This window comes from Pseudovibrio denitrificans JCM 12308, from assembly GCF_001310815.1.
Taxonomy (GTDB): domain Bacteria; phylum Pseudomonadota; class Alphaproteobacteria; order Rhizobiales; family Stappiaceae; genus Pseudovibrio; species Pseudovibrio denitrificans.
Genome location: NZ_BAZK01000008.1, coordinates 171,006 through 286,348 on the forward strand (window position 1 = coordinate 171,006; position 115,343 = coordinate 286,348).

Consider the following 115,343-nt stretch of genomic DNA (forward strand, 5'->3'; position numbering starts at 1 on the left):
GCAAAAGCGATGATGAGCTGGCTGCGAACCTGCGCCAGTCGCTGAAAGAACTCAAGCCTCTGCTGGAAACCGCCGGTGTGACCGGTCTGGTTGAGCCTCTCGGCTTCCCGCAGTGCTCCTTGCGCCGCAAGGCGGATGCTGTTGCAGCGATCCGCGATGTGGACGGTGAGGGCGTGTTCAAGCTGGTGCATGACACATTCCATCATCACCTTGCTGAAGAAACCGAATTCTTCGCTGACCAAACCGGTCTTATGCACATTTCTGGCGTGGAAGATCCAAGTCTTTCCATCGCTGAAATGCTGGATGACCACCGCCTGCTGGTGGGTGAAGCGGACCGTCTGGGCAACGCTGCTCAGATCAAAACCATGCTTGCAAACGGGTATACGGGTCACGTGTCTCTGGAGCCATTTTCTCCAGTTGTGCATGCCCTTGAAAACGTGGTGGACGCCACGCAGGCAAGCTTTGATTTCCTGAAAAAAGAATTGCAGGCAGCCAACGCTGCCTGAGTATCCAGGCGACTGATTTCGCTAAATTAATTGGCGCAGGTGGGGACTTGCGCCAGCATAATCTTGGGAGAAGTGCCACCTAAGGCACGGAGGAGGAAGTAATGAAACGTACTCTACTGGCTCTTGCTGCATCGGCAATGATGACAACCAGCGTCATGGCTGAGAACATCGGCGTTTCAATGGCTTATTTTGATGATAACTTCTTGACCATTCTGCGTAACGCAATGGGTGAAGAAGCAGCCAAGTCCAACGGCGTTGAGATTCAGTTTGAAGACGCACGCGGTGACATCGGCAAGCAGATCGACCAGGTGCAGAACTTCGTTGCACAGGGCGTTGACGCGATCATCGTAAACCCGGCTGATACTTCCGCAACACCACGCATCACCAAACTGGCCAACAGCGCCGGTATCCCACTCGTTTACGTAAACCGTAAGCCAGAAGACAAAGAACTGCCTGAAAAGGTTGTGTTCGTGGGCTCTGATGAAGTTGTTGCCGGACGTTTGCAGATGGAAGAACTGGCAAAGCAGATGGGTGGCAAGGGCAACGTTGCTATCATGCTCGGCGAACTGGCTTCCAACGGTACTCGTGGCCGTACACAGGGCGTGAAGGAAGTTCTGGGCAACTATCCAGACATCAAGGTTGTTGAAGAGCAGACCGCTGACTTCCAGCGCGCAGAAGCAATCGACCTGATGAACAACTGGATCGTTTCCGGCACTAAAATCGACGCTGTTGCAGCCAACAACGACGAAATGGCTCTGGGCGCTCTGATCGCAATGAAGCAGGCTGGCATCGCAGCAAGCGACATCGCAGTTGCAGGTGTTGACGCTACTCCAGACGCTCTGGCTTCCATGAAAGCTGGTCAGCTGTTCGCAACCGTGTTCCAGGACGCAAAAGGTCAGGGCGCAGGGTCCGTGAAAGCTGCTCTGAAGCTGGCTCGTGGCGAAAAAGTAGACACCATTGTTTGGATCCCATTCAAGCTGGTGAACAAAGCGAACCTTGGCGAGTACCTCGACAAGTAAGCAGTTGAGCGGAAGGTTTTAACGGCCTTCCGCTTTTGCCTTGCAGCGCCGTCCGCCTGAAAAACTCAGGCAAACGAGAGGGCCGCGCGCAGGCACCAAGTGATCAAGCTTCCGGGCCAGGCACCCGGGAGCCCCTCACACTGCCAGCAGAAAAATGGAGTTCACGGACTGTGAGTTTAAGCACACAAGAAGCGGTACGTGAGAATAAGGGTGCCGCAGCCCAACAAAAGTACCTGCTAGAAGTCGATAGTGTGCGCAAGGAGTTCCCCGGTGTTGTTGCACTGGATGATGTGAACCTGCGTATCCGACCCGGCACAGTTCATGCCCTCATGGGAGAAAACGGGGCGGGTAAATCCACCCTGATGAAAATCATTGCAGGCATCTACCAGCCAGACCGTGGCGAGGTCCGTCTGGGTGGCAAGAAAGTGCAAATGCACACGCCACTGGATGCTCTGGAGCAAGGCGTTGCCATGATCCATCAGGAACTCAACCTGATGCCGTTCATGACGATTGCCGAAAACATCTGGATCCGCCGGGAGCCACTCACCAAGCTTGGGTTTGTTGACCACAAAGCCCTGCGTGAGAACACCCAGAAGCTGTTCGACCGACTGAACATCAGTCTGGATCCGGAAACTGAAGTTCGTGACCTTTCCATCGCCAACCGGCAGATGGTCGAGATTGCAAAAGCAATTTCCTATGAATCCGACGTCCTGATCATGGACGAGCCAACCTCGGCCCTGACAGACCGAGAAGTTGAGCATCTCTTCCAGATCATTGCCAGCCTGAAGGCCGACGGAAAAGGCATCGTCTACATCACCCATAAGATGGACGAGGTTTTTGAGATTGCTGATGACGTCTCCGTCTTCCGCGATGGCAAGTACATCGGCACAGATCTGGCCAGCAATCTGGACAGCGACCAGCTCATCCGCATGATGGTAGGCCGCGAGATCACCCAGATGTTCCCGAAAGAGGAAGTGCCAATCGGGGACGTGGTTCTTTCAGTGAAAGACCTGTGTCTGGACGGCGTGTTCGAGAATGTGAGCTTCGATCTGCGGGCAGGCGAGATCCTTGGCGTGGCAGGTCTGGTGGGCTCAGGCCGCACCAACGTGGCAGAGACCATTTACGGTGTGACGCCAGCCACCGCTGGCACCATCGACGTGTTTGGCGAGACGGTTGAGATCAAAACACCCGCTGAAGCCATGGACCATGGCATGGCACTGCTGACCGAAGACCGCAAGGACACCGGCCTGTTCCTGATGCTCGACATTCAGGAAAACATGCAGATCGCTCTGCTTAGTCAGGATCACGTGAAAGGTGGCTTTGTCGCTGAGAGCACTGTTTCCAAGCTCTGCAAGGAGATGAGTGACGCACTTCGTGTGAAAACGCCGGGCATGAACGAGCGCATCGAGAACCTGTCTGGTGGCAACCAGCAGAAGGTTCTGATCGGTCGCTGGCTGCTGACCAAACCCCGCATCCTCATTCTGGATGAGCCAACCCGCGGCATCGACGTGGGTGCGAAGGCTGAAATCCATAAGCTCATTACCAAACTGGCAGGTGAGGGCGTTGCTGTTCTCATGATCTCCTCCGAGATGCCAGAGGTGCTGGGCATGAGTGACCGCGTGATGGTGATGCACGAAGGACATGTCACCGGAATTCTGGACCGAGCTGAAGCAGATCAGGTCAGCGTTATGCGCCTTGCTTCCAACTAAGAATTTTCATGCGCGGCAGCTTTAAGCGCCCGACGCAGAGATTGAAAGGACTTGCCAGATGGCAAATGCAACAGACGTAGCTGAGAACAACGCTCCAGCTAGAAAACTGCCGGTCGAGGCCAACATCTTCCTCGTTCTGATCGGCATTGCAGTCTTTTTTGAAGTACTGGGCTGGATTGTGAAGGGCGATACCTTCCTGTTTAACCCACAGCGCCTGCTGATCATGGTTCTGCAGGTTTCTATCATCGGCCTTCTCGCCATTGGCGTAACACAGGTGATCATCACTGGCGGTATTGACCTGTCCTCAGGCTCAGTGCTCGCGCTCTCGGCCATGGTGGCCGCCAGTTTTGCGCAAACCTCCGACTACGCCCGTGCTGTCTTCCCGATGTTCACGGATATGCCGTTCCTCGTACCAGTGTTCGCAGGTATCGCCGTCGGGGCCTTAGCCGGGTTCATAAACGGGTCGCTCATAGCCTACACGGCCATTCCCCCGTTTATCGCGACCCTCGGCATGATGGTGACTGCACGTGGTCTGGCGCGTTACTACACCAAGGGTCAGCCGATCAGTCTGCTTTCTGAAGAGTATATGTGGCTCGGTTCCGGCACCATTCCGGTGATCATCTTCCTGATGGCCGCGGTGATCTTCCACATAGCCTTGCGCTTCACCCGCTACGGCAAGTTCACCTACGCAACCGGTGCAAACGTTCAGGCTGCAAAAGTGTCTGGCATCAACGTTGGCCGTCACCTGATCAAAGTGTACACCCTTGCTGGTCTGCTGGCTGGTCTGGGCGGTGTTGTGGCTGCAGCACGTGCTGGTAGTGGACAGGCAGGTATGGGCCTTGCATATGAGCTTGACGCCATCGCTGCAGCTGTTATTGGCGGAACAAGTCTTGCAGGCGGCGTCGGTCGCATCACAGGCACCGTCATTGGCACCATTATTCTGGGTACAATGATGAGTGGTTTCACCTTCCTTGGTATTGATGCTTACATCCAAGACATCGTGAAAGGTGGTATCATTGTTGCTGCAGTGGTTGCGGACCAATACCGCCAGCGCAAACGGGCAAAAGCCTAGTTAGCCAGTTAAAGATTTTAGGCTAAAACCTCCCACGGATGATGCCTAATACCCGAGCAGGAGAGCCCTCGTCCGGCCTCCTGCTCTTTTTCTTTTTATACGCTTTGAAAGTGCCTCAGATATAGGCTTTGGAAGGTTCAGCTTCCTGCACATCTGCCGTGTGCCAGTGCGAGATGAGGTCTCCATTGCCTCTATCAAGCATGAACCATCAGAGCATCATGACCCGTAACTTTCGGGTCGCGATGTTCAATGATGGAGAGCGCAAAATCGTCGATCAGATCCCGGTGCCAGTCACACGGAAACGCCATAGGGTTTGCCCCACCGCCTGTGCCGTCCTTGGAACCATTACGCCCGCCAAACACATCGATGGAGCCGTCACGATAGGTCACCGTCAGCTTGCTGCCTTCCAGATGCGCGGACGCCTTTGAGCCATCAAACACCAGTGTCTCCTTGGCATCTGGATACGTCGCCGTGGTCGCCATGATGGAACCAACCGCACCGCTGTGAAACTCAACACCCGCAGTGGCAAAGTCTTCCGCTTCCATCTTGTGCGCACCGGTCGTGGCACAAAGAGCCTGAACGGATTTGGCAGGACCCGTGAGGCTAAGCATCAGATCTAGTACATGGATCGCCTGCGTGATGAGCACACCGCCACCGTCTCTTTCATAGGTGCCGCGGCCTGCCTGATCGTAGTAAGCCTGATCCCGCCACCAAGGAATGTTTGCGCGTACCAGATGAATGTCGCCCAGAGCGCCTTCATCTAACAAGGCCCGCAACTGCCTAGCCCCTTCACGGAACCGGTGCTGAAACACTACGCCGTACTTTACGCCGGCATAATCGCAAAGCTCCACCAGTTCAGCCGCAGCCTCATAGGTCCGTTCCAGTGGCTTTTCTGTCAGGATGTGCTTACCAGCGCTGGAGAACAGCTCCACCAGATCATGCCGTTGGTCAGGCGGTGTCAGCAGAAGGACGGCATCGATCTCCGGATCGCCTGCTATCTCTTCAGGGCTGTCAAAACACGTCCAGCCGTACTTTTCAGCAACGGCCTCAGCCTTGGCTTTGGTTCGGTTGTAAAGGCCAGCAACCTCGACGTGATTTCTCAGCAGATCAAGCGCTTCGAGATGTGGTTTTGCGGCCATTCCCAAACCAACAACGGCCAGACTGATCGACGGCATTCAGAGCACTTCCTTCTGCACTGGTTATATATCAGGCAGTGTTTATACCAGTTTAGGTTGCCCCAGAAGAACGTGAAAACCCTGAGTCCAGAAAGGCGGTTCGTTGTCGAAACAACGAACCAGTTCGGGGAACTTATACGGGAGACTCCAGCCGCATTTCTGTCCGAGCATCAAACATATGCAGCTTTTCTTTTTGATAGGTCACATGAACTTGTGTGCCTTCTGCAATATCAGGCCGTTCGAGTGTGAAGATTTTAAGGCTGTCCTGACCGATACGCACATGAACCAGCGTGGAAAGGCCCATGGCTCAATCAGATCCACCGTTGCAGGCAGGGTGGCTGGACCTTCCTCTGTGATCATCAAATGCTCTGGCCGCACACCCAGAATAAGATCCATCTGATCCTTCAAATCCGCACTTTCCGGCAGAATAATCTGATGGTTTTCATCGGTCTGCAGGTGGTAACCATCACCAGACGCACGAGCGGTGCCTTTGATGAAGTTCATGGCCGGAGAACCGATGAAGGACGCCACAAAAACATTGGCTGGCTTGTCGTAGATCTCCAGCGGTGTGCCCACTTGCTGAATATATCCATCATGCATGGCCACGATTCTATCGGCCATGGTCATGGCTTCAATCTGGTCATGGGTCACATAGATGGATGTCGCTTTCAGCTTACGGTGCAGCTTGCGGATTTCTGAACGCATCTGTTCCCGCAGGCGCGCATCTAGATTGGAGAGCGGTTCATCAAACAAAAACGCCTGCGGATCACGCACAATCGCTCGGCCCATGGCAACACGCTGCCGCTGACCGCCGGAGAGTGCTTTCGGGCGGCGTTCCAACAGGCCATTCAGGCCGAGGATGTTGGAAACCCCATTTACCGCACTTGCGATCTTCTCCTTTGGCGACTTGCGAAGGGTCATCGCATAGCTGATGTTCTCTTCCACGCTCATATGCGGGTAGAGCGCGTAGGACTGGAACACCATGGCGATATCCCGATCGCGCGGCGGCAGATCATTGATGATCCGCTCGTTGATGGAGATTGAGCCAGACGTCACTTCTTCAAGCCCTGCAATCATGCGCAGCAAAGTGGATTTTCCGCAGCCGGACGGGCCTACCAGCACAATGAACTCGCCATCCTGAATGTTCAGATCAATTCCATGCAGTACGGCGGTGTTGCCGTAGGATTTGGTTGCCTCGGTGATTTGAATAGAAGCCATAGAGTACCTCGTTATCCTTTGACCGCACCGGCGGTAAGACCCTGCACCAGATAACGCTGGATGAGGAAGAAGAAGATTGCTGCCGGAATGAGCGCCAGGAAACCCGCTGCCATCATCTGCCCGAAATCGACAGAGAACTTGGAGATGAACGTCAGCAGACCAACAGGGAAGGTGACAGCATCCGGACTGCTGACCAGCATGAGCGCAAAGAGCAACTCACTCCACGCTGCGGTGAACACGAAGCCCAAAGTGGCCGCAATGCCCGGCAGAGTGAGCGGGAAGATGATCTTCACCAGAGCACCAAAACGCGTATTGCCATCAATCATGGCTGCTTCTTCAAGGTCTTTGGGAATGCCATCAAAAAACGACTGCATCAGAAAGGTTGCAAACGGTACGTTGAAGGCTGTGTAGACCACAACAAGCCCAAGCAGACTGTCCGTCAGCCCCAGCGGTGTGAGAATGCGGAAGATCGGTGCAATCAACATCACCAGCGGGAACATCTGGGTGATCAGCATCAGCACGATGATGATGGCCTTGCCGCGATACTGGAACCGCGAGAATGAGTAGCCCGCGGCGGCTGCAATCAGCGTGGAAATGAGAGCTGTTGCGCCAGATACAATGGCCGAGTTGATGAAGAACTGCGGGAAGTCCGTATCCGTCATCACCTGAGCGAAGTTTGCCCACGTGGTCTCAGAGGGCCACATGCGGATGCCTTCAGAATACAAAAGGTTCGTGGGTGTCACAGCCACCTTGAACAGCCAGAAGAGCGGGAACAAGGCAAAGAACAGAAAGCAAGCGAGCAGGCCGTAATGGACGCTCCAATCCACCACCCGTTGGCCCTTTGATTTTGCATAGTATGCCATAACAGAGCCTCAGGTTTCGCGCAGCAGACTGCGTCTGATGAAGATGATGGAGACCGCATAGGCCAGCAGCAGAACAAGCAGCACAGCCGCGATTGCCGAGGCATAGCCAAAGTCCAGACGACGGAAGGCCTGCGTGAAGATGTAGCTGGAGACTATCTGCGTTGAATCTGCCGGGCCGCCATTGGTCATGACGATGATGAGATCAGCAAAGTTGGCAATCCAGATGGTGCGCAGCATCAGCGTAATCGCGATGGTCGGCGCAAGAAACGGCAGCGTAATGCTGACAAACTGCTGCCTGCGGCTCGCCCCATCAATGGAAGCGGCCTCATAAATCTCACCCGGAATGGATTGAAGAGCTGCGAGCAAGGTGATGGCGAAAAACGGAATGCCGAACCAGATGTTGGCAACGATCGGTCCCCACATGGCCAGATCAGGATCCGACAGGATATTTGTCGGCTCGCTCAGAATGCCAAGCGCAAACAGCCAATGGGGCAGGGGCTAATGACCGGATTAAACATCCACGCCCAATTGAGGCCTGACAAAAACGCAGGCACGGCCCATGGCAGGAACACAAGAGACTGGATGATGCGTCGCCCGGGAAAAGTGCGATTGAGCAAGAGAGCGAGCGTCAAACCCAGAAAGAATTGAAAGAACAGCGAGGTTACTGTCCACCAGAAGGTATTGAATAGCGCATTATGGAAGTTCTGGTCGTGCCAGACCGCTTCAAAATGCGCAAAGCCCACATAGCCACCGCTGAACGGGTTGAGAATGCGGATGTCTCTGACTGTATACGTCAGGCCAACCACCAGCGGCACCATCATCACCGTCACCAACAGCACAATGGCCGGGCTGGCGTAAAAGTAGGGCTCAAGTCGGGATAAGAATCTGCGGGAGGTCACACCCTGCCGATTGGCAGGGTGTGCTCCAAGGTCTGTGGCAGCTGTCATCACTGTTTGGCCAGCCACTTTTTCTGTGCTGCGGAGAGGTAATCCCCCCACTCTTTGCCCAGCTCTTCCGCAGATTTGCGGCCCAGCAGAGCTTCCTGACTGGTGCGGATGGACATGGAGTCTTTGAAGAATGCAAACTCTTCGAGGTGAGTTGGCATGGTCAGTGGGTGTACGTCCGGATCAGAGAGCTCTTCAAACCAACCAGCAAACTGCGGGGTGTTGTAGTGCGGGTCGCTCTCAGCATCCTTGTAGATTGGCAAAGTGCCAACACGCTTGGACCACTCAAGGTTCGCATCACGGCTCTGCAGCTTCGCGATCAGCTTCCAAGAGGCGTCTTTGTGCTCACTGTCAGAGAACATGGACCAGCCTGCGTATCCGATAGTTGGATAAGCTTTGCCATTTGGCCCTTTTGGCATGGTGGTTACGCCAAAGTCGTTCGGGTCCATGCGCTGCGCAATACCGATCAGAGCATCTGGATCCTGATCCAACATGGCGCAGGTGCCGGAGTAGAAGCCCGCCACGATTTCGTTAAAGCCCCAGTTCAGGCTGTCTTTTGGTGCAAGGCCATCCTGATAAAGATCGACCATGAACTGCGCACCTTTGATCCACGCCTCGGTGGACATGATGCTGTTGCCTTCTTCATCGAAGAACTGATCAGTGCCAGCGGTTGTTGCACCAAACACAGCCCAGCCATTGAGGCCACCCGAGCCGCCGCGCAGACAGAAGCCGTATTTGCCTGGCAGTGCAGAAACTTTCTCAGCAGCCTCACGGAAGTCATCCAATGTTACAGGTGGCTTCTCAACACCAGCTTCCTTGAAGAGCTTCTTGTTGTAGAACATAGCACGCAGATAGAAGCCGTAAGGCAGCATGTATGCGGTGCCTGTGCCGCTGCGGGCCATCTCAATGGTGCGGGCGTTCAGCTTGTCTGTGCCATCCCAGCTTTTGAGGTAAGGCTCGAGGCTTTCAAGAGCGCCGTTATTGGCGTAAAGCGCAGCCCATGTGTCTGGCATTTCAACCACATCCGGTGTCTGGCCAGCAGAAACCATGGTCGCAAACTTCTCGAATGCCTGCCCCCATGGCAACGAGATGATTTCAACTTTGGTGCCCGGATTTTCTGCTTCAAACTCAGAAACAATACCCTGCAAAACCTTGGTACGTTCCGGGCTTGTGATCACTTCCACCAGCTGTAGGTTGGTTTCAGCAACTGCCGGACCTGCAATAGCTGTTGCCACAAGACTTGCGGCCAATAACTTCTTCAAACTCATAATTGCCTCTCCTCTAGCAATGTTATTCTGATGCGGCTCCCAACGCTTCTTGGAGGTCCCCCCAGAGATCCTCAGGGTCTTCAAGGCCGACATTCAGGCGAACGACGTGCGGTGACACGCCAAAGAATGCGGTTGAGTTCGGTCCTCCCGACTGAATAAGAGAGGCCTGTGCAGGGCAAATCAGGCTTTCATGCCCGCCCCAACTCACACCGATTTTGAAAATTTTCAGGTGGTTACAAAGCGCTTCGACGCTGACATTTTCTGCCAGCTCTATGGAAAAGAGACCGGAGGTTCCCCGCAGCCCCGGGTGGGCCTTGTTCTGAAACGCCGGATGGAAAACCGTTTTAACCGCAGGATGTTCCGCCAGTCTCTTGGCGATCTCCATACCTGCCTGCTCATGGGCTTTCATGCGTAGTGGGAGTGTGCGCAGGCCACGCAGCAGCAACCATGCCTCAAACGGCGACAACTTACTGCCCAGATACTGGGTCACTTCCCCACGGATCTGCGCAACACGCTCTGCAGACGTGGCGATCACACCAGCACTACGTCACTATGGCCGCTGATGTACTTGGAAGCAGAATGCACTACGATATCGCAGCCCAGTTTGATCGGGTTTTGGAAGATTGGCGAGGCCCAGCTGTTGTCGATGATTGTGGTGACACCCGCCTCTTTGGCACGCTCACACAGAGCCTTCACATCGTGGGCCTCCATGATCCAGCTGGTCGGGCTTTCGAGATAAAACAGTGAGTGGCCGGGCAGGGCGGCTTCAACGGTCGCCAGATTGCTGCCGTCGATATAGTCGACACTGACACCGAACTTGCGCAGGAAAATCTCGAAGAAGCGGAAGGTATCCGGATAAACATGTTTGACGGAAAGGATCCGGTCTCCGGGTTTCACCACCGACAAGATGGCAGACGAAATAGCAGCCATTCCGCTGGATAGTGCGAGAGCATCTTCAGAGCCCTCCAGCTTGGCGATTTTCTCCTCAAACGCACGCACAGTTGTTGATGCCACGGGTGTAAACCGGACGGTTGATCTTGCCCGCAAAGGTGTCACACATCTCCTGATAGGAGGAGAACGTGAAAAGCGAGTTCTGGAAAATCGGCGGCACCACCGCATCCGCGAAGGATGCTTCGTCATGCGCGACAACTGTTGCTGTGTCCTCCCCCCACAGATCGATCATACTAAGTCCGTTTCCTGTGCCATCTGCACAATATCTTCTTCAACCACACTCAAAATTTCCAAGGTATGTTTGCGGGCCTTCTCCGTGTCTCCACTGGCGATGGCGTCAAATAATTGTCGGTGAAATGGAAAAGACCGTCCGGCAAAATCCTTGCGATCGAACGGCATCTCAAAAAAGCTCTCAAAAGACTCCCGCATCTGCTGCAACAGCTGCTCAAACAGCGGGTTTCCTGCTGCACGGTAGATGGAGAGGTGAAACTCAAGGTCCTCAGGGCCTGCAGTGCCATTAAGGTGATGGACCGCTTCCATGTGCTCCAGCTTGGTGCGCATCTCTTCGATCTCATCAGGTGTTGCCCGCTGTGCTGCCAGAATGGAGGCCTCCACCTCCAACGCCCGGCGCACTTCCAGTGTCTGCAACAGGCCATCCCGTTTAGTGGCAATGGACAGCGGCAGATAAACCGTTTTCTCTGAAAGTGGACGTTTCAGGTATGTCCCGGACCCGCGGCGGATCTCGACGATACCCAATGCCTGCAAGTGGCGGATCACCTCACGAATGGACGAGCGGCCAACCTTCAGGCCGTTCATCAGCTCTCGTTCCGTGGGCAGTCTGTCACCGGGCTGCAAGCCTTCCTCCACGATGAAGTCTGTCAGCGATTGCAAGATCGCATCGCTTCTGTCCTCGGTCTTGATTGGCCGAATTTTATTATTGGATGGGCTTGGCAAGTTGGGCTCCGCACAGATGTTCGTTTCATTTTGTCTGCCATCAGACGTCAGACCAATTTTAGAAACAGGAATTTCCGCTTGTAAATCCCAGCTGTGCACAACCCCTGATTTATCGCAGCGTACCTAGAGAGAAAACTGTGAAATATCAGAAGGGTATGTTGGATGAAGAAAATGGAAGCCCGAGGCGGACACAAGATGCAAAAAAGGACGCATCTAAAACAGAGCGTCCTCATTCAATAGCAAATCGTATTTAGACGATTCTGATCATCGTCCAGCTTTTGAAAAGCTCAGCCAGTCGAACTAATGAGCGATACCACCAGAGCCCTTTTTCACAATATCCGTCAGTACATGCGATGGCACTGGTAGCATGACCTGGCCTAGGTTCTTGAGGGTTTCGGCAAAGTCTGCGGCGGCTTGTTCAACTTCCTCACAACGCTGAGGGCAAGTGATATGTTGCAGGCAGAACTTGGCTGTGTCCGTATCGTGCTGAAGCCCCGCGATCAGGCCCATCGTCAGGCATTCTTCGACACAAAGATGATGAGAATCGTAGGGGTAGCACCGAAGCGGGCAGGCGGCACACCGTTTCAGTGTGCGGACATACTGGGATAAGCTCGCTACAGCTAACCCAGCATCTTGATGTCCAAGCGCTTCGTTGTACAAGTCCCAAGCCATTTCCCAAGGCGTGATGGAACCTGTTTCAAAGCCGGCGGACCAACGGCGATAGCCTTCCAGAACCAGTCTTTCTGGTTGGCGTTCCAGATAAACATCATTTGCCCCAACATCCATGGGTAGCGCCTCTTCCGTGCCTCTGGCGGCATCTCACTCCGCCAGCAATTTAAATATGAGTATCATAGTATAGTTTAATTACACCCACGTGTTCAAGCAGGAGTTTTGGGTAGACGGTCATTTTGCGGTTGAAGCCTCTTGATACACAGGGTGGTTGTGCTGGATAGCAAACTCATGCAAGCTCCGGTGCTTGCAACAGCACCCCAAGAGGACCGAATGAGCGAAACGAAAGACGACCGTCAGACAGCCACCATTGTGGATGTGGCCGAACGTGCCGGAGTGGCCGTTGGCACGGTGTCCCGTTTCATCAATGGGCGTGAGGTCCGCAAGACCAACGAGATGCGCATTCGCGAAGCGATCAAGGAATTGGGCTACCAGACCAACACCTTCGCGCAGGCCATGAAGACCGATGTCACCAAGACTGTTGCCGTGGTGATGGATGGGTTTGATGAGTTCCACACGCAGGTGCTCTCCAACGTCATCACCCAGTTTTTTGACCACGGCTATCAGGTCACCACCTATCACCTCAAGAACGAACCGGGTGAACTAGACAATCTCATGTCCATCATGACCGCCCGCAAGTTTGATGGGGTGGTCATGAGCGGCACGTTCAACAACACTATCTCGCTGGACCAACTGCGCTCCCTGCAAAAGCCAATCGTCCTGTTCAACGATGAAGCCACCGGCATCGATATTGACCGGGTGCTGGTGAACAACCGTGAAGCTTCCAAGCGAGCCGTGCAGCATATGATCGAGATGGGGCATGAGCGCATCGCGATCATCAAGGCCAGTGATCTGCAATCCTCTTCCCGTGGTCGCTATCAGGGGTTTTGTGATGCTATGGAAGAAGCAGGCCTCAAGGTCATGGAGGAATACGTCTGCGAAGGGTCGTGGCGCCTTTCAGATGGCTACTTCGCACTTCAGCAGTTGATGGCATTGGACAAACCGCCGACAGCGCTGTTCTCCGTCAACTATGAGATGACCATGGGAGTGCTGGAAGCGATGAAGGAGCAGGGGCTGCAAGTTGCAAAGGACCTGTCTCTGGTCAGCTACGATGACCCGTATTTCTTCCGCTTGCTCACCCCAAGCATCACCGCAATTGCACAGCCGCATGACGTAATTGCGTCGCGTTTGGTGGAGATGATGCTGACACGGCTCAACAACGGGATTTCATCGTCCTCCCGCAAGATGACCGTCTCTTGCGATGTGATCCTGCGTGATTCCGTGGTGCGTCTGCGCTGATTTTTTCACAAGCGCCGCAGAGCAAGAAAGTGTTTTTGTTTCAGAAGACATAGGATCTGTGCAGAGCAAATATGCCGCTTTGCAGCAAAGTTGAAATTATTGAAATTAGTTGACAACGGTATCAACTAAAGGAAAACTTCCAGCATGACGCAGGGTCTCGATGGGGGAGAACCTGCCAGTCTGGGGGGATATTATGAAACTCATTCGGCTCGCGGCAGCGGCTTCATTTTTTGCGTGCACATCATTTTCATTGGCCAGTGCTGAGACAGAACTCAAGCTCTGGAATCTGACCAGCTCCTCTGATGCGGTCAACAAACACTGGGAAGAGGTGATCGCCACCTTTGAGGAGGCGCATCCGGGCATCAAGATCAATTACGAGACGTTTCCTAGTGATGCTTACAAGACAGGCCTGCAAGTGGCTCTAGCGTCTGATGCTGGGCCGGATATCTTCTTCAACTGGTCCGGCGAAGATGCTGCTGTTCTGGCGCGCAACGGACTGACTGCGGACCTAACCGAGATTGGCGCAAATCCGGGTATGTGGGGTGAGAAGATTGCACCGGGTATGTTTGATGCCTTCACGGTTGGAGGCAAGATCCACGGCGTGCCAACTCACTTGATCACCAAATACATGTTCTACAACACCAGCTTCTTTGCAGATAACAATCTCAGCGTTCCTACCACGCTTGGTGAGCTGAAAGCCTCCTGTAAAGCCATCCGCGACATCAACCCGCGCATGTCGCCTATTTCACTGGGCAACGCAGAAAAGTGGAAAGGCGTGCACTACATCTCCACGCTGAACCAGAAGATCGTTGGTGAGGCACAGGTCGCAAAAGACTATGCCTTAGACGGCAATGCTAAGGAGTTGTTCTCTGATCCCGGTTATGTGGAAGCACTGCAAACACTCGTAGATCTCAGTCAGGCTGGTTGCTTCAACAAAGCACCAAACGCCACCACAGCTGATGCCTCCCGCAGCCTGTTTGCTGCTGGTCAGGCAGCCATGATTTACTGCGGAAACTGGTGTCCGGGTACGTTTGATAGCGAGGGGCTTGAAGGCGGTTATGATTTGGCCCGCTTCCCTGCAGCGGAAAACGGCAAAGGCAATCAGGACTATAACTTTGCTCTGCTGGAAGGCTATCAGATCTCAGCCAGAACTAAGAATATGGACGCCGCTTCCACCTTTGTGAACTTCCTCGTCTCCGGCGAAACACAGGCCAAACGCGCGCGTGACTTTGGTCGCCTGCCAGTCAATGCCTCTCACATGGGTGAAGAAGACGGCACACCGATCTTCCGCAAGATCGCGAAGGATGCAGGCAGTTATGCCGGTCTGGTGCTTATTCTGGATGTAGGGTTGGAGAAGTCTGTTTCTGAGCATTACCTCAGCATCATTCAGGAAGTGCTGAATGAAACCAAGACTCCGGAGCAAGCCATGGGTGAAATCCGTGCGCGCGCTCAAAAGGCAAAAGAGCAACAGGGCTAACCCCCTCAACGCTTTCAGCAGAGTCTTAGCGCATGACAGTACTATTGGAACAGGAGAGCGCGGCCCGCCGCGCCACTCCATCCTCCATCTTCGGCACGAGTTCCATTTTCGGATGGATCATGGTGTTACCGGCCCTCAGCCTGTTCGCCCTGTTCATCCTCGTGCCGTTTATCCAAACACTCGTTTACTCGCTTTACAAATTCGGGCTCACATCGCCCACCAAACAGTTTGTTGGTTTCTCTCATTACCTTGAGATCGTGCAGGACGATGTGTTCTGGATCGCGTTTGAAAACAACATCATCATCGCCATCACAGGCATCATTTTACAGATTGGCGTGGGCCTTTTGCTAGCAGCCATTCTGGATCGCGGCATCAAACGCGGGAAGAGCGTGATCAGCGCAATCATCTTCATGCCCATCGTCATCTCCACCATTGCCATTGGTCTGTTGTGGCGACTGGTGTTTGATCCCAACACGGGCATGATTGAAGAGCTGTTCTTCAACATGGGTTGGTCAACTCCTATGCGTGGTTGGCTGGGCGACCCGGATATCGCCCTTTACGCCATCATCTTCGTGGGCTTCTGGCAGTACACCGGCTTTATGATGATTATCCTGCTCGCTGCCATGCAAGGCATCCCGCGGGAGCTTTATGAGGCCGCAAAGCTGGACGGGGCGGGGCCGATCCTAAGCTTCTTCAACGTCACATTGCCAGAGCTGCGCAACGTATTGATCGTGTGTGTTCTCATCACCGTCATCAGTGCCTTCAAAGTGTTTGATCTTGTTTATGTTCTCACCTCAGGCGGCCCTGGCAACTCAACGCAAGTGATGGGCTCCTACATCGTCCAGAATGCCTTCACCATTGGACGCATGGGATATGCGAATGCTGTCTCCGTTGTCCTGCTGGTGATCGCTCTTGGGCTCGGCATTGTTCAGTTACGCACAAGCCGGAGGGACAGATGATCAAAATGCCCTTCAAAACACTCCGGCTCATGATGTACGTCTTCATCGGCGGCTACTGCGTGTTCATTCTTACACCACTCAGTTGGATGGTGTTCACTGCCTTTAAGAAACGCGGCGAGATCTTCGCCAATCCATCGGGCCTACCGAATGAGCTTTACTTCGGCAATTTTGAGCGGGTGTTCTCGTCTGGAATTGGAACCTATTTCCTCAACTCGCTGATCACCTCCGTGTTCTCGGTGACGGGTATCGTCGCAATCTCCACACTGGCGGCTTATGCTCTGGCTCGCATTCCGTTTAAGGGCCGCATGTGGGTCTATATGCTCATCGTGGCCTCCTATGCCGTGCCGCTTCATGCCGTGCTGGTGCCCATGTTCCAACTGCTGGACGGCTTCGGGTTGCTGAATACGCTGGCGGGTTTGATCCTGCCTTACATCGCGTTTGGTATCCCGTTCACCGTCATCCTGCTTTACGCGTTCTTTCTGGAGTTTCCCAAAGACCTTGAAGAGGCTGCCAAGCTGGATGGATGCTCGCAGCTGCGCACGGTGTTTTTCATCGTGTTGCCGCTCTCAAAACCAGCTCTGCTCAGCGCAGCGATCTTTCAGGTGGTATTTGTCTGGAACGAGTTCCTCATCGCCCTTTTGATCCTCACCTCCAAAGAGGTGAAGACACTGCCCCTTGGGCTGACATCCTTCCAGGGCCAGTACTCCAGCGACTGGGGCGCAATCATGGCCGCGGTGCTGCTTTCGGCCTTGCCCATCGTTGCCCTGTATCTGGCCATGCAAAAGCATTTTGTTCGTTCTCTTACAGGAATGGGAAAATAAATGACGACACTAACTATTTCTAATCTCTGTAAGAGTTTTGGCGATGTAGACGTGCTGCATGACATCAATCTGGCTGTGCAAAGCGGTGAGTTTGTCGTGCTTGTGGGACCAAGCGGCTGCGGAAAATCGACTCTCCTGAGGCTGATTGCCGGCCTTGAAGACATCATTGATGGCACCATCCAGATTGGTGAGCGTGTCATCAATGATGTCGAGGCCGACAAACGCGGCATCGCTATGGTGTTCCAATCCTACGCGCTCTACCCGCATATGAGCGTTGAGCAAAACATCGGCTTCTGTTTGCGCGTGGCCCGGCAACCTTCCGCATTGATCCGTGAGAAAGTACAGGACGTTGCGCAGACTTTGCAGATTGAGCAGCTGCTGAAACGCAAACCGGGGGAGCTTTCCGGTGGGCAGCGTCAGCGTGTTGCCATTGGCCGCGCGATTGTTCGCGATCCGGATGTGTTCCTGTTCGACGAACCACTCTCTAATCTGGACGCCGAACTGCGCGTGCAGATGCGATTGGAGCTGATGAAGCTGCATAACAGGCTCAAGGCCACAATGATCTACGTAACCCACGATCAAGTGGAAGCACTGACCATGGCCGACAAGATTGTGGTGATGCGTGACGGGGTGATTGAGCAGGAGGGCACGCCCATCGAGCTCTTCAACAACCCATGTAACAAGTTCGTCGCTGGCTTCATCGGCACGCCCAAGATGAACTTCCTGCATGGCCACATCACAACCGTTACTGAGCAAAGCTTGCATCTGGAACTGGGCGAGGGCGTGGAGCTTGAGATTCCAAACCGTTGGCGCGGCCATGACGCTGTTGGGCGTGGTCGAAAGGTCTGTGTGGGCATCCGTCCCAATGAGGTGGTGGAAGGTGAGAGTGGTGTTTCCACTCTGCGCGGCACCATCAGCGTTGTTGAGCAACTGGGCCGTGAGACGCTCTCGCACATGGTGTTGCCCAACAAGCAATACATCTCCGTTTTGGAGAACGGGCAACATTTTCATGAGCCCGGAACACCATGGACTGTCTCTTTAAAACCCGAAGCCATTTATCTGTTTGACGAGCACGAGCAAACCATCGCGCTCACCAAGGAATTTGCATAATGACGAGAAGAACGCTGAATGATCCGCTGTTGCTGCGGCAGGTGCATCTGGATTTTCATACTGGCCCGCAAGTCCCTGATATCGGGCTGCATTTTGATGAAGACGAGTTTGGCGATACCTTGGTGAAGGCGGGCGTACAATCCATCACCCTCTTCGCCAAGTGTCATCACGGCTATTCCTACCATCCGACCAAGGTCGGCAAACCACACCCGAACCTGAAAACCAACCTGCTGCGCCGACAGATAGATGCCTGCAAAGCCCGGGGCATTGCCACACCCATTTATCTGAGCTGCGCATGGGATGAGCTGGCCTGCCATGAGCATCCGGAATGGCGCGTGGTAGACGAACACGGCAAATGGATCACCACCGGCGGGATTGACCATCTTCAAGGACCGAGCTGGGGTATTCTGGACTTCGGAACCAGCTATCTGGATTACCTTTGTGCCCAGATTGAAGAGGTGGCCCGGCTGTTTCCAAAAAACGATGGCATCTTCCTCGACATCTGCCACCAGTATGTGAGCCTCAGCTCACAAAGCATGGATGCATTGAAGGCCAAAGGGCTGGATTGGCAGAACACCGAACACCTGGTGCGCCATGCAGCAGATATGCGCGATGAGTTTTTGCGCAGAACCACAGCTGCCGCACGTTGTGTTCATGCAGACTTGCCAGTCTTTCACAACCACGGCCATGTAACCCGTGGCGACAGACGTATCCTTGGTTTCGACAGTCACCTGGAGATTGAGAGCCTGCCCACGGGCGGTTGGGGCTATGAGCACTTTCCGGTCTCCGCTCGCTATGCCGAAACCATCGGTGCCAAGTATCTGGGCATGACGGGCAAGTTCCACACATTCTGGGGCGAGTTTGGCACCTACAAACCCGGCGATGCTCTGGAGCAGGAAAGCGCGATGATGCTGGCCTTCGGAGCAGGCAGCTCGGTAGGCGATCAGTTGCATCCCTCAGGCATTATTGACCAGACCACTTACGAGCGGATCGGGCAGGCTTTCAAGCTGATTGAGGACCGTGAGGCGTATCACTCTGGCAGCGAAGGCCTTGCCGAGATCGGAGTCCTGTCCGCTGAAGCCATCAATGATCCTTACACCATCCGCACTTGGCCAAAACACGTGCCGGGAGACGAAGGCGTTGTGCGTCTGTTGTTGGAATGTCAGATGCAGTTTGATGTTCTGGATCGGAACTGCGACCTCAGCCCTTACAAACTCCTGATCCTGCCTGATGAGGTGCAGGTGGATACTGATCTCAAGGCCAAGCTGGATGCCTATTTGGCAGATGGCGGTAAGTTACTTCTTTCCGGCAAAAGTGGCCTTGGCGAAGATGGGTTCCTGTTTGATATCGGCGCTGAGTATTGCGGCACCAGCCCGTTTGACGTGGACTACGCTCTTTTATCGGCACCGGAGTTTGGAGATTCACCGAAAACACCGGTGTGCCTCTATGAAGGGTCTCAGCGGATCAGGGTGACAGATGGCACGTCTCTCGGAGATGTCTATGAGCCGTACTTTGCCCGGTCCATCAAACACTTCTGCGGGCACCAGCATACGCCGAACAGACGCGAAAAGTCGGGCTATGCGGTTGGCGTCAGCAAAGGGCAGATCACCTATCTCGCGCATTCGGTCTTTTCAATCTACATGCAGAAGGGGCCTGTAGTTTTACTGGAGGCCCTGCGCAATCTCATTGGCTCTTTGCTGGAGGAGCCAATGGTCACCACCACCCATGAGCCATGCCCGGTCTCAGGGTGATCCTACGTCACCAGCCGGAGAACAAGCGCTATTTGCTGCATACCTTGTTCTCGACTCCACGGCTGCGTGGCCAAAACAAGAGCACCAACATTGAAGTCATTCAGGAGAAAGTCCGGCTGCGCGACATCTCGCTGGATCTCAAGCTTCCCCGATCAATCACAGGTGCCGAGAGTGTGGATGCGGGCGAGGTAACGCTCAGCACAGTGGGTGGTATCCAGCGCCTCCTGATTGGCGAACTCAACGGACATGCTGTCGTTCCATTGAGTTACGCCTGACGGGATGATTGCATCCTCTTTCAAACCGGGAGGCCGCAGGTCTCCCGGTCTTTTTTTGTGAAAAGCTAAAGCCCACTGAGCACCATGTGAGGTTCGCCATCAGAGGTCCTCTCGCTGGTCATGCCATCTGCATTCAATGTGCAAGTCACGCGGTGACGGAAGGAGGAGAAACTATCAAAACTCACTACATCCACCGCCTCATCAAACTGCAGTGTCAACCGCACCCTGCAAGCTGCGACTGAGCCCTGCACACCAAGAACTTCAGCATCAAACCGCTGACCAAGGTACTTGCCCTGAACTCTATCTCCGGGGCGCAGGTACAGCACGGGCGGACGATTGCCAACAGCAGCGTAAAGGGTGTTCCAGTCCCGATAACCATGCTGGTGGGCAATGAGTTCCAGTGTCTGGGAGTGCGAAATGGGTTCGCCGCGTTTTTCCAGCGCAGCACGCAATTGCTTTGCCTGCGCTTTTAACGCGGAAAGGGAAGGAAGAGATCCATTCATGTCATAGCCTCAAACTATGCGGGATCAACTTGATGGGGCTCGCATTGCCACCAACCCGCTTGTTTAGGCTGATGTCGTCTCTCTTGTTTCAGGCTTCACCATGAGCAACTGCTCTGCGAGCGGCAGGGACCTGAACCCTTGCCGCGCAACCTACAGAGGAAGCCGGAAACTGTCAAACACTGAGACGAGGGCCTAGTAGAACTTGCCGCGCGCAGTTACATGCCAGAGCGTTTCCACCACACCGCCGCGCACACCAACATACCAGTCGTGCAGGTTACAGGTCGGGTCACAATGCCCCGGTACCAGCTTGATCTTGTCGTTGATTTTCAAAGTGTTCTGCGGATCTTTGAGAACACCGTGTTCATCTGAATAATCAAGGCTCTGCAGATCTGGTCGCTCGAATACCTCAGGTGGGCCTGTGTCGATGCTGTGCGCCTTCAGACCAGCATCACACACAGCCTGACCATCAATGTCGGTGGACATGATTGAGGTCAGCAGAAAGAGCGCATGTTCAAAGGCAGGCAGATACTGACCATCTTTGTCTTTCACGCGGCGATAGTCTGCATCCATGAACAAATAGGATCCACATTGCAGCTCATTGAACACACCTGAAGCCGCTTCAAACGGATAAGAGCCAGTGCCTCCACCACCAACGATATCGCAATGGATCTCCTTGCTTTCCAGCAGATCAACCGCATCCTTGGTGATGGTAATAGCCGTATCCATTAGAGCCTTTCGATCCGCGTACTCATAGGCATGTTGAGCCGCCCCCTGATAGGACTGGATGCCTGCAAAACGCAGGTTCGGTGCTGCAATGATCGCGGTCGCCAACTCCAGCACCGCTGCGCTGTCTGCCACACCGCAACGGCTGCCGCCGCAGTCCAGCTCCACCAGAACCTCCAACTCCGTACCTTGCTTCACGGCAGCCTCAGAAAGGGCCGCGATGTTGGGTAGGTTATCCGTGCAGACAAGAATACGCACGCCCAGTTTTGGCAGTTGAGCCAGACGGTCAATTTTATAAGGATCGCAAACCTCGTTGGACACCATGATGTCCGTGATGCCTGCTCTTGCCAGCGTTTCGGCCTCGCTCACCTTCTGGCAGCACACGCCGCAAGCGTGGCCTTGCTCCATCTGCAATTTCGCGATCTCAGCAGATTTGTGCATCTTGCAGTGTGCTCGATGGCGGACGCCGTATTTGGCGATTTCATCCCGCATCTTCAAAAGGTTATGGTCGAAGGCATCCAGATCCACGATCAGCGCGGGCGTTTGCACCTCCTCTACTTTCATCCCAGGCAAAGCGGGGATGTCATAGCCAAGCGTGTACTGGGAGAAATCTGAGGTCACGGCGAAATCCTTGCAGCAGGCAGCGTTCATTAAGCGCACTGATCAAAACAGCAGAAGCAATGCACCACACATCGCTTCTGCCATGCAAGCCTAACTTGCTTTGATGTAGCGAATCTTGCCGCCTGTCGAAATCGTTTCAGCTGCACGTAAAATCGACTGGGTGTCGATTCCGTAATGCGCATAAAGGTCAGCGATGGTGCCTGTCTGCCCAAAGTGCTCCACACCAAGCGTGCGGATACTATTGCCTTTAACGGCGCCCAACCATGCAAGCGTTGCTGGGTGGCCATCCAGAACAGTGATCAGCGAGCAGTTATCCGGCACATCATCAAACAGGCGTTCAATATGACTGCGCGCATGCAATGCACCGCGATCTCTCGCACGCTGTGCAGCTGTCCAGCCTGCATTGAGGCGGTCAGCGGAGGTGATGGCAAGCAGCCCCACATCACGGCGATCCTCTGCCATCAGGCCAACGGCGTTGATCGCTTCAGGTGCAACAGCACCAGTATATGCAATCACGATCTCCGCATTCGGCCCCGGCTTGCGAAGCCAATAGGCGCCATCGACAATATCCTGCTCTTCTTCCGGCGTGAAAGTGCGCAGAGGTTGTTCCAGCGGACGAGTGGAAAGACGCAGATAGATGGAGCCTCCGGTCTGATCCCGCAGCCAGGTACGCTCATCCGGATCACCCTCACCATCTCGCTGCATATAGTCGAACCCAAAGCGCATAATAGTTGCCAACTCATCCACAAAGGCAGGTTCAAACGCAGCAAGTCCATCCTGCGCCATCCCAATCAACGGCGTGCTGATGGATTGGTGCGCACCACCTTCCGGCGCCAGCGTCACACCGGACGGCGTCGCCACCAGCATGAAGCGGGCATCCTGATAGCAGGCATAGTTCAGCTGGTCTGCAGCTCGCAAAATGAATGGATCGTAGACCGTGCCAATCGGCAGCAGGCGCTGACCGTTAATGCTGTGAGACAGCCCCAATGCGGAAAGCAGCAGGAACAGGTTGGATTCAGCGATGCCCAGCTCAATGTGCTGTCCTTGCGGAGAGAACGCCCATTTGAACGTTGAAGGGATCCGTTCCGCTTTGAACGTATCGGCCAGCTCTTCCTTGGCAAACAGTCCACGTTGGTTGACCCATGGACCAAGGTTTGTAGAGACCGTCACATCCGGTGCTGTGGTGACAATATGCTTTGCCAGCTCATCATCCTGCTTGGAGATTTCATGCAGGATCTGACCAAACCCCATCTGGTTGAGAGCATCTTCTCCGCAGCATTGGGTGCAGGCAGATGTGCGGGAACTGGCACAGTCTTAGCAGAATACCGGCGACTGCCTTTGGAGAAGAAGGGCGCTTCAGCAACAAACTTTTCCAAGTCCTGCGGATCGGTAGCACTCTCCCACTTGTCCCACTCATGTCCTTCGCGGATACCTTCCAGCTTACGGTACTCTTCTATCTGCTTGGACGTCATCAACCTGCATGATTGTCCTTGTGTCCAGCAAGAGGAAGACCAAAGCCTTTGACCGTGTAGCATAGGAAAAGAACGGGCCGATCATGCTTACCAGCCTCCTCAAAAGCTTCAATCAAGGAGGGTAGGTCATGACCACCCAGATTGCACATGAGCTTTGAAAGCTCTTCATCACTGCGGCGTTCGATCAGTTCAGTGACTTCACCTTGATCTCCCAGATCATCCAGCAGACGTTTACGCCATGCTGCTCCGCCCTGATAGGCGAGGGCGCAGTAAAGCTGGTTGGGGCACAGATCGATCCAATCACGCAGCTTGTTGCCACCCGGCTCTTTGAAAGCCTCTTCCTGCAGACTGCCATACTTGAGGGTCACCACGTCCCAACCGAAGTTGCGGAAGATGCTTTCGAACTTCTCCCAAAGCCCCTCACGGATCACCGCATCCAGAGACTGGCGATTATAATCCACGATCCACCAGCAGTTGCGCAGCCCGTGCTTCCAGCCTTCCAGCAATGCCTCGTAGATGTTGCCTTCATCCATCTCCGCATCGCCAACCAAAGAGATCATGCGACCTTCCGGTGCTTTGTTAAGACCGCCATGGGCCTTCACATAGTCTTGCACCAGTGAGGAAAACAGCGTTTGTGCGACACCAAGACCAACGGAGCCGGTTGAGAAGTCAACGTCATCAACGTCCTTGGTGCGTGATGGATAAGACTGTGCGCCATGAAATCCACGGAAGTTCTGCAGCTTCTCCAGGCTCTGGTTCCCGGCCAGATACTGGATTGCATGAAAGATTGGCCCGGCATGGGGTTTCACGGCCACCCGATCCTGTGGGCGCAGGCTATGAAAATAGAGCGCAGTCATGATGGTGCTGATGGAGGCGCAGGAAGCCTGATGGCCGCCAACTTTCACATCACCAACATCAGCCCCACGCAGATGGTTGGCATTGTGAATGGTCCAGGAGGCAAGCCATCGCACACGGCTTTCCAGTGTTCCCAAAGTTTCCAGTGAAGCTGCGCTCATTAAACTCCCCGTCGGTTTCATTGGAATAATTATTATTCCGCGAGGCTATCAGGTTGCCCTGAGAATTAATGTCTTGAGCCGATTGATATACCTTCATGAATAAGGGAAATTTTTGAGCTTTGGTCCAATTTGAGGAAAATACTTCCGCCTAACCTATTCGGAATGCATTTTTCAGCTCAACGCCTACGTAGATTCACGCCTGATCATTGAGTGGGGCAGAGGACTTAGAGCGCCTCAGCAACAGCGGCACAAGGAAGGTCAGGAGCAGAAGGCGAAAGACGTGGTGGGCGGCGACGAAGGTGGGGTCTAGTCCGCTCTGCACGGCAATAGCTGCCATGCTTCTACACCGCCGGGAGCAAAGGCCACGAACAGCAGGCTCGGGTCCAAACCAACCAGTGGCATAGCTAGTACTACGCCGAGGATAGCCATGCCGACGGTGATGAGAGTAACAGCTACACCCGCACCAATGGCCTTTGCGAAAAGGTCTGGCTGATGCCTTTGAAGCGAGTGCCGATCAAAGCTCCCATAACCAGAAATGAGCTGAGGGTGGCCCAGTCCGGCATCTTGCCCGGAGTGAACTCCGTCAGGTGTCCAAGTGAGGACACCAGCATTCCACCGAGTAAGTAAGCGGCAGGTAGTTTCATCTTCAGGAAGATGGTTCCCACCACAGCAGCACCCAGCAGAAGATAAATTGCGGAGAGTGGGGTGATGTTCTGTGCTGGGAGGAAAGAGACGCCGGTTTCTTCAAAAAGTAGGGTGATGAAGAGAGGCACGCAGATGGTGAGGAAGAGCACCCGTGTGCTCTGGGCAAGCCCGATACGCGTCACATCCGCTTTGGCATCTGCCGCCATGCTGAGAATGTAGCTCAGGTGCCCCGGTGAAGAGGCTAGTGAAGCATTGTAGGCATCAAAACCAAAGAAGCGAACCAGAACCACTCGGCTGAGCAGCATACTCAGAATAAGACTGATACCCAGAGCGAGGAAGCTGGCAGGCCATGTTACGGCGGCATCAATGACGGCTGATGTAACGCCGGAGCCGATGCCTGTGCCGAGCACGATAAAGCACAGGGTCCGCAGCCAAAGGGGAACGGTAACCGGTGCGCCGAGCATACCTCCAATGGAAACAGCCAGAGCAGAACCGGTGAGGGGGGCAGCGGGGAAACCGAGGAGAGAAAAAAGACTTGCTCCAGCGCCTGCAATTGCAAGCGTTATGGAAAGGTTGAAAAGGTCTTTTCTCTCAAATGTCAAAACTCAGTTTCCCAGCTGCTGTGTCATCAGTCGCTTTCAGCGGCCTGCAGTTCCTGTTTGCGTACGCGGCGCGCACGCAGGGTTGGCAGCACGACCAGAATAACCGCCAGAGCCAGCAGACCCATGGTCATTGGGCGTTCCAGAATAAAGCCAATGCCATCGTACAGCTGCATGGACCGAGAGAAATTATCTTCCAGCATGCTGCCCAGAATGAAGCCGATCAGCAGCGGTGCCAGCGGATAGTTGGCAAAGCGCAGAAGCGTTGCGCATATTCCGAAGCCCACGAGCATCAGAAGTTCCGTCGCGTTGTTCTGCCCAATATATGCACCCATAAGGGTGAAGAACAGAATGAACGGAATGAGATAATTGCGTGGAACAGCCAGCACCTTGGCGATGTAAGGGATCAGTGGCAGGTTCAGGATCAGCAGGATCACATTGCCCACATACATGGAGATGATCACGGACCAGAAGATCTCTGGCTGATCCACCATCAGGCGAGGGCCCGGCGAGACGTTCAGCGCGATGAGAGCACCGAGCAGGATCGCCGTGGTTCCAGACCCCGGGATGCCGAGGGTCAGCAGGGGAACGAAGGAACCGGTACACGCCGCGTTGTTGGCGGACTCAGGAGCGGCGAGGCCTTTGACGGAGCCTTTACCGAACTCAGCCTGTTCTTCTTTCGGCGCGATGTTTCGTTCAACGGCATAACCGAGGAAGGAAGCGATGGTCGCGCCAGCTCCCGGCAGAACACCGATGAGGAAGCCCTGAATGGATTGGCGCCCGATCACTGGAGTGATCTTCTTGGCTTCTTCCTTGGTGATGCGCAGGTCTTTGATGTCACCACCATTGCCACCGGAGTTGGAACGGGATGGGTCCAGCACGAGGAACAGTGCTTCTGGCAGAGCGAACATGGCCATTGCTAATGTGATGAAACCGAAGCCAGACTGAAGGTCCAAAATGCCCATGGTGAAGCGTGGCTGATTGAACAGCGCACCCTCGCCAACGGTTGCCATCATCAGGCCCACCAAAGTCATCAGCAGCGCTTTTGCCACCTGTCCGCTGCCTGCAAACGCGGCGATGGCTGAGAGGCCCACCACCATGAGTGCGAAGTACTCGGCGGAGTGGAAGAGCAGGGCGACAGAAGCCAGAGCCGGCGCGAAAATCATCAGCAGGATCGCGCCGATGCTACCACCTGCGAACGAAGCGATTGCCGCGACTGTCAGCGCTTTACCAGCTTTGCCTTGACGAGCCAGCGGATAGCCATCGAAGCTTGTGGCAACGGTGGAAGCCACACCCGGCGCATTGATGAGGATGGAGGAGGTAGACCCACCGAAGATCGCACCGTAATACACGCCTGCGAGCAGGATCAGCGCGGCAGATGGATCACCGATGGAGATCGCCACCGGGATCATGATGGCGATGATGGACATGGGGCCGAGGCCGGGCAGCATCCCAATGAAGGTGCCGATCAGGCAGCCGCCAATCACCATTAGCAGATTAGAGAACGAGAAAGCCGTCGAGAGGCCAATCCAGATACCGTCTAACATTATGGCCTCCTAGTTGAGAAATGTCGGCAGCGGGCTGAGGTAGATACCCAGCGTTTGCTGAACCAGATACCAGACGCCACCAGCGGCAACCGCGGCAACAGGCACGAGGATCGTAAAGCGTCGCTCGCCCAAGAGCTGCGCCAATCACGATGAAGAGCAGGGTGGAGAGCAGGAAGCCAGCAGGGCGCAATAACAAGGCGTAGGCCACCATCAAGGCCAGCAGAAAGACTGCCTGTCCGATATTATAGTCCCACAATCTGCTGAAATCGATCTCGTCCGCATCGCTTTCGGCAGGCTTCTTTTCAAAGCCGAGCAGAATGGCAAGGCTGGTGATTGCGGCCAATACTGCAATGACTTTTGGAAACGTGCTTGGCCAGATCGGGTTAAACCGCATGAAAGGCGGCAGGCCTGCGTCCATCATAAAGAACGCCGTGTATCCGTAGCTGAGGCTCACTGCCAGAATGACAAGAGCAATCCATCGGTCCAGTGCCATCATCCCCTCCCGTTGGCGTGGCAAGTGGATGCGCCCATTAGAGCGCATCCCATTATTTTTATTGGTTTAGAGGAAGCCCAGCTTCTTCATGAGATCGCCGATGGCCTTTTCCTGTCCTTCAAGGAAAGCCTGAAAGTCTTCGCCGGAGTTATGGATGTTGACCCAACCATTACGTGCACGCACTTCTTCCCACTCTGGAGTGGCGTACATCTTTGCAATTGCTTCCTGATAAGCGGTCAGCTGTGCTTCTGGCAGGCCAGGCGCCGCGAAGAAACCACGCCAGTTGACGAAGGTGGTGTCGATGCCCTGTTCCTTCATGGTTGGTGCATCACCATAAGCTGCAACGCGCTCATCCGCGGTCACACCAATGATCTTCACTTCACCTGCTTTTGCCAGTTCAACTGCTTCAGAGAAGCCTGTTGAAAGCGCGGCAATCTCACCAGAAAGAAGGGCTGCCATTGCTTTGCCGCCTGCGTCGTACGGGATGTACTTCACAGCAGTTGCGTCTTCGCCAGCTGCTTCCATCACCATGGCTGCAACGAGGTGGTCCATGCCGCCGGGAACGGAGCCGCCGCCGATAGCAGTGCCGCGCTTGTCAGCTTTGTAGGCTGCCAGCAGATCGCCCATGGAGTTGATGGAACTGTCTTTACCAACCACGATAGCTGCGTAGTCACCGATTGTGCCGGAAACCAGTGTCAGGTCGCGGAAGTTATGCGGGAATACACCGGTCAGGGAACGGATCACGATCGGGGTGGAATTCACCATCAGCGTGCCGTGCTGGCTTGCTGCGTTCTCGATTAGATAACCGATGGCCTTACCGCCACCGCCACCGGACATGTTCTCATAAGATGCGTTGCCGACAAGACCGGATTTGGTCAGCGCTTCGCCTGTGCCGCGTGCGGTGCCATCCCAGCCGCCGCCAGCACCACCTGGAATGAGGAAGTGGATGCTTTCAACCACTGGCTCCGCAATTGAAGCTGCAGGTAGTGAGAAAGTCGCCGCGGCCATAGCCGCTGCCGCAACCAAGCGGCGCGCCCGAATAAAACTCATTTTGTCCTCCCATTTGACAGGGGCAGCATTTGTCGCCCATGACTTACGTGAAAACACGGAAACCTGACACAAACCTGTCACCTCCTTGATTTTTTGGGGAAGCTAAAGATGAGATTTCTTCTCGTTGAAGATAACGCCAAACTGGCCACCTCCATCGCCGAACGTTTGACGCTGGACGGCCATGTAGTTGATCACGCAGCTGAAATTTCGACTGCTGAGGATTTTATCTCAACGGCAGATTACGACATGATCCTGCTCGATATTATGCTTCCTGACGGCGATGGACGAGATTTTCTAAATGAACACCGAGGGCGACAGGATGACACTCCGGTCATTGTTCTGACCGCGCGCTCGGAGGTTTCTGATCGGGTAGGGGTGCTTGATCTTGGAGCGGATGACTACATCACAAAACCCTTTGATTTCTCAGAGTTAGAAGCCCGCTGCCGGGCTGTGATGCGTCGTAAATCCGGCGGTGTGACCAACGCAAAACGATTCGGTGATCTGGTGTTCGATTCCTTAGCCGGAACACTGAAAATCGGCAGCAAAACGGTGAGCCTGCGCAACAAAGAGCTGCGTCTTTTGGAGATTTTTTTCAGTGCCCCGGACGTTATTTTCTCAAAAACCAAGCTTGTAGACAGATTATTTTCGTATGACGAGGACGTCTCTGAAAACGCAATCGAGGTCTATGTGGCCCGTCTACGCAGGCATATATCATCTTCCTCCGTGCAGATCATCACCGTGCGCGGGCTGGGTTATCGGTTGAGCCTGACATGACGTTAGAAGCCAACATCTCCGGCTCCATCCGCCGTCGTCTGACCCTACAGCTGCTCGGTATCGCTGCTGTGCTTGCGGCCCTGTTGTTTGTGATGGTGATGACCTACGCCAAGCAGGTGGCAGAAGAGTCGCAGGACAACATCCTGTCTGCATCAGCAACCTCCATTCTGGACAGTGCCGCCATCCAGAGCGGGGAGGTCACCGTCGATATTCCATACTCCGCGCTTTCCATGCTGGGGAACGTGAGTGATGACCGCGTGTTCTATCGCGTTATGGCTGATGGCAAGTACCTCACCGGTTATGAAAGCTTACCCGATGCCTATACGGCGAAAGGGCGGGAGAACCACCGCTTCATCACCTCCCATTATCTGGGCGAGAGCATCCGCATGGTGTCTGCCACCCGCCGACTTTCCAATGCATCAGGCCCTGTTGAAGTGACTGTTTCTGTTGCTCAAACCCTGAAGCGGCAGCGTGAAACTCTGGAGCGCATCTCCACCAACGCCGCTTATCTCGGCTTCGGCTTCTTCATCGCCGCGGCTGTGCTTGGCGTTTTGACAGCTCAATCCGCCGTTCGGCCTGTACAAACACTGGCAAATTCCGTTTCCAGAAGAGGCCCGCAAGACCTGCGTGCCGTGCAAGCCCCTGTGCCGGGAGAGATGGCACCACTGGTGGTCGCACTCAACCGTTTCATGGCTCGCCTGAAGAAATCACTGACCCGATCTGAAGAGTTCATCGCCGAAGCGGCCCACCGCATCCGCACGCCACTGGCAGTGCTGCGCACACAAGCGGAAATCGCCCTGCGGCGCGTGGAACGCCCTGAAAACAGGGCGGCATTGAAAGAGATGATCCGCGCCATTGATGAAAGTTCGCGCGCGGCTGGCCAGTTGCTGGATCACGCCATGGTCTCTTTCCGCACAGACCATCTGGAAGTGAAGGAAATCAATCTGCTGGAGTTGGCCGATGAAACATTGGAACGCTTACGGCCTCTGGCAGAAATGCAGGACAAAACACTCAGCTTGCACGGAGAAGAACTGCCTTCCATCAAAGGTGATGCAATCCTCATTCAAAACGCTCTGAGCAACATTCTGGACAACGCCATCAAGTACGCTCCACAAGGCGAAGATGTAAAAATAACCGTCACTCATGAAGACAAATGGGTGGTGCTCTCGGTCTATGATCAAGGCCCAGGCTTTGCACCAGAAGACATCGAGAAGCTCACAGAACGGTTCTCACGCGGCAAAAACGCTGAGGACACCGTTGGCTCTGGTCTGGGACTTACTATTGCCGAAGAGGTAACACAGGCTCACGGCGGACACCTGAAACTTTCAAACAGAACAAATGTCAGAGGCGCATGCGTATCCTTCTATTTCCCTCAGTCCTGATTGTGTTGTTGGTGTCGCTGCTTTCAGCCCGCGCCTATGAGATTGAGCAGCACAAGGTCTTCCCAGCCTCACAGGAGGCCCAGACCCTGCGCATCATCTCCAACTCCGACATCGATATCTTCGCCCCGATGGTGGAGGCCTTCCAGCGCAAGTATCCGAGCGTTTCCATTGATTACACCGTGGTCAGCAGCACCGAGCTGATGAAAGCGCTCTATGAGGAACGGCAGGTGTTTGACGTGGCCATCTCCTCAGCGATGGACCTACAGGTTAAGCTGGCTAATGATGGTTTCACAAAACCACACAGCTCCTCAGTTGCTGGCCTGATGCCGGACTGGGCCCGCTGGCGTGACCACGTGTTTGCCTTCACGCAGGAACCAGCCTCCGTGGTTTACTCCAAGTCCGCTTTTGAGGGACTGGAAGTGCCAACCTCTCGCCAGAACCTCATCTCAACTCTGCGCAACAATCCCGACCGCTTCCTCAACAAAGTCGGCACCTACGACATTCGCCAGAGCGGGCTTGGCTTTCTGTTCGCCACGCAGGATGCACGCACCTCAGACACATTTTGGCGTCTCAATGAAGTGATGGGCAGCCTCAATGCTAAGCTTTATTGCTGCTCTGCGGATATGATCTCTGACATCACAACAGGCGATCTGGCCGTGGCCTACAACGTGCTCGGCTCCTATGCCTCGGCGCGGGCAGCAAAAGACCCTGATGTTGGCATTCTGGAACTGGAAGACTTCACCACATTGATGCTTCGCTCCGCCATTATTCCAGCAGGTGCAGAACAGCCAGAAATCGCAGGTGATTTCATTGATCACCTGATCACCGCCAGCTGGAGCGAGGAGGGCGCAGACTACTACCCTTACCCAAAGCTCAATCATAGCGAGGTGGCACCAAACCTGTCCTTGCGCGCTATTCGGTTAGGCCCCGGCCTGCTGGTCTATCAGGACAACCTCAAGCGTCAGCACTTCCTTCAGGAGTGGCAGAACGCGATCATTCAGCAGTGACAAGAGATGAACCATTTTCTCTTTTCAGCTGACTGAGTTTGTGGCATGACACGCCTCCCAAATTCAGATGAGTGAAGTCCATGAGTGTTATGATCCGCCCGCTAGAAATCTCCGATGCCCCTCAATGCGCACAGATCTATTATGATGCGATCATGATCGGAGCGAAGGATTACTACACAACAGAACAGCTCAACGCATGGGCAGGTCCTCAACTCAACCCGGAAGGCTGACGAAAAATCTGGATGGAATGACAGGTTTTGTGGCTATCAAAGAAGATGCCGTCATCGGTTTCATGACCATCGATATGGAAGGCTACATCAAGTTTGCATTTGTAAGCCCGTTTGAGAGCCGCAAAGGCGTTGCAACAGCCATCTACAACGCTCTGCTGAACTGGGCAATTGAGCGCAACATCCCAACTCTGTCGTCAGATATCAGCCTTGCCGCCAGGCCCTTCTTCCTCCGTCAGGACTGGCAAGTGGTCCGCCAACAAGCTCCGGTGTGCAGAGGCATCACGCTGACAAACTTCCACATGACCAAAGCGCTGACTGCTTAGTCCGATCCATTCAATCGGCCTATCACTATTGTCATTCGGGCTTAGCCTTGACCATCCAACCAGAATGGTCACTATGGAAGCGCTTAACCTGCGGCTTACTCATTCAGCAGGCTGCATTTTGCTTATTGATTTCATATATTTTCTTTAGAGGCCACATTGTCAGACGCCACTTTAAAAGCCAGATGGGGGCAGATCAGCCTACTGTTTTCTGCAAATTTTCTGTCGCTTCTCGGCAATGGTTTGTCTGCAATTGCCATCCCGTGGTTCGTGTATGATTTGACGGGCAATGCTGTCATCACCGCAACAGTCGCCATTGCAGGGCAGTTGCCCAACATCATCGTGGGCCTCTTCAGCGGTCCGTTGATTGACCGTTACTCCGCCAGAACCGTGAGCATCTTCTGTGATGGTGTAAACGCTGTCGCAGTGCTGCTTATACCGCTGCTCTATGCCGTCGAGATGCTGGACGTGGCCTTGCTTGGCTTCTTCGTCTTTCTGTCTCAGGTGATTGACGTTCCGGGGCAAACCTCCAAAGCTGTCATGATCCCGGCTTTGATCGACAAAGAAGGCTTGCCACGTGAACGGGTGAACGGGCTCAACTCTTTGCTGGAGACTGGCGCCGATCTTTTGACGCCATCACTGGCGGGTATTCTCATCGCTGTTTTTGGTGCAACCACGGTTCTGCTTCTGGACTCCCTTAGCTTTCTGATGGCCCTGATGATCGTCTCCATGGGCATCAAAGCCAGCCATGTTAGCACTCCGCCCCAATCAGAACCGCAACCGACAAAAGAAGCGTGGAAGTGGATGTTCACCACGCCTAGCATATTGAAACTGGGCATCTATGATCTGATCATCAACACCGTCGCTGTTTCCTTGTTGTCGCTGGTGCTGCCAGTGCTGGCAAACGCGAATGATAAGCAGGCCATCTGGCTGGGTATCTGGCTCACCTGTTTCGCCTGCGGCACCACACTCACAACTATCGCCTACACGGTTCTGGGCCACCGCATCTCATCTCTCCGCCTTTTGCAGCTCACGCCAATCGGCCAGGCTATTGGCCTTGGCCTTCTGCTCTGGGTGTTTGCGGACATTACCAACATGAGCCTCACCCCAACGGCTGGCATCGTCGCAGCACTTGGAATGTTCCTCTACGGCCTTAACCTCGGCGTTGGCAGCGTGGTTGACGCAACCGTGCTCCAGAAACTTGTCCCCGAAGCCAAACGCGGCACCGTCTTCTCCACCTTCTCCTCCCTCCGCTACACCGGCGTCCCCCTAGGCCTCCTCCTCAGCGGCATCCTACTGGAGCAAAACAACCCAACAATGCTGTTCGGCACGTTCATAGGGCTGCTGCTGGTGAACGCTGTGATTTGGTTTTGGGGCAGATTGGAAGTGTGAGGAAGGTGGGTCTTAAAGCAGATATATTCAAGTTCCATAATACATCTTATGTGCAACATATATTTAGCAACCTCGAGCTCCCACCTCACACATCCGTTTACAAGTTATTCCACCAACTCAGCCTCTTTCTGAGTTCGATTAACTTCAGCCGCCGTCGGCTGTGTGCCGAGAACGGTTACGCGTTCACCAAATCTGGAGTAAGGATAATAGTCCCAGACGGCACGGTGTTGTGTACAGCGGTTATCCCAGAAAACCAATGTACCTGGTTCCCAACGGATGCGGCAGTTCAGAGCTTGCTCACGTTCGACAAATTGGAAGAGCATGTTCAAAATGGCCGTACTCTCGTCCTCAGAAAGATCAGGAATGTGAGTTGTGAAACCTGAGTTTACGAAGAGCATTGGTCTGCCGGTATCAGGATGCTTCGCTACAATTGGGTGTTCTGTTTTGGGAAGCCCTTCAGGCGGAGTGAAGCCTTTCCAGGGCACTGCGCCATCATGAATGGCGGTCAGACCGAGCAGAAACTCCCTCATTGCAGGAGATAACATTTCATAGGCGAGATGCATGTTTGCAAACAGAGTGTCTCCACCGCATCCAATCTCAGGCGTTTCGTGCATATACAGCATTGAGCCGAGTGAAGGTGCCGGGTCAGCTGTGCCATCCGTATGCCAGACTTCTCCGGCTACAAAACGAGACTTTTCGCTGGCCCGAATTAAGACAATCTCCGGATCATCACCATCAATATCGCTTAATGGGAGCGCCCGCAGCTTTCCAAACTTTCGGGCAAATGCTTTCTGCTGATCCTTTGTCAGTGTCTGATTGCGAAATACCAGAACGTGGTTTTCCAGGAACGCACGGTGGATTTCATCGTGCTGTTCTTTGGAAGCTCCTTCGGAAAGATCTACGCCGCTGACTTCAGCTCCAATTACTGGTGTGAGGCGATTAACTTCTATGTGGTGATAAGCCTCGCGAGGTTCTGCTGCGATGCGTTCAATAGCTTTCAATGCGTTCGGATGCATGACGTTCCTTCCTCGGAAAACATAAGAAATCAGATTACTGGCGTAAGAGTGAGATGCTGGAGCCCCTCGCAGTACCGCGCTTCCAACTCACCAAATGCATGAGCGGCGGCGAAAGCGTATGCGAAGGCTTTTAAAAGGCTGAGTAAAGCAACCTCGTCCAAGCTTGAGGGCTTTCAGAGGCAAACAATCGGGAGGCAATCTTTGAATGAACCTGCGCATTTGCACGCGCAAAGGCCTGTGTGTTGGCTTCGCTGTTCAAGGTCCCATAGTAATCAGCATATGCCTCTGAAGAGCCAAACTCTTTCTCAATCATCTCTTTGTTGCCGGCAGCAAACTCAAGAGCACTCCTATGAGAAACGCGATAGGTTTTCTCGGCAATGAATGCTAAGCGAAATAGAACGACAAAGGCTTTCTCTGCTGCGTTGAGCCAATGCTCAAAAGGTATGCCCTCCCCTGCCACAGCTTTGCGATGCATGTTCTGGAGACTTTCTAACTCCCGACAGTTTTCACCTCGCATTTGAGCGGCTTCTATTCCCATAGGTAAAGCAGTCTCAGCCATGTACCTATGAAGTCGATGGCCTGTCTCATCGCGAGAGAACGAGGTTATGCATGCGACCAAGGAGGTTTCCAGCTGAAGTCGCTTTAAGTCAGGCCGTGACATGATTTGTCGTCCTCTGGCTGGTGAATGCATCTAGTAGGACCTGACCAAACGCTACGTTCCCATGGATCGGGTCATTTTCCTGCGAAAAATCATCGAGTTGCAGGCCATCTCTACCAACTGTGCCTTGGCGAACATCCAGAGCCTTCAAACCCATACGATTTGCTTCTGCAATCAACACACTTTGTGCTGCGCGAAAGACATTGGGCTCTGAAGTTTCAGGTACTTTTTGAGGAGGAAGGACAGCCGTAACGTTAATGTCTTTTTCGATTAGTGATCGATAAAAATCTAAGGCACCTTGTGCCATAACGCAGATAAGGTCGTGAAATAGCTGGCTCTCAAGAAAAGATTGGGAAAGCGTGTGATCCGCTTCCCGGTATATCTCCCAGTTCTCAGAGGTCGCATAAAAGTGCAGCGCGAAGCCGAAAGTGCAGAGAAGCGGCAGTTTCACATCCAGCAAAGAGCTGGCATTCAACTCCTTTAGAAAGCTCTGGTACATTTCATCAGCGTAGCTGCTGCGAAACGTTAGCTTCTCAGCATCCCAGTCCACAAAAGGAGCAGTGAACTCCCGCCCTGCTCCCATTGGCCCGCCAACGAACGGAACACCAGTTTCTTTGGCAGCGCGTCCGATTGCACCGGCATGAGAATCTCCAAGCAGCAAGAACTGCGGATCATTTGTAGTAGTCGAGCAGTTCTTCTTCACAGATGATATCCTCAAACGGCAATGATGATCGAATGCCTTCTTCAGCAGTTTTGTGTTGCGTCTGATCTCTGAGATAAATGCTGTTAAAGAAGTGGTTCATTACAAAGCGCACGCCAGTTGGCGTGATTGTGCGCTTGTTTGGATTGTAGAATACGCCATTCATGGGAGGTGATGCAACCAACTCATAGGATGGAAAGTACTCAACGTTTTCATTACTTGCTTCCAACTGACCGGCGACAGCGCGCAGAACAGACTTTGTGTAGGTTGAGGCTGTCAGTACGTGATGCTGTGTGAAGGTCGCAGTGACCGGAACAGGCGAAACTGTAAAAACCAAACGCAAACGCGGATTGTATCGCCCCAAGAGATCAATGCACTCCTGAAAGTCAGTGTGAATCTCGTTGAACGTAAAGTTATGTGCTTTATGCAAACGTTCATCGAACCGGCCTTGCACCGTTCCGGGACACATCGGATACACCACATCCGTTGCAGTGTTTAGCCAGGCTTCAGTCAGCCCCATGGTGAACACGAATACATCAGCGGAAGAAACGGCTTGGCGGATTGCTTCTAAAGTAACCTCACGCGATGCCCACATTGCATGCGGACTATCGAAACCAACTGGTGTTATGTTGGGCCGAAACGGATCAAAATAGCGCTCTCCGTCATTCCAAACTTCCTTAGAGGGCGAGGTTTCCTCAAACGCCCACTTCAGCCATTGCAGCAGTAAACGAGCGGTGTAGATGTTCCCTGTCCGGAATGAGAAAACACCATAATTCAGCTCATGCGCTTCTTTTGCACCGAGCTCGCCTGCTGCCGTTTCAGCATTTAGCCAGTTCATTCCTCTGCGCTGTAGCTCTTTACCCATGTTCTGAGAGAAACAAGATCCAGCAGTAATGATCGCAGCATCTTTGGAGATCTGAAACTTTGGCTTCCAAACCTCTGAGATTGAAAAATAGTCTTTTTCAGCAACGGAGGGGCGCCAAAACTTATTGGGAGGTAAAGAACTGTATGGGTTCATTTTACACCTCTCCTCACATGACCCGAACTAAATATCATGCGACCTCCTCAGCAACTTTTTCTTTGATTTCGGTTGCACTTAACAACCTGAAACTCACGTAAGCCACGGGTAGGCACAGCATCGCAGAGGCCAGGAACAATGGTCCGCCGCCGAAGCGTTCAATCACGAGTGCAGCAACAAAAGGAACGGCTGCAGCTCCTGCATTGGACAGCATGTAGAGCCCCATATAACTGTTCCTAAGACGGACCGGCGCCATACGGTCAACCACAGTGGCGAACAAAGGCATGGCGATGATTTCTGCGAGTGTCGCCAGTGCTATCGCGACAAGCCACAGCTCCATCATCTCAGCCCTATTGAAGGCAACGACCAATAGTCCGAGCATCAGGAAGAAGAACGCAACCAAAACAGCTTTCTGCTCCTCAAGAGCGATAAGCCATTTCATCAAGAACAGGTGGACGATCAGAACAACGCTTGTGTTGGTCACGTTTATCGACGCAATGATCCCATTGATGTTTGCCGTCTCAAGGAACAATAGGAAAAACGTGAGGGGCTCATCCATTTGTGCATACAGGATGACGAGAAAGAAGTTGGACACAAACAGTGTCATGAAAAGACGATCCGTTAAAGCTACCTTCAGCAACCTGGGGATCGGGACTTCCTCTTCTCTGTTTGTTGCAATGATAGTCCGCGTGACGCTGGCTGAAATACAGGCCGCTAAGATGGCATAAGCTATTGCCCCGGCAAGAAAAGCCAAGTTTGAGTTATTACTAGCAAACCACACCCCGCATAAAGGCCCCAGCGCCCCTGCAATGTTGACTAGATAGTACCTCAAATGGAACAGCAGCGCGCGATCCTCATCTTTCGCCGCGCAATCTCCCAAGGCAGAGCGCAAAAGCGGCTCCAAGGCTCCATTTGCAACAGACATCGCGATGATGACTGCAAAATATACCGGTTCACTGCTCCAGAGCACGAGTACGCAATAGAGCCCCATGATCACCAGTGTGCTTAGCAGCATGATCGCCTGGCGGTTCAGTTTGTCTGCAACAACTCCGCTTATTGGCGATGTCAAAATTGCTGCAAATGCCGATATGGAAAAAATCACTCCGAGCTCAGCAATTGAAGTTCCAAATCGCCGTGCCATGAGCACTGCAAGAAGGGCCAGATCATAAAAGAAGCTAAGCGCGCACAAAAAGTACCGATCAGGATTGTTTTCGCAGACTTCGGAAGCATCCGGAATTGACGCAGAAACGTTTCCCGCCCACGAGTTTCAGACATGAACAAAACAACCTGAGATTAAATTAAAACTTGACTTTGTGATATATTAGAAAGAATGATTGGGCAATTAAAAAATCAATACCCGAGGCTTTGGTGAATTATTTTCATGTTTACTTACCTTCACTCAATCCATACCAATTATGTACTGAGCTTTAACGCCATTTACCCTCAGTAATGTAAAATTTTATTCAATTACTCAATCATCGGTAGTTGTTTTATGGGTGAGTTTAGTCTTTCTAACGTAGTTTCAACATGCGCAGCGGGACACGAAAATGTCGTGACCCGAATAGAGCAAGTTGCAAGGATCCAGGCCAATAAAACGGCTTTGGTTGGACAAGCAGCAGCGCTCAGTTATGGCGACATGATCTCTTCAGCAAACCGGCTTGCTGGCCTGTTGCAATCTAAAGGGATTGGGCCGGAAGTTGCTGTTGGAGTGTGTATCCCTCGCGGCCCTGACGCAATCATCGCATTTCTCGCTATTCTTAAAGCGGGCGGTGTTTATGTCCCACTGGACAGCAAACACCCTCACAAACGCCTTGAGTTTATGGTTCAGGACAGTGAAGCTGCCGTTTTGATTTGCACCGACGAGACAGAAGCTTTCGTTGAGGGACTCGTTGCCAATGTTTCGCGCTCAACCAAGATCGTAAACTACTCCAGATTAAATCCATCAGGACCCGGCACCTTTGAAGATCAAGTGATCAGGCAAGATCAGCTCGCTTATATCATCTACACGTCAGGCTCTACTGGCCAACCTAAAGGTGTGATGGTCGAGCATCGCGGATTGATAAATCTTGCTGAAGAACAAGCGCGCCATTTTGAGTTGGACGGAAATGCACGTGTACTGCAGTTCGCATCCCTGGGCTTCGACGCATCCATATTTGAAATTCTGATGGCCTTGTGCAGCGGTGCAGAGTTACATTTCACTCCCAATGAAACATTGCTTGCTGGAGATACGCTAAGGGAAATTGTTCGAGAAAGAACTATTTCTCACCTGACGCTGCCACCATCTCTTGTCAGTCGAATGGATCCATCGGACTACCCAAGTTTAGAGACATTAGTGGTTGCTGGCGAGGCAATGCCATGGACGATCACGGAGCGATGGTCTGAACATGTTAATCTTATAAATGCTTACGGACCAACCGAAAACACAGTTTGGGCGACTCTGCATAAATGCAGCAGTAAGACCATGTCAGCAAGTACGGTTCCAATTGGCAAGCCAATTGCCAATGTGGACGTCTACATTCTGGATACAGACCTAAAACAAGTTCGAGATGGTGAAGACGGAACTCTCTGGCTAGGAGGGGTCGCACTGGCGCGTGGATATAAAAACCGCCCTGATCTCACCAATGAAATGTTTCGACCAGTTCCTGGGGTTTCGACAGAAAGACTTTACAACACTGGCGACCGTGTACGACGTCTTGCAGATGAAACACTGGAGTTCCTTGGCCGTCGGGATGCCCAAGTCAAAGTACGAGGCCATCGGATAGAACTTCAGGAAGTAGAAAGAAACCTCTCTGCTCTTGAAGACATTGAACATGCTCATGTGGTCGTCTCATCATCGCGATCAAAAGATCATGAAATCATTGCTTACTTCACTGTTCGCGCCAGCGAAATCACCCCTGGCATTCAGCAGTTAAAGACCAAACTACGCGCAGTTCTGCCTGACTACATGATGCCAAACGCATTTGTGCGTCTTGACGAGTTTCCGTTAACAGTCAACGGGAAGGTAGATAGCAAGGCACTTCCTGCGCCGGACAGGAGTGCACGCGGCGGGTCTTCCCAAGAGCTGCCACACACAAACACAGAGCAGTCACTCGCAGGTTTTTGGAAAGAAGTGCTAGGTGTAAATCCCGTCTTTTGTGGCGACACGCTTCAAACTCTCGGAGGCTCCTCACTGGATGCCGTTCAGTTTCTCACACGATGCAGGGAAGAGTACGGCAACATTCTCTCATTAAAGGATGTATTCACGGGCAAAACGCTCCGTGAACTGGCAGAGAAGATCCAAACAGGAAAAGGTTCTGAAACGCCAGAAAAGCCCTTAAATGCCTACAGTATTGAAAGTGACACATTCCCTGTTTCGCATCAGCAAAACGGGGTGTGCTTGCTGGAGAAGCTCACACCAGACTCTCTTGCCTACAACGCTCAATGCCTAATCCGTATTGAGGGAAATGTAGATGTATTAGCCCTGCAGAGCGCTCTGGATCTGATTGTTCAGCGACATGAGATCTTTCGCAGCACTTTTCATGAGGACGCAACCGGCAAAGCCTACCAGAAAGTTCACGGTCCCGTCCCTGCCCGTCTGGATCAGGTGGTGTTGGATGCTCCAATGGATAGCCCTGATCTCTGGCAAGCTGTAGACGATGAATCTCAAGGGCTTTCGACACCAGTCAATTGCCGCTCGCTCGCTGGGTTCTGTTCAAGTTAAACGATGAGACATCGGCTCTCCTACACATAGAACATCACCTTGTTCATGATGGCTGGAGCGCGAACATATTCCTCTCAGAGTTTCTGGAGGCTTATGGTGCTTTTGCACATGGAGAGGAGGTCACTCTGCCTCCCGTTCCAGCTCAATATCGCCATTATGTGGGATGGCAACAAAGTGCCGATGCAGAACGCACTTATGAAAAGCAACTTGCCTATTGGAAGGAGCAACTTTCAGAGGCTAGCTTCACTCTTGCTCTTCCAACAGATACCCCGCGCCCTGAAACAATGTCTTTCAAAGGCAAACAGTCACGTTTGGAACTCAAAGGGACGCTCCTTCAAAAACTAAACGAGTTCTGCGACAAGAGTGGCCACACTGATTACACCGTGTTGCTCGGCGTCTTCCACCTCCTGCTCTCACGCTATACGGGACAGAAAGATCTGCTCACGGGCAGTGCGGTCGCCAACCGAAAAACAAGCGCTTCAGAGCATATGTTGGGTATGTTCGTGAACAGCGTCGCCATACGATCTGATCTTTCCGATAGCCCAAGATTTACTGAGTATCTTGAGCGTTTAAGGAGCACCCTATCCAGCGCTTATGAGAATGAAGAAGTTCCGTTCGAACGCGTCGTACGCGAGTTGCAGCCGGAGCGTGACCTCTCCAGAAATCCCATCTTTCAAGTGGGATTTAGCTATCATAACTCAAAGATTCCAGAGCTCTCACGCGATGATCTGAGTCTCTCACTCTATGAGGCCTACAGCAACAATTCTGCAAAGTTTGACATCGAAGTCGTCATTCTGCCGCGCTCATCAAATGAGAAAGATACACCAGCCCTCACTCTGTTGTGGAATTATGCAACCGACCTGTTTCAGCTCGAAACAATTGAACGCATGCAGGCCAACTTTTTTGCATTATTGGCGAACTGCCTATCTGAGCCTGAGTGTTCCGTTGAGGATTTCAGTTCTGTTTGCTTAACTGAGCGAGAGCAACTGCTTGCGATGGGAGCGCCAGCTCATCCAATTTCAGAAATCGGGCCGGTTCCTGTTGCAAACAGGATCGAGCAACTGGCCAGATCTCAACCAACATCTCCTGCAATCCTTCACGGAGAAACGACCCTCTCCTATGGCGAGCTCAATCGTCAGGCTTCACTTCTGGCAGGCCAACTTCGTGCACTCGGTGTGAGAAAGGAAAAGCTGGTTGGCGTTTGTATGGAACGCAATGCTGACCTTATTGTTGCTTTGCTGGCCATATGGAAAGCAGGTGGTGCTTATCTTCCGATTGATCCTTCACTGCCGGAAGTAAGGAAGGCGTTTATCATTGAAGATAGCGCACCTGATTTAATCTTGTGCTCTCATGCGTCACACCACTCATTCAAGAGTTTGATGGGGCACAGCACGCTTCACATTTTTGAGGTGCTTGCGCATGCTGCTGAAGAAACAGCCGCAGATGAGAGCAAACTTGAACCCGTCAGCGGGCAGGATCTCGCCTATGTCATCTACACGTCAGGCTCCACTGGGCAGCCCAAAGGTGTGCAAATCGAACATCAGCAGATTGCCCGGTTGATAGACACATGTCAGCCTAGTTTCCAGTTTTCATCATCGGATGTCTGGTCTTTCTTCCACTCCTACGCCTTCGACTTCTCTGTTTGGGAAATATGGGGCGCGCTTTCTACCGGTGGCTCCGTCGCAATTGTGCCGGAAGACATCCGGCATGATCCTGCACAATTCTATGCCATGTGCTGCGATCAAGGCGTAACCATTCTCAGCCAAACACCCTCTGCTTTCCGCAGTTTCATGTCAGCGCAAGCGAGCTCATATAGACCTCACGCCATCAGAACAGTTGTATTTGGAGGTGAGGCTCTATCCCCGTCGATGCTCTCTGACTGGTTTGCACATCCGTGCAACACAGATTGCAAGATGGTGAACATGTACGGCATCACAGAGACCACCGTTCACGTTACCTACACAGAGCTAACACCTGAGAGTATTGATAGGTATTCTGAAGGGAGCCCGATCGGTAATCAGCTTGATGACTTAAGCCTTTATCTGCTGGATGAGCACCTTGAACCCGTTCCCTTTGGCGCAGTTGGTGAACTCTATGTGGGTGGTGCGGGCGTAGCCCGCGGCTACCTAAATCGCCCAGAATTGAATGCAGAACGCTTCATCAAAAGCCCATTCTTGGCAAACGACCACCTTTATAAAACAGGCGATCTGGCGAGATATGCAGCTGATGATACCCTGCTCTATCTGGGTCGCAACGATAGTCAGGTTAAAGTTCGCGGATACAGGATCGAACTGGGTGAGGTTGAAGCTGCTCTTTCAACGCATGAGGCCCTTCAACATGTGGTCGTGACATGCCAAAACCAAGCGACCAGCAATGCCATGCTGGTGGCCTACTATGTCTCAACTTCTGAAAATGCTGACCTGGACAGCTCCACATTGCAGTCCTTTGCAGCAGGTCTTCTGCCAGCCTACATGGTACCTGCAGCATTTATTGAACTGGACGCGCTGCCGTTAACCTCCAACGGGAAACTGGACCGGAAAGCACTCGATAAACATAAGCCGACTTACACCAAGAATCGAGCCTTTGAGAGCCCTGAAGGGGAGCATGAAGAACTGCTCGCCAACGTATGGGCAGACATTCTTCAATTAGAAAAAGTGAGCCGCCTCGACAGCTTCTTTGAACTCGGAGGGCATTCACTTTTGGCCGCGCGGGTCCAAGCTGCCATGCGCGCAAAAGGTTTTCTTCTGGCTGCGGTGGATGTTTTGCGATGGCCAACATTGAAGGATCTGGCACAACGCATTCAACCTGTTGAACCGAAGAGTTTGAAATCAAATCCCCCCGGAAGTGGTCGCGCGATGTCGCTCTCCGGTCTTTCGCAAACGCAGATCAAACATCTTGCGTCATCATTGCCGGGTGGTTTTGAAAACGTAGAAGACATCTATCCCCTTACACCTCTGCAGGAAGGTATTTACTTCCATCATCAGCTCTCGGAGGACGGAGATCCTTATCTGCTCTGGAGCCTGATGGCATTTGAGACTTCCCAAGCCTTGCAGGACTATACGGTGGCCTTGCAAAAGGTGATGAATCGTCATGACATTCTGCGTACTGTATTTGTCTCTGAAGGGTTAGAAAAGCCGCAGCAGGTGGTCCTGAAAAACGTCAATCTGAAGACTGTTGAGCTGGATGCTGATACCCTGAAAGGGTCTGGAGATATTGCAGCGAGGCTTCTGGCACACTTTGACCCGCGCACCACTAAGATTGATCTGCAAGAACCATCCATTCTCCGGGTTTATTCTTGCTACGACACCAGCAGCAAATGCTGGTTGGCGCTCAAGCTCTTTCACCACATCATTGATGACAACACCTCACTCAAGCAGCTCAATGCTGAGGTCAAAGCTTTCATGGTGGGGGATGGCAATCGACTAGCGAAACCAGCGCAGTTCAAGGAATATGTCGCTTTTCAGCAAGAAGAGAGCACGAAAGGAGACGCGGGCAACTTCTTCAATGAACTGTTCAGAGGTTTTGAAGCTCCAAACAAACCTTTCGGTCTCAGTGTTGATTATGTTCATGGCGCTGATCTTGATACAGAGACAGCGCATACGGATACCGCACTGACATCGGGTCTGAGAGACGTTGCCAGTCAACTGGGCGTAAGCACCGCATCGATCTTTCACTTCGTTTGGGCATTGGTCATGGCAAAATGCTCTGGGCAGGAAGATGTTTGCTTTGCCACCGTGCTTCTTGGCCGATTACAGGGGCTTGAGAATGCTGAGCGGATTTTGGGGCCGTTCATCAACACCCTGCCCTTACGTGTCCAACTGACTGATCAGGATTGGAAAAGCGCGCTTCTCACTGTTCATCAGACCCTTCTTGACCTGATGGATCATGAGTACGCATCGCTTGCTGATGCGATTGGGGCCAGTGGAGTAGATCGCACAACTCCGCTCGTCTCTTCTCTGGTGAACTTCCGTCATGCCCAGCTCATGTCCGATGGCTCACAAGGTTCCTCGCACCGTGACTTACCAGGCGCGACTTATCTGGATGGCCATTATGGCACGAGCTACCCCTTCAACCTGACCATTGATGACTTCGGCTCATCCTTTAAAGTCCAGAGCCAGGCTCCACATGGCAGTTATGCCTCTGCGCTTTTGAATATGACGCTTGGATGCTTGCAGCGCCTCATCCAGTTGCATTCAAAGGCAGAACAGACGCCTGCACATCAACTGGTACAGTTGGATACAGACCAGACAAGCAAACTCCTTGAGTTTGCAGAAGGCGCGGAGTTTGAAGAGACTTCAACTCCGCTTCATAGCGCTTTTGAAACTGTGGCAGCAGATCATGGAACGCGAGTTGCGTTGGTCGGCGAAGGAACGCAACTCACATATGGCCAACTGAACAGGCAGGCCAATCAGCTTGCCAGATATTTAGTTGCTCAAGGTGTTTCCAGCCAAAGTCGCGTCGCGGTGTGTCTGCAAAACTCAGCAGATGCTGTCGTCGCGCTGCTTGCCATACAAAAAGCTGGAGGGGCGTACGTTCCAATCGATCCCGCTTATCCATCAGAACGGATTTCGTATCTGATTGAGGACAGTACCCCAGTTCTGGTGCTTTGCGATACTGCGAGCCCTTCTGAGCTGAGCGAAGTCGTTCCTCCAGAAAAGCTGGTCGATTTGGGTCAATCGGATCCTGCTTGGCAAAATCTCGACGATGGGAACCTCAACAAGTCGGTCTCCAGTGAAGACACTGCCTATGTGATTTATACGTCCGGCACCACAGGCAAACCAAAAGGTGTTGTGGTGCCTCATAAAGGCCCCGCTAACCTCACAGCTTGGTTCCTACAGGAAGGCACCTTCACTCGGGAAGACAAAGTTCTGCTGTCGACGTCTCTCACCTTTGACATTTCAGTGGTGGAAGTGTTTGCCAGCCTTTCGTGTGGTGCAACTGTTGTTATCGCAGATCGGTCGCGCTTGCTTGAAGGCAATTATCTGGTTGAGCTGATAGCGGAACAACAGGTCACTGTTTGTCAGTTTGTCCCTTCACTGCTGGATTTCTTCCTTTCATGTGAAAACGTCAGCACCTGCACAAGCTTGCGATCAATCCTTTGCGGTGGTGAAGCATTCCCCTCTCGGCTTGCGGAACGCTGTTTCAAGGCTCTGGGTCGATACATTTGCAAAACCTTTATGGGCCCACAGAAGCAAGTGTTTATTGCACCAGGCAAGAGCTGGATCACCGTGCTGAGTACCCGCCTGTTGTCCCTATTGGGCAGCCCATCGCAGGTATGAAGATGTACATTTTGGATCGCCATCTGGACCTCGTCCCTGCAGGTGTTGCAGGCGATCTCTATGTGGCTGGTCCCGGTGTTGCCAAGGGGTATTTGAATCGTCCTGAACTAACAGAGGAACGCTTTGTTCCGAGCCCATTCAAAGCTGGGGAACGGCTCTATCAAACCGGAGATGTGGGGCGTTATCTGGAAGACGGTACAATCGAGTATCTGGGCAGAGACGACTTCCAGATCAAAGTGCGTGGTTATCGCATTGAGCCGGGCGAAATTGAGCACGCGCTATCTAAATTTGATGGCGTCTTGAATGCGGTTGTGGTCGCTCATGAAGATCAGGCGGGGTCATCTCAGCTGGTTGCTTATGTCTGCATGCAGCAAAATGCAGCAGCACTCGACACGACTGCTATGCGCAGTGCCCTTACCAATCAGCTACCGGATTATATGGTCCCAGCGCTTTATGTGCAGTTGGATGATTTGCCCTTAACATCAAACGGCAAAATTGACCGCAGCCAGCTTCCCATACCAACCGCAGACAGTATTCAACCGGTTCGAGATTACGTGGCTCCTGAGACGCCATTGGAGGAGGAGCTTGCACGTATCTGGGCTGAGGTGCTGCAACTGGACCGCGTCGGTATCCGTGACAACTTCTTTGAGATTGGCGGGCATTCCCTGCGAGCCACCCGCATTACAGCTCGCATGCAAGACGCACTGGGGGTGGAGGTGCCTCTTCGCATCTTCTTTGAGCGTCCCACCATTGAGCAGACCCTCGACTACATTTTTGAAGAGCTGGAAGCAGCCGAAGAATTTTCCTGACGCAGAAGCAGGTCGTCAGCGTCTCTGGGAGGAACCATGCAGGACGGACAAAACAAGCGAAAGATGCGCTCTCTGACACCGGAGCAGCTGTTAAAGCTACGCCAGCGCACCGCTCTCAAAAAAGCACCGCGAGATCAAGCACCCCTGCCTTTATCTTTCGCACAAGAGAGGCTGTGGTTCCTTTCCCGCATGTCTGGAATAGGATCCGCCTATCACCTGACACTTGGCATACGCCTGCGAGGGGAGCTCGCCACGTGCTCTCTTCAAAACGCACTGGATCAATTGATCGCCCGCCACGAAGGCCTTCGTGCTTTTGTCTTCGAAGACGCTGGAGAGCCCGGGCTGCGGATTGCTCCTCCCACCTGCGGCTTACCTTTGCATCTGATCAACATTGAGGCTGAAGACGACTTAGAAGCTGCGATCCACCACGTGGCGAATGAGGAATGTACAAAACCGTTTGATCTGAAGACCGGCCCGCTTGCGCGTTGCTACCTTATCAGGGTGAGTGAGAGAGAGCATGTGTTGCTGCTTGTGCTGCATCACTTCATTTCTGATGGTTGGTCCAATGGGCTGTTGCTCAAGGAGCTGAGTGAAAACTACACGCATCTGATCGAGACCGGACAACCGATTGAGCGCAACACACCTGAGCTCTCCTACGCAGACTATGCTTATTGGCAAAAACAGCCTGAGCAACAAAAGAGCTTTGAGAAACAGAAGGCCTATTGGGAGCAGCGCCTATCCGGAGCGCCAGAACGCTTGCTGTTGCCAACAGACCGCCAACGTCCGCTCCAACAAAGTTTTGAGGGGGACTTTCTACCTCTGGAGTTAGATGCTGAACTCACAGAACAGGTAAGAGAGTTTGCCCGTGAGGCGGGGACAACTCCGTATCTGGTGCTTATGTGCGCGTTTGCAGTTGTGCTTGCGCGCATGTCTGGTCAGGATGACATTGTCATTGGGACACCATCAGCTAACCGGGTTCGTAAAGATTTGGAAGAGATGGTGGGGCTGTTCGTCAACACGCTGGCACTCCGCTTCAACTTCGATGAAGGCATAACGGTGAGCCAGCTGCTGGCTCACACGCAAGATACATTCCTCGACAGTCAGGATAACCAATCTGTTCCCTTTGAGCAGGTGGTGGACGCGCTGAACCCTCAGCGATCACTTTCCCACACGCCGTTGTTTCAGATTATGTTTGCCTGGCAAAGTCTTGATGACGCAACACTTCGCTTTGCCGATTTGAAGCATGAACCATTTTCGGTTCCCCGCAGTGCATCGCAGTTCGATCTTACACTGGAGCTGGTGGACAACGGGATTAAGATTTCTGGTGGACTGGAGTACGCAACAGCTCTCTTTGAACGGCAGTCCATCGAGCAACTCGCAGGTTATGTTCTTCAAGTGGTTCAAGGCATTTGCGAGGATCCAGAGCAATGTGTAGCTAGTCTGCCGATCATGGACGACACGGCACGTACCGAAACGCTAAAGACCTCCCTCTTGGCATCTAACAAGGCCTCCACTGCAGAGCCTATCCATCTTCCATTTGAAGACACAGCCGCCTCATATGGCGAACGGATTGCGATCATAGATGGTGAGGACGAACTCACATACGCTCAACTCAACGAGCGAGCGAACAAACTCGTCAGATATCTGCGCTCACTTGGGGTTCAGAAACAGGACCACATAGCGATCTGCATGCAGAAGTCCGCAGATGCTGTCACTGCCTTGTTGGCTGTTCTGAAAGCAGGCGCAGCCTACATTCCTATTGATGCGAGTTACCCTCCTGCGCGGATCAACACGCTTGTTCAGGATTGCTCACCTAAGTGCATACTGGTTGATGCATATGGGGCAAAACAACTGGCCCATATGCCTGACCTCGCGGCGGAAGTTGTCCATATCGAAACCCAAGGAGATGAATGGGGTTTTCTGGATGGGCAGAACCTAACTGTTCCCATTGCCCCTGATGACCTCGCCTACATCATCTATACATCTGGTTCGACAGGACGACCTAAGGGCGTGATGGTGGATCATCGCGCAATCTGGACCGTCAGAGATGCCTGGAGCGAACTGTATCGTTTCGACGAGCCGCCACGTGTTTTGCAAATGGCTAACTTGTCATTTGACGTTTTCACGGCAGATCTTGTCCGCGCGCTTACGTTTGAAGGCACGCTTGTCCTTGTCAATCAGGATGAGCTGATCGATAGCGCAGCCTTGCTTGCTAAAATCACGCAGTATCATACGACCTTCGCAGATTTTGTTCCGGCAGTGCTGGATAGTTTGACAGCACACATACGGAAGAGTGGCGCAACTTCAACTCCCCTCAAAACCATCGTATGTGGATCCGACCGGTGGTCTTCAAAAGGTGCTGCTGAAGCGCGCAGTGTTTTCGGGCCTGACGCGCACATCATCCATGCCTATGGCTTAACTGAAACAGCGATTGATTGCCTTGCTCTCACCCTGCCTCAAACTTTCTCGCAGACTGACCGCCTCAGTTTAGGCGGGCCGATCAAAAATTACAGCGTCTTAGTTTTAGATCCTTCAGGCCAGCCTGTTCCTGAAGGCGTTGTCGGTGAAATCTGCGTTGCCGGAGCTGGACTAGCACAAGGGTATTGGAACGCACCTGAGCTAACCGAGCAAAAGTTCGCCACTGTTGCGGGCCGTGATGATCCACGAGTTTTCAAAACAGGAGACCTTGGTCGATTGCTTCGCGATGGAACCATTGAGTTCCTGGGGCGCAATGACAGACAAGCTAAACTTCGCGGGTTTCGTGTAGAGCTGGGAGAGGTGGAAGCCGCGCTTGAAACCGATGAGCGCGTTCAAACTGCTATTTGCGTCGTAAACGAGAAGTCCGGAGAAGAACACCTGCTGGCCTATGTGGTTCTTTCCAGCGAAGACAATGGCGATGTGCTTGCTGAGCTCAAGGAAGGTTTGAGCCAAAAACTGCCTCACTTCATGGTGCCTGCTGGCATTGCCGCAGTTCAGCAGATCCCCCTCACGCCAAATGGTAAGCTTGATCACAAGGCACTACCAGATGTTAATCCCTCAACTCTTTCTCAGGCAGAGTTTGCCCCTCCACGGGAAGGGAAAGAAACAGAGTTAGCTCAGATCTGGTGTGATCTACTCGGCCTCAGCACTGTTGGACGCCACGACAACTTCTTCACTCTTGGTGGTCACTCCCTACTGGCAGTGCGTTTAGCCCAACGTATCCGCGAAGTTTTCTCTGTAGATGTGGCGGCTACAATCGTATTTACGGCACCAACACTTGCCACCCTTGCTGGAGCGATTGACTGGAGCTCCTCCAGTACAGGTACTCAGATTACTCCTGCTGACAGAACCAAGAAGCTTCCGCTTTCATCTTCACAGCAACGCCTGTGGTATCTGGCCGAGATGGAAGGGCAAAGCGAGGCTTATCACATGCCCCTTCTGCTCGAGCTGAAAGGCAAGTTGGAGGTCTTCGCCCTAGCTCAAGCCATCGAGACAATCGTAGCTCGTCATGAGACTTTGCGCACGCGGGTTAAGCAAAAAGACGGTACAGCCTATCTGGACATTCAACCGGCAAATAAATGGCAGATGGAAGCACCAATACAGCTGGCTGAAGACGATAATCTGAAGGAGCAGGTTGCTCGGTTGATTGCAGAGCCTTTCGATTTGGAGGCGGGACCACTCTTTCGGGCAATCTTGCTGCGTCGGGATGAGGCCCATCATGTGCTCGTGATTGTGATGCACCACAGCATCTCAGATGCCTGGTCCATGGGTGTCTTTAGCAAAGAGTTAAGCGAGCTCTATACAGCTCTGACCCAACAACAGAAGCCCAACCTCCCCGACCTGCAAATCCAGTATGCCGACTTTGCAGTTTGGCAGCGAGAAGAACTCAGCAAAGGCACATGGAACGAACAGAAGCACTACTGGGGTTCCAAGCTTGAAGACTCACCAGTACTCCTAGAGTTACCGTTGGATCATCCGAGACCCAAGCGGCAGTCCTTCAAAGGGGCAGCAGTTCCGCTGGAACTGGATGCTTCCTTATCCCAGAGAACAAAAGAGTATTCAGCTGGGAACGGTGGCACTGTGTTCTCCACGCTTCTTGGGGCCTGGGCACTCACGCTTTCCAAACTTTCAGGTCAAACGGATCTTGTTGTTGGCAGTCCGGTTGCCAACAGAGACCACGCGCAGCTCGATAAGCTGATCGGCTTTTTTGCCAACACGCTTGCCTTGCGGGTGGGTGCAAACAAAGACCTGCTCCTGACCGAGTATCTTTCGCAAGTTCAGGAAACGGTGCTGGAAGCTCAGCAAAATCAGGACCTCCCCTTTGAACAGGTCATTGAGCACCTCAATCCGCCTCGAAGCCTTGCACACGCACCGCTCTTTCAGGTGATGTTTGCCTGGGAGGGCGAGAACAATGATCAGTTTGAGCTTCCCGGTCTCTCTGTTGAGCTGCTCCACCATCACTATGGAGGAGCCAAGTTCGATTTGCTGCTGTCACTTCAGAACGTAAACGGCCAGTTGAAGGGAGCAATCGAGTTCGCAAGCGACTTGTTTGAACCAGAAACAGCTGCTCGCATTGGACGTTACTTTGAGTATGTCCTCGCGCAACTGGTCGCGAACACCAACGCAAAACTCAGTGACATAAGCCTGCTGACTGAGTTGGAGCAAACTCAGGCATTGGAGGCTTGGCAACAACGCTCTGTGCCATATCCTGAATTAGAATGCATCAGCAGGCAGATTGAAAAACACGCGGCAGAAACGCCCGCTGCGACCGCTGTTATCCTCGGGCAAGAAACACTCAGTTATGGCGAGCTAAACAGGCAGGCCAATCAGCTTTCCCACACGCTCCGGCAGCAAGGTATTGGCGCCCAAGCTAACATTGCACTGTGTGTTGACCGTTCCACGCAGATGGTCGTCACACTGCTGGGCATATTGAAGGCGGGAGCCGCAGTAGTTCCGCTGGATCCTGCTTACCCCCAAACGCGGCTTCAGGTTATCCTGCAGGATGTCCAGCCAGACCTCATCATCACAACAAAAGCATTAAGACCCAAACTCCCGCAAGAGTTTGCAGAAGCAATAGCATCCATCGAGGAGCTCAAAACAAGGTGTCAGTCGGCATCAGCGGATAATTTTGCGTATACGCCTGCCCCGCTTGATCCTGCCTACGTGCTTTATACATCTGGCTCGACAGGGAAACCCAAAGGCGTTGCGCAAACACATCGCATGCTGCGTAACCTGGTGCACTGGCAGTTAAAGCAAGGCCCGACGAATAACGGTCCGGCACGTGTTCTTCAGTTTGCGTCGCTCAACTTCGACGTGGCTTTTCAGGAAGTTTTCTGCACGCTGTGTCAAGGCTCAAGTCTCGTGCTGATGACGGATACGCAGCGCAAAGACATCGGCAATCTTGCTGGCTTCATCAAGTCCAACGGTGTTGAACGTGCCCACTTGCCCTTTGCAGTCCTTCAGCAGATGGCAGGCCTTTTTGAAGCCGGACACCTACCGGACGGGCCTGCTTGTGAGGTGATTACAGCGGGGGAAGCGCTGCTCGTCAATGATGGCCTCCGCAGGCTCCTTAAGGCACTGGGTGGGCGTCACTTTTACAATCAGTACGGCCCCACCGAAACGCACGTTGTGACCCAGCATATTCTGGACTGCGGGCACATGGAAGATTGGCCAGCTTCTCCTCCTATCGGTAAACCCATGGATAACACCAGTGTGTTCCTCCTGGACGATGGCATGCGACCTGTGCCTCCTGGAACCACCGGTGAAATCTACGTTTGCGGAGATAATCTAGCCTCTGGTTACTTCGGCAATGAGGATCTGACCGCTGACCGGTTCATCTCGCACACATTCGGATCACAGCCACCTCTTCGCCTGTATCGTACTGGCGATCTGGCTGCGTATCTCCCGGATGGCACTCTGGTATTTCATGGGCGTGCTGATGATCAAGTGAAGTTTCGCGGGTTCCGCATCGAGCCTATGGAGATCACAAACTGCGTATTGCAGATCGCAGGTATTCAGGAAGCCTTTGTTATCTTTGATAGGTCCACAGATGCAGAGCATGCGCGGCTGATCTGTTATTTCGTTGGGACCTGTTCGGTCGAAGCATTGCGAGCAGAGCTTAAATCCCGTCTGCCCGATTACATGATCCCCACAGACTGGATGCAGCTTGACGAACTGCCCATCACGCCTAACGGCAAGGTCGACCGCAAAGCATTGCCTTCTCCAGTTCGGCTCACAGCCTCAGACTTCGAGGCACCTGCGGCAGGTCTTGAAGCGGACATCGCGAAGGTCTGGGAGGTTGTACTCAAGGTTGATCGGATTGGCCGCACAGACAACTTCTTCGATCTGGGCGGACATTCGCTGCTTGCAACGCGGCTCATTCATACTCTGAACAAGGACCTGTCACTCAGCCTGTCCCTCACTGATCTCATCGAGAATCCGGTACTTGCAGATCTCGCAGCCTCAGCCAATTCCGGAAACAGCCAGCCAGAGCAAACTGTGGTTCAGATCCATGCAGATGAAGCAAATCGATATGAACCGTTCCCGTTGACGGACATCCAGCAGGCCTATTGGGTTGGCAGAGATGACGGTTTGGGGCTGGGTGGTGTCAGTGCGCATGCCTATGAAGAAATTGAAATTCCTGATCTGGATCTCGAGCGTTTCAATGCAGCTTTGAATAAACTGATCCAGCGTCACGACATGCTGAGAGCTGTTTTTGCGAAAGACGGCACACAACGCATATTGCAGGATGTTCCTGATTACATCATCCAGACGGATGACGCCCGAGGGCGAAATGCACGTGTCGTAGAGCGTATGATCGCCAGAAACCGGGGGGCCATGTCTCATCAGGTGTTGGATGCTGGCACATGGCCACTGTTTGAGTTCAGAGCCTTGCAACTTGATAATGGTGTCACGCGCTTGCACATCTCCATGGATGCCCTGATCGTCGATGCTGCCAGCAGTCAGATTTTTTCCCGTGAGCTAGCCGCGTTCTATGAAGACCTTCAGGTCGAGCTCCCAGAGATCGCGATCACCTTCCGAGATTATGTGGTGCAAGAGTTGGCAATGCGGGATGGCTCACGCTATGAAACCTCGCTGAAGTATTGGCAGGACCGGCTTGCCACGCTGGCAGCAGCACCAGATTTGCCATTGGCAAAGCAGCCGGAAAGCATCAGCAATCCCCGGTTTACCCGCAGGCACCTTGTGTTGGATGCAGCCAAGTGGTCACAGATCAAAGCAAACGCACGTCAACACGGCGTAACACCCTCGGGCTGTTTGCTGACTGCCTTTGCCCAGGTTTTGGCCAAATGGAGCCAGTCGCCTCAGTTCACGCTGAGTTTGCCAGTATTCAATCGCCAGCCACTTCACCCTCATATCAACCGCCTCATCGGTGACTTCACGTCGATCGTTCTGTTGGAGGTCGGCTTTGATGCCACAACCAATTTTGTTGCAAACGCAAAATCAGCTCAGCGGCAACTTTGGAAAGATATGGATCATAGTGAGGTCAGCGGTGTGCGGGTTCTGCGCGAGCTGACCAAACAACGGGGCGAGCAGCAAACAGGCATGCCGATTGTCTTCAACAGTACTCTGGTTGAGATGATCCCGGATCAGGAGGAAATCACACTCTCCTCAGCCCTGAATGCACAAAACGTTCATACGATCACCCAAACACCGCAAGTCTGGTTGGATCATACCATTCTGGAGATCGATGGCGAACTGTGCTTCAATTGGGACAGCATCGATGAACTGTTCCCTGAAGGCATGATGCAGGAGATGTTTGAGGCTTACTGCGCATTGCTGGAAGAGCTGGTAGCACCGGACCGATGGCAGCAAACAGCACAGCAAACCTTCCCAAGCTGGGATGCAGACAAAGCGCTTTCACAGCACTGGCCCTTGATGCATCAGCTTTTCGACACACAAGCTCTCAAGACACCTGATGCCCCAGCCCTTATATGCGATGCCCAAACACTCTCTTATCGCCAGACCCGGCAACGGGCGCACAACCTTGCAGCTCTTTTGCAGCAAAAGAGGTTGGAGAAGGGTGAGTTGGTTGCCATCAAGATGCGCCCGGGTTGGGAGCAGACAGTAGCTGCACTTGCCATCCTGTATGCCGGAGGCGCGTATCTTCCGATAGATCCAGACCTGCCCGCCAATCGCATAGAAGGCATTTTGCGCCGGACCGGCTCCAAACTCATCTGCGTTAAAGCCGGCCAAGCGGACAAATTGAAGGGTGTTCCGGATTGTGCTCTGACCATTAACGTGGGTCCGGAGTTGGACGCCGCAAGCAACAACAATCTCAAAACTGCCGATACACAACCCGATGATCTGGCTTACGTGATCTTCACCTCCGGCTCTACTGGAGAACCGAAGGGCGTCATGATTGATCATCGCGGCGCGGTGAACACACTGTTGGACATCAACAAACGCTTGAATGTTCAGCCAGAAGACCGTGTATTTGCCATCTCTGCATTGGGTTTTGACCTATCTGTCTATGATATTTTTGGTCTGCTGGCAGTGGGCGGCGCTGTTGTCATACCCAATGAAAACGAAGTGAAAGACCCTGCTCATTGGCTGGAGTGCCTGACACAACACAATGTGACCATCTGGAACTCCGCCCCAGCCCTTCTCGGCATGCTGGTGGATTATGCTGAAAGTGATCGTAAATCCCTAGGGACGTCCCTCCGCCAGATCATGTTGTCTGGTGACTGGATTCCGCTTTCACTTCCGAGCCGTGCACAAGCACTCGCACCTAATGCTGAGGTGTTAAGCTTAGGGGGAGCGACAGAAGCTTCCATCTGGTCCATTTGTTACCCGGTTCAGGATGTCTTGCCCCAATGGACGAGTATCCCCTATGGCAAGTCGTTGGAAAATCAGCAGTTCTATGTTCTGGATGAGGCTTTGGCAGTCCGCCCGTGCTGGGTCATCGGAGAGCTTTACATTGGTGGCCTTGGACTGGCCCAGGGCTATTGGCAGGATGAGGAGCAAACCAACTATCGTTTCATCACTCACCCAATAACCGGCGATCGCCTTTATCGCACTGGAGACCTTGGCCGTTATATGCCCGATGGAAACATTGAGTTCCTGGGCCGCATGGACACGCAGGTCAAAGTACAAGGCTTCCGGATCGAGCTAGGCGAGATTGAGACCGTCCTCAACGCCCATGAGGCGGTGAAAGCTTCTGTCTTCAAAGTCTTTGGAGACGCACAAAGCGACAAGCAGCTTGTTGGCTATGTGGTGCCAGAAAGAACCGATATCGACACGGACGCACTTCTAGAGCATTTGCGAGCGCACCTGCCCCACTACATGATCCCGTCTTCTCTTATCGAGATTGAACAGGTCCCAGTGTCTGCAAACGGCAAAATAGATCGCAAAAAACTGCCACAGCCAAGCAGGTCATCGACAACTCAAGCCAGCTTTGAACCGAAAGGAAAGCAGGAAGAAAAGATCCGCGAGATTGTTTCGGATGTTTTGAAACTGAACCAGATTGCACCAGAGGAGAATTTGTTACAGTTGGGGGCAACATCAATCGATATTACACGCATCTCTAACGCTCTTTCCAGCGAGCTCTCTTTCCGTCCTCCGCTTGCAAAGTTTATGGGCAGCCCAAGCCTTGCAACGCTCTTCAAGATGTATCGGGAACAGTTCGGCCAAGCAGATGCTGAAACAGAGAGCACAGCGGCCAGTTCTGCGATTGCCACCATTGAAGACCCACAGGAGCGCCAGACCTTCAAGGATCGTAATGCAGGTTTACGTCGGTTTGGTCAGCAACACACCACGCACCAACTGGCGCACTCAAATCCTCGTGGATTTGATGAGTTTGATGCCTACCGATCTGTACGTCAGTTTATTCCCGATCCTTTACCCATAAACCGATTGGAAGATCTGCTTTCAGCTTTGCGGCGCAATCAAAAACCAGATGCACCTAAACATCTGTTTGCCAGCGCAGGTGGGCTCTATCCGGTGCAGACGTACATCTACATTAAGCCTGACCGCGTGCAGGGACTGGATGGCGGGGCGTATTATTACGATCCGCAAAATCATGCTCTGATTTCAACGGCGGATGGTAAGTCTCTCAGTCCCGACACCTATGACTACTTCGTCAATCGCCCGACTTTTGAAGAGGCCGCATTTGCCCTGTTTTTTGTGGCAGAGCGCAAAGCGATAGAGCCGCTTTATGGTGAGATGAGCGACCAGTTCTGCCTGATTGAAACAGGCGCAATGGCGCAGCTGCTCACCATGCGTGCTCACGAAACTGGACTGGGACTTTGCGGCATTGGCTCGGTTGATGAGAGGGCTCTGACTGATCTGTTTCAGCTCAGCTCTTCCCATAAGCTCATCTATTCCATGATTGGCGGCACGCGCACAGCAGACCAGAACCGGCAACACACCATTGAAACGTTCGGCACCACACCAGCGCTCACACAGCAAGAAGAAGACGAAATGGAGGAGTTTGAAATATGAACGTGCACCAACTGCTCAACCATTTCGCCAGTCACAATGTGAGCCTGCAAACAGATGGTGAAAAACTCCGTTTCAAGGCCCCAAAAGGATTTTTGGAGCCACAACTGGCTGCTGCGCTGAAAGCGCAAAAATCTGAGTTAATTTCTTTATTGCAGCAGCAGGCGCAGGCCGAAAAATCAACAGGAGTTCCGCTTTCGGCTTCACAGCGTCATTTGTGGTACTTGCATCAGTTGGAGCCTGATAGTCCGTTCTACAACAACCCCATCGCGCTGAAGGTGAGCGGAGCGCTTAACGTTGAAACACTCCACCGTGCGGCGAATGCCGTTGTTGCTCGTCATGACATGCTCCGTGCACAGTTTGGTCTCTGCGATGGTGTTCCTCAGCAGACTTTTGCTGAACATTCAGAGCTTCCACTTGAGGTTCTGGATGTGTCTCAGCTCAGCGATGAAGAGCAAAGTCTCGCACTGAACGATCATGTCCAGAAGGAAGCCAGCAAGCCGTTTAACCTGGAAGACGGGCCACTTGTCCGCTCCAGTTACGTGAAGCTCTCAGAAAGCGAATATGTCTGGCTGGTGAACCTGCACCATATTGCTGCTGATGGCTGGTCAATCGGATTGTTCTTCAACGAAGTAACCGCCCATTACAACGCGCTCAGGCAAGGCACGACGCCTGATGTTCCAACGCTCAAGATGCAGTATGAGGACTATGTGGTCCATAGCCAGCAATCGCCCTCTCGGGAACAAGAGCAAACCCAATATTGGACCGAGAAACTTGCCGGGTTGCCTGCCTTACTTGACCTGCCAACAGATAATCCCCGCCCCGCAGAGCAGACCCACAATGGCGCTCACTTTGAACTCGTGTTCGGGGATGATCTGAGTGACCGAGTGCGTTCTTTCTGCAAAAGCAGATCAATCACACCTTTTGCGCTGTTTCTTGCTGGGTTTGCCGTTGTTTTATGGCGCTATAGCAAACAAGAAGACATCTGCATCGGAACCTCTTTTGCCAACCGCCATACCGCTGAAGTGGAACCGTTGATTGGCCATTTCATCAATACCCTCGCCTTAAAAACACAGGTATCAGCGCACGGCACCTTTGCAGAGTTGGTGTCACAAGCGCAGACGATCATTTTAGAAGCTTTGGACAACCAAGACCTGCCTTTTGAGAAGGTAGTTGAAGCTGTGAACCCGGAGCGCTCACCAGCCCATTCGCCTCTATTTCAGGTCATGCTGATCTATCAAAACCTTCCAGCAGGTTCCACGCACATGGACGGGGTGGAGATAGAAGCGCTTGCGACGGACAGCCAAACTGCGAAGTTCGATATCACGCTGGAAGTGTTTGAGCGCGGGCCTTCGTTCAGCCTCGGCTTTGAATACAACAAAGACTTATTCACGCAGGCTCGCATCGAGCGCATGGCCAGGCATCTTGAATGTTTGCTCTCAAACGCCATTGATGATCCGCATGGGCAAATCGATCAGATCGAGTACATCACGCCAGAAGAACGGCACCTTCTTACGCAAATCTGGCCTCATGGTGAAACGCACGCACTAAGCTCAACGTGCATTCATGAGGCATTCGAAGCACAGTGCCAGCGCTCCCCCGATGCACCAGCTCTTGTCTGCGGTGAGGCGGTGTGGAGTTACGCCAAACTCAATGCCAAGGTAAATCAGCTTGCACGTCATTTGCAGGAATGCAGTGTCAAAGCAGGCAACCCCGTTGGTTTGCTCCTTGAACGTTCCACTGAACTGGTCATCACCACGCTGGCAACCCTCAAGGCCGGAGGGCATTTCATCCCACTCGAGCCCGGCCTGCCCTTGAAGCGCCTTGAGTATATGGTGCAAGACAGCCAGCCTAATCTGATAGTGACGCATCCGGCCACTGCCGATGTGATGGCCGGCCTAGCAACCACCTGCGATGTAAACTCGCTGTCATTGGATAAAGAGTTGTTGGAGGAAATCACCCAATCCTACGACAACACAAATCTTCCTGCGAGCAGCAGGAATGCGGATGAGCTCGCCTATATCATCTACACCTCTGGCACCACCGGGGTTCCCAAAGGCACCAGGCTCACTCATCGCGGACTGGTCAACCTCGTAGACTGGAGCAATCGCACCTTCCCGACTAAGCCCGGAGATGCGCTCTTGCAAAAGACGCCGATGGGGTTTGATGCCGCTATCTGGGAGTTTTTCTGGCCGCTGTGTTCCGGTTCGTCACTGGTTTTGGCTCCCCCATCAGCTCATAGTTCGCCAGCTGGACTGGTGCAGCTCTGTGTCTCGCACAACATTGCAGCTGTTCAGTTTGTCCCGGCAATGCTGGATCTCTTTCTTGATGAACCTCTCGTCCCTCAATGCACGCACCTAAGAGACGTGTTCTGCGGTGGAGGTGAGTTGAATGGTGCATTGATGCGTAAGTTCGCCGACAAGCTGCCATGGGCGACGTTGCACAATGTGTACGGTCCAACAGAATGCACCGTGGATACCACCTGGCACAGCATTTTGCCTGAAGACCACAACAAGTGGGCAGCTCCCGTTGGGCGCCCTATCAGCAATGCGAAAACCTATCTGCTCGACGAGAACATGTCGGTTGTACCAGTTGGGCTGGTGGGAGAGCTCTACATCGGTGGTTCTGGCCTCGCCTCCGGGTATCTGAATGCCCCGCAACAGAACGCATCTGCTTTCGTAGAAAGCCCGTTTGCTCCAGAAGAAACGCTCTACCGCACCGGTGATCTTGCCTTTTACGACGAACAGGGACAGCTGATTTTTGCAGGTCGCAAAGATAACCAGATCAAACTCAATGGCTTCCGCATCGAACTCTCAGAGATTGAAGAGGTTTTGCTTGAACATGCCGATTGCCGCAGCTGCACAGCCATTCAGGTTCAGCGAGAGGGCGGCGATGCTCAACTGGCGCTGTGTTACACCTCCTCAACGGGCGAGCCCTTGCTTGAAAACGATCTGCGCCAGCACCTTTCCAGCAAGCTTCCTGATTACATGTTGCCTCACACTTTGCTGCACATGGATGCGATCCCGCTCACCAATAATGGCAAGATAGATTACCGCGCAGTTGAAGTTGCCGTGATGGCACATGAGGCCGTGTTTAAGGTCAATCAGGAAAGTCCCCGCGACCATATCGAACTGCAGATCTATAACATCTGGCGAGAGGTGCTCCTGCACCCATCTATCGGCATCAGCGACAACTTCTTCCATGTGGCGGCTCATCCATTGCCGCGATCAAGGTCGCGCACCGTGTTGGCGAAGCGTTTAAGGTTCAAGTGCCTCCAAAGACCTTCATTTTAAATCCAACAATCGAAGCCCTGGCCAGTTGGATACGCGCCGGAGCACCTAAAGAAAATGCTCAAGACAACCTGATTACGTTCCGTGAAAGCCAAAACGGCGAGCACGTGGTGTGTGTTCATCCTGCCGGAGGTACTGCATTTTGCTACCTGTCTCTGGCAAAGATCCTGGCCGATGACATCGGTGTCTATGGCCTTCAGTCCCCGGGTCTGAACAGTGGAGAAGACACGTTATCTTCCATCCCTACCATGGCAGAGGCTTACCTGAAACAGATCGAGCATATCGCGCAGGGCAAAATCGTACTGACAGGCTTGTCTTTTGGCGGTTATGTGGCGTTTGAAATGGCACGCCTCCTCAAAGCGCGCGGAAATGACAATGTGAGTGTCATTCTCCTCGATACTCAAGGGTTTGAAGAACATGAACGCGATAGCCTCGCGCCTGTGGACCTCGATGAGTTTCGTGACAAGCTGGTCAAGTTCAACGGGATGTACCCGGGCATCGACGATGCGCAAATAGAGCGCTATCACCGGGTCTACAATCACAACCGGTCATGCGTTCCCAGCTATGAGTGCCAACCCCTAGAGGTTCGCGTGGTTTTTGTTCAGGCCCTCGGGTCTCTCAACAAAGACTTTTTGCATGAGTTACGCCAGTTCTGGATAGAACGGGTGACAGGCAGCTTCATGACCAGATTGGTTCGCGGAGACCATTGGGAACTGCTGGAGTCGGAAGAAATCCAGCGCGTCAAAAAAGCAATCTCCTACGAGTTTCAGTTGTTTGAGCGGAAGAACTCCCACACTCTTTCCCCTGCTGTACCTAGTGTCGCTTAGAGGTCATCATGAACAGCACTATCTCACATGACCATTCAGCCTCTGATTATGTTGACTTGAAGTTGGGTGAGGAAGGTCCGGTCCAGTCCTCACTGTTTGAGAGCATCAGTTATTATGCTGCACGTTTTCCAAAACTGACAGCCGTTCAGGACCATGACAGCACGCTCACCTATCTGGAACTCAACACACATTCTTCCCGGTCCGCAGCACTGCTGAGGCAGCATGGTGTGAAGCAAGGTAATGCTGTTGCTGTTTGCTTGCCGCGGTCTCAGGAACTCATTGTCCTCATGCTTGCAATCCTGAAAGCAGGAGCGACTGTTGTCCCGCTGGATGCTGCAAGTCCACCAAACAGGCAAGCTGCTATTTTAGCTGATAGTCAGGCGCGCTTCCTGATCACATCACAAGAAGCACACTCCAGATCCGTTCCCTCGGCAACATACAAAACTCTCCATGTAGGCGAGTTGGTTGCTGGAAATTTGCCCGATGACCAAGGCCAGTTCCAAGCCTCCTCAGTCGCCAGCACGGCTTTTCTTTTTTACACGTCCGGAACAACGGGAAGACCAAAGGGTGTGCAAGTTCCTCTGACGGCCATTGAGAGGCTCGCGCATCAGCCGCGTTTCGTTCCAATGTCCATTGGAGATCGCTACGCACACATTTCCAACCCGGCATTTGATGCCCTCAGCTTTGATGTCTGGGTGCCGCTTTTAACAGGTGGCTGTATCGTTGTTTTCTCTGCAGAGGAAACAGCTGACTTTGAAGGTTTTGCGAGGAAGCTGGAAAAGCGCTCCATCAAAACTATGTTCATGACAGTCTCGCTGTTCAACGCCATGGTTGATTACGGGGCAACCTGTTTCACCACACTCGAACATCTGTTGATCGGTGGAGAGCAAATCAACCCGCACACCGTACAGGGCTGGTATGAGGCAAACCCACAAAGCACTTGCCAAATACACAACATCTATGGCCCTACAGAGTGCGCCACTTTTGCATTGAGCTACCCCATACCCCGCAGCTTTAGCGGTGATACTGTTCCAATCGGCAGACCCATTGCCAGCACAGACTGTCAGCTGCGGTCTTCCAATGGCGAGGAAGCCAACCCAACAGAGACAGCTGAACTCTACGTTGGCGGAGCTGGCGTAGCGCATGGCTATCTGAACAGAGAAGAGGAAACACAGCACAGCTTTGTCGAGCTTTCAGATGGCCGGAGGTGGTATCGCACCGGTGATCTGGTCCGCCTCAACAACAAAGGCTCATAGAATATGTTGGCCGCGTTGACAGGCAAGTTAAAGTCCGCGGGTTTCGAGTCGAACTGGAAGAAATTGAACAGGGGCTCCAGCAACTTTCCAAGGTGCGACAAGCGTGTGTACTCACGCGTCAGGAACCCGGAAAACCGCTCGAGCTACACGCGTATCTGACTGCAGATAAGCGCCTAAACTATGCCGATCTTGATGCCCACATGTCAGCGCATCTACCGGATTACATGCGCCCTCATCAGATCTTTTGCATTGACGAAATGCCCCTGAATGCAAACGGCAAAATTGATCGAGATGCCTTCCAGAAGATGGACTGCGCTCCACTCCGCCCTACACATTCTTCCGGTGGAGCTACAGATGAAATCCTCACGGATATTTTGAAGGCCGCAGAGTTGGTTTTGAGTGTGCCTTATTTGAATGGTGAGGACACGGTGCTGACCGCAGGCGGAGACTCCCTCAAGGCGATTAGTCTTGCAAATCGCCTGAACAAGACACTTGGCTATCGCTTAGTCCCGTCCCTGCTCCTAAATCTGACTTTTTCTGAGCTTGCAGACACGATCAGAAAACAAGGCCCCCAGCTGAACGTCTTGCCTCCGGTTCCTTCTCCTTCAAACGTCACGAAAGCCCACGTCACGTCTGAGCAGAAGCGTTTGTGGCTGCTGCAACAAAAGAACCCTTCTGACACCTCTTACAACACGCCCTTCACTTTCCGGTTCGCCGGAGAGCTCAATCCAGAAAAACTAGAGAGAGCGGCAGGAGCTCTCGTAAAACAACATCCGGCACTGCGCACCAGCTTCCACCTTACAGATGATGGAGTGGAGCAGCACATTGCACAGAGTAATCCTGAGGTGTTTCATTACCACGGTGTCTTAGAGCAGAACGAGATCGCAGCGCTGCAAAACACGCTCTTCAGTCAACCGTTTGACCTTGAAGTGCCTCATTTGTTTCAGCTTCATCTTGCACATGAACCCGATGGTTCAAGTGTGCTGATCCTCCATGCGCATCACATCGTTTTGGATGGCTGGTCCCTCAATATCCTGTTTGAGGACCTTTCCCGAGTTTATCAGGCTAAACTCGACGAAGAGGTCTCCGAGCAGAAAAAGGTCTCCCTCACCCCGCTGGATTTTGCGGCTTGGCAGGCGCAAACTTGGGAAAGCGAGCATTACAAAACACAACGGGAACAACTCTTCAAAATCTACGAGGAAGCAGAGTTCTCTGCATGCTGGTCACCTGTGTTGAACTCAAAACATGCTGGTCAGGAAGGGCCGGCAGGCCGCACGCGTTTGATGCGCCTTGAAGACGCTCATAGGGCAAAGTTGATCGCAACTGCGCATCAGTTTTCTCTGACACCTCATCAGGTTTTCCATTCTCTTTTCGCACATGCGCTTTATGCGCATTTGGGCAAATCAAGATTTACAATCGCGAGCCCAATAGCAAACCGCAACACAGCAGAGTTTGAGGCGACTGTTGGAATGTTCGCCAACACAATGCTGTTACCGGTGGTGATCGATCCTGCCCAAACCATTGGACAGAACACAAGCGCATTGGCCGAATTTTCCAAACGCACACTTGCCTGTCAGGAGGTTGCTTTTGAACATGTCGTAGATCACTTGCAAAAGGCGAACCGTTTATCAGGTCTGCCTTTCGAGTTCATGTTTGCGACTGAAAACACGCGCTATGAAACGCTGAACCTGAACGGCGAATATTCGCCGCCATCTTTCCCGGAGCACATCACTCCTAAGTGCCCGTTGTACCTTTCAGTTCTGGATGAGTTTGAGACCTACCAGTTCTATTGGGAGTATGATCTTGCTTACTTCAGCAGGGAGGACATTGCGCAGCTGGAACAAGCCATGCTCGCTGGGTTATCTCAAGTAGAACTGGAAGAACCCGCAGGCGATATTTTGAAGACCGACAAGCAGCAACGGGCATCTCATCTCAAAGGGGGTGATTTAGCCCTGCCACATAAAACAGTGGCAGCCTGGTTCCAAGATCAGGTTCTGCAAACACCTCATGCCTCTGCTCTGGCGTGGAAAGATAACACACTAACTTATCAAGAGCTTGGCAAACTGACAGATACGCTCGTAGCACACCTGCAGTCTACGGGCGTTGGTGCTGTCGATCCGGCAGAGCCATTGCGTATCGCGCTCTACATGGATGCCTCTGCCGAGTACATCATTGCGCTACTTGCTCTGACAAAGCTGGGCGTAACAGTCGTGCCGCTGGACCTCAGCTATCCCCAAAAACTGCTGCAAGCCGTTGTCTCACAAGCCAAGCCAGTGGCAGTTCTCCATCAGGCAGGAGCACCCTACTCACCAGAGCTTCAACAGGGTGATCTCCTCCTAATTCCGGTGGAACTGGAAGACCTCAAAGCCCCTCAAGATGTAGCGGCTTGGGAACTCCCTGATAGCGGAAGACCGCTGTACACCCTGTTCACCTCAGGTTCGACAGGCCACCCCAAAGGTGTAGACGTCTACAACGAAACACTCTGCAACTTGTTGCATTGGCAGCAAGAACAAGGAGAGCTACCCGCTGCAGAAAGAACCATGCAGTTCTCTAAGCTGGCCTTTGATGTTTCGTTTCAGGAGATATTTTCGACACTCTGCTCCGGTGGCTGTTTCCATGTCATTGATCCTGCCTGGCGGCAGGACATGCGATGCCTGCTGACATACATGTGCGACAACACCATTGAGCGCATCTATATGCCTTTTGTGGCTCTGGAGTTGTTCTGTGAAGCTGCTTTAACGTTCGAGATCTTCCCAGCTGCCTTAAAGAACGTGGTGACAGCGGGCGAACAACTTTATTGCACCAGAGCTCTGCGCGATTTCTTCACCAAACTGCCTCAGGCTTCCTTGCACAATCACTACGGCCCAACAGAAACCCATGTGGTCTGCGTGCATAGCTACATGGTTCTCCCGCAAACTGGCCAACCCGTCCTCCTATTGGCAACCCTATAGCCAACACGGAGATCTTGCTTGTCGACGACAGCTACCAACCCCTTGCTCCTGACGAACCGGGCCATCTCCTCATTGGCGGCCAATGGGTCCGTCACTGCTATTTGCACAACGCAGAGTTAAACGAAGACCAGTTCGTTGAACTCCACCTAAATGGCAGCTCTGGCCGATCACAGCTTTACTACAAAACAGGCGATATTGGCGTTCTAGATAAGACTGGCCGCCTGAACTATCAGGGCCGTCATGATCATCAGGTGAAAATCTCTGGCCATCGGGTCGAACTTGGCCAGCTGGAAATGTCTCTCATCGATCACGGTGCAGTTGAACAGGCGTCCGTTGTGTTCGATGGAGAGCACAAAAAATTGCACGCCTATGTCAGCCTTCGGGACAGTTCCATCAGTGCAGATGATCTTGACCGCCACCTTTCAACCCGGCTTCCAGATTACATCCGTATCGACGAGTTCAGGCAGATCGAAAACTGGCCGCGCACGCCAAGTGGCAAGATCGATCAGAGAGCGTTGAAGCTGTGTGATTGGACTCTGCTTGAAACGAAGAAACGCAAAAAACACGCAAAAAACGCAAACCAACGTACAAACCAACTCATCACGGCATTTGAAGATGTTGTCGGCTCTCCAATCTCTGCAGATCAAACTTTCTTCGAAGCTGGTTGCTCATCTCTGCAGCTGATGCGTTACCAAATGCATCTGAGCAAGGAGTTAGGCGTGAAGGTGAGTATTGCTGAGCTGTTCCGCCACGTGACACCTGCTAAACTGGCGGAACACATTGAAAAGGATGGTGAAACGGAGCAGTCGAGCAGCAAAGAGCAAGCACCTCAGAGCGCGGATAAAGTTGCCATCATCGGCATGGCACTCAGAGTTCCAGGCGCAGATAATCTTGCAGAGTTCTGGTCCATGATGCTCGAAAACCGAAGTGGTATCGAACATTTCACCCCGGATAATCCTGGTTTCGTTGGCGCCCGAAGCCAGATGAGCGAAATGCTGTCGTTTGATCCGGAGTACTTCTGCATCAGCCCCCGCGAAGCCGCGCTCATGGATCCGCAGCAACGCCATTTCATGATGAGCTGCGTACATGCTCTTGAAAACGCTGGTATTTCTCCTCACCACAACGACCAGAACATCGGCGTTATTGCAAGCTGTGGTGAAACAACCTACTACCACGCCGCCCTCCGTTCAGCCTCCTCTATCGCCCTTCCCGACAAGTTCCAAATGGCCTTGCACCACGAGAAAGACTTCCTCGCAACGAAGGTTGCCTTTCAGCTTGATCTCAAAGGCCCAGCCATAACGTTACAAGCTGCTTGCGGTAGTTCACTGGTTGGCATTCACAGTGCTGCAGGTATGCTTAAAAATGGCGAATGCGATGTTATGCTTGCAGGCGGTGTCCTTGTCGATCCCGACATGACAGAGGGCTATAAGTATCAGTCACAGCACATCTTTTCCAAGGACGGCAACTGCGCACCCTTCAGCGATAATGCCAGCGGAACCATTGGTGCAAGCGGTGTAGGTGTCATGGTCCTGAAGTGCCTGGACCGCGCTCTAGCCGACGGAGATCGCATTTACGCAGTTATTGAAGGATCAGCCATCAACAACGATGGACGGTCCAAAATGAGCTATACTTCTCCGTCTGTTTCCGGTCAGGAGAAGGTCATCCGACAAGCTCTTGCAAATGCTGGCTTAAGCGGCGATCAAATCGGTTACGTCGAAGCTCATGGAACAGGGACACAACTGGGCGATCCCATTGAAGTACAAGCACTTTCCAATGCCTATGGCAAACTTACAGAAGGTTCCTGTGCACTTTCATCCGTTAAAAGCCAGATTGGACATCTAGGAGCCGGTGCCGGCGTTCTTGGCCTCATTAGAGCAGCGCTCTCGGTTTACCATGGATACTTGCCCCCAAATCTTGGTTTTGATCGTCCCAATCCAGAACTGGGTTTGGATGAAAAAGGCTTTTATGTTCCGCCTGTTGGCAAGCCCTGGGAAAGCCCTGAACCCCGTTATGCAGGCGTAAGCAGCTTTGGGATTGGCGGCACCAACACACATGTTGTCTTAGGTCAAGCCTCGCAACAACCGGAGATTGAAGCAATTACTCCGCTACGTAACAACAGCTCGTCTCCCTCCAACACCGCTAACCGGCAAAGCACGCCGCCACCGTGGGATCATCCGGGCTATAGCTTCAACCTTCGACAGTTTACTGTTTTCGAACAGGATTTTTCCCAAACCCAAGAGAACATCAACCTCCCTAAGCGGCTTCCAGAAAGCGAATGCTCAGTCAAATGGTCTGGCAGCCAGTGTGCCGGATCGAAAGCAGCAAAGCTGGCAAAGTTCCAAGAACGGCAGTTGTATTACTGGACGCAAACAGCAACCCTGATGATCTATTGCCACTCAATGAAGTCTATAAACAGGTTGTTCCTGCCTTCATTGAAGGCCAAGCTTTTGCTTCAGTCTCAGGCAACCTGTCAGTAAATCCATTCTGCAAGAACTCCGTGGAGCAGCTTATGGAGCGGCTCTCAAATATGGATCTGGAAGAAGTAGACTGGATACATTCCCTTCCGCTCTTTTACAGGGGGACAGGAGATAAACTGGCTGACCTCCAGCAAGCTCAAAGCGTCTGCCTCGATAGCCTGACTTATCTTCTTCAAGCTCAGCAAGAATGCGATCTGAAAATTTCCAGAATATGCTTGCTCTCCAGTAGAGCTTTGCCGGTGTTCGGTACCGTCGAACAGCCTCTGCATGGCATGCTTGCAGGTCCATTATCAGTTATTCCTCAAGAGTTTGGTATTCAAACTCTGTGGTTGGACGTTGAAGATACTCCGCCCGATACAGGGTGGTCTGAAGTTGCCTTTGCACTCTCACTTCAAGAACAAGGCAAAGAGCGTCTTGCATTGCGAAATGGTTTTGCTTGGCAGTCCGAAACCTCTACTTTGCCCACAAACAACCAAACTACCGCCATTGCTGAAGTAGAAAAAGCAGGTCTCTTCGTGGTGACCGGTGGTAGTGGTGCGATCGGAACTCAGGTTTGCAAGAGTTTACTGTCTGACCCTCAATCTCAAGTCGCAATCGTTTCACGCAATCCGAGTGTCCCAGCAGACTTATTGCAAGAGATCTCCAGAATACATCTGATCAAAGCAGACATAGGAAACCCTGATACTTGGGCAACGACTTTAGATAGCATCGCAGAGATAAACTTACCCATTACCGAGATCATCCATGCATCAGGTGTCAGTGAAGGAAACCTGATCTCGTTTCGAGACCCTGCTGAAACTCACAAGAAGATGCGTTCAAAGTACGAGGGAAGTATTTTTGTCGAGCACTTTATTGAGAGATTCCAGCCAACAAGGGCTATTTACTGCTCATCCATGTCTGCCGTTCTTGGTGGAGCTGGCCAGCTCGACTACGCCTCCTCTAACGCTTTGATGGACAGTTATGCGTATTTCAGGAATCGAGCAGCACCTCACACAGTGAGAACGGCCATCAATTGGGAAATCTGGAATGAGAGCGGAATGGCTGTTTCTGCTGAGTTACACGATGAACGTCATCAGCAACATCTGAAGGTTGGGCTATCAAATGACGAAGGACGGCGTATCTTCTCTCAGATACGGACGGCATCTCTCCCGCAAGTCCTGGTTAGCACTTGCAACATTGAAGACTCTCAATACTTCTATCGATCTCTGATCGGATATAATCTTGAAAACACATCTGATAGTGCTGAGACAAAACTCACTTCCATTCAAAATCAAACAGAAACTCTTTTACTAGAGCAGCTTGGGCTTAATCAGATCGATCATGACGAGTGCTCCATGATCTGGGGATGGACTCCCTTACTCTTCTCGATCTTGTGGGTTTGCTTGAGAAATACGGCGTCCGGTTGTTACTTTCTCAAGTTCCTAGAAACTCCTCTCTAAGACAGATTATGGAGTTGGTTGAACAGCAGCTTGAGGTCAAGCCTAACTCCAACAAGACCACATGGTCTGATGCTATAGCTGTGCATGAATGGCAGGCTGGATATGATGACGAGACCGTTGTTCTCATACATCCGGTTGGTGGTGATGTGGAAGCCTATCGTGAACTGGCGGCAAAACTTCCTGATACCGCTCAGATCCTTGTCATAACTGACCCTCACCACAGTAACCCCGACCTCACGGAAATCAGTCTAAAAGAAAGAGCAAGGGTTTACGCCGATGCCTTAATCAAAAACCTAGCAAAACAACGAGTTCATTTGATCGGCTGGTCATTTGGGGCATGGGTCGCACACGAAATTGCACTCTATTTACATGACAAGTCAGGTATCTCTGGCCAGTTGACATTGATTGATCCGCCAGCCCCAAACTCAAGCGCAGATCTGCAGCAGCTAAGCGAACATGAAATTGAGCAGATATTCTTAAAGGAGCTGAGCGAAAAATGGGGAGCCGATAACGTCCAATCTAGCGAAGAGAGCATGCGCGGAGAACAACACGAGTATCGGGCAGCTCTTGTCCGCTGTACATCCTCTAACATCAAGGCGATGGTCAATCACCAAATGCGCCCGGTTCCTTCCTGGAAAGCGAATGTGATTTTGGCATCTGAAACTGCCGAAGGGTTGAATGAAAACCAAAACACCAGCGCAAACAACCGGATAAGTTGGCTTGAAGTTCTTCCAAATCTACAGAACTGGAAGGTTATTGAGGCCGATCACTACTCCATAATGAGGGGTGAGGCGCTAGATGACGTGCTCAGTATCATGGACTTGCTCGATACACGCGAGTTGATAAGAATGGAAGGGTGAGAGAACATCTATAACTGTAACACCTGGGTCAACAGCAAGAGTACAGCTGTAACCTTTCCAGCGAAGAGGAACATCAAACAGCGCCATGGATAGAGCTTCAGAAGTAATGGTCGGTTGGTGCTGAGATAACTTCACATCAAGCGAACGAAGATCATCTCGAAGCCCTTCACCGGTCGCCTTCAATACGGCTTCTTTACGGGTCCAGCAACGATAAAACATCTCATTTCGCTCCTGTTCGAAGCACCTTGCAAGCGCTCTACGCTCAGCCGGATGACAAACAGCAGCTATCAGATCAGTTGATTGATTATCTGAGCGGATCAACTCGATATCAACGCCCAAAGGCTCCCTGCGAGCAAATGCAACAGCAACCAATCCGCCAGAGTGGCTTATGTTGAACGCTGGATAGCCATTTATGTAGGGCTTGCCTCGATCTCTAATCGCAAAAGGCTCAAGAGGAATCGTAGCTTTGAGCGTAGTTCGAACAATAAAGCGGCCCAACTCATATGCTCGCCTGTCTCGAATAAACCGATAGCGTGCACTTCTTTCTTTTTCTTCCTCGGTCAACATGCAGTCATCCGGAAATGGAAACTCTATCGGCACGAGAACCAGCAACACCCTTTTGATCTCATAGCAATGTTGCCACTTCCACCTCAGAGTTTGAAACCATTCTTGAGCGCTTTTCGCAGAAATTGAAATGGGCACAGTATTTTACGCCAGCTGCAAGGTTGCGGGTTGAGACATCTGATGGACCACGTTTGCAGCGTGCTCTCTTATCTGATCAAGTACCTTGATCGGACATTCTTCAATAAAGAAATGTCCACCTTCCACGTCGTCAATAACTACGATTTCAGAGCTCAAAGTCGTCCAATCTTCCACTTTACTCCGCTCGACAATTTGGTCTTCACATCCTGCAAAAGCAAAAATGGGGGACTTAACCTTCCAAGGGGCACGTGGCCGATAAGATTCGCAGAGCTTAAAATCACTGGTGATCGCAGGTAGCAATAAGCTCACCAACTCATCATGCTCAGCGATCTGCTTAAAGTCAGGATTAAACAAGATGAGCTCTTCAATCATTTCCTCTCGTGTACATCCTTCAAGGAACGGAAGGCTTCTTGGAGCAAACGGAGAGGCTGAAGCCAGCACAAACAGCGCTGTTGGTTTAAGATGATGTTGCTTGGCAAGACTGAGAGCCAACTCATAAGCAATCCATCCGCCCATACTGGACCCAAGCAGCGCAAATGGAGCTTCACCGAACTGCTCAATCTCTTGAGCTAACTGATCGACAACCTCTTCCATACAATTGATTGATGGGTCTCTAAATCGAACTCCACGGCCAGGAAACTTCGCTGGCATCACGTTCACCTGATCACCAAGCGGCACCTTCCATCGGTTGTACAAGCTCGTATCGCCCCCTGCCTGAGGCAGGCAAACCAAGTTCAGCTTATTCGGATGGGCCTCTGCATCAAACCAAGGAGAAGGCATCAGAAAACTCATTTAAAACCATCAACCTAGTCAAACTCAATGCTTTGAGTATTGCGTGGTTTGATATGAGGTCGAGTGAATAATCACTTTAGGTCAACGAACTTGGTAACTGCCCAAATGCACACGCAAGTTGAGCAACAAAACTGACTATGCTTAACAGTCCGCAACAACCCTCAACCCTCTTTAACACTTCTCCCCTACGCTTCCGGTTCAAATCAAATGCCCATAGGTGAAGAGAATGTGTGATGCGTGTGTGATGGAGGTGGTGAAGGGGCGGTTGTCGCGGAGGGGGTTTTTGAGTGGGGCTGTGGCTTCTGCGGCAGGCGGGGCGGTGTTGAGTGCATCGGCGCTTTCTGCGACTGCGAATGTGTTGCCGGAGAGTGTTTCGTTTTCCAATGTGATTGACCTGACACAGACGCTGACACCGGACTTTCCCACGTTTGAGGGCGGGCCTGCTTTTGGAGAGAGTTACGAGTATACCTTTGCTAAAGACGGGCTGAACCTGAAGACTTTGCACTACCACGAGCATGTGGGCACGCACTTTGATGCGCCGATTCATTTCAGCAAGGATGGGCAGTCCATTGATGAGATTCCCATTGAAAAGTTCGTCTGCCCTCTGGCGGTGATTGATGTGCGGGATCAGGCGGCGAACAATGCTGACTACCGTGTTATGCCAGAAGATATTCTGAAGTATGAGCAACAGCATGGCCGCATTCCGGATAGGGCCTGCGTGGCGATGCTATCCGGCTGGCCGCAATATGTGGGAACGGAGAAGTATCGCGGGGAAGACAGCAAAGGTCTGCTTCATTTCTCTGGGTTTCATGAGGAAACAGCTCAGTTCCTGATCAATGAGCGCAGTGTTTATGGGCTTGGGGTAGACACCCTCTCCATAGATTATGGACCGACAAAGGATTTTCCCGTGCACTATCTGTGGCTTGGGTCCGGGCGGTATGGCATTGAGAACCTCACCAATCTGGATCGGGTGCCCTTGGCAGGCGCGACGATCATTGCTGGAGCGCCGAAATTTAAAGGCGGGACCGGCGGTCCGGGGCGGGTTCTGGCCGTTTACTGATGCAAAAAAGGAGAGCGGCCCTCGCCTGCTCTCCTTCTGAACTGTCAGTTTGACGGGCGAGAGGCCACTTGGGGCTCACCGCTGTTCATCTCTTTGGCACGTTTGACGATTTCTTCTACACGCGTTGCCCAGATTGGACGCTCTTCTGCGGTTTTCCATGGCACCTGAGGCCACCATGCTGTGTTGGAGACCACCTGCCCCGGCTCAACAGAACCACCCGGCAGCGGCACAGCCAGATCAACACCATATTTTTCAGCGGCAACCATCACCCGCTCAACAGGTTCTGTCCAGTTGTGGGAGGACAGGTCAAATAGGCCCCAGTGAACCGGCAGCATGGTTTTGCCCTTCACCAGTTTGTGGGCCAGAACGGCTTGTTCCGGGCCGAGATGCGTGTCCTTCCAAAGTGGGTTGTAAGCGCCGGTCTCGATCACCGTCAGATCAAACGGGCCGAGGCGTTCGCCAATCTCCTCAAAGCGATCATGCATGCCGGTGTCACCGGAATAGAACACGGCGTGCTCAAGACCATTGAAGGCCCAGCCTGCCCAGAGCGTTGCGTTGACATCGCTGAAGGTGACAGAGCGACCAGAGCGGTGGCGGGAGGGTGTGGCGGTCACGGTGGTCTCTTCCACCTTTGTAGATTGCCACCAGTCCAGCTCGGTGATGTCAGCGCTCGCGACGCCCCAGTATTCCAGATGAGATCCTACTCCAAGCGGGACGATCCATTTCACCCGCTTTTGGGCCAGCTTTTGGACGGTTGCCATGTCCAGATGGTCGTAGTGATCGTGAGAGATCACCACCGCATCAATCTCAGGCAGGTCTTCCAGTGCGATCAGCGGATCATAGAAGCGCTCTACCCCTGCCCACGGCAATGGAGAGGCGCGCTTGCTCCAGACCGGGTCGATCAGGATACGTGTCTCTTCAAGCTCCACCAGGAGTGTGGAGTGGCCGAACCAAGTGACGCGGGCACCGGACTCAGGCGGCGTGTTCAGGCGGTCACCGATGGTCTCGGTTGGAACAGGTTGCTGCGGGCGGTTGTGATCGGTCGGTTCTAAAATGAACTGACGGAAAATCTCGCTCAGTGGTCCGCGAACCATGGGAAGCTTGTTTGCAAAGCTGCCATCGGCCCATTGGTCAGACTGGGCCAGCTGTGCCTTGTGTTCCTCATCTGGCTTCTGCCCCATATTGGTGTAGGCACTGGCGTAAATCGCGCCAACTCCAACCACCACAACGCCCAGCACTCCACCGGCAATTTTCTTAATCATTCTCTTTTTGCAATCTCTTACAGCCGAGCTTTTGGCGCTTTGCCAGCTCTTGTTGCCCTTCTCTCGCTGCTTAAACTAGGAAGCACGAAGTGTACATACCAGACGCATTTTGTAAATTTTGCACCTTGCCCTGCAAAACTGTGACGTCCATCACAAAATGCGGGTGCTGCAAGATGCGTTGATCACTCTAATACTCTTAGAGAAAATTCGCAGCAAAACATCGTGCATGGCTCAAGCTGCAGTTAACCGAACTGCTCATTTGACTGTATCTCCCTTAAGAATGCTCAGTATTTTGGCCTTATAGATGGTGAAAAGCCAAAGTATGCGCAGTCGTTTGGAGCATCTCGATGCCGAAGTCTAACCTCACCCCCGAGCAGGAACAGTGGACCGAACTGGTCCTCAAACACTTGAACTTGAAGAACGTGGATGAGGTGCAACTGGACGAGAGCAATGCGGGCCACACGCAGCCCAACGAGGTTAATCCGGGTAAACGCGCATCCCGCCGCGCGCGCGTGCTGGTTTCCAAAGACAGCCCCGCAGCCTATCAACAACAGTCTGAACAGGTGGCAGAGCAGTTCAAGGCTGAGATCACGCAACTCTCCAACCGATATCAGACATTGGCCACCAACGCCCAGAAGCTGGACGCGCAGGCCCGTAAACAGCTGGTCACCAAAGAGCATATCGAGGCGTTCAAGGTGCAGGTTGAGAAGATCAGCAACACCTTCAAGCAGTTCAATAAGAATTTTTCTGGCCAGCAGCGCCCGGATGCGGGAACTATCAGCCTGCTGAAAACCTTACTGGATAAGGTGCAGTATCACATCAGCGAAGGCAAAAAGGTTCTGCAGCAGGGCTGCAAGCACGCGGACGAGATGATCGCCAAGGAAATGCCTGCTGTTGAGGCCTACAAGAACACCGTTGAAGATACCTACAAACACCGCGATGAACTGGTGCAGTGGGGCGTTGAGACGGCCGCCTTCGACAAAGCACACCGCATCGCCAACCTTCCCCTTCTTCGCATGCAAAAGGCGATTGCAGATCACAGCTATCCAGGCCTGAAGTTCATGCTTGGCAAAATCAAAGGCAAGAAGGAAGGTTTCGTCAAAGCCTATGAGGATGCCAAGGAGCAGATTGAGAAGAACCGGGAGGATGCGCAGCAGCGGCTGGATAAGACCCTTGCCGATGCCACCGCCTTGAACAAACGTTCCTCAGAACTGGAGCATGCGCCTGAGGCACTCGCCCAGTTTACCTCTGCCTTTGACAAGGTGGCCGCTGCCACTCCAAAGGGTCTGCAAGCTCTTTCTGGCGGAGATTATCAAGGTGCCATAGCAGTGGTGCATGAGAATGAAAGCGCGTTGTTTGATATGCAGCAGATCTGGTTTGCCAGTGCCTCAACATCAGAAGACGAAGCAGATGGTCCAGTTGAGAAGGGCAAGCCCATCCCAACCCGCAAGAAGATTGAGAACCTGCGCAATGCCTTGGATCAGGCGTATGAGCGGCTGCCTTTCATCAAAGACTGTCTGCCAAATGCACACCAGTATGAGGCAGAGTGCAAGTCTTTGAAGACATTGCTCACTTCAGCTCAGTCTGACCTGATTTCCGGCAGGGTTGAAGAAGCGGAAGAAAAGGTACTTCCACTCAGGAAAATCCGCTTCCAACTCTACAGCATGACCCATAAAGCCAAGGGACAGCTGGAGTGGGTTGAAAAACAGCTCATTCAGCTGAAAGACGAAGCAAAGTCATGGCTGGATCAGCACAAAGACCTCAAGTTCATCAGCCAGTCTGACGAGAACGCCAAGCAAAGCTTTGATGCCTATGTGAAAGAGGCGGATGTGGTGAAAAGCCACTTCGACAATGCCCAAGGCCACCTTGAGAACGGGAAGGCCATTCAGGCCCAAAAGTCCGTCGATGAAGGCACCAACAGCCTGAAACGCCTCATCTCACACGCCACCGATATTGAGCTGGATTAGACCCCTCTTCCCTTAAGGCTGTAGAAGTTTTTTGATGCTTTTTGCAAGGGCCTGCTTGGTTTCCTCACCGCTGACTTTATCGGTCATCAGCCAGCGGGTGAGCAGGCGGTGGGCCATGCCCATGATGGCCTGTCCCAGCAGCTCAGCGGATGTTTCATCCCATACGGTTCCCTCACTCTGGCCATCTGCGATGATGCGCGTGGTTTCATCATGCAAAGCAACGTGCGTGAACTGGGTTTGCCCCATCCAATAGGCCTGCGGAATGTTGAGGAACACAATGCGGGCGATGCTTGGGTTGGCGAAATAGAACTCGCACCAGATATCCAGAAAGGTAAGGCATTTATCGACCGTGCTCTCAGCCTCTCGGGCCGCTTGCATCGCTTCTGCATAAAGGTTTTCAAGATCCCCTTTGATGCAAGCGTAGAGCATCTCTTCCTTGTTGCCAAAGTACTTGTAAACCGTTTGTGGGCTCACACGCGCCTGCTGGCAGATCTGCCGGATTCCCACGTCCTGATACATTCCGGAGGAGAAGATCTCCAGAATGGTTTTACGAAGTGTTTCAAGCGCTTCCGGCTTTATTGTTCTACGGTCTACGTCCACGGTCATTCTTATTGGCTCCCCCCAACTTCTCCCATTGTATCCAGTTTTCATTTGTCTCCTAGCCGCCTTGTCCGAAGATGTACCGAAAAACACTCCGGAATTGATCGAGATCAATTAACTTGACACATCAACAAGACTCGGTAACGCTGTTTCCACAATTTGGGAGGGAGAACTTTGGAGGAGTTTCAAACTTATCTGCCAATTTACGCAATTGTTCTCGCAGCAATACTCTGCGTGGGCGAAACACTCATTTTGGTCAGAACCAACAAATATTGGCCGCTATCCATTGATGACTATTTGGCTTGCGGCGCGCTCATCATTTCTGCTTTGATTTTTGAAAGTGCAGCCGGCGTTGTTCTTATGCTTTGCGCATGGGCGTTCATGACCGGCAATCTTTACGCCATGCTGTTTACGCGGTTGGACCCGCACACCGGCACACGCGAACGCATACCGGCACTTTCAGTTCTTCTTGGCGCAGCCTCACTCGGTCTTGTTGCAACCTTCGCAACGCTTATTTCAAGGATGGTTCCAGCATGACATTGACAGACACCGCCAACACAATCGATACAGGCCAATACCAAAGCGAGGGATTTTTATTCCCAATCAAGGTTTTGGGATCAGACGACGCCATCCGCATGCGTGCAGAGCTGGAGGCCGTTGAGAAGCTTCAAGGCCATCCGCTCGACAAGGCCCAGTGTAACAAATCCTACCTGCTGTATGACTGGGCGGACGAGTTGGTGCACCATCCGGTTATTCTGGATGCAGTTGAACAGCTGATCGGCCCGGACATCCTGTGCCTGATGACCAACCTGTTCACCAAGGAAGCGGGCAGCAAATCCTATGTCTCCATGCATCAGGATGCTGCGTATTGGGGCGTAGATGCGGACGATGTGGTCACGGCTTGGGTTGCGCTCAGTCCTGCGACGGCTCAGTCTGGCGTGATGAAGGTGGAACCGGGCAGCCACAAATCCATCCGCACACAAATCAACACCTACGCCAAAGACAACCTGCTCACCCGCGGACAGGAAATTCCGGTTGAGGAGCTGGAGCCGGAACGTCAGATCTATATGGAGCTGAAGCCCGGAGAGATGTCTTTGCATCACTTCCAGCTGGTGCATGGCTCTGACGCCAACACCACGGACGATCGTCGCATCGGCTTTGCCATTCGCTATGTGGCAGCCAAAAGCAATGTGCGGGCCGACAACCAGTCCGCTTTGCTGGTGCGCGGTCAAAACCACACCAACATCACCATGGAACAGCGCGGCAAGGGCCAGAACCCGACACAGCGCTACCGCGAGCATGCCCGCGCCATGCGTAGATTGGTCAGGTCTATGCTTCTTCCGGAAAAAGAGGCAGGATTGGGAGAACGCGCGCGATTGTTCATCACGCGTCAGGCCGCAGTGCTGTTAACGTACTATCGGCAGATTAAGGGGGGATAATGCAATGAGTGAAGCCAACAACAGCCATAACCAGCAGTTTGGCAGTTTCAAAGAGTTCTATCCGTTTTATCTGGCAGAGCACCAGAACGTGGTCAGCCGCCGCCTGCATTTCACCGGGACGGCCCTTGTACTTGGTCTGGTCGCCTACATCATCACCTTCAGCCTCTGGACATGGCTGCTCGCCGTGCCTGTGGTTGGCTATGGCTTTGCATGGATTGGGCATTTCTTTTTTGAAAAGAACAAGCCAGCCACATTCAAGTTCCCGTTTTACAGCCTTCTCGGCGATTTCGTGATGTTCTTCGACATCCTGCGCGGCAAGGTTTCCATCCTCCGGTGAGGTTACGGCACCTTCTTTGGGACGGAGAGAAGGTGAATAAGGATAATGGCGGAAGTACGCGGAACATGGCGAAACCCTGAGGGTAAAGCCAGCAGATCTTGGTGATTGTGTTGGTCATGTCAGCAACTCAAAATGCTCGTGTGACCAATACAAACTTGAGTCTGCGATGAAAAACCTATGCCTTGCTGCTTCACTTCTGCTTGCCTCATCCAGCGTCGCAACTGCGGGAATGACCTCTGATCTCAACGCAGCAATCGCCAACATGTGCGAGAAGCTGAAGGCTTGCGCGTTTGAGCAGATGGGTATTGATGCATCCTCAAAGCAGCACCCCACGGCAACGGCCATCAACAACAGCGTCAATCAGGCGTGCGCGGTGATCAAAGCTGACTTTGCCAGTGAGGCCACGTCCAACGCGCAAAAAAGACAAGCGATTGCCTGCGTTTCATCCGTGACGAGGAAAACCTGCGGCGAACTCAGCCAACCCAACGCTAAAAGCCCCAAGGCCTGCAAAGGCTTCCAAAGCTTCAACCGTGCCAACTAGACAAGCACCAATAAACCTCTCCCGATTTCCATGGTTATCACGCGCGCCTCTTCAACCGCTCTGACCATCAGGCCAGCAACTGCTGAAGACGCAGAGCCTCTTGCTGCAATTGGGCTGACAGCCTGGCGCAACGGCATCAAACCGCTTGTGCCCGCTCACATCGCGAAGGAGTTTGAGGTCAGCAATCCCTTCCTGCCTTTCCTGAAAGCATGCCATGCGCACGTGCTGGTCGCCCAGATCGGCAATCAACTCGCAGGCTTCGGCGCAAGAGAACATGCCGACAACCGCATCACCGACCTCTGGATCGCTCCCGCCTTCGAAGGCCGGGGCCTCGGCACCGCCCTCCTCCAAGCCCTGAAAGCCCAAATCACCCACTCCCACGCACTCATCACCGTCACCGCCCAAAACACAAGAGCCCTCACCCTCTACCAACACCTCGGCTACCGCGAACTCCGCTATGACGCGACACTCAAGACGAGCTTCGAGAAGGTGGATATGAGGAAGGTGTTGAGAGGTGCAAGTGAACCAAGTTAATCAGACGTCATAGCCAAATTTGCGCAACAATCGAAACCAACGCTTACGTACAGAACGCCTTAAACGAGAAGCAATCGTGTTCGCTCGTTTCGGCTGATAAGGGTCATCAACATGCGCGTCACCTCCTATATGATGACACGCACCAGGATCCAGAAAGGCAACCATCCAGCCGTCTTTTTTCATAACCATAGAGATCCGCTCTTCAGTGCCGTATTGCTCATATGGCCCATAGCGGTCCCAAAGGCTTTTTCGAACAAGCCCAGGATTAAATGAGAAACTGAGCCATTCCGGATGAATATCGACTGGCATAAGAGCGTAACTCACACCATCGACTTCTTTACGGATACAATTTTCCTGAAAACGTTGCTGTAAATCCGAGAGTTTGCGAACGCAAACAACACTCACTTTGGACTCCGCTGACAAAACTTTCTTACAGGCCTCAATTGTATCACCAGCCTGAAACAACCAGTCGTCTTCGCCATGAAAAATATATGGCGTAGTCACATGCGCATACATTTTATCGATGGATTTCATCTGCCCAAGCTGAGGCTGATTCAGCAACACTTCCGTCTCAGGATAGTTCTTCTCTACCCAATTACGGATTTCTTTTGTGTTGGCGTCATCAACAATTAAGGACTTCGCAAAATTCCTTTGATGGTCCGGCATAAAGCTGTCCAGCGTCCTTGAGAGTAAATCAAGGCGACCACAACTGGTGATGCACGATGTGACGTCCTTGTCTGCTTCATGCGCTTTATTTGCCTGTTTCAAGTCCCGTTTCCTTTTTTTGCCGCACTCATATCATATGCATCAGGCTTGATTAAATCCACGTGAACCCTTAATTACAGCTAAGAAGCAACTAGTAAATATGGCCCCGCAAATGTCACAGGAATTGCCACCGATTTCTATTCTAATCCGAAGCTTCAATGAAGCTGATCGTATTGGAAGAACACTGGAAAGCGTAAAAGAGCTTGGCCAGGAAATCATTGTGATCGATTCCGGATCGACAGATGACACAGTGGCGATTGCAGAATCTCACGGTGCAAAAGTCGTCTATAATCCTTGGCATGGTTTTGGGCCACAACGTAGCTTCGGCGAGACCCAATGCAACTTCGATTGGGTATTTTACATTGATGCAGACGAAGTTGTTACTCCTGAGTTAAAACAGGAACTAACCGAGATGTTTGCCAAGGACGAGCCAGAATTTGCGTGTTATCTCGTACGTAACACCATGGTACTTCCAGGAGACAAAAAGCCACGTCTTTTTGCTGATTTCCGTAAGGTTCCTCGACTTTACAATCTCAAACATGCCCGTATTAAGCTTGATCCGTCCTATGACCGGATGCAGCTTGATGAGGGATACAAAATGGGTACTTTGCGAAATCGGCAATACCACTATTCCTTCCGGACCTGGGCTCACGCGCTAAACAAGTTAAATTACACGTCCGAACTTGCTGCTGAAACACAAAAGAAAAAGCCAGTATGGTTGTTACGTCTGCGGTTGGTAACTGAACTGCCTGTAGAGATGCTCAAGTATCTATTTGTGCGTCGATTTATTTTTGCTGGTTGGAAGGGCTTTGCTTTTGCGGCAACTCAGTCTTTCTCGCGGTTTTCACGAATTTTAAAAATGCTTGAAAAACAGCAAAACGTTCAGCATTAGGTTATCAAACTTCTTAATTGTATCGGATTTGCTTTGTGTCTAGTTCTCAAAGATTAATTATTGCTGTCTGCACCAGAGCGCGTAAAAACATGCTGCTCGCGTGCATAAACTCGATAAGTCAGCTGATTCCACACCATGACTTCGAGATTACGCTAATTATCTGTGACAATAACAGCGAACCGATGACTTCCGAAGATCAGGAAGGAATCAGAGCCGCAGCAAATGTACCCTTAAGCTATGTTCACGAAATTCAAGCCGGTATTCCATTCGCTCGGAACACCGCTTTAAATACAGCACGCTCCCTTAATCCCAACTGGATTGCATTTATCGATGATGATGAGATCCTAGACCCTCAATGGCTGATCGAAATGTCAAAGGCCATGGATAAGTGGCCTGCTGACATCTACCATGGCTGGACACAATCAACACCAGAAGATCTTAACGCACCTTGGTCCTTTCACCGACCACGGAATAAAAGACAACCTGGTGCAATTATGGAAACCGCTGGCACAGACAATGTGTTGTTCTCTGTTGAAGCTGTTGCAGGCTTGAACTTTGATGAAACCATGCGGTTTAGTGGTGGAAGTGATATCGATTTCTTCTATCGAGCAACTGATAGTGGCGCGAAGATTGTATGGGTTCCTGATGCAATTACGCGTGAAATCACACCAGCATCTCGCCTCACATTTGGTTATCAAGTCCGCCGATCTTACTCAGTAGCAAGCGCACAAGCATATATTTCACGGAAACGGTTTGGTCTTCAAAAAGCGTCAAAGAAAGCTATCCCTAAAGCAATCGGCCGTTTCTTCGGTGGCATCGCTGGTGGTGTTGGATCTGGCTTCCTTTTCCTGATTAACCATAGGAAAGGACGGAAGCTGTTGCTTTCTTCGGCAAAGAAAATTGCATCTGCGATTGGACTTGTGCGCGGCACGAATATGAATCTGGGGCAGATTTATCAGAAGATCGATGGTTCTTAGAGTACTCACTGCAAGCATATCAAAGCGTGAGCTAAGTCCTCTTAGAGATTGTTTCGCACATGCAAAAAATTTCACCCACCAAATATTGAGGGAATTTCTGCAGTCCATTTGCTGTAGGGGACTTCCCTAAGGTTGGTGTTGTGTTATACAGCGCTCAATCCTTTAGCCGACGCCCGAGGAGTAAACTTAGTTTTCTTCGGGTAGTTAAAGATGTCGCCGACCTTAGCTTCGATCTTTATGAACGAGCGTCGCTCGTTGATTGGCAGTATTTTGCGGATAGTGAAGGATCCCGGCATTGCTGAGGATCTTTCTCAGGAAGCCTATCTCCGCGCACAAAGAACTTCAGAATCACAGCAGATCAGCCATGTTGAAGGCTTTTTGCATCAGACTGCCCGAAATCTTGCATTAGACCATCTGCGCCGAAGCAAAACGCGCCAAACCTACGAGATGGATAGCGGTGCACCAGAAGCTTTGGACGGCATGCCTGCAGACGTCTACTCCCTGGAAAATGCTCTGATAGAACGCGAGCGGTTTCGGGAGTTCCGTAGCGCGCTTTCCTGTCTTCCTGCACGGGCGCAAACGGTCATCGTTTTAAGCCGTATCGAAGAGTGGCCAAATCACAGAATTGCCAAGCATCTGGATGTATCTGAACGAACCGTGTTCAACGACCTGAAGTTGGCCATGGCCCATTGCCGGGATGCACTCCATCGGCTCGAGCAAAAATAAAATTCTTTTCTGAACCTAAAACAATAATCATTTCAAGCTGTTTCTTATGAGCTCATTCCAAGACAACAACACTAAAGACGACCGGGAGGCCAGTGTTTTCAGGCACCCTGACCCCATTGCTGATGAAGCACTGAACTGGTTTCTAAAGCTGCAAGAAGACGCCTCTGAAAGTCAAAGGAAACAGTTCTCAGCTTGGTTCAACACTAGTGAGCGACATCGCCAGGAGTTCGCCAGACTGGAAGAGATTTGGGGAGCAACGGCCTTTAAGAAGGCGGTGGGGGAGTTGAAAACTGATTCAGTTCATCCACCAGCGACTAAAACCCATCTGCGGAAAATTTTTCGAAAGCTGACTGGAGTAGCTGCTGCTTTCGCTTTGATGGTTGGAGCGACACAATTTTCTGATTGGTGGATCTATTTGCAGGCTGATTACAGGACACAATCTGCACAGATGCGGCAGATTTCTCTGCCGGATGGCTCTTCTATGCTCATGAACAGTGAAACAGCTGTTGCGCTCGATTTTGAAAGATCGCAGCGCCGCGTTCACGTTCTTCGCGGAGAAGCCTATTTTGATGTCTTGCATGATGCTCAAAGGCCATTTCAGGTCACCGGTGGTTTTGGAGAAGTGACCGTTCTCGGCACCGCCTTTTCGGTGCTGACAAGCAAGACTGAAGACCGAGTGGTGTTGGAGAGAGGTCGTGTAGAACTCACACGGGCAAATGATGCAGATACAGCCAGAGAGCTGAAGCCGGGGGAGTTGAGCCGCATCTCCTCAAAAGGAATTGGAGAGAGCACAGAGATTAATCCAGCTGAAGTTCTGGCTTGGCGAGAGGGCCGGCTGGTGCTTGAGGATATGCCCCTTTCAAAGGCAGTTGAAGAAATTGAACGTTACTACAACAGCTCCATTTTCATCACCTCGTCTGCTCTTCGCGACATACGGGTAAGTGGTTATTTTAAAACAGATAATCTAATTGAAGCTATTGAGACACTCGCCCTCGCGACAGGGGCTGATCTCTATCGGCTACCTACCGGAATTTATTTTATGAATTAAATACTCAACTTTTTTTGCCGGATTGGAATGTTTCAAACGTCGTTCTTTTTAGATGGCGATATTTGAAGCATCGCTGAGTGAACTGCACGGCAAAAGTTGGGACAATATGCACTTGCTCGCTGAAATTCTGGGAAAGAAAAATACCCAGCGATTAAACGGAAACTCTGTTTCACATCTTCTGGTTACAGCTCTTTTGGGTTGCTCTGCGCTGACGACTGGCTCAGTCGTTTTCAACCAACATGTTGCAGCAATTGCTCAAGAACAGTCTGTTTCATTTTCGATCAGCGCCCAGCCCCTCTCCTCAGCAATCAGAGAGTTCATCGCAACGACAGGCTGGCAGATCAGCTATTCCAGCGATGCAGTTGCTGGCAAACGTTCTTCTGGCGTCTCTGGCAACATGTCACCAGAAGCCGCATTAAAAAAGCTAATCAGCGGCACCGGCTTGCAGCTTCGCAAACGCTCCTCCACCTCCGTCGCACTGCTCCCTTTCGGAAGCAAAGTAGATGCCTCAGCCGACAGCGAGTTACTGGATGAGGTTGTCGTTTATGCCAACACCAATCCTTCCTATACAGAAAGCCTCTTCGGTGACGGAGATCCACGTGCCATCGGCAAAACAACGATCAGCCGCAGCCTTATTGAAACCGGAGGAGACGCAGGCGGCGATATCAACTCCCAGCTCAAAACTCTTCCGAATGTTCAGTGGCAAGATCATACAAGTTCAGAAGCTGGCGATAACACAGTTAGTGAACAGGACCTGCGGCCGGGCCAATATTCTATTTCGGGAGCAGAACGTGATTCAAACTTATTTATGCTAGACGGTGTTGGGATTAGTACCAGCGGCGCTGGATATTGGGATACGAAACACCTCAGCATACCAATAGATGAAAGAACGAGCCCAAATCCTCATGCAATCTATGGCTTACACCCGCAAACTTTGTATGTGCCTGATAGCATCATTAAGTCGTTGACTGTTCATGACAGCAATATTTCCGCTCGTTATGGAGGTTTTCAAGGTGGTGTCATTGAAGCAGAAACTATCGATACAACAAGTGACCGTTGGTCTGGCTGGTTAGACATTGAAGGCACTAGCAATGACCTGACAAAGTTCAATCTCATCACCAAGAGTGGTGAAAACCCTCTGGGCATAGAACCTTATAATTTTCTAAAACTCAACGGGTCAATCGGTGTTAGCGGCCCATTGGCAGAAGGTGTTTCGTTCCTTTCCAGCCTATCTAATCGGTATGCATCAACATCCCGAGCAAGAGATCCCAGGTTTGTCGAGAAAAAAAACATCGAGACATATACAAACTCAATCACTGCTCTGAATAAGTTAAAACTAGAGCGCGATTGGGGTGTTCTTGAACTTTCAAACACAACAACCTTTTATGACCAAATGTTTGAATCTCATTTGTATAAGATGGACGAACCGGGAGAAGTTACCGGAGATGCATCATCTACAAAGTTGGATTTCAACAGAGCTTTAGAAGATTGGGCTGGGTTTTCAAATATCAATTTAAAAACCGAAGCTTTCTTTAACACAAGTGAGCAAGGCAATGAACACAAGCAAAATGATACTTGGATAGTATTTGCAAAAAGGTCTGGTGGAGAATTCCTTGAAATACCTCAAACTAAAGATTGTCAGGATCTCCCCTCACTCAGGTTTTTCTTTTGCAACCAAGGCGGCCTTGGACAAGTAACTCAAAGTGAAAAGAAAATCGGTGCCAAGTTTCAATTAGATGCAGATTGGAAAAAACACACCATATCTTTGGGTGGCGGTTTCAATCGCATTTTTGCAACTCAAGAGCGAAAAGAAGATTACCACGCTTACAGTGCTACAAAAGGCGGCACTTTCGAGTGCGACGACCCTAACGATCTTCTCTGTGTAGACAATAAACTTTACCTTAACTCTCATTCAACTCAACCAGCTTACAAGACTAACGTTTCTCTGACTGAACTTAACCTCTGGGCAGAAACAGAACTCGACCTCGGTAAAGTTGATCTGATACCGGGTGTACGACTTGATTATGACAGCTATCTTGAAAACATAAACATTGCCCCAAGGCTTTCAGCATCTTGGGAGGTCCACGACCGTATTACTTTCACGGCTGGCTTTAGTCGCTACTACGACAACGCAATGCTTGGTTATGCTCTAACTGCGGGAAGGCCAGGTGCAATCAAACGCAACCGAGTGATCTCAGACGATGGTAAGATTTATAACGAAGTTCGTGATCCCGATGTAGATGGGTATTGGGAAGTCTCTTCCAATCCGAGCTCTGACTATGCAGCAGCAGGCTTGAAGACACCGTATAATGATGAATTTACAATTGGAACCATCGTCAACGACCCGATCATTGATGGAACACTACGCCTCAAATACGTTCACAGAGCCGGAAGGGACAAATTTACCAGAAGCAAAGACACAGCACGAGGTGATTACGAGCTATCTAACGATGGCGAAAGTAAATATGACGCCGTAACTGTTGAGTACGCTAAATCTTGGAATGATCTTACCTTCGGCCCTCTAAACAGTGTCGGATTTAAGGTGAACGCTACGTGGTCTGAAAGCCATAGAAACGATGCTCCGTTGCCTGACGAAAATGATGCAACTTACTTCGAGCAAGACTCAAGTAGCTATTTCTATTACAATGGAAGAGTTTACGCCAAAGACGATTTCAATGTGGTTACAGGTAACTCAGACATACCAATCACTGCTGGGGCACGTCTTCAAGCCGGTCTCTTTGAAGATAGATTGAACCTTTGGGCATCAGCCAGTTTCACCATGCCATACAAGGGTGTGATCAAGGACCCTGAAAAGTACTCAACCAAAAACCTGCCATATAAAGGCGACACTGTTACCGCCCGAAACTACGTTGATTACAAGTATGACTTTACCACTTACGTCAATGTTGGTGGCTCATATCAACTTGCGAAGTCAAAGTATGGCGAAACGGTTTTGACGGCCAAGGTGGACAACATCTTTAATGAAGTAGGTCACGCCACAGCAGAAGATGACAAACCCTTCAAAAAAGGTCGTCAGTTCTGGTTGGGGTTGAAGACGAGCTTCTAAAGTTTGGGCCGGGGAGCTGGCCCTTTTCTTTTTCATGACAATACAAGCAAAGTAACATGCTTAAGAAGATCACTGTTTCCAGGGTGGCTGTTGCGGTTTCTGCGGCGGTGCTCCTGTTGCCTACGGCTGGTGCTGTTTTCGCGCAAACTTCTGCAGGTGAGCCGCTTCGTGCCATCTATCAAAAGCCGGTGTCGGAATGGCCTGCACCAACTATCGATGAAGGTGTTGAGTGGAGCGAGATGGCTCCGCTTCAACTGCCTAAAAGGCCTGAAAAAGGCTCGAAGGAGCATCTGATTGCTGCTCTTGGCGCAAAGCTGTTTGATGATCCGATCCTTTCCAAGAGCGGGCAGATTTCCTGTCAGAGTTGTCACAACAGGGAACTTGGGTGGGCAGATGGCGTCAAAACCTCGTTCGGTCATGATCGCCAAAGGGGCAACCGAAACGCACCGGCGGTGATAACTGCCGTGCATCGCCCTTCCCTCTTTTGGGATGGCCGCGCTGCAACACTGGAGGAACAGGCACTCGGGCCAATCGAAAACCCGATTGAGATGGCAGCTGAGCTTGATAAAGTCCTTGAGCGTCTGAGCACCCATGATGTCTATCCCGAGATGTTCTTTGATGCTTTTGCAGCTAACCAAATCTCAGCGGATCTTCTGGCAGTCGCGCTTGCCTCTTTTGAACGCGGGCTGGAGCGGAAAACACGGCTGGATCTGTTTATGGAAGGTCGCCACAGCGTTTTGAGTGACAGCCAGATCCGCGGCCTACATCTGTTTCGTACCAAAGCCCGCTGTATGAACTGCCACAATGGTCCAGCTCTGACAGATGGCAAGTTCCACAATCTTGGCCTGACTTACTTCGGTAAGCCACTGGAGGATTTAGGGCGTTATCAAGTTACCAATGATCCGAAAGATGTTGGTGCCTTCGCAACACCTAGCCTGCGCCATATCCGTAACAGCGCACCTTACATGCACAATGGTGTCATATCTTCACTGCGCAAAGTCGTGTTGCTCTATAACTTCGGCGGCGGTCGCGAGCGGCCGCGCACCAAGAAAGAAGCAGCTGATCCGCTGTTTCCCACGCACTCCAATCTGTTGCAGCCATTGAAACTGAACAGGACCGAGATCGAAGATCTAGTGAGTTTCCTTGAGGCTCTTTGAACCGCAGTTGAACAGTGTTGAGCGGCGATAAAACACGCCGCTCTCCGACTACACTGGCTCGCTAAATCGCTCTCGCAGAACGTTTTTTTTGGACTTTGCCCATGGTGTTGCGAGGGAGTTCGTTTACCACTAGCAGCTTTTGGGGGTGTTTGAAGCGAGCGAGGCGGTCTTTGACGGTTGTCATGATCGCGTCCAGATCTGGTGTCTGGCCTTTTTCGGCGACGAGAATGCCCAATGGGGCTTCGCCGAAGTCTGCGTGGGGCACGCCGATCACGGCGCTTTCTAAAACACCGGGTTGCTCATCCAGCAGGAGTTCGATTTCTTTCGGGTAGATGTTGTAACCGCCTGAGATGATGAGGTCTTTGTTGCGGCCAACAATGTGGACGTAGCCATCCTCATCCACCTTGCCCATGTCACCGGTGATGAAGAAGCCATCCTCCCGCAGTTCTGCGGCGGTTTTCTCCGGCATCTGCCAGTAGCCTTTGAAGACGTTTCTTCCGCGCACTTCGATGACCCCGATAGCGCCTTGCTCCAGCTCAGTGCCGCTTTCGGGATCACTGATCTTCAACTCCACACCCGGCAGAGGAAACCCGACAGTGCCTGCCCGCCGTTCCCCATCATAGGGATTGGAGGTGCTCATGTTGGTTTCTGTCATACCGTAGCGTTCTAGAATGCCGTGATTGGTGCGGTCTTCAAACTGGCGATGGGTTTCCGCCAACAAAGGCGCACTACCGGAGGTGAACAGCCGCATGTGGCTTGTCAGGTCTTTGGTGAAGCGTTCATCTGCGAGCAATCGGGTATAGAACGTTGGCACACCCATCATGGAGGTCGCATCCGGCAGCTTTTCGATGATCTTATCCAGATTGAACTTGGGCAAGAAGATCATGGAACCGCCTACGGCCAAGATCACATTGGTCGCGACAAACAGGCCGTGTGTATGGAAGATCGGTAGCGCATGCAGCAGTACATCTTCCTCAGAAAAGCGCCAGTACTCAACAAGAGTATCTGCGTTGGAAAGCAAGTTATCTTGCGTCAGCATGGCCCCTTTGGAACGACCCGTGGTGCCTGAGGTGTAGAGGAAGGCGGCGAGGTCCTGAAGATCTCGGTCCACTGTTTCAAATATGGTCGGCTGGTTGTTGGCTTCATCCATCAACGTGCCGGTGCCATCTGCGTTGAGCGTACGCAGGACGACACCTAGCTCATCAGCAAGCACCTGTAGTTTCTCAGCTTTGGCCCCATCACAGACAACGACAGATGCACCGCTGTTATCGAGGAAGTAGGAAAGTTCTTCGACGGTGTAGGCAATGTTTAAGGGCAGGAAGATCAGCCCAGCCTGAACGCAAGCGGCATAAAGCGCCAGCGCTTGTGATGTCTTTTCCGTTTGCATGGCCACACGATCTCCCGGCTGCAACCCGTGCTTGACGAGCGCATGGGCAAGCTGCGCTGTCATTGCAAGGAACTGCGCGTAGGAGATGGTTTCTCCATCAGGCAAATACAGGAAAGGCTTGGTTTTGGATGCATGGATGCCGAACAAACGATCATAAAGCGGGTTCGCCATGTAAGTGCCTTTCTCTGCTATCGCGAGCCAAGCGGTGGGCCAAGGTCGCACGCTGGAACTGATTCATCCGAATAAGAGTAATGCGATCCTGCTGCCCTGAACAGTTGGCACTCCGTCGAGATAGGGTCTGCTCTACCCCCCATTTGTCTTGGTGCGGATCTGCGCCTATGCTGTTGGCATTCTCTGAGAAAGCTGTTTTAAGAATGAATACGCGCAACATCTTCACAGACCCTGCTGTCGCGCAGTTTTATGATCTGACACCCCGCGACCGACAGGACCATATGTTCTGTAAATCACTTGCTCGCAACGCCCAGTCAGTCCTTGATCTGGGCTGTGGCACTGGAGAGTTCACCGTTCAACTGATAAAGGAGCGCCGCGTTGTTGGGCTCGATCCAGCTGGAGCAATGCTGGATATCGCTCGCACCCGTCCCGGCGGAGAGCAGGTGACATGGTAGAAGGTGATGCCCGCTCGTTTGATCTCAGCGAGACCTTTGATCTCATTTGCCTGACGGGGCATTCCTTTCAGTTTTTGCTGACAGAAGAAGACCAGCGCGCAGCACTCTCGTGCATTGCAAAGCACTTGAACCCAACAGGTCAGTTTGTCTTTGACACCCGCAATCCGGACTTTCCGGGCAGGAAGACCCGTAGCAAAGAAGAAACCCTGTCTCAGTCCATGCATTCAAAACTTGGGCCTATCGAGAGCTGGAACATCTCGGAGTATGATGAGGCAGAACAGATCCTCAGCTTCATCAATGCTTACAAGTCACTAGAGACAGGAGAGATTTTCAGCGCGCCTTCCCAGCTCAAATACACCTCACAGAAAAAACTGGCGCAGTTGATGGCGGACGCGGGTTTGCAGGTCACAGACTGGCTGGGAGAATGGACTGGTGAGCCCTATCATCCGTTATCGCGCGAGATTATCCCCGTTGGCAGAAAGGCCTAGCCTCACCGCTCAATCCGTGCCAACGCGAGGCCGATGCCAGACCCGATGAAGAGCGTGCCGGTGAGCTTGTGGCGCAGGTGGCCTATGCTTTTGAAGAGCGGCGTTGCTGAGCGGGCGAGAGCGGCCCAACACAGGTCTCCGCCAAGGATAACAAGCAGATAGAGCAGTGCAGGCTGAGCCAAAGCGTAGGTTGCGCTCTGGTCGCTGACGAACTGGGGCAGGAAGGCTGCACTGAAGACAAGCGTCTTTGGGTTGATCATAGCAAGCAACATGCCCTGCCAGAAGAGACTGCGCAAAGGTGTTGCGCTGGCTTCCGCGTTCTCCAGCATATCTGCCCGTTCACGCCATGACTTGATGCCAAGATAGATCAGATAAGCCGCACCAGCCCATTTCACCCACAAGAAGGCGTCTGCCACGAACGTCAAAAGAGCTGTAAACCCAAGCACGACAATGCTGAGTTGGATGGCAACACCAAGGGTTGTTCCAAGAACAGTCACAGCGCCGAAGCGGAACCCATGGCTGATGGTATTGGCAGCAATGAGCGCAACATTAGGGCCCGGAATGGCCACCAGAGCAGCTGTTGCAATCACAAGCGCAAATATCATCTCAACTGACATGAGTTCCCCTCCCAAACATCAGCGGCCAGTTTGGAAGGTTCTCGCAATGAATGCAAGGCAGGCTTTGGGTGACCTGCCCTTGCCTCACTGAACCGCAGACAACTTATCCGGATTGCGCTGCGCGTAGATGGCGTTGACCTTCATCTCCTCATCATAGCCAAACGTGAAGGTTGTGACGATGCCGCCGCCATCGACTGTCACCAGAGACAAACAAGCATTGAGTTCTTCCACCCAGGCTCTTCCGCTGCTTGCCGCTGGCGAGATGGCCTTGTCGATAAAGCCAAGCACCTGCTCCAGCCCCACAAGTGGTTTTGGAATGGCATTGACCTTGCCACCACCATCAGACAGGAGAGCTACATCAGCAGCCAGCAATTGAGAAAGCTGAGAGGTCTCGCCTGTTTCCAGCGCGGATTGGAATGCATGAACCATCTCGCGCTGTTTTTCGGCAGGCGCAACAAACCGCCGGGATTTCTGCTGGATGTTCGCTTTGGCTCGCGAAACCAGCTTACGGCAACTGGATGGGGTCACTTCTAGGATCTCAGCAACTTCCTCATAGCTGGAGGAGAACACCTCATGCAGAAGAAAGGCAGCGCGCTCTTTCGGGGCGAGCCGTTCCATCACCAGCAGGAACGCCATGGTGAGGCTCTCTGAGAGTTCTACCCGATCCTCAGGGGTGTCCTGCGTAGTGGTGTGCAAAGGCTCCGGCAGCCACATACCAACGTAATTTTCGCGTTTTTTACGCGCTGTTTTGAGTTGATCTAGGGCCTTGCGCGTGCAAACGGTGGTGAGCCATGCCTCTGCGTTGGAGATGTCATCATGACTGGCGGACGACCAGCTGAGGTAGGTTTCCTGCACCACGTCTTCGGCTTCTGCCGTGGAGCCCAACAGGCGATAAGCCAGCCCCATCAGCATGGGTCTGGCCTTTTCAAATGCACAAAGTGATTTATCTGATGTCATGATCAATGGTTCGATATTGCAATCCGGTTCCAAAGGTTGATCATGCCAACCATGGCCGTCATCGTGGAAATTTCCTGATCACTGTAATGCTTTTTCAGCTCCTGGCGAAGACGTGGAAGCTGATCTTCTTTGTTAAGTTCTGTCAGAGCTTCGGTCCATTCAAACGCCAGCTTCTCTTTTTCAGAAAAATCATCACTATGACGCCAGATAATGAGATGATCCAGACGGTGATTGGTTTCGCCCGCCTTGCGCGCATCGCGAGTGTGCATCTTCACGCAGAACCCGCAGCCGTTAATCTGAGAGGCGCGCAGCAGAATGAGGTGATGCAGCTTTTCGTCAAAACCTGTTGCAGCAATAACCTCTTCCACGCCCTGAAGGGCTGCCATAATCTGCGCACCGCTCTCATAGTGATTGATGGTGGTGTGAACGTTCATCGTCATCTCCAGTGATTGTTTTGTTGCGTTCACTGGTTCGACGAGACAGCGCCTTCAGATGTGACGTGGTGCTCCAGAAAAAACGAAATCTCTTGTCTCAAAGCCCTACAAAGCAGGATGACGATAGACCAGATCGACAGGATCATGACGTTCTGCGTCTGGGTCAATAACAGCGCCCATACGTTCTGCCAATTTGCGCGAACGCTCGTTTTTTGGGTCGATGTAGCTGACCAGAGTTTTCAGGCCAAGCTCTTCAAAGGCCCATTTGCGCATCCGCTGAGCTGCTTCCAAGGCATAGCCGTGCCCTTCAAAGCCATCATAAAGGAACCAGCCAACTCATGTTCGGGAAATAACGGTCCATGATTGAGCCCGATCTGACCAACGGTTTTGCCTGTTGTCTTGTCATCCACCATCAAAGCACCGTGTCCAAACAAGACCCAATGCGCGATATCATGACTGAAGATGCCCCAGGTCACATGCCTTGGCGTTGGACCGCCCATAAATTGCGAACGGTCCGACTGCATCAGCTGCTCATACTGCGGCCAATCCTCAATCGTCATCGGACGAAGGCGCAATCTTTCGGTTTCGAGGGTCGGTATCACAGTCATTTGATCAATCCAGCAATGAAAAAAGGAATCTCTGAGCGTATTGTCAGCGGCGAACAATATTCCGGCAGCTGCTTTGAAAAAAGCAATTTTTAATCTGGCGTGTTGGGAACTTTCAAGATGGACTATGCAGCAAGGCGTGTCAGCCAAGACCTTGTTTTTGATGGCACACTTGATTTTGTTAAGGACTCACCCATCTGTTGAGATGAAAAAGACAGCCGCAAAGCTGTCCGTTCCCATTTGCTAATAATCAATACGGAGCCACAATTTCATGAGTGATAAGCAAGAGTATACCCCACCAAAGGTTTGGAAGTGGGAACAGAAAAACGGCGGCCAGTTCGCAAACATCAACCGCCCAATCGCTGGCCCAACCCATGACAAAGATCTGCAGGTTGGCAAGCATCCGCTACAGCTTTACTCGCTGGCAACGCCAAACGGCGTGAAAGTCACCATCATGCTGGAAGAGCTTCTGGCAGCTGGCTTTAGCGACGCAGAATACGATGCCTGGCTGATCAACATTGGCGAAGGCGATCAGTTCTCCAGCGGCTTTGTTGGCGCAAACCCGAACTCCAAAATCCCGGCACTGGTAGACCACAGCACCGAAACACCAACCCGAGTGTTCGAGTCCGGTTCCATCCTGTTGTATCTGGCAGAAAAGTTCGGCGCCTTCCTGCCAAAAGATCCGACAGCCCGCACAGAAGCCATGAACTGGCTGTTCTGGCAGATGGGCTCTGCCCCATATCTGGGCGGTGGTTTCGGCCACTTCTACGCTTACGCGCCAGAAAAGTTCGAGTACCCAATCAACCGCTTTGCTATGGAAGCCAAGCGTCAGCTGGACGTGTTGGACCGCAATCTGGCAGAACGCCGCTTCATGGCTGGCGACGAGTACTCCATCGCAGATATGGCGATCTTCCCGTGGTACGGCGCACTGGTGCTCGGCTCACTCTACAGCGCTGCTGAGTTCCTCTCCGTTGACGAGTACAAGAACGTAAAGCGTTGGGCAGAAGAAATCGCTGAGCGCCCTGCCGTTAAACGCGGCAAACGCGTCAACCGCACCTGGGGTGATGAGGATCAACAAGTCCCAGAACGCCACGATGCCAGCGACCTGGACCCAAAACCAGCCTCTGAAAAAGCGTAGATCGCGTAGTCAGAACGAAAAAACGCAAAACCCGGCTTCGATGAGGCCGGGTTTTCTCGTATTTAAGGCATTACCCACCAATCAACACAAGAGGCGGTGGAGTTATGCCCTGCTTGTGAGATTTCGTTCTAGAAGGAACTCCCGCTGATGGGCTTCGCCTCACAGGAGTGGGCGCATCTGCGATCTTGTCAAAGTATGAACTGTCATTGACCAGATAAACGTTCTTTTTGTAGGTGTAAGCCAATCGCTCGATCAGTCGGTTAAAGACCCACTCAGGTGAGTAGTACTTATTGAAGCCAATAGATAATGACTCCATCGTACCTTTGCCGGGGTCTCCTGAAACCTCAAACCGGTAAACAATACCCTGAGCTTTCTGGCCAAGGAATACATAGCCCTTTATTCGGCCCCTTGCTGATCCTTTAAAGCCGAATACTGTAGAGTATCTCACCTTCGTTAGAACTATGGTCATGTTTTGCGCCGGAGTTCCAGCAGGCACCCACTTTGCACTCTCACGAGCAACCTGATTAAACTTTCGCTTTAACTGCTTTGCCACCAAAGCGCTATGTTCTCCATTGGGAACAATAACTTTGACTTTATTGATGCGATAAGCTCCGCGTTCTTCCGGTGTTTTGGTTGTAACACAACCAGCAAGCAGCAGAAATGAAGCTAAAATAATCAGAAACCGAGCCATATTATGAATACCTGCAATTATATCTATGCAATTTACAGTTGTGAAAGTTAAACAGCGTTTAATTTCGAGCAATTGCAGGTTCACTCTCTGATGCCTACCAACCCACCCTGTGCACCATCATTCTTTTCCAATCGGAAATTGCGGTAGTTCAATTCCTCGCCTGTCACACGGGTTTAAGATTTGTTCCAAAGAGCAAAAAGGAACGAACCCATGTCGGAGCTTCTCAAACGGTTTAAGGGTATTACGGAAAACCCAGGCCTCTCCTTTACGCAAAAGGCGCGTTATCTCTCGCTGGAGGCAGAAAACTCTCTGCCTTATCCTGAGCTTGATGAGGAAACCGCCAAGGCATTGGAAGAGCGCGTTATCTGCGACATGTACGAGGGGCATGCGCCTTTCAAACCGCGCTATGTGATGCCCGACTATTCCGTTGTTCTTGAAAAAGGCAGCACCTTCCTGGAGCTGGAACCAGCCACCACGCTGGATGAGGCCATCAACTCCCTCATGATCGCCTATCATCACGTGCCATCCGTCACCAACATGCCGGTGTTTATTGGCCGCCTCGACAATCTGCTGCTGCCATATTGTGATGATGTCAGTGATGAAGACCTTTATAAGAAGCTGAAGCTGTTCTGGCGCTATCTGGACCGTGTCCTGCCGGACGCTTTCATGCATGCCAATGTAGGGCCAACGGATAACCGCGTTGCCCGCACCATCATGCGCATTGATGCCGAGCTGAAGCAGATCGCTCCGAACCTGACCTTCATCTGGGATCCGGACGTCAGCTCTGACGAAATCTTCTCTCAGGCTTGCAAAAGCATTATTGAATGCTCCAAACCGCACATCGCCAATAACCCGCTGCATCAACCGCTGTTTGACGAATACGGCTACGGTGTTGCCAGCTGCTACAACGTGTTGCCACTGTGCGGTGGTGCGTCCACACTCACCCGTATCAATCTTCGAGAAGTGGCGCGTCGCTCCAAAGACACGGCAGACTTCTTCGAAAATGTTCTGCCGAAATATATTGACCTCAACTTCCGCCTGACAGAAGCGCGGATTGATCACCTCTTCAACAAATCTGGTTTCTTTGAAAGCTTCCTCGTGAAGGAAGGCTGGATCCGTAAAGACCGCTTCACCGCCATGTACGGCATCTTTGCATGGCACAGTGCGTGGAGGAGCTGCAGGCCAAGGAAGGCCGTTCCGGCAAATACGGTCACGATGAGACAGCCAACCAGCTTGGACACCGCATCTCCAAAGTGCTTTTCGAAGCTGTTGAAGCACGCCCAATGGAAAATTGTTGGCAAGGCAAGGCTATGCTGCATTCGCAAGCAGGCCTCAGCGATGATGACGGCTGTACACCGGGTGTTCGTATTCCTTATGGCAGCGAGCCAGATCCAGTCTCCCACGTGCAGGCACTGGCAGAACACCATGCATTCTATCCATCCGGTGTCTCAGAAATCCTGACACTGGACGAGACCATCGAGAACAATCCAGCAGCGTTGGAGCAGCTGGTCAAAGGTGCATTCCAACTGGGCTTCCGTGAGTTTTCTGCCAACGTCTCCAACAATGATCTGGTGCGTATCACCGGTTACATGGTGCGCTTGTCAGACATCGCAAAGTTCAAAGAATGTGGCGAGTCACGCATCAACACAACCGTGCTGGGCGCAGAAGCAGCTGATAAGGGTAAAATACTGGAGCGCGCACCGCGGGTGATGAGCCATGAACTTGCCCCTCGCTACAGTCAGTAAGGTACTAAAGTTCTCTTGCGTGGATGGGCCGGGCAACCGGCTTGTCCTGTTTCTGCAAGGCTGCAACTTCGCCTGCCCAACTTGCCACAACCCGCACACCATGAAGCTGTGCAACGACTGCGGTGACTGCGTACCAGAATGCCCAACCGGCGCTCTGACCATCGTGCAAGGCAAGGTGGTGCACGACCCAAGCATCTGCGACCAGTGCGATAGGTGTCTAGACATCTGCCCCATCAACGCCAACCCTAAGGTGACCCAGTACAGCGTTGATGATGTTCTGGCACTGCTTTACCAGAACAAACCGTTCCTGAATGGCATCACCATTTCCGGCGGTGAGGCCACCACGCAGCTGAAGTTCATCATCGCTCTGTTCACGGCTATCAAGTCCGATGAGAAGCTAAAGGATCTCACCTGCTTCATCGACAGCAACGGCTATCTGCCTGAAGCTGCATGGAAGACAGTTCTGCCTGTTACTGATGGCGTAATGCTGGACATCAAAGCCTTCAATAACACCCTGCACAGCCTGCTCACCACGCGCCAAAACGAACGCGTGCTGGCCTCAGCCAAGCTACTCTTTGAGGCCGGTAAGCTGCATGAACTGCGCTATCTGCTTATTCCAGATCGCACGGATAGCCCTGAAGAGATAAAAGAACTCAGCAGTTTCGTCGAAACCCTGAGCACCGACCTGCCTTTGCGCCTCAACGCCTACCAACACCACGGCGTCAAAGGCGAAGCCCTCACCTGGCCCACTATGAAAGAGCCAGATGTAGAACGCATCGCAGCAGAACTGCAGTCAGCGGGGCTGACGAACGTGGTAACGCCAACGGTTTATATTTGAATGCTGTTTAGCGTGGTCAAGTCAACACCATCATCGCACTAGTGTAGAAATTTCTGACTTCCATCACCCATGGTACCATTGCGAACAGAAAGACTGGCACACGCAAAAATGACTTGTTCCATCGCTCCGTAATCAAACCAACAATCGCCGGTATCAGTAGATAAGCCGCAAGCATCATAACGGTTAGTGACGAAAAAGCCGTCCAATATGTAACCTGCGTCTTGTAATAATCTGCGGCACCTAAATTTGACCAAACCCACACCCAGTAAAAAGGGCTGCAGCCTGCAAACATCAAAGCAAAAGCAGCAACTGCGCTTCGGACTTCGAAATTCTTTGCCAGTGTAGAAATCGAAGGCTTGAGCAGGCAAACAAGAGCTAAACATACCAATGTAAACGGCAATCCTAATTGTAGAAATTTCCCTGCCTGTACCCATGGAGCATCAAGACTCGAAATTGCCTCAACTTCATTCAAAGAGCCTTGTACAACAACAATACCCAGTATCTGCACTACACTGACAGCGAGAAATTCTTTTGGCTTAAGCAAGCGCAACGCAATAAGCATGGTTGGAAACGTAAAAATAATAAGGTCACGTGCACCAAGCTCTGAAAAACGAGCCAACGCTTCCCACGCGGTAAAACTCGCGACACTCACAATTTCCAACATCTTCAATCACCAAACAAACAAATAAACTTCCGGCGATGATAGGCCTTTAAGCATCTGCTGCAATTAGTTTTTCCGTTGCATCCGGAACTTCTGCGGTGAGATACCGATGGCGGCTTCGAAGGCACGGGAGAAAGCGCTTCGGCTGCGAAAACCGATGAGGTGGGAGACGCGCTCGATAGGGTGATCTGTCTCTAGCAGCATGGTGGCTGCACGGCGCATGCGGACATCTCGCAGCAGCTCCATGGGGCCACTGCCATAAGCTTCCTGAAAGCGTTTGGCAAAGCCGCTGCGGCTCATGCCTGCAAGGGACGCGAGGCTTTCCACGGAGTGGGGCTCACCCGGCGTGTCAAGGATATGGCGAAGCACCGGCCACATACGTGGATCACGCAGCGCGGCCATCCATTCCAGCCCACCGTGCTGATCATTGAAACGGCGGCGCATCAATTCGATCATGCATTGCATCAGGAGTGCGCGTACCATGGCAAGGCTACCCGGCGCCGGGTTGGCAAGTTCCAGAAGCAGTCGGCGGATCGGGGCTTCACAGGCATCTTCGCCGGCCTGATACTCAACAATCGGCTCTTGGACCAGATCAATCAGGTTTTCCATTTGCCGCAGACTGAGCGAAATGCGGGAGCAGATAGCGATGAGCTGGCCTTTGTCCTGGCTCTCACTATTATGGATCAGGTGCGCCATTTTCAGCTTGTCAGGATTGCAGCTGGGGATCGGATCCTGAACCCGACCAAAACTGCGCAGCACATGCTTTTTGAGCGCAGGCACAAGGATCAACGAGCCTTTGCGCACGGGGATCGCGGGGCGTCCCGGAAGCACCAGCTCCCCTTCCCCGGCCAGCACATAATGCAGGGTCGCCAACGGGTCTTTGTCCAGATCGAGGTCACAGGCACCGTTCAGCTCGCATAAGGCAAACGGGTGGGCCTGTATCTCCATTTCATCGAGAATAAAATGCATATCCATGCAGTCATCTATAACCGCCCAAGCGATGGAATGATACATATCAGGACGAAAAGGTACCAATTTTGGACCATAAGGCACATGGCATCACCCATCTTCTCATCATCAAACATGAGAAGGAACAGACGATGTGTAACGACCATGATCACAAGAAAACACTCAGCCGCCGTGATGCTCTGCGCGGTGGCCTGACCGCCGCTGCAGCTGTTGGTGGTGCAGCAGTTGCAGGTGTCGCGCACGCCAAAGCACAGGACAAGGTGAAAGACCCATACGCACCACCAGCAAAGTCTGTTCTGCCTCCAAGCGACATGAAGCTGGACCTGAGCCGCGCTGCACTTGTGGTGACTGACCCACAGAACGACTTCCTTTCCCCTGATGGCGTGACCTGGGGCGTTGTGGGCGAGAGCGTGACCCGCAACAACACCGTAAACAACATCGAGCGTCTGTTCAAAGCTGCAAAGGCAGCGGACATCACCGTGGCTGTTTCTCCTCACTACTACTACCCAACTGATCACGGCTGGAAGTTTGAAGGCGCACTGGAAAAGCTGATGCACAACATCGGTATGTTCGATCGTAAAGGCGCACTCAACGTGGATGGCTTTGAAGGTTCCGGCGCAGACTGGCTGGACGTGTACAAGCCTTACATCAACGACGGCAAAACCATCGTTACCTCCCCGCACAAGGTTTACGGCAACGATACCAACGACCTTTCCCTTCAGTTGCGCAAGCAGGGCGTGGATCAGGTGATCCTGGCGGGCATGTCCGCAAACCTTTGCACCGAGAGCCACATGCGTGAACTGATCGAGCAAGGCTTTGAGGTTGCTGTGGTGAGTGATGGCACAGCAGCGGCAGTTATTCCGGATGGTGATGGCTATCTGGCCGCTCTGACTAACTTCCGCTTCATCGCAAACGCCGTCTGGACAACGGACGAAGCTGTTAAGCTGCTTCAGGCTTAACCAGCAAGCGCACCGCCTACCTCCTCAGGGCGGTGCGTTTTCGTTATTCCTGATACGAACACCCGGATTTGAACTGCACACCCGGATGGTTTCAGGTAGATAAGAGCCATGGCTCAAAAGACAAAAATTGGCCGCCGGGTTGGTGGCTGGCTCTACCTGCATCGCTCCGGCGTCAATCTGCTCGCTTCAGAAGACGCTGACCGACTTGCTCAGGTTACTGCAAAACATCCGAATACACCGTGGAACCTTTGCAAGATTGCGAAGGACAAGGTCTCCTTGCTGCACTACGAAGATTTTGAGCGCTCCGGCTTCCCAGCCCTGCTGCATTCAATCACCTTCGATCTTGCCACCCAAACCAGCAAGGCCATCGACTATTCCCAGCGCGATAATCCTCCCATCCTGCATCGTAAAGAACTGCTGCTGCCGGAGAGCGACCCCAACATCCCGATGTACGCCGCTCTAACGAAGGCTGCTGAAGAGGCTGGCCTGTTTGAAAAGCCTGCTGGCATTGGCACCCGCAAAGCATGGGAGAAGCGTATCGCGGAAGCAGGGCTTCAACTTCGGGGACACCAGCTCCTGAAAAAGTAAGGGGAGGCAATGCCTCCCCTATTAATGGTCTCAAGATTTAAACCAGACGGATAGACACCCCGCCATCTGCAGTCATTGCGCTGCCCGTTACAAAACTTGCGCGATCTGACAGCAAGAACAGAGCGGCCTGCGCGATCTCTTTTGGGTTTGCCATGCGTTTGAGTGGATGAAGGTTGGAGATGAAGGCGTGTCCCTCGGGGTCATCGCCTGCCATGGCTGTTTTCGTACCACCCGGCAGCAGAGCATTCACCCGGACGCCATCTGGCCCATGATCAGCCGCGAGCGACTTCACCAGCCCAACCAATCCTGCCTTGCTGGCGGCATACGCTCCCATGCCCGGCATGCCGCTGTTGGTGTGACCAACGAAGGATGAGGTGAAAACAATTGCGCTCTGACTGGCGTTTTTGAGCACAGGGATCTGAGCCTTAGCTGCATAGAAGGCGCTGGTCAGGTTGGTGCGCAGCACGCCGTTCCAATTGTCCGTATCCATCTCCGGCACAGGCTCCATGTCTCCAATGATCCCCGCATTGTTGAAAGCGCCGTGCAGCCTGCCATAGGTATTGAGAGCGTGTTCGACCAGCGCGGCAGCATACGCCTCATCCGTGACATCTCCGGCAAGATAGGTCGCCGAGCCGCCCTGCTCGGTAATACCGCCCGCCAGTTTGGCAAGCTCAGCTTCGCGTCTGGCACCCAATACAACATTGGCGCCTTCTGAGGCGAAGAGTTCGACAGCAGCAGCACCGATGCCGCTGCTTGCACCTGTTACGATAATAGTCTGTCCATGTAGTTCCATAGTTCCCTCCAGTGGTTCACTGGGAGAACTATTGAGCGACACGCAGCCAAAACCCACCCGATTTGCGAGACCTCAGATCTTAAGCAAATCCGAAGTCTCGCACTGGCTGTTTAAGGCATCAGGTATTGCATCTGAGAACTCAGGTTATCGACCGGCATCTCCGGCATGGAGACCGGATCATCTGACGGGAACTTGGCCAACTCCACCAATTCCTGCACCCAGAAGCTGGTGTACTTCACAAACAGCTTCACTGTGTCAGCAAACTCTTCAGCTGAAAGCTTGTCTGCCTGAATAGCCTGTGTCAGCAGCACTTCGGAGCTGCGCAGGTTGATGGAAAGCGCTGCCGCGCCTGTTCCAATGCCGTTGTAGTTTGCCTCCAGCAAGTGCTGGTAGAGCGACTTCGGCACGCTGTTCAGGTTCGCCAGTTTGCTGTTCAACCGGATGACGTTTGTTTTGAAATCCAGAACCTGAAAAAATACCTCGATCTCACCATCAACGGTCAATGAGCAGATGTTTTCACTGTCCAGTTTCAGGTCAGACAACCCGATCGTCTCGCCAAATTGCCGGATTACGGTTTCAACCAGTTCCATATGATGCCCCTTTTGTTTTGAAAGGCCATTTGCGTCTCCTGCTCGCAAATGGCGCAAAACCCAGCGCTTTTGAGCCTCTTACGAGGTTACAAAAGACGCCGGGTGTTGAATTACACGAGAGGGTGCCCAAGCAGTCTGCACTGCTTTTCCTCTCATGTTGTCGTCAGTTTAAAGAGTTAGCTTCCCGGTGAAGGTATGCTCAAACGAGCTGTCCAGAAGCTCGAGTTCACCGCGCGCGGCTGCTTCACCAGAAATGAGAATTTCACCGTCCAATTGAATTGAGAGCGTACTCGAAATACCGCTTGCTTTCTCTTCATCAGTGTTCGCAGCATGGATTGGATTGCGCGGGTCAAACAAAACGGTGTTCCCGTTTTCATCCTTGATCCCGACGGCAAGCAGCTCCCAATCAATCGCAACTTTGAAGTCACCACTTTCCGTCTTGGTGACCGTATACTCCGCGCCACCAACCTGTTTGCCAGGGTTATCAACCTGCCTCACACCATCAGAACCGTGCACATTCGCAAAGGCATACTCTTTAGGTGCTAATGTAAGGCGGACAACCTGACCATCATCATTCACCATCTTGGAGGACAGGTCTCGCCAACCGTATTGGTGCACGACACTGGAAAGAACCTTTGTGGCCTCATCAGAGCCGGTAAACTCTCGAGCAAACGCAACAGATTCAGCGACCTTTGCAGGTGCCTCATCCGGCCCACCGGTATTGGTCGTATTGTGAGTGCGGTCACCATCCACAAAGTTGATGTTTGAACGCGGCCAATCAGCCACCGCCTTAGTGGAAACGTCCACGCCACCAACATTCTCAAAACTACCTTTTGTCAAATAGTTCTCGCCAGTATGCTTGAGCACTTCTCCGGGTGTCTCGTTGTGATCACCCCGGAAAATCTGGACATCATTGCGCGTTGTGTTCACCGTGCCATCATCGGCAACTGGGAAAAGCCCTTGTGAGACGCTTCGAACGTCCGCAAGCGCCTGACCTTTCAGCTCATTCTTAACCAGCTTCAAGGCAGTAGGAATTTCGCTTTTGACGTCTTCGATAAAGTTGATTTCCGCACTGAGGTCACTGACGGACATCAGGCCTGATTTCACCAGTCCTTCTGATATATGCAGCGAACGCACTGCATGCGCAGAATGGTCACGAACAAGGCGTTCGCCATCCTCTTTGAAGTCGTGAAGGCGGATTGCTTCACGGTCTTGCGTTGAAAGCTGAGAGGCGGCTTCCTGCAGTTTTTCAGAAACGAACGCACGTGGGTTTTCTGGCTGCAGGTTTTCAGCCACGCTGTGCAGCTGCGTAAAGCTCTGATAGGCCTCCACCAACCTACCGTCTTTCAAGCTGCCTAAAATTTCAGAAGCAGCGCCCTTTGCTGCATCCTGCTGTCGCTCAACAACCGCATCAGCCCGAGCTTGTTTCCAATCGTTGTACTTGCTGGAAACACTATCAAAAAATCCGGATATTTTGCTGGTGAAATTATTCCAGCCCTCACTAATCCGCGTTCCAAGTGATTTTGAAACTGTATGACCGTCCAGCTCTGCCGCCTGTTGAGCTGCCGGTGCATTCACTTCAAGTGGGGCATGGTGTGTAGAAACACCGCCAACTGAAATGTCTGTCATATCTAATGCCTAAAGTTCTTCCGATGGCCGGACTCTAACCAACGGCGCTCCCTTTAGGTGTGTTGAACAAGACAGACTTCTGTTTTTAAAGTCCCTAATTTTTCAGGGTATTACTCCGCAAGCGGATAGTTGCGGTAGCCTGATCTAGGCACACAGTTAGAACAAAACAGACTAATTCATAAAGTAAAACTCTTAGCAATGCATATATCAAACTCACCCATTTGATGTTCAGTATAATACATGTATAAGAGCCCGAGAAAATTAAGGTGGTACGATGAAAATTGTAGTGGCTTGCGGCAATCTTGGAGCTCTCTCTGAAACTTTTGTTTATGAAAGAGTAATGGCATTAAGAGAACTCGGGCATGAAGTACTAGTCATAGCAACGAAACACACCAATACTCCCAATCGAGACTACTCAGATTTATTCGTATTACGCCGCCCTAAAGGTATTCGGAAGGTAAGTCATACGCTACGGAATATTATAAGCAAAATTGCGCCCAGCACCAATCAAGAAGATTGCAACAAGTACGGCAGTTTCCTTCGAGAACAAGTTCGTGAAATACTATTAGAAGCGAGACCTGATGTTGTTCATGCTGAGTTTGGCCCACTTGGGACATTAGTAGGCCCTGTAGCTAGCGAAATGGGGATAAAACTATCGGTTTTCATGCATGCTTTTGATGTAACTGAGTTGCCTCAAAAATCAATCAAATGGAAAGTGGGCTATAACAAGCTATGGCAACAAGCAAGCGTTATCTTCGCTCCCTCCAACTTCATGAGAAAAGAAATTATAAAATTAGGCGCTTTGCCAGATGAGGTTTATGTAGAACACAATGGTATCGATTTAGCCAAATGGAAGTATTCAAATCCTAAGTCCAGATGGAATGGTAAAACAACAAAGTTTTTATTTGTCGGCCGCTTTGTTGAGAAAAAGGCACCACTACTCCTGATTACCGCATTCTCACGTTTGAGAAGACAACTCCCAGCATCAGCTAAAGTAAAACTTACCATGTGCGGAAATGGCCCATTATTTGAAAAAGCCAAAGACCTAGTTTTTCAGTTATCTTTAGAAAATCATGTAGAATTATTAGGCTTTTGCGATCACGCTCGCGTCAAAAACGAGATGCTAAAAGCACATATTCTAGTGCAACACAGCGTCACAACCTCAACAGGTGACATGGAAGGTTTACCCGTCTCACTCACAGAGGCTGCTGCCATTGGCCTGCCAATCATCTCTACTCGCCATAGCGGAATTCCGGAAGTCGTCGTAGATGGTCACAATGGGTTATTAGTGGAAGAAAATGATGTTGATGCTATGGCTGACCGAATGCAGATGTTGACATCAAATCCGGAGTTGTGGGCTACTATGGGTCGTAAAGGCCGTGAAATTGTTGAGTTGAACTTCGAACGGTTGCAATGCGCGCACCGAATTGCGGAAAAGTGGTTGTAATCCGGTAGTTCATTTTCAGTTAGCACGCAAATCAAAATATAACTCATGAAGAAGTACTAAAAATGCTAACAAAACTTTTTCGTAAGTATGGCTGCAATAGTTATCGTCGTAGACTTATCAACGATTCAATTGGAGCGTACGAACAGAAATTACTTTGGAACTTCTTATTTCAGCTTACTCATAAAGAAATTGGAAGTGTAGAATCTAATCCTGGCGACATTTCAAAATTGCAAGATAGCCACAAAAATGAAAAATGTCTCATCGTTGGTTCATCGCCAAGTATGAGCGAAGTGCCAATACATAAAATTAGAAGCAATCATACATTCTTCCTAAATAGAGCATTTACGCTTAACAAGAATATCTACTCGAATAGTTCGTCAGTTGTAATAGGTGATGCGGCAGCGTACAAAGATTATGGCACTGAAATTAATGCCTCTGATTTTAATCAGATTTTCTTAAGCTCAAATATCAATACCGGATTAGATCTCGAAAATCTTTTTAGGTTTAGCTACTTTCAGTTTCCAACCGCTTATGATGGTTACTTGCAAACAGACATCACAAAACCACTATATCATGCCCATACAGTAGCAATCTTCGCTGTGCAGCTAGCCGTAGCGATGGGATTTACAGAAATCGCACTTTTGGGAATTGATCTGAGCTTCTCAGACCAAAAGAGCCACTTTTATGAGGGCAATGCTAGGGAAATTGAGTGGTCTAGCTCAATGTCAAAAGTGCGGAAAGACCGCATGTGTGATGCATTTCTTATTTACAACCGAGCTCTTAAGTCCACTGGGATAAAGCTAATCAACTTATCTCCAATGAAAAGTCTGCCTTTTCTTGAGTGGCAAGATTGTGAAAAGTACTTTGACTGATCTCATTCCGCAAGCGGATAGTTGCGGATAAAGCGGTCTGTGAAGATCAGCAGGATGATGCCGGGGATGGAGGCGATCAGGGCGATGCCTGCGCCAGTTGCGTCCAGTGCTCCACCAGAAATTTTGGCAAACAGCAGCGTTGGCAGGGTGATGATCTGGCCCTGTCCGATGAAGAACGTCAGCAAAAACAAGTTGGTTGAGACCAGGAAGGTGAACAGACAACCTGCGATGACACCTGGCAGGATCATGGGCAGCGTCACACGGAAGAAGATCTGCCTGCGATTGGCGCCAAGAACACGGGCATGGTCTTCAGCCTCCGTTCCATGGCCCTGATAAACAGCCGTCAGCATGCGCACCATGTAGGGAATGGTTGGGATCAGATGGACCACAATCACGCCCGCATACGTACCAGCAAGACCCAGTGCGATGAAGATCATCAGCAGGGCGATGCCAATGGCAGCTTCTGGCAAAAGAAGCGGCAGAGCGATCAAAAACTCCAGTTGGTTTTTGCCACGGAAGTTGCGCTGCGCCAGCACGCGTGCAGCGGGCAGACAGATGAGCAGGCACAGCAGCGTGACTGCAATTCCGATGCCGAGCGTGTTGAGGGTTGCCTCCCCAACGCGGGAGCTCGGCGAAAACACATAATCCCATGCCAACGGAAACGGCGAGCGTTCACGCTGCTCATGCCACCACACTGTTGGCAGAATGTTGGGCCACGCCCAACGGAAGGCCAGTGATTGGATGATCAACGGAGCAAATGGAGCGATGGTGAAAGTCGCCATGGCCAGCACAAGCAAACGCTGCCACGGACTGATCGCCTTAAGATCGCAGAGTTTGGAGGTCTGACCAATCATCACACACGCCCCCGTGCACGTTCCCATCTGCGGTAGCCCAGCAAGTAAGCACCGAGGAAGACACCGGAAACCAAGGCCAGAGACACAACAACAGCCATGCCTTGCAGCTGGAAGGCGTAGTTTGCATCCTGAAAGTATCGCCACGCCAGAACCGGCAGCGTATCCGGATAGCCACCGCCCAGAATAAACGGAGCTTCAAAAGCGCCGATGTTGAAGGCGAAGCAGATGAGAGAGGCGGAGACAATGCCCGGCATAATCTGTGGAAGCGTGACGCGCCAGAAAATCTGCCTGGAACTTGCTCCCAGCACCATGGCGGCCTCTACCGTATCTTCCCCTTTGCGGGCTAAAACAGCAGAGAGGGTCAGCGTCATGAATGGCACTTGCTTCCAGACATAAACGGCGATAATCCCGCACCCCCAATGGGTCTTGAGGATCTGTACAAACTGCGAAGGATCGTCAATCAGGCCAAGCCCGGCGGAAATACGGGAGAGCAGGCCGCCATTGCCCAACATCACCAACGCCAGCGCGATGCCAACCGTATAAGGCACCATCAATGGCAGGCGAATGAGAGCTCCGAACAGACGGGACGCTTTGAACTTTTTGGAAAGAGCAATGCTCAGCGGAACAGAGAGCACAAGACCAATCAGGGTTGCGGCGAAACCGTAGTACAGCGTCAGTCCGAGAGACACCCAGAAGTCAGAGGAAAGCCAGAGGCGTTCATAATACTCAGTGGTTGGAAACTCGTTGATGCCAAACCACGGCGCATAGCCAAAGCTTTGCAGAACGCCCAGCACCACGGCGCCTCCAAACAGCCCCAGCAAAACCACGAGCAGTGGTGTGATTTCTGCAATGTCCCGCAGGTTCTGCATGAATGCAGGAGAGGCAGAGATGTTGGAGTGAGCTGAAAGCGCCTTGGGCATCATCAATCGTTTCGTAAAGGAGCGGATGGCAGCAACCCGTCACCCGCAAGACTATCAGTTGTTCAGTTCGCCAGAAACCTGTGCCACGATGTCGGCCAGTGGCTTATCTTCCTTGCGCTCAATCACGGCCAACCAGGTGGCTTCGATCACATCAACAAGGCTCGCATTGGTGTCTGGTGCGATGTTGTCGTCCAGCTGCTGCTGAGTGACGCCGTAGTGAGGTGGTGCGGAAGCTTCGATTTCAGCAGACTCTTCGTCGCTCAAACGCCACAGATCCAGACCAACCGGCATACCTGCTGTCTTCAGTTTGGAAGCCTGAGCTTCTGCTGAAGAGAAGTAGTTGATCGCGACGAGCGCTGCTGCCGGATGCGGACTGTTGAGCGGTACGGCAAGGTAGTTCTTGTTCTTGATCATATTGCCAGCCGGGAAGATCATCTCTTCCGCCTGCTCCGGATAGGCACCGGTGATCAGGCCGTTATGGTTGCCGAACACACCGAACTTACAATTGAAGTGAACCTCAGAATTGAGGAACAGATTGTCCAGTTCACCAGAGTTTTCCGGGTAGCGCGGCTTGCCAGAGGCACCACCAAGCAACAGCGGTTCGATGCTCTTCAGATACTCAATGCCCGGTTCCATCAGGCGTGCCAGTTCTGCGCCGCCCAGCTCTTCGAAGTTTTTCTGGTACGGCTCAGCGCCGGTACCATCTGGGTTATGCGCATAAAGAACGGACTGCACAAAGGTGTTACCGAGGTAATGCGGTGGCTTCACATAGGTGAACTTGCCCGGGTTGGCTTCCAGATAGGTCTTCAGCTGCGCAAAGGTCGCTGGCGTATTTTCTGCCGAAACATGGGCGCGGTTGACCGAGCACACATACTGCTCACCAGACCATGGCATTTCCTGAAAACCGGTCTCTACACCAAAGTCACGCAGGTTGAGGAGGGAACGCGGATCGTTCTCATCCCACTCAAAGTTTACGGAGTTTGGCAGGCGGTTGGCGAAAGCCCCCCAAAGTGCGTTTTGTTGCTTCAGAGAGTAAAAGTTCTCGCCGTTGACCCAGACCAAATCCACGCTGCCCTGCTCCTCACCGCGACCAGCGGCCAGTTCAGCGATCACCACGTCCACGGTGTCTTTGGTGGCTGTGATGCGAACCGGGTTGACGCGCACACCTTCTGCGGCCAGTGCAGGTGTTGCGACCTGATCCACCCATAGGTTGATGATGTCAGAGCCACCCCAGTAATAGAAGTTGACGGTGCCTTCCTCACGGGCTTTGGCGGTCACATCTTCCCAGCCAGATTACCTTTCAGGAACTCACTGCGGAACATGCCCGGCGCGTTCTCTGCCTGTGCAACGCCGCTCCAGCTGACAATAGCGAGCGTGCTTGCAAGAAGCATCTGTCTGGTGAGTGATTTTGTTCTTTGCATAAATTGCCCCCAACCGGTTCTTCAGCCGCTTATTGCAGCAGCCAAATTTGTTCTGGCGGTAGTGTCACAGTGACCGCATCGCCTGTTTTTCTTTTGATTGTAGATGCTTCTTCAACAGTCAGAGATCCCTCTCCCACCTGAAGCGTGTAGCGCATCATCGCGCCAAGAAATTCTGCTCGTGTGATTGTGCCGGAAAACGCATTGTTCTGCGGTGCTTCGCGGCACTCTCCAATCTGAATACTCTCAAACCGCAACATAGCCTTGGAGGGCTTCATTGCACCGTGGCTGATGCTTCACCCAGACTGAGCGGACCATACGGGCTATCGATATGTTGCTCCGAGGTGCGCGTGCATACAAAGATGTTGGAATGCCCCATAAAACGGGCGGTCTGCTCATTTGCAGGGCGCTGATAAATCTCATCGGGTGCTGCAAGCTGCGCAACCTTGCCATCAAACATCACCGCAATCCGGTCCGCCAGATCCATGGCTTCGATCTGGTCGTGAGTAACGAGCAGCGTTGTCATGCCATACTCATCATGCAGGTCGCGGATGAACTGGCGCATTTCACTGCGTAAAAGCGTATCTAGACTCGCCATAGGCTCATCCAGCAACAGCACTTCTGGCTTAGTCACCAGCGTTCTGGCAATCGCCACACGCTGCATCTGTCCACCAGACAGCTGAGAAGGAAACCGCTTGGCAAAGGCTGAGAGGCGGACAATCTCCAGCATCTCACCCACTTGCCGCATCTGCTCCTCAGCAGGCATACCGCGCACGGACAGCCCAAACGCCACGTTCTGCTCCACCGTCATATGCGGGAACAGGCCAAAGCGCTGGGAAACAAGGCCAACTTTTCGTTTCTGGACAGGCAGATTAGTCACATCCTGACCATTGAACCAGATGGAACCGGAGGTCGGTTGCTCCAGCCCGCAGACCATACGCAGGCTCGTGGTTTTGCCGCAGCCGGAAGGCCCGAGCAGCACCAGAAACTCACCGCAGGCCACATCAAGATTGATGGCATCAACCGCAGGTGCTCCGGAGAACACTTTTGAGAGGTTTTTAAGCTGAACCTGCGTCACACGGCGCCTCTTCACTCATCTTGATCGGGACGTTTGCGTCCATCTGCTGTTATTATTGTTGTTTTCAAGCGGCAGTGAAACCTGCGCAATAGCGCTAACCTCTCCAATATTCCGGAGGGTGTCAGGATTCTCCTGTCAGTTGAGTGATTTGCACACTATGCCAGCGCATTGCTGACGGTACAGTAAAACCGGCGTGAGTTTGGCGTTATGATGGCTGGCTTACAGATAATCAGCGGCTCGCCCACACCCAAGGCTGTTCATTTCACGCACGCTCACCGCAAGCAAGCTCACGCATCTTGCTTTGCCCGCTTATTCAAGCCTTTCTGGTTACAACGGAAATTGCAGTAGGTGACACCAAACACTGCGCTTAAAGCTGATCAAGCATCATCTGTAGCGAATGCAAACCAGAACTGCTCTGCCACCGATTTCGTCTGTGAATAGATTTTGCGGAAAGGACTGGGATAGTTAGCTTTGGCGAACGCAATATCACCTTCCAAAAAATGCCGACGATAAATCCCTTCCAGATCTTCCGAGATCACCGCGGCCCTGTCGCCCTGGCGGCAATACTCTGCAGCACATTTCATCAGATGTGCCCGCAAGCCTTCATCCTCAATTTTCGCCAGATGCTGGATCACGGAAAGGCCCGGGTCAGGGTGAGGCTGTTCGGTGCACTCTGTCAGGTCTTCGCCTCCAAGCAACTTCAACTCAAAGAACTTGTTGAACTGCCCTGCCAGCTCAGAGGCTTTGGTCTCAACAGCTTCCCAGGGCAGGAAGGTGGTGCCAGCGTTATCCAGCTGATCCGCAATGGCTTGCCAGGAGAAGGCATCCGTCACAGCCAGATTGGCAAACTCATGGAAGTTGTTGCGTGAAGCATACCCCGTCTGGCTTTGTAGAAAGCAGGAGATCAGGAAGTCTGTTCTATCGCGCAGAACCACAAGCGTTCTCACGGAAACATCGGCCCGCTGCAGCCCTTCCACCAGTTGCACATAACGTTTCAGATGTGGATAGAAGCCGCCTTTTTGAAAAGGCCTGCCCATCAAACGTTCGCAGGAAAGCCGGTAGGTCTCCATATCAGGCCGGTAAACGGCTTCCTGAAACAGCTCCGCCAACTGAGACGCCTTGGGTTTGACCAAGCGATCCTCATAGAGCTTCATGAAGCGGCTGTTTTCAAAGTGCGCGGGGTCTACAAAACGCTCCGGATCCTTAGCATAGAGTTGCTGCTGGAGCGCGGTAGAACCTGTTGTGTGCGCACCGATATGGATCAGAACTTTTTTCATCAGCACAGACCTTAAGAGACGAGCATCCGCTCAGCCTAAACACATTGGCCTGTACTGCTATTCCTAAATATTGGCCCCTTTAAAGAGAGAGGCCATGTTCGTCAGTGAGGACCAACTTCAGCAAGAAACTGCTCAAGCTGCAAGCTGCGCACCGCTGTTTGATCCCCCATGCAAACCGACATGGTAAGTGGGGCGTGGGTGCCGCCTTCATAGATCAGCGCATTGGCCGAGCAGGTGTCATCGCGGAACTTTATCCAGTTGCGCTGCGCATTCTTCAGGCTTGCTTTCACATTGGTGCTCGCAATATCCATAATCTCATAGTAAGCTGCGTTGAGGCGTTGATCCCACACCGCATACTCCTGCACGGCGCAGTAGATCATGTGGCTGTTCTGATACTTGGTGCCGATGCACTGTTCCATCACCTCACCAAAACAGGCCATCGCCGGATAACCGCCGCCCTTTTCTTCAACGCATTTGGCAATTGTGGTGACTTGCTCTTCTGTCGGCTCATCCGCCGCCTGCACAGAAGTGCCAAGCAACAGAGCCATAGGCAAAGCCAGCATGATGGTGCGCGTAAAACTCATAGAAGCCTCAAAGTAATTGTTACCATAAAACTTGATAGGTGATCTGCTATGAGAAACTACTAACCTGATTCAGTAGAAAACGCCTAGGTAATCTCCGCACAAGCTTGGAGATATCCTGTCGTGCTCTCTGATCAGCTCTTGAGTTTGAAACATTGCTCTTAAGGGGACCTGATCAACCAACCCCTTACATGCAGCAGTCTTCCCCAAACTCAGGCAAAAGCGAGTCAGATAACGGAAATTCAGCAAAATAGTCGCCACATTACGCTTTTGTGAGAGGCTGGGGAAAACGCACCTCGTGCGCATTTTCAAGCAGCGACTCGCGATTACTTTGCCAACTAACATTAATTCATAAAATTCAATAGGTTGGACTTATTCGAAGGAATTGGTTGCCCAATAGCAAAGTGATCACGAGAGACCTCAAAAAACGCACTTATTGCGTAAATTTCTCGCCATAATTGAGCTTAACATATTGAGTTATCGACATAACTGTCTTAAGTTATTTATCAAATCATTGAGGTGGCTAATTTTAGTTGCCGGATCGATTTCAAGAATCCGCAAGAGCTCCCAAGGCGCGCGATGCGATCACTTGCTTTCCCTCTCGTCATTTCCGGGGGAAGCGAGGGATCTCGCATATTCTGATAGTCCGACAACATCTGCTTAAAGACCTTTGCCGCACACCACGACAACTGCGTTTAAGTGAGCCTCCTATTAATAACCGCGAGAGCTGAATCCGGAGGCTGTGATGAGCAGTTTTGAAATACTTCTACACCTTGCTGCAGGTATTTCCCTATTGTTTTGGGCAACCAGAATGATCCGGACTGGCGTTGAGCGCGCGGTTGGCCAGAAGTTTCAGGGCTGGATGCAGCAGGCCTCCAAAAACCGTTACACCAGCTTCACCACTGGCTTTCTGGTTTCCATCATTTTGCAAAGTGCGACGCGACGGCCATTCTTGCACGTGGGTTCATCAGCAAAGGCTCCATCACACTGGCCGCAGGCCTTGCCATCATGCTGGGTGCGGATCTAGGCTCCACGATGGTCGTGCAGGTGCTTTCCCTCGACCTGAGCTGGCTGCTGCCGGTCTGTCTCGTTGTGGGCGGCGCTCTGTTCTCCCGCGGCAGTACGCGCACCATGCGCCAGACAGGCCGTATCATCATCGGTGTAGGCCAGATGTTGATCGCATTGTCCTTCATCAGCATGGCTTCTGAACCTCTGCGCGAAAGTGGCTCTCTGCCAGTCATCCTGAATCTGCTGATTGGTGATCCGTTTGTGGCGATCATCACCGCTGCTGCCCTCACCTGGCTGCTGCACTCTTCTGTTGCTGTTGTGCTGATGATCATGACACTGGCAAGCACCGGCGTTCTGCCAATGGAAGGCGCACTGCTCTTCATTCTGGGTGCCAACATCGGCTCCAGTATTATTCCACTGGTACTCACCATGAGCGACAGCGCTGAAGTGCGCCGTGTGCCGCTTGGCAACATGATCTTCCGTGTGGCCGGTGTGCTGATCACCCTGCTTCTCATGCACTTTGATGTGCTCACCCTCGATATGCTGGGTGATGACCCGGCCCGCGCCATCGCCAACTTCCACAGTGGCTTCAACCTGGGTGTTGTCCTGCTCGGCATTCCGACAATCGGCCTTGTAGCCCGACTGACCAAGCTCATCATTTCCGACAGTGCTGGCCAGTCAGAGGAAGACGCCGTCATGGAACGGCTCAGCCTGCTGGACCGTAAACTGCTGGAAACACCTGACCTTGCCTTCAATGCGGCCACGCGCGAAATGCTGCATATGAGTGAGAAGGTGGAAGCCATGCTGCGCGGCGTGATGGTGGTGTTCCGCGGAGATGATGCGCAAACAGCCAAACGACTGATGAAGATGGACGATGAGATTGATGATCTGCACCGTTCCATCAAAGAATACCTGACGGATGTGACCACCCAGTCCATGAGCGATGAGGACTATCAGAAGTATACTGAGCTCATGAACTACTGTGTCTGTCTGGAACAGATGGGCGATGTCATTCAGCGTAACCTGCTGGTGCTGGCTGAGAAGATTTCTGGTCTGAACAAGGAGTTCTCTCAGGAAGGCTGGAAGGAAATTAAGGACCTGCACGCTGCCGTGCTGCAAAACCTGCAAATCTCCCTGCGCGTGCTCATCACCCGCGATCCGGATCTGGCACGGGATCTTGTTTCCCGCAAAGTGCTGGTGCGTGAGCTGGAGTACAAGAGCCGCGAAGCACACCTGCGCCGCCTGAGCCAGAACCGCAAATCCAGCCGGACCACCAGCTCCATCCATCTGGAAACCATCAGCGATCTGAAATACCTGAACGCGCTGTTGACCACTGTGGCCTACCCGATTGTTGAGGGCGAAGGTGAGCTGCTGCGCAGCCGTTTGGCCAATGAACCGCAAAAAAGTCAAAGTGACATGCTACCCGCTGCCACCTGAACGCCTCTCCTAACTTTGAGGGAGGCACGGCCTGAATCAGATTGATAATCTGATTTGAAACGCAAGCCAGTGTTTCCCCCGAAGGTCAGGAGCAGCAAGCCATGTTTGACAAGGACTATGATGTAACCTTTTCACTCAAACGGCTTTGGATACTTCTCGGCGTGGGCATGGTCCTCGCCTTTGGTGTCCTTCTCTTTTTTGGCGCTGAAATCTACCGCATGAAACCACCTATTCCCAATATGGTGGTCTCAGACAGCGGCGATGTGATCTACACGAAAG

Annotated in this window: 88 protein-coding genes and 12 pseudogenes (2 of these 100 cut by a window edge); 55 read left to right on the forward strand and 45 right to left on the reverse strand. The window is 52.1% G+C overall.

From position 1 onward, the window contains the following. From JCM12308_RS12395 to JCM12308_RS12410, 4 genes are all read left to right on the forward strand, one after another. Positions 1 to 506, forward strand: partial view of a TIM barrel protein gene (locus JCM12308_RS12395; protein WP_054784073.1) — the 3' portion only. It extends 298 nt beyond the left edge of the window; 506 of the gene's 804 nt are visible here — the last part of the coding sequence; its start codon lies off the left edge, out of view; its stop codon occupies positions 504 to 506. Between the two features lie 101 nt (positions 507 to 607). Next, positions 608 to 1,525, forward strand: coding sequence for a sugar ABC transporter substrate-binding protein (locus JCM12308_RS12400; RefSeq protein WP_008551018.1), 918 nt, complete (start codon positions 608 to 610; stop codon positions 1,523 to 1,525). 170 nt (positions 1,526 to 1,695) lie between these two features. After that, on the forward strand, positions 1,696 to 3,234 hold the full coding sequence (locus JCM12308_RS12405; protein ID WP_054784074.1) for a sugar ABC transporter ATP-binding protein: 1,539 nt from the start codon (positions 1,696 to 1,698) through the stop codon (positions 3,232 to 3,234). A gap of 58 nt (positions 3,235 to 3,292) precedes the next feature. After that, positions 3,293 to 4,306 carry an ABC transporter permease gene (locus JCM12308_RS12410; protein WP_008550884.1) on the forward strand — a complete coding sequence of 338 codons (1,014 nt, stop codon included), beginning with the start codon at positions 3,293 to 3,295 and terminating at the stop codon, positions 4,304 to 4,306. Between the two features lie 194 nt (positions 4,307 to 4,500). Here the strand turns inward: JCM12308_RS12410 and JCM12308_RS12415 are convergent, their stop codons facing one another. From JCM12308_RS12415 to JCM12308_RS12450, 8 genes and pseudogenes are all read right to left on the reverse strand, one after another. Continuing rightward, on the reverse strand, positions 4,501 to 5,481 hold the full coding sequence (locus JCM12308_RS12415; protein ID WP_208978516.1) for a Gfo/Idh/MocA family protein: 981 nt from the start codon (positions 5,479 to 5,481) through the stop codon (positions 4,501 to 4,503). Positions 5,482 to 5,614: 133 nt separating this feature from the next. Further along, positions 5,615 to 6,699, reverse strand: a pseudogene (locus tag JCM12308_RS12420) (ABC transporter ATP-binding protein). A gap of 11 nt (positions 6,700 to 6,710) precedes the next feature. Beyond that, complete coding sequence (locus JCM12308_RS12425; protein WP_008551133.1) at positions 6,711 to 7,562, reverse strand: carbohydrate ABC transporter permease; 852 nt, start codon at positions 7,560 to 7,562, stop codon at positions 6,711 to 6,713. Positions 7,563 to 7,571: 9 nt separating this feature from the next. Further along, a pseudogene (locus tag JCM12308_RS12430) lies at positions 7,572 to 8,509 on the reverse strand (carbohydrate ABC transporter permease). Then, a complete protein-coding gene (locus JCM12308_RS12435) occupies positions 8,509 to 9,768 on the reverse strand; it encodes an ABC transporter substrate-binding protein (protein ID WP_054784075.1) in 1,260 nt (419 codons plus the stop codon). The pseudogene JCM12308_RS12430 and the gene JCM12308_RS12435 overlap by 1 nt, the downstream one beginning before the upstream one ends. Positions 9,769 to 9,796: 28 nt before the next feature. Continuing rightward, a pseudogene (locus JCM12308_RS12440) lies at positions 9,797 to 10,957 on the reverse strand (PLP-dependent transferase). Beyond that, positions 10,954 to 11,679: a FadR/GntR family transcriptional regulator gene (locus tag JCM12308_RS12445; protein WP_037037626.1), complete on the reverse strand. Its 726-nt coding sequence runs from the start codon at positions 11,677 to 11,679 to the stop codon at positions 10,954 to 10,956. Before JCM12308_RS12445 ends, JCM12308_RS12440 begins: the two are co-directional and overlap by 4 nt. 300 nt (positions 11,680 to 11,979) lie before the next feature. Beyond that, positions 11,980 to 12,465 carry a hypothetical protein gene (locus JCM12308_RS12450; protein ID WP_054783930.1) on the reverse strand — a complete coding sequence of 162 codons (486 nt, stop codon included), beginning with the start codon at positions 12,463 to 12,465 and terminating at the stop codon, positions 11,980 to 11,982. Between the two features lie 216 nt (positions 12,466 to 12,681). On the opposite strand from JCM12308_RS12450, the gene JCM12308_RS12455 reads away from it, so the two are divergent. The 7 genes from JCM12308_RS12455 to JCM12308_RS29820 all read left to right on the forward strand — a co-directional run bounded on the left by JCM12308_RS12455 (position 12,682) and on the right by JCM12308_RS29820 (position 20,100). Then, positions 12,682 to 13,707 (forward strand): LacI family DNA-binding transcriptional regulator, encoded by a 1,026-nt coding sequence (locus tag JCM12308_RS12455; RefSeq protein ID WP_208609162.1) that lies wholly within the window; start codon positions 12,682 to 12,684, stop codon positions 13,705 to 13,707. 193 nt (positions 13,708 to 13,900) lie between these two features. Further along, complete coding sequence (locus tag JCM12308_RS12460) at positions 13,901 to 15,184, forward strand: ABC transporter substrate-binding protein (RefSeq protein ID WP_208609161.1); 1,284 nt, start codon at positions 13,901 to 13,903, stop codon at positions 15,182 to 15,184. A gap of 32 nt (positions 15,185 to 15,216) precedes the next feature. Further along, the gene (locus JCM12308_RS12465) at positions 15,217 to 16,143 is read left to right on the forward strand and encodes a carbohydrate ABC transporter permease (protein ID WP_054783933.1); all 927 of its coding nucleotides are present in this window, start codon (positions 15,217 to 15,219) and stop codon (positions 16,141 to 16,143) included. After that, entirely contained in the window at positions 16,140 to 16,964 is an 825-nt protein-coding gene (locus tag JCM12308_RS12470) for a carbohydrate ABC transporter permease (protein WP_054783934.1), read from the forward strand. The genes JCM12308_RS12465 and JCM12308_RS12470 overlap by 4 nt, the downstream gene beginning before the upstream one ends. Beyond that, entirely contained in the window at positions 16,965 to 18,074 is a 1,110-nt protein-coding gene (locus tag JCM12308_RS12475) for an ABC transporter ATP-binding protein (RefSeq protein ID WP_054783935.1), read from the forward strand. Next, a complete protein-coding gene (locus tag JCM12308_RS12480) occupies positions 18,074 to 19,825 on the forward strand; it encodes an alpha-amylase family protein (RefSeq protein ID WP_208978518.1) in 1,752 nt (583 codons plus the stop codon). The genes JCM12308_RS12475 and JCM12308_RS12480 overlap by 1 nt, the downstream gene beginning before the upstream one ends. Continuing rightward, entirely contained in the window at positions 19,807 to 20,100 is a 294-nt protein-coding gene (locus JCM12308_RS29820; protein ID WP_208978519.1) for a hypothetical protein, read from the forward strand. The genes JCM12308_RS12480 and JCM12308_RS29820 overlap by 19 nt, the downstream gene beginning before the upstream one ends. A 65-nt stretch (positions 20,101 to 20,165) precedes the next feature. Here the strand turns inward: JCM12308_RS29820 and JCM12308_RS12485 are convergent, their stop codons facing one another. From JCM12308_RS12485 to JCM12308_RS12515, 8 genes and pseudogenes are all read right to left on the reverse strand, one after another. Continuing rightward, positions 20,166 to 20,603, reverse strand: coding sequence for a glyoxalase superfamily protein (locus JCM12308_RS12485; protein WP_054783936.1), 438 nt, complete (start codon positions 20,601 to 20,603; stop codon positions 20,166 to 20,168). A 192-nt stretch (positions 20,604 to 20,795) separates the two neighbouring features. Beyond that, a complete protein-coding gene (locus tag JCM12308_RS12490; protein ID WP_244271890.1) occupies positions 20,796 to 21,947 on the reverse strand; it encodes a DSD1 family PLP-dependent enzyme in 1,152 nt (383 codons plus the stop codon). Positions 21,948 to 22,037: 90 nt separating this feature from the next. Continuing rightward, positions 22,038 to 24,435, reverse strand: a pseudogene (locus tag JCM12308_RS12495) (thiamine pyrophosphate-binding protein). A 193-nt stretch (positions 24,436 to 24,628) separates the two neighbouring features. Beyond that, on the reverse strand, positions 24,629 to 24,772 hold the full coding sequence (locus JCM12308_RS29825; protein ID WP_208978520.1) for an AbrB family transcriptional regulator: 144 nt from the start codon (positions 24,770 to 24,772) through the stop codon (positions 24,629 to 24,631). A 115-nt stretch (positions 24,773 to 24,887) separates the two neighbouring features. Further along, positions 24,888 to 25,682: an AbrB family transcriptional regulator gene (locus JCM12308_RS12500; protein WP_208978521.1), complete on the reverse strand. Its 795-nt coding sequence runs from the start codon at positions 25,680 to 25,682 to the stop codon at positions 24,888 to 24,890. A gap of 26 nt (positions 25,683 to 25,708) precedes the next feature. Next, complete coding sequence (locus JCM12308_RS12505; protein WP_054783938.1) at positions 25,709 to 27,226, reverse strand: tripartite tricarboxylate transporter permease; 1,518 nt, start codon at positions 27,224 to 27,226, stop codon at positions 25,709 to 25,711. Beyond that, complete coding sequence (locus tag JCM12308_RS12510; RefSeq protein ID WP_208978522.1) at positions 27,177 to 27,719, reverse strand: tripartite tricarboxylate transporter TctB family protein; 543 nt, start codon at positions 27,717 to 27,719, stop codon at positions 27,177 to 27,179. The genes JCM12308_RS12505 and JCM12308_RS12510 overlap by 50 nt, the downstream gene beginning before the upstream one ends. Before the next feature lie 66 nt (positions 27,720 to 27,785). Continuing rightward, the gene (locus JCM12308_RS12515) at positions 27,786 to 28,769 is read right to left on the reverse strand and encodes a Bug family tripartite tricarboxylate transporter substrate binding protein (RefSeq protein ID WP_041769190.1); all 984 of its coding nucleotides are present in this window, start codon (positions 28,767 to 28,769) and stop codon (positions 27,786 to 27,788) included. 108 nt (positions 28,770 to 28,877) lie between these two features. Between JCM12308_RS12515 and JCM12308_RS12520 the strand changes: the two genes are divergently transcribed. The 6 genes from JCM12308_RS12520 (at position 28,878) to JCM12308_RS12540 (ending at position 33,874) form a co-directional block, all read left to right on the forward strand. After that, entirely contained in the window at positions 28,878 to 29,543 is a 666-nt protein-coding gene (locus JCM12308_RS12520; protein ID WP_054783939.1) for a response regulator transcription factor, read from the forward strand. Continuing rightward, positions 29,540 to 30,925, forward strand: coding sequence for a sensor histidine kinase (locus JCM12308_RS12525; RefSeq protein ID WP_054783940.1), 1,386 nt, complete (start codon positions 29,540 to 29,542; stop codon positions 30,923 to 30,925). The genes JCM12308_RS12520 and JCM12308_RS12525 overlap by 4 nt, the downstream gene beginning before the upstream one ends. Beyond that, positions 30,895 to 31,932 carry an ABC transporter substrate-binding protein gene (locus tag JCM12308_RS12530; protein WP_054783941.1) on the forward strand — a complete coding sequence of 346 codons (1,038 nt, stop codon included), beginning with the start codon at positions 30,895 to 30,897 and terminating at the stop codon, positions 31,930 to 31,932. The genes JCM12308_RS12525 and JCM12308_RS12530 overlap by 31 nt, the downstream gene beginning before the upstream one ends. A gap of 80 nt (positions 31,933 to 32,012) precedes the next feature. Beyond that, positions 32,013 to 32,162 (forward strand): GNAT family N-acetyltransferase, encoded by a 150-nt coding sequence (locus JCM12308_RS29830; protein WP_208978523.1) that lies wholly within the window; start codon positions 32,013 to 32,015, stop codon positions 32,160 to 32,162. A gap of 17 nt (positions 32,163 to 32,179) precedes the next feature. Then, positions 32,180 to 32,485, forward strand: coding sequence for a GNAT family N-acetyltransferase (locus JCM12308_RS29835; RefSeq protein ID WP_208978524.1), 306 nt, complete (start codon positions 32,180 to 32,182; stop codon positions 32,483 to 32,485). Positions 32,486 to 32,641: 156 nt separating this feature from the next. Continuing rightward, entirely contained in the window at positions 32,642 to 33,874 is a 1,233-nt protein-coding gene (locus tag JCM12308_RS12540) for an MFS transporter (protein WP_054783942.1), read from the forward strand. Positions 33,875 to 33,978: 104 nt separating this feature from the next. Here JCM12308_RS12540 and JCM12308_RS12545 read toward each other — a convergent pair whose 3' ends face one another. The 5 genes from JCM12308_RS12545 to JCM12308_RS12565 form a co-directional block, all read right to left on the reverse strand. Further along, entirely contained in the window at positions 33,979 to 34,890 is a 912-nt protein-coding gene (locus JCM12308_RS12545) for a TauD/TfdA dioxygenase family protein (protein WP_054783943.1), read from the reverse strand. 130 nt (positions 34,891 to 35,020) lie between these two features. Further along, positions 35,021 to 35,449, reverse strand: a complete 429-nt coding sequence (locus JCM12308_RS12550; RefSeq protein ID WP_128647390.1) for a hypothetical protein — start codon at positions 35,447 to 35,449, stop codon at positions 35,021 to 35,023. An 88-nt stretch (positions 35,450 to 35,537) separates the two neighbouring features. Beyond that, entirely contained in the window at positions 35,538 to 36,251 is a 714-nt protein-coding gene (locus JCM12308_RS12555; RefSeq protein WP_054783945.1) for a hypothetical protein, read from the reverse strand. Further along, positions 36,220 to 37,266 (reverse strand): GSCFA domain-containing protein, encoded by a 1,047-nt coding sequence (locus tag JCM12308_RS12560; RefSeq protein WP_054783946.1) that lies wholly within the window; start codon positions 37,264 to 37,266, stop codon positions 36,220 to 36,222. Before JCM12308_RS12560 ends, JCM12308_RS12555 begins: the two co-directional genes overlap by 32 nt. 34 nt (positions 37,267 to 37,300) lie before the next feature. Further along, entirely contained in the window at positions 37,301 to 38,455 is a 1,155-nt protein-coding gene (locus JCM12308_RS12565) for an MFS transporter (protein ID WP_054783947.1), read from the reverse strand. Between the two features lie 303 nt (positions 38,456 to 38,758). Here JCM12308_RS12565 and JCM12308_RS12570 point away from each other — a divergent pair, with 303 nt between their 5' ends. The 13 genes and pseudogenes from JCM12308_RS12570 (at position 38,759) to JCM12308_RS12620 (ending at position 70,591) form a co-directional block, all read left to right on the forward strand. Then, the gene (locus JCM12308_RS12570; protein ID WP_128647392.1) at positions 38,759 to 40,966 is read left to right on the forward strand and encodes a non-ribosomal peptide synthetase; all 2,208 of its coding nucleotides are present in this window, start codon (positions 38,759 to 38,761) and stop codon (positions 40,964 to 40,966) included. Then, positions 40,933 to 46,245 carry a non-ribosomal peptide synthetase gene (locus tag JCM12308_RS12575; RefSeq protein ID WP_054783949.1) on the forward strand — a complete coding sequence of 1,771 codons (5,313 nt, stop codon included), beginning with the start codon at positions 40,933 to 40,935 and terminating at the stop codon, positions 46,243 to 46,245. Before JCM12308_RS12570 ends, JCM12308_RS12575 begins: the two co-directional genes overlap by 34 nt. Continuing rightward, the gene (locus JCM12308_RS32285) at positions 46,131 to 47,054 is read left to right on the forward strand and encodes a non-ribosomal peptide synthetase (RefSeq protein WP_164845305.1); all 924 of its coding nucleotides are present in this window, start codon (positions 46,131 to 46,133) and stop codon (positions 47,052 to 47,054) included. Before JCM12308_RS12575 ends, JCM12308_RS32285 begins: the two co-directional genes overlap by 115 nt. Positions 47,055 to 47,117: 63 nt before the next feature. After that, positions 47,118 to 54,836, forward strand: a pseudogene (locus tag JCM12308_RS12585) (amino acid adenylation domain-containing protein); the annotation flags it as partial. A gap of 117 nt (positions 54,837 to 54,953) precedes the next feature. Continuing rightward, a pseudogene (locus JCM12308_RS33240) lies at positions 54,954 to 56,402 on the forward strand (amino acid adenylation domain-containing protein); the annotation flags it as partial. An 81-nt stretch (positions 56,403 to 56,483) separates the two neighbouring features. Continuing rightward, a pseudogene (locus JCM12308_RS33245) lies at positions 56,484 to 57,494 on the forward strand (SagB family peptide dehydrogenase); the annotation flags it as partial. After that, a complete protein-coding gene (locus tag JCM12308_RS12590; protein ID WP_054783952.1) occupies positions 57,491 to 60,784 on the forward strand; it encodes a non-ribosomal peptide synthetase in 3,294 nt (1,097 codons plus the stop codon). The pseudogene JCM12308_RS33245 and the gene JCM12308_RS12590, both read left to right, overlap by 4 nt. Then, the gene (locus JCM12308_RS12595; protein WP_373282361.1) at positions 60,718 to 61,608 is read left to right on the forward strand and encodes a thioesterase domain-containing protein; all 891 of its coding nucleotides are present in this window, start codon (positions 60,718 to 60,720) and stop codon (positions 61,606 to 61,608) included. Before JCM12308_RS12590 ends, JCM12308_RS12595 begins: the two co-directional genes overlap by 67 nt. An 8-nt stretch (positions 61,609 to 61,616) precedes the next feature. Then, positions 61,617 to 62,864 (forward strand): AMP-binding protein, encoded by a 1,248-nt coding sequence (locus tag JCM12308_RS12600; RefSeq protein ID WP_054783954.1) that lies wholly within the window; start codon positions 61,617 to 61,619, stop codon positions 62,862 to 62,864. 62 nt (positions 62,865 to 62,926) lie between these two features. Continuing rightward, complete coding sequence (locus JCM12308_RS12605) at positions 62,927 to 65,815, forward strand: condensation domain-containing protein (protein WP_280138375.1); 2,889 nt, start codon at positions 62,927 to 62,929, stop codon at positions 65,813 to 65,815. A 14-nt stretch (positions 65,816 to 65,829) separates the two neighbouring features. Then, entirely contained in the window at positions 65,830 to 68,292 is a 2,463-nt protein-coding gene (locus tag JCM12308_RS32290; RefSeq protein ID WP_054783956.1) for a beta-ketoacyl synthase N-terminal-like domain-containing protein, read from the forward strand. A 20-nt stretch (positions 68,293 to 68,312) separates the two neighbouring features. Continuing rightward, a complete protein-coding gene (locus JCM12308_RS12615) occupies positions 68,313 to 69,731 on the forward strand; it encodes an SDR family NAD(P)-dependent oxidoreductase (RefSeq protein ID WP_054783957.1) in 1,419 nt (472 codons plus the stop codon). Further along, on the forward strand, positions 69,638 to 70,591 hold the full coding sequence (locus JCM12308_RS12620) for an alpha/beta fold hydrolase (protein WP_128647394.1): 954 nt from the start codon (positions 69,638 to 69,640) through the stop codon (positions 70,589 to 70,591). Before JCM12308_RS12615 ends, JCM12308_RS12620 begins: the two co-directional genes overlap by 94 nt. On the opposite strand, the gene JCM12308_RS27795 is transcribed toward JCM12308_RS12620, so the two are convergent. Together JCM12308_RS27795 and JCM12308_RS12625 are read right to left on the reverse strand one after the other, a co-directional pair. Further along, the gene (locus JCM12308_RS27795; protein ID WP_128647395.1) at positions 70,526 to 71,158 is read right to left on the reverse strand and encodes a 4'-phosphopantetheinyl transferase family protein; all 633 of its coding nucleotides are present in this window, start codon (positions 71,156 to 71,158) and stop codon (positions 70,526 to 70,528) included. The genes JCM12308_RS12620 and JCM12308_RS27795 overlap by 66 nt on opposite strands. Positions 71,159 to 71,299: 141 nt before the next feature. After that, positions 71,300 to 72,073 (reverse strand): thioesterase II family protein, encoded by a 774-nt coding sequence (locus JCM12308_RS12625; protein WP_164845307.1) that lies wholly within the window; start codon positions 72,071 to 72,073, stop codon positions 71,300 to 71,302. A 238-nt stretch (positions 72,074 to 72,311) separates the two neighbouring features. Here JCM12308_RS12625 and JCM12308_RS12630 point away from each other — a divergent pair, with 238 nt between their 5' ends. After that, entirely contained in the window at positions 72,312 to 73,145 is an 834-nt protein-coding gene (locus tag JCM12308_RS12630; protein WP_208609160.1) for a cyclase family protein, read from the forward strand. A gap of 44 nt (positions 73,146 to 73,189) precedes the next feature. On the opposite strand, the gene JCM12308_RS12635 is transcribed toward JCM12308_RS12630, so the two are convergent. After that, a complete protein-coding gene (locus tag JCM12308_RS12635; protein ID WP_054783961.1) occupies positions 73,190 to 74,407 on the reverse strand; it encodes an MBL fold metallo-hydrolase in 1,218 nt (405 codons plus the stop codon). A gap of 347 nt (positions 74,408 to 74,754) precedes the next feature. Here JCM12308_RS12635 and JCM12308_RS12640 point away from each other — a divergent pair, with 347 nt between their 5' ends. Then, a complete protein-coding gene (locus JCM12308_RS12640; protein WP_054783962.1) occupies positions 74,755 to 76,374 on the forward strand; it encodes a hypothetical protein in 1,620 nt (539 codons plus the stop codon). Between the two features lie 12 nt (positions 76,375 to 76,386). Here the strand turns inward: JCM12308_RS12640 and JCM12308_RS12645 are convergent, their stop codons facing one another. Further along, complete coding sequence (locus JCM12308_RS12645; protein ID WP_054783963.1) at positions 76,387 to 76,980, reverse strand: TetR/AcrR family transcriptional regulator; 594 nt, start codon at positions 76,978 to 76,980, stop codon at positions 76,387 to 76,389. A 168-nt stretch (positions 76,981 to 77,148) separates the two neighbouring features. On the opposite strand from JCM12308_RS12645, the gene JCM12308_RS12650 reads away from it, so the two are divergent. The 5 genes from JCM12308_RS12650 (at position 77,149) to JCM12308_RS12670 (ending at position 79,825) form a co-directional block, all read left to right on the forward strand. Then, on the forward strand, positions 77,149 to 77,511 hold the full coding sequence (locus JCM12308_RS12650) for a hypothetical protein (RefSeq protein WP_054783964.1): 363 nt from the start codon (positions 77,149 to 77,151) through the stop codon (positions 77,509 to 77,511). Further along, positions 77,508 to 78,413: a phytanoyl-CoA dioxygenase family protein gene (locus tag JCM12308_RS12655; protein ID WP_054783965.1), complete on the forward strand. Its 906-nt coding sequence runs from the start codon at positions 77,508 to 77,510 to the stop codon at positions 78,411 to 78,413. Before JCM12308_RS12650 ends, JCM12308_RS12655 begins: the two co-directional genes overlap by 4 nt. 4 nt (positions 78,414 to 78,417) lie before the next feature. Further along, a complete protein-coding gene (locus JCM12308_RS12660) occupies positions 78,418 to 78,750 on the forward strand; it encodes an Mpo1-like protein (RefSeq protein WP_008551142.1) in 333 nt (110 codons plus the stop codon). A 166-nt stretch (positions 78,751 to 78,916) separates the two neighbouring features. Next, complete coding sequence (locus JCM12308_RS12665; protein ID WP_014290270.1) at positions 78,917 to 79,291, forward strand: hypothetical protein; 375 nt, start codon at positions 78,917 to 78,919, stop codon at positions 79,289 to 79,291. 30 nt (positions 79,292 to 79,321) lie between these two features. Continuing rightward, positions 79,322 to 79,825, forward strand: a complete 504-nt coding sequence (locus tag JCM12308_RS12670) for a GNAT family N-acetyltransferase (protein ID WP_054783966.1) — start codon at positions 79,322 to 79,324, stop codon at positions 79,823 to 79,825. Here the strand turns inward: JCM12308_RS12670 and JCM12308_RS12675 are convergent, their stop codons facing one another. After that, positions 79,826 to 80,593, reverse strand: a complete 768-nt coding sequence (locus JCM12308_RS12675) for a hypothetical protein (RefSeq protein ID WP_083417234.1) — start codon at positions 80,591 to 80,593, stop codon at positions 79,826 to 79,828. It abuts the gene before it with no gap. 97 nt (positions 80,594 to 80,690) lie between these two features. On the opposite strand from JCM12308_RS12675, the gene JCM12308_RS12680 reads away from it, so the two are divergent. The 6 genes from JCM12308_RS12680 to JCM12308_RS12705 all read left to right on the forward strand — a co-directional run bounded on the left by JCM12308_RS12680 (position 80,691) and on the right by JCM12308_RS12705 (position 88,457). Then, on the forward strand, positions 80,691 to 81,482 hold the full coding sequence (locus tag JCM12308_RS12680; protein ID WP_208978525.1) for a glycosyltransferase family 2 protein: 792 nt from the start codon (positions 80,691 to 80,693) through the stop codon (positions 81,480 to 81,482). Positions 81,483 to 81,517: 35 nt separating this feature from the next. Continuing rightward, positions 81,518 to 82,459 carry a glycosyltransferase family 2 protein gene (locus JCM12308_RS12685; RefSeq protein WP_128647396.1) on the forward strand — a complete coding sequence of 314 codons (942 nt, stop codon included), beginning with the start codon at positions 81,518 to 81,520 and terminating at the stop codon, positions 82,457 to 82,459. Between the two features lie 210 nt (positions 82,460 to 82,669). After that, positions 82,670 to 83,185 (forward strand): RNA polymerase sigma factor, encoded by a 516-nt coding sequence (locus JCM12308_RS12690; RefSeq protein WP_054783969.1) that lies wholly within the window; start codon positions 82,670 to 82,672, stop codon positions 83,183 to 83,185. Between the two features lie 46 nt (positions 83,186 to 83,231). Then, a complete protein-coding gene (locus JCM12308_RS12695; RefSeq protein WP_054783970.1) occupies positions 83,232 to 84,233 on the forward strand; it encodes a FecR family protein in 1,002 nt (333 codons plus the stop codon). 52 nt (positions 84,234 to 84,285) lie between these two features. After that, positions 84,286 to 87,300 carry a TonB-dependent receptor gene (locus JCM12308_RS12700; protein ID WP_208609159.1) on the forward strand — a complete coding sequence of 1,005 codons (3,015 nt, stop codon included), beginning with the start codon at positions 84,286 to 84,288 and terminating at the stop codon, positions 87,298 to 87,300. A 56-nt stretch (positions 87,301 to 87,356) separates the two neighbouring features. After that, positions 87,357 to 88,457, forward strand: a complete 1,101-nt coding sequence (locus tag JCM12308_RS12705) for a cytochrome-c peroxidase (protein WP_054783971.1) — start codon at positions 87,357 to 87,359, stop codon at positions 88,455 to 88,457. Between the two features lie 48 nt (positions 88,458 to 88,505). Here the strand turns inward: JCM12308_RS12705 and JCM12308_RS12710 are convergent. Further along, positions 88,506 to 90,015 (reverse strand): annotated as a pseudogene (locus tag JCM12308_RS12710) (malonate--CoA ligase). A 167-nt stretch (positions 90,016 to 90,182) separates the two neighbouring features. Here JCM12308_RS12710 and JCM12308_RS31540 point away from each other — a divergent pair. After that, a complete protein-coding gene (locus JCM12308_RS31540; protein WP_244271891.1) occupies positions 90,183 to 90,470 on the forward strand; it encodes a class I SAM-dependent methyltransferase in 288 nt (95 codons plus the stop codon). After that, entirely contained in the window at positions 90,464 to 90,958 is a 495-nt protein-coding gene (locus JCM12308_RS12715) for a class I SAM-dependent methyltransferase (protein WP_244271892.1), read from the forward strand. The genes JCM12308_RS31540 and JCM12308_RS12715 overlap by 7 nt, the downstream gene beginning before the upstream one ends. A 2-nt stretch (positions 90,959 to 90,960) precedes the next feature. Here the strand turns inward: JCM12308_RS12715 and JCM12308_RS12720 are convergent, their stop codons facing one another. From JCM12308_RS12720 to JCM12308_RS12735, 4 genes and pseudogenes are all read right to left on the reverse strand, one after another. Next, positions 90,961 to 91,575, reverse strand: coding sequence for a LysE family translocator (locus JCM12308_RS12720; protein WP_054783973.1), 615 nt, complete (start codon positions 91,573 to 91,575; stop codon positions 90,961 to 90,963). Between the two features lie 84 nt (positions 91,576 to 91,659). Then, positions 91,660 to 92,532 (reverse strand): RNA polymerase sigma factor SigJ, encoded by an 873-nt coding sequence (sigJ, locus tag JCM12308_RS12725; protein WP_054783974.1) that lies wholly within the window; start codon positions 92,530 to 92,532, stop codon positions 91,660 to 91,662. 2 nt (positions 92,533 to 92,534) lie between these two features. Beyond that, complete coding sequence (locus JCM12308_RS12730; protein WP_041769213.1) at positions 92,535 to 92,966, reverse strand: carboxymuconolactone decarboxylase family protein; 432 nt, start codon at positions 92,964 to 92,966, stop codon at positions 92,535 to 92,537. Positions 92,967 to 93,071: 105 nt separating this feature from the next. Further along, a pseudogene (locus tag JCM12308_RS12735) lies at positions 93,072 to 93,526 on the reverse strand (GNAT family N-acetyltransferase). Positions 93,527 to 93,842: 316 nt separating this feature from the next. Here JCM12308_RS12735 and yghU point away from each other — a divergent pair. Further along, positions 93,843 to 94,709, forward strand: coding sequence for a glutathione-dependent disulfide-bond oxidoreductase (yghU, locus tag JCM12308_RS12740; protein WP_054783975.1), 867 nt, complete (start codon positions 93,843 to 93,845; stop codon positions 94,707 to 94,709). A gap of 70 nt (positions 94,710 to 94,779) precedes the next feature. Here yghU and JCM12308_RS12745 read toward each other — a convergent pair whose 3' ends face one another. Then, positions 94,780 to 95,484 carry a hypothetical protein gene (locus JCM12308_RS12745; RefSeq protein ID WP_208609158.1) on the reverse strand — a complete coding sequence of 235 codons (705 nt, stop codon included), beginning with the start codon at positions 95,482 to 95,484 and terminating at the stop codon, positions 94,780 to 94,782. Between the two features lie 126 nt (positions 95,485 to 95,610). Between JCM12308_RS12745 and JCM12308_RS12750 the strand changes: the two are divergent. Beyond that, a pseudogene (locus tag JCM12308_RS12750) lies at positions 95,611 to 97,145 on the forward strand (YjjI family glycine radical enzyme). After that, positions 97,117 to 97,983 (forward strand): YjjW family glycine radical enzyme activase, encoded by an 867-nt coding sequence (locus JCM12308_RS12755; protein WP_054783977.1) that lies wholly within the window; start codon positions 97,117 to 97,119, stop codon positions 97,981 to 97,983. The pseudogene JCM12308_RS12750 and the gene JCM12308_RS12755 overlap by 29 nt, the downstream one beginning before the upstream one ends. Before the next feature lie 16 nt (positions 97,984 to 97,999). Here JCM12308_RS12755 and JCM12308_RS12760 read toward each other — a convergent pair whose 3' ends face one another. Both JCM12308_RS12760 and JCM12308_RS12765 read right to left on the reverse strand, forming a co-directional pair. Beyond that, positions 98,000 to 98,647: a hypothetical protein gene (locus JCM12308_RS12760; RefSeq protein WP_054783978.1), complete on the reverse strand. Its 648-nt coding sequence runs from the start codon at positions 98,645 to 98,647 to the stop codon at positions 98,000 to 98,002. A 63-nt stretch (positions 98,648 to 98,710) separates the two neighbouring features. Beyond that, on the reverse strand, positions 98,711 to 99,619 hold the full coding sequence (locus tag JCM12308_RS12765) for a helix-turn-helix domain-containing protein (RefSeq protein WP_208609157.1): 909 nt from the start codon (positions 99,617 to 99,619) through the stop codon (positions 98,711 to 98,713). Between the two features lie 62 nt (positions 99,620 to 99,681). Here JCM12308_RS12765 and JCM12308_RS12770 point away from each other — a divergent pair, with 62 nt between their 5' ends. Beyond that, positions 99,682 to 100,572, forward strand: coding sequence for a cysteine hydrolase family protein (locus JCM12308_RS12770; RefSeq protein ID WP_244271893.1), 891 nt, complete (start codon positions 99,682 to 99,684; stop codon positions 100,570 to 100,572). 108 nt (positions 100,573 to 100,680) lie between these two features. Next, positions 100,681 to 101,160 (forward strand): class I SAM-dependent methyltransferase, encoded by a 480-nt coding sequence (locus JCM12308_RS12775; protein ID WP_054783979.1) that lies wholly within the window; start codon positions 100,681 to 100,683, stop codon positions 101,158 to 101,160. 37 nt (positions 101,161 to 101,197) lie between these two features. Here the strand turns inward: JCM12308_RS12775 and JCM12308_RS12780 are convergent, their stop codons facing one another. The 3 genes from JCM12308_RS12780 to JCM12308_RS12790 form a co-directional block, all read right to left on the reverse strand. Further along, the gene (locus JCM12308_RS12780; RefSeq protein ID WP_054783980.1) at positions 101,198 to 101,953 is read right to left on the reverse strand and encodes an SDR family oxidoreductase; all 756 of its coding nucleotides are present in this window, start codon (positions 101,951 to 101,953) and stop codon (positions 101,198 to 101,200) included. A gap of 110 nt (positions 101,954 to 102,063) precedes the next feature. Then, positions 102,064 to 102,543, reverse strand: coding sequence for a type III secretion system chaperone (locus tag JCM12308_RS12785; protein ID WP_008550984.1), 480 nt, complete (start codon positions 102,541 to 102,543; stop codon positions 102,064 to 102,066). Between the two features lie 168 nt (positions 102,544 to 102,711). Then, positions 102,712 to 104,172: a hypothetical protein gene (locus tag JCM12308_RS12790; RefSeq protein WP_054783982.1), complete on the reverse strand. Its 1,461-nt coding sequence runs from the start codon at positions 104,170 to 104,172 to the stop codon at positions 102,712 to 102,714. A gap of 274 nt (positions 104,173 to 104,446) precedes the next feature. Here JCM12308_RS12790 and JCM12308_RS12795 point away from each other — a divergent pair, with 274 nt between their 5' ends. Together JCM12308_RS12795 and JCM12308_RS12800 are read left to right on the forward strand one after the other, a co-directional pair. After that, complete coding sequence (locus JCM12308_RS12795) at positions 104,447 to 105,619, forward strand: glycosyltransferase (protein ID WP_083417228.1); 1,173 nt, start codon at positions 104,447 to 104,449, stop codon at positions 105,617 to 105,619. A 62-nt stretch (positions 105,620 to 105,681) separates the two neighbouring features. After that, the gene (locus JCM12308_RS12800) at positions 105,682 to 106,491 is read left to right on the forward strand and encodes a 6-hydroxymethylpterin diphosphokinase MptE-like protein (protein WP_054783984.1); all 810 of its coding nucleotides are present in this window, start codon (positions 105,682 to 105,684) and stop codon (positions 106,489 to 106,491) included. Between the two features lie 2 nt (positions 106,492 to 106,493). Here JCM12308_RS12800 and JCM12308_RS12805 read toward each other — a convergent pair whose 3' ends face one another. The 8 genes from JCM12308_RS12805 to JCM12308_RS12830 form a co-directional block, all read right to left on the reverse strand. Next, entirely contained in the window at positions 106,494 to 107,345 is an 852-nt protein-coding gene (locus tag JCM12308_RS12805) for an ABC transporter permease (protein WP_054783985.1), read from the reverse strand. Then, on the reverse strand, positions 107,345 to 108,265 hold the full coding sequence (locus tag JCM12308_RS12810) for an ABC transporter permease (RefSeq protein WP_208978528.1): 921 nt from the start codon (positions 108,263 to 108,265) through the stop codon (positions 107,345 to 107,347). The genes JCM12308_RS12805 and JCM12308_RS12810 overlap by 1 nt, the downstream gene beginning before the upstream one ends. A 54-nt stretch (positions 108,266 to 108,319) precedes the next feature. Then, positions 108,320 to 109,543, reverse strand: coding sequence for an ABC transporter substrate-binding protein (locus tag JCM12308_RS12815; protein WP_208978529.1), 1,224 nt, complete (start codon positions 109,541 to 109,543; stop codon positions 108,320 to 108,322). Continuing rightward, the gene (locus tag JCM12308_RS29845) at positions 109,540 to 109,686 is read right to left on the reverse strand and encodes a hypothetical protein (RefSeq protein WP_208978530.1); all 147 of its coding nucleotides are present in this window, start codon (positions 109,684 to 109,686) and stop codon (positions 109,540 to 109,542) included. The genes JCM12308_RS12815 and JCM12308_RS29845 overlap by 4 nt, the downstream gene beginning before the upstream one ends. 29 nt (positions 109,687 to 109,715) lie before the next feature. Beyond that, positions 109,716 to 109,961 carry a TOBE domain-containing protein gene (locus tag JCM12308_RS29850; RefSeq protein WP_208978531.1) on the reverse strand — a complete coding sequence of 82 codons (246 nt, stop codon included), beginning with the start codon at positions 109,959 to 109,961 and terminating at the stop codon, positions 109,716 to 109,718. Beyond that, positions 109,958 to 110,761, reverse strand: coding sequence for an ABC transporter ATP-binding protein (locus JCM12308_RS12820; protein WP_208978532.1), 804 nt, complete (start codon positions 110,759 to 110,761; stop codon positions 109,958 to 109,960). The genes JCM12308_RS29850 and JCM12308_RS12820 overlap by 4 nt, the downstream gene beginning before the upstream one ends. A 377-nt stretch (positions 110,762 to 111,138) precedes the next feature. Next, positions 111,139 to 112,038, reverse strand: a complete 900-nt coding sequence (locus tag JCM12308_RS12825) for a hypothetical protein (RefSeq protein ID WP_054783987.1) — start codon at positions 112,036 to 112,038, stop codon at positions 111,139 to 111,141. Positions 112,039 to 112,139: 101 nt separating this feature from the next. Next, the gene (locus JCM12308_RS12830; RefSeq protein ID WP_054783988.1) at positions 112,140 to 112,622 is read right to left on the reverse strand and encodes a lysozyme inhibitor LprI family protein; all 483 of its coding nucleotides are present in this window, start codon (positions 112,620 to 112,622) and stop codon (positions 112,140 to 112,142) included. 808 nt (positions 112,623 to 113,430) lie between these two features. Between JCM12308_RS12830 and JCM12308_RS31545 the strand changes: the two are divergent. The 3 genes and pseudogenes from JCM12308_RS31545 to JCM12308_RS33000 form a co-directional block, all read left to right on the forward strand. Beyond that, positions 113,431 to 114,212: pseudogene (locus JCM12308_RS31545) on the forward strand (Na/Pi cotransporter family protein); the annotation flags it as partial. 231 nt (positions 114,213 to 114,443) lie between these two features. Next, on the forward strand, positions 114,444 to 115,064 hold the full coding sequence (locus tag JCM12308_RS31550) for a PhoU domain-containing protein (RefSeq protein ID WP_244271904.1): 621 nt from the start codon (positions 114,444 to 114,446) through the stop codon (positions 115,062 to 115,064). 239 nt (positions 115,065 to 115,303) lie between these two features. Then, positions 115,304 to 115,343 (forward strand): annotated as a pseudogene (locus JCM12308_RS33000) (nitric-oxide reductase large subunit) (it continues 1,995 nt past the right edge of the window).

Bases quoted from the DNA above. Each gene is read 5' to 3' on its own strand.
- JCM12308_RS12400 (WP_008551018.1), top strand. From the start codon at position 608: ATGAAACGTACTCTACTGGCTCTTGCTGCATCGGCAATGATGACAACC.
- JCM12308_RS12410 (WP_008550884.1), top strand. From the start codon at position 3,293: ATGGCAAATGCAACAGACGTAGCTGAGAACAACGCTCCAGCTAGAAAA.
- JCM12308_RS12415 (WP_208978516.1), bottom strand. From the start codon at position 5,481: ATGCCGTCGATCAGTCTGGCCGTTGTTGGTTTGGGAATGGCCGCAAAA.
- JCM12308_RS12425 (WP_008551133.1), bottom strand. From the start codon at position 7,562: ATGGCATACTATGCAAAATCAAAGGGCCAACGGGTGGTGGATTGGAGC.
- JCM12308_RS12450 (WP_054783930.1), bottom strand. From the start codon at position 12,465: ATGGATGTTGGGGCAAATGATGTTTATCTGGAACGCCAACCAGAAAGA.
- JCM12308_RS12455 (WP_208609162.1), top strand. From the start codon at position 12,682: ATGAGCGAAACGAAAGACGACCGTCAGACAGCCACCATTGTGGATGTG.
- JCM12308_RS12460 (WP_208609161.1), top strand. From the start codon at position 13,901: ATGAAACTCATTCGGCTCGCGGCAGCGGCTTCATTTTTTGCGTGCACA.
- JCM12308_RS12465 (WP_054783933.1), top strand. From the start codon at position 15,217: ATGACAGTACTATTGGAACAGGAGAGCGCGGCCCGCCGCGCCACTCCA.
- JCM12308_RS12470 (WP_054783934.1), top strand. From the start codon at position 16,140: ATGATCAAAATGCCCTTCAAAACACTCCGGCTCATGATGTACGTCTTC.
- JCM12308_RS12475 (WP_054783935.1), top strand. From the start codon at position 16,965: ATGACGACACTAACTATTTCTAATCTCTGTAAGAGTTTTGGCGATGTA.
- JCM12308_RS12480 (WP_208978518.1), top strand. From the start codon at position 18,074: ATGACGAGAAGAACGCTGAATGATCCGCTGTTGCTGCGGCAGGTGCAT.
- JCM12308_RS29820 (WP_208978519.1), top strand. From the start codon at position 19,807: ATGCCCGGTCTCAGGGTGATCCTACGTCACCAGCCGGAGAACAAGCGC.
- JCM12308_RS12485 (WP_054783936.1), bottom strand. From the start codon at position 20,603: ATGAATGGATCTCTTCCTTCCCTTTCCGCGTTAAAAGCGCAGGCAAAG.
- JCM12308_RS29825 (WP_208978520.1), bottom strand. From the start codon at position 24,772: ATGGCAGCTATTGCCGTGCAGAGCGGACTAGACCCCACCTTCGTCGCC.
- JCM12308_RS12505 (WP_054783938.1), bottom strand. From the start codon at position 27,226: ATGTTAGACGGTATCTGGATTGGCCTCTCGACGGCTTTCTCGTTCTCT.
- JCM12308_RS12510 (WP_208978522.1), bottom strand. From the start codon at position 27,719: ATGGCACTGGACCGATGGATTGCTCTTGTCATTCTGGCAGTGAGCCTC.
- JCM12308_RS12515 (WP_041769190.1), bottom strand. From the start codon at position 28,769: ATGAGTTTTATTCGGGCGCGCCGCTTGGTTGCGGCAGCGGCTATGGCC.
- JCM12308_RS12520 (WP_054783939.1), top strand. From the start codon at position 28,878: ATGAGATTTCTTCTCGTTGAAGATAACGCCAAACTGGCCACCTCCATC.
- JCM12308_RS12525 (WP_054783940.1), top strand. From the start codon at position 29,540: ATGACGTTAGAAGCCAACATCTCCGGCTCCATCCGCCGTCGTCTGACC.
- JCM12308_RS12530 (WP_054783941.1), top strand. From the start codon at position 30,895: ATGCGTATCCTTCTATTTCCCTCAGTCCTGATTGTGTTGTTGGTGTCG.
- JCM12308_RS29830 (WP_208978523.1), top strand. From the start codon at position 32,013: ATGAGTGTTATGATCCGCCCGCTAGAAATCTCCGATGCCCCTCAATGC.
- JCM12308_RS29835 (WP_208978524.1), top strand. From the start codon at position 32,180: ATGACAGGTTTTGTGGCTATCAAAGAAGATGCCGTCATCGGTTTCATG.
- JCM12308_RS12545 (WP_054783943.1), bottom strand. From the start codon at position 34,890: ATGCATCCGAACGCATTGAAAGCTATTGAACGCATCGCAGCAGAACCT.
- JCM12308_RS12550 (WP_128647390.1), bottom strand. From the start codon at position 35,449: ATGGCTGAGACTGCTTTACCTATGGGAATAGAAGCCGCTCAAATGCGA.
- JCM12308_RS12560 (WP_054783946.1), bottom strand. From the start codon at position 37,266: ATGAACCCATACAGTTCTTTACCTCCCAATAAGTTTTGGCGCCCCTCC.
- JCM12308_RS12570 (WP_128647392.1), top strand. From the start codon at position 38,759: ATGGGTGAGTTTAGTCTTTCTAACGTAGTTTCAACATGCGCAGCGGGA.
- JCM12308_RS12590 (WP_054783952.1), top strand. From the start codon at position 57,491: ATGAACGTGCACCAACTGCTCAACCATTTCGCCAGTCACAATGTGAGC.
- JCM12308_RS12600 (WP_054783954.1), top strand. From the start codon at position 61,617: ATGAACAGCACTATCTCACATGACCATTCAGCCTCTGATTATGTTGAC.
- JCM12308_RS12620 (WP_128647394.1), top strand. From the start codon at position 69,638: ATGGACTCCCTTACTCTTCTCGATCTTGTGGGTTTGCTTGAGAAATAC.
- JCM12308_RS27795 (WP_128647395.1), bottom strand. From the start codon at position 71,158: ATGTTGACCGAGGAAGAAAAAGAAAGAAGTGCACGCTATCGGTTTATT.
- JCM12308_RS12625 (WP_164845307.1), bottom strand. From the start codon at position 72,073: ATGCCTTCTCCTTGGTTTGATGCAGAGGCCCATCCGAATAAGCTGAAC.
- JCM12308_RS12630 (WP_208609160.1), top strand. From the start codon at position 72,312: ATGTGTGATGCGTGTGTGATGGAGGTGGTGAAGGGGCGGTTGTCGCGG.
- JCM12308_RS12635 (WP_054783961.1), bottom strand. From the start codon at position 74,407: ATGATTAAGAAAATTGCCGGTGGAGTGCTGGGCGTTGTGGTGGTTGGA.
- JCM12308_RS12640 (WP_054783962.1), top strand. From the start codon at position 74,755: ATGCCGAAGTCTAACCTCACCCCCGAGCAGGAACAGTGGACCGAACTG.
- JCM12308_RS12645 (WP_054783963.1), bottom strand. From the start codon at position 76,980: ATGACCGTGGACGTAGACCGTAGAACAATAAAGCCGGAAGCGCTTGAA.
- JCM12308_RS12655 (WP_054783965.1), top strand. From the start codon at position 77,508: ATGACATTGACAGACACCGCCAACACAATCGATACAGGCCAATACCAA.
- JCM12308_RS12660 (WP_008551142.1), top strand. From the start codon at position 78,418: ATGAGTGAAGCCAACAACAGCCATAACCAGCAGTTTGGCAGTTTCAAA.
- JCM12308_RS12665 (WP_014290270.1), top strand. From the start codon at position 78,917: ATGAAAAACCTATGCCTTGCTGCTTCACTTCTGCTTGCCTCATCCAGC.
- JCM12308_RS12670 (WP_054783966.1), top strand. From the start codon at position 79,322: ATGGTTATCACGCGCGCCTCTTCAACCGCTCTGACCATCAGGCCAGCA.
- JCM12308_RS12680 (WP_208978525.1), top strand. From the start codon at position 80,691: ATGGCCCCGCAAATGTCACAGGAATTGCCACCGATTTCTATTCTAATC.
- JCM12308_RS12690 (WP_054783969.1), top strand. From the start codon at position 82,670: ATGTCGCCGACCTTAGCTTCGATCTTTATGAACGAGCGTCGCTCGTTG.
- JCM12308_RS12695 (WP_054783970.1), top strand. From the start codon at position 83,232: ATGAGCTCATTCCAAGACAACAACACTAAAGACGACCGGGAGGCCAGT.
- JCM12308_RS12700 (WP_208609159.1), top strand. From the start codon at position 84,286: ATGGCGATATTTGAAGCATCGCTGAGTGAACTGCACGGCAAAAGTTGG.
- JCM12308_RS12705 (WP_054783971.1), top strand. From the start codon at position 87,357: ATGCTTAAGAAGATCACTGTTTCCAGGGTGGCTGTTGCGGTTTCTGCG.
- JCM12308_RS31540 (WP_244271891.1), top strand. From the start codon at position 90,183: ATGCTGTTGGCATTCTCTGAGAAAGCTGTTTTAAGAATGAATACGCGC.
- JCM12308_RS12715 (WP_244271892.1), top strand. From the start codon at position 90,464: ATGGTAGAAGGTGATGCCCGCTCGTTTGATCTCAGCGAGACCTTTGAT.
- JCM12308_RS12720 (WP_054783973.1), bottom strand. From the start codon at position 91,575: ATGTCAGTTGAGATGATATTTGCGCTTGTGATTGCAACAGCTGCTCTG.
- sigJ (WP_054783974.1), bottom strand. From the start codon at position 92,532: ATGACATCAGATAAATCACTTTGTGCATTTGAAAAGGCCAGACCCATG.
- JCM12308_RS12730 (WP_041769213.1), bottom strand. From the start codon at position 92,966: ATGAACGTTCACACCACCATCAATCACTATGAGAGCGGTGCGCAGATT.
- yghU (WP_054783975.1), top strand. From the start codon at position 93,843: ATGAGTGATAAGCAAGAGTATACCCCACCAAAGGTTTGGAAGTGGGAA.
- JCM12308_RS12755 (WP_054783977.1), top strand. From the start codon at position 97,117: ATGAACTTGCCCCTCGCTACAGTCAGTAAGGTACTAAAGTTCTCTTGC.
- JCM12308_RS12760 (WP_054783978.1), bottom strand. From the start codon at position 98,647: ATGTTGGAAATTGTGAGTGTCGCGAGTTTTACCGCGTGGGAAGCGTTG.
- JCM12308_RS12765 (WP_208609157.1), bottom strand. From the start codon at position 99,619: ATGGATATGCATTTTATTCTCGATGAAATGGAGATACAGGCCCACCCG.
- JCM12308_RS12775 (WP_054783979.1), top strand. From the start codon at position 100,681: ATGGCTCAAAAGACAAAAATTGGCCGCCGGGTTGGTGGCTGGCTCTAC.
- JCM12308_RS12780 (WP_054783980.1), bottom strand. From the start codon at position 101,953: ATGGAACTACATGGACAGACTATTATCGTAACAGGTGCAAGCAGCGGC.
- JCM12308_RS12785 (WP_008550984.1), bottom strand. From the start codon at position 102,543: ATGGAACTGGTTGAAACCGTAATCCGGCAATTTGGCGAGACGATCGGG.
- JCM12308_RS12790 (WP_054783982.1), bottom strand. From the start codon at position 104,172: ATGACAGACATTTCAGTTGGCGGTGTTTCTACACACCATGCCCCACTT.
- JCM12308_RS12795 (WP_083417228.1), top strand. From the start codon at position 104,447: ATGAAAATTGTAGTGGCTTGCGGCAATCTTGGAGCTCTCTCTGAAACT.
- JCM12308_RS12800 (WP_054783984.1), top strand. From the start codon at position 105,682: ATGCTAACAAAACTTTTTCGTAAGTATGGCTGCAATAGTTATCGTCGT.
- JCM12308_RS12805 (WP_054783985.1), bottom strand. From the start codon at position 107,345: ATGATTGGTCAGACCTCCAAACTCTGCGATCTTAAGGCGATCAGTCCG.
- JCM12308_RS12810 (WP_208978528.1), bottom strand. From the start codon at position 108,265: ATGCCCAAGGCGCTTTCAGCTCACTCCAACATCTCTGCCTCTCCTGCA.
- JCM12308_RS29845 (WP_208978530.1), bottom strand. From the start codon at position 109,686: ATGCAAAGAACAAAATCACTCACCAGACAGATGCTTCTTGCAAGCACG.
- JCM12308_RS29850 (WP_208978531.1), bottom strand. From the start codon at position 109,961: ATGAAGCCCTCCAAGGCTATGTTGCGGTTTGAGAGTATTCAGATTGGA.
- JCM12308_RS12825 (WP_054783987.1), bottom strand. From the start codon at position 112,038: ATGAAAAAAGTTCTGATCCATATCGGTGCGCACACAACAGGTTCTACC.
- JCM12308_RS12830 (WP_054783988.1), bottom strand. From the start codon at position 112,622: ATGAGTTTTACGCGCACCATCATGCTGGCTTTGCCTATGGCTCTGTTG.
- JCM12308_RS31550 (WP_244271904.1), top strand. From the start codon at position 114,444: ATGGTGGTGTTCCGCGGAGATGATGCGCAAACAGCCAAACGACTGATG.